This is a genomic window from Paracoccus sp. PAR01, from assembly GCF_014851995.1.
GTDB lineage: Bacteria > Pseudomonadota > Alphaproteobacteria > Rhodobacterales > Rhodobacteraceae > Paracoccus > Paracoccus litorisediminis.
Window position 1 is genome coordinate 57,094 of sequence record NZ_JACVAW010000008.1, and the last position, 112,554, is coordinate 169,647.

Genomic DNA, 112,554 nt, shown 5'->3' on the forward strand with positions numbered 1-112,554 from the left:
GTATGTCGGGGTCCTCCACCCGCGCGCGAATGCGTAATCTGTTGCGCGAAATCTGTCTGACAGCAAGCAGGATTTCGGACTTTTGTCGCAGCCACGGCTGTGCATGATACAAGGCATGGAAACTGCCCAACACATCATCATGGTCACCGGAGGCGCCCGTTCGGGAAAGTCTGCGCTGGCGGAATCAATGGCTTCGCGCTTTTCGGGGCCGCGCGTCTACATCGCCACGGCCGAGGCCTGGGATGACGAAATGACGCAGCGTATCCGGCTGCATCAAGACCGTCGGGGCGAGGGTTGGCAGACGATCGAGGAACCGGTAGACCTGCCCGGTGCCCTTCAACGCAGCGATGACGGGCAGACGGTGCGACTGGTCGATTGCCTGACCTTGTGGCTGTCGAATCTGTTGGCGGCGGGCGATCCCGCCCCGCATATTCGTGCCCTTGGCGATGTGTTGCGCAAACAGCGGGGCCCGGTAGTTCTGGTCACGAACGAGCTGGGGCTGGGCATCGTTCCCGACAATGCGCTTGCGCGCCGCTTCCGGGACGAGCATGGCTGGATGAACCAGGCGGTTGCGGGAATTGCCGACGAGGTCTGGATCTCGGTCAGCGGTCTTCCCCTGCAACTGAAACCGCAAAGAGGGACGCCTTGAAACCATTCGATGAATTGGCCGCTGCGGCCGCCCGCTCGCGTCAGGCCGAGCTGACCAAGCCCCCCGGATCGCTGGGGCGGCTGGAGGAACTGGCCGTGTTCATGGCGGGCTGGCAGGGCGCCGAACGCCCCAGGATCGAGCGCGCGCAGGCGCTGGTCTTTGCCGGAAACCACGGCGTGACCGCGCAGGGGGTGAACCCGTTCCCGGTCGAGGTTACCGCCCAGATGGTCGCGAATTTTCAGGCAGGTGGGGCTGCGATCAACCAGCTATGCCGTCTGGCCGGGGCCGAACTGACGGTGATCCCGCTGGATCTGGATCAGCCCACGCAGGATTTCACCCAAGGCATGGCGATGGAGGTTGCCGATCTGGTGACCGCGATCCAGATCGGCAAGAACGCCGTCGACACCGAGGCGGACGTGATCTTGCTGGGCGAAATGGGCATCGGCAACTCTACCGTCGCCGCAGCCCTTGCCGCCGCGACCTTCGGCGGCAGGGCCGAGGATTGGGTCGGGCCGGGCACCGGCGCAGATGATGATATCATGGCCAACAAGATCCGCGCGGTGAATGCCGGGCTGGATCGTCACAAGGGCGCGGCCACGGCGGCCTCGATCCTTGGCTCCTATGGCGGGCGTGAGCAGGCGGCGATCTGTGGCGCGGTGATCCGGGCGCGGGAACTGGGCATCCCGGTGATCCTTGACGGCTTCATCTGCTCGGCTGCGGCGGGCACTCTGCTGGTCAATGATCCGCAGGCGCTGGACCATTGCCTGATCGGCCATGAAAGCGCCGAGCCGGGCCATCGCCGCCTGATCGCCGTGATGAAGAAAAAGCCGGTGGTCATGCTGGACATGCGGCTGGGCGAGGGCTCGGGCGCGGCAGTGGCGCTGCTGATCTTGCGCGCGGCGCTGGAATGCCACAACGGCATGGCGACCTTTGCCGAGGCAGGCATTGGCTAGGCTTTGGCCTCAGGCGGTAACTGCGCTGGTCTGGCTGACGCGGTTGCCGCTGGGTCGGTTCCTGCCGCAACCACCCGTGCCCTTGTCGCAGGCGGCATGGGCATTTCCCGTGGCCGGGCTGGCGATCGGCACGGCTGCTGCGGCGGTCCTGTTGCTGGCCGATGCCCTTGGCCTGTCCGCCGCCATCGCCGCGATCCTGGCCATCGGCGTGCAGGTCTGGCTGACTGGCGGCCTGCATGAGGACGGGTTGGCCGATTACGCCGATGGCTGTGGTGGCGCGACCCGCGCCCGCAGCCTTGAAATCATGCGCGATTCCCGCATCGGCAGCTATGGCGTGCTGGCGCTGCTGCTGGTTCTGGGGCTGCGCGCGGCTTGCCTGACACAACTGACGGGACTAACGCCCATTCTTGCGGCAATTGCCCTGATCGGGGCGGCGATGCTGTCGCGCGCGGGCATGAGCGTGGCCTTGGCGATGATGCCGCCCGCCCGCGAGGACGGTCTGGGTCGCGCGGCGGGCAGGCCGTCGGGCAAGGCTGCGGTATCCGCCGTAGCTTTATCGTTCATACCATTATTTATATTTACTATTTCCGGAATCATTCCGTTTGCGGCCGCCGTTTCCCCCCCACTTGCCTGCCTTGGCGCTCAGGCGCTGCTGGCCCGTCAGGCCCATCGCAGGCTGGGCGGACAGACCGGCGACGTGCTGGGTGCGTTGCAACAGACGGGCGAGCTTGCCACGCTTCTGGCCCTGCTGGTTGCTGCATTGCCGCACGCTGCTTGACCGGCTTTTGGCGTTCCTTCATACGAAAATAGAAGACCGGTTAGACCGGCGGGCCGCACTTTGGAGGGGCGGCTGATTGAAAAGGGGAGGTTTTTGGCATGGGTGGCCTTTTGGGCCTGTCACGCGGCATTGACCGCGTCAACACCATCATCGGCAGGGCAGTGACCTGGCTGATCTTGGTTGCAGTTCTGGTAAGCGCGGGCAACGCCATCATCCGCAAGGTGTTGAACGTATCCTCGAACGCTTGGCTTGAACTGCAATGGTATCTTTACGGAGCGGCCTTTCTGGGCGCTGCGGCCTACACGCTGAAGGAAAACGAGCATATCCGCATCGACATCATCTACGGGATGTGGTCGCGGCGCCGTCAGCACTGGATCGACCTGATCGGCCACTGCCTGTTCCTGATGCCCTTCGTCACCCTGATGATCTATTACCTGACGCCCTGGGTCATGCGCAGCTATCACAGCGGCGAGGTCTCGACCAACTCGGGCGGGCTGATCCTGTGGCCGGCCAAGGCCATGCTGCTGGCCGGTTTCATCCTGCTGTTCTTTCAGGGCATTTCCGAAATCATTAAGAAGATCGCCGTGATGCGCGGCATCATTCCCGATCCGAACCCCTTCGTTTCGCACCACGCCGCCGCCGCTCTTGAGGGCGAGGCGATGGCCCGCGACATGGAAGCCGCGCTGGAAGACGAACCCGGCCGCGAGGAGAACCGCAAATGATGGAGTTCATTGCGCAGAACATGGCTCCGATCATGTTCGCCTCGCTGGTCCTGTTCCTGCTTTACGGCTATCCGGTCGCCTTCGCTCTGGCCGCGAACGGTCTGCTGTTCTTTGTCATCGGTGTTGAACTCGCGCCGCTTTCGGGCGGATCGATCAACCTCAGCTGGCCGCTGCTGAATGCGATGCCCGAGCGGCTATGGGGGGTGATGTCGAACGAGACATTACTTGCCATTCCATTCTTTACATTCATGGGCATCGTGCTGGAGAAATCCGGCATGGCCGAGGACCTGCTGGACACCGTGGGTCAGCTGTTCGGCCCGATCCGTGGCGGTTTGGCCTATGCGGTCATCATCGTCGGCGCGCTGCTGGCGGCCACGACCGGGGTCGTCGCGGCCTCGGTGATCGCCATGGGCCTGATCTCGCTGCCGATCATGCTGCGTTACGGCTATGACCGGCGCATTGCCTCGGGGACCATCGCGGCCTCGGGGACATTGGCGCAGATCATTCCGCCGTCGCTGGTGCTGATCGTTCTGGCCGACCAGCTGGGCCGTTCGGTCGGCGACATGTACAAGGGCGCGCTGATCCCCGGTCTGGTCCTGACCGGCCTCTACATGGCTTATATCTTTGTCATGTCGATCATGCGGCCGCATCTGCTGCCGGCGCTGCCGAAAGAGGCCCGCACGCTGGGTTCGGGCGTGACCTCGCTGTTCGTGGCGCTCGCCGCGACTGGGCTGATGGGCTATCTGACCTTCAAATGGATGTATCCGACCCACGGCAAGGATGCCGACATCCTTGCGCCTGCGCTGGCGATCATCGTGATCTATGTCGCGGCGCTGCTGGACAAGTCGCTGAAGGTCAACCTGATGTCGCGCTTGGCGCAGCAGGTCATCATCGTGCTGATCCCGCCGCTGGCGCTGATCTTCCTTGTTCTGGGCACGATCTTCCTTGGCATCGCGACGCCCACCGAAGGCGGCGCAATGGGCGCGGTCGGCGCGCTGCTTCTGGCAGGTCTGAAAGGTCGCCTCAACCTTGAGGTGATCCGCGGGGCGCTGCTGGCGACGACGCGGCTGTCGGCCTTTGTCATGTTCATCCTGATCGGCGCGCGGGTCTTCTCGCTGACTTTCTATGGCGTGAACGGGCATATCTGGGTCGAGCATCTGCTGACCTCGCTGCCGGGGGGCGAATATGGCTTCCTGATCGCGGTGTCGGTGCTGGTCTTCCTGCTGGCCTTCTTCCTCGACTTCTTTGAACTGGCCTTCATCATCGTTCCGCTGTTGGCTCCGGCTGCCGAGGCGATGGGGATCGACCTGATCTGGTTCGGCGTCCTTCTGGGCGTCAACATGCAGACCAGCTTCATGCACCCGCCCTTCGGCTTCTCGCTGTTCTTCCTGCGTTCGGTGGCCCCCAAGGCACCTTATCAGGACAAGGTCACGGGCAAGACGATGGATCCGGTGACCACCGGGCAGATCTATCGCGGGGCCATTCCCTTCGTGATCATCCAGCTGGTGATGGTTGGCATCGTGATGGCCTTCCCCGGACTGGTCATGCACTACAAGGGGCCGCCGATCGACACATCGAACGTCAAGATCGAGATCCCGGCCGGTGGCGGTCTGGGCGGTCTGGGCGGCGGCTTGGGCAATCCGTTCGGTGCACCGGGCGCAGCCCCCGGCACCGCGCCGGGTGGTCTGGGTGGAGTGCCGAATTTCGGCGCGCCCGCACCGGCACCCTCGACGGCCCCGGCACCTGCGACCCCGGCCCCTGCTTCGGGTGGGATCGATCCGCTATCGGGTCCGCCTCCGGGGCTCAGCGCCCCGGCGACCCCGCCGGCAAACTGAACGACAAAAGGCGGCCTTCGGGCCGCCTTTTCTTTTCCTGCACTGTGTTTGGGCGGCCTAGATGCTGCCCTTCTGTTTCTGGATCATCATGTAGGTGTCGTAGGTGTAATCCGAGATCTGCTGATACTGGAATGACTTGCCCCGAAACGCCGCAATCGAGTCGTAGATCTTCTTGAAGGTCGGGTTTTCGGCGCTGATCTCGGCATAGACCTGCTGGCTGGCGGCGAAACCGGCATCCATGATCGCCTCGGACATCGGACGCAGCTGCGCGCCCGCGCCGACCAGACGCAGCAGGGCGTCGGGGTTCTTCCAGTCGTAATTCGCCATCATGTCGCAGGTCACGGCCTGAGACGCGACCTTCAGCGCGGTGCGGTAGGATTCCGGCAGGTCGTTCCATGCCTTCAGGTTGAACATGGCATGCAGCGTCGCGCCGCCTTCCCACCAGCCGGGATAGTAGTAATAGGGCGCGACCTTGACGAAGCCCAGCTTGTCGTCGTCATAGGGGCCGACCCATTCCACCGCGTCGATCGTGCCCTTTTCCAGCGCCGCATAGATGTCGCCGCCGGGGATGTTCTGCGGCACGACGTCCAGACGCTCCATGATCTTGCCCGCGAAACCGCCGATCCGCATTTTCAGGCCCTTGAGGTCCTCGGCGGTGTTGATTTCCTTGCGATACCAGCCGCCCATCTGCGCGCCGGTATTGCCAAGGGGCAGGCCGTACAGGTTCTGGGTGGCATAGAATTCGTTCATCATGTCATTGCCACCGCCGTAATAGAACCATGCGTTCTGCTGGCGGGGGTTCAGACCAAAGGGGATGGCGGTGGGCAGCGCCCAGACCGGGTCCTTGCCCCAATAGTAATAGGACGAGGTATGCGCCGCCTCGACCGTGCCATCGGCCACGGCATCGGCAGCTTGCAGACCGCCCACGATCTCGCCGGGGGCAAAGACCTGAATCTCGAAATTACCATCGGTCATGCCGCGGACATATTCCGCCAGCGTCACCGCGCCTTGGTGGATTGTATCCAGCGATTTCGGATAGCTCGAAGTCATGCGCCACTGCACCTTGGGCGCGGCTTGCGCAATGGCAGGGGCGGCTAGGGTCGTGGCCGCAACCGAACCGACTGCGCCAGTGCGCAGGAACGAACGTCTGTCCATATATTTCCTCCTCCGGAATGGGGGCGAAGATAGCGGCGGGTTCATTCCGGGAAAAGATGTGAAAACGTCGCCGCAGGGTCTGGCCCGCGGCGACGTTTCGTCATTTTTACAGATGCTTACAGCAGGCTGTTGCGCTGCTGGATCATCATGAACGTGTCATAGGTGTATTCGGCGGTCTGGTTGTACAGATACCAGTTCGCGCGCGACTCCTTGAGCGAGTCCCAGATCTTCTTGAAGGCCGGGTTCGAGGCGTCCAACTCGGCATAGACCTCGTTGGCGGCCTTGAAGCAGGCGTCCAGAATTTCCTGGCTGAAGGGACGAAGCTGTGCGCCAGCGGCGACCAGTTCCTTCAGCGCGATCGGGTTCAGGTGGTCGTATTTCTGCAGCATGTTCGCGTCTGCTGCCTGCGCGGCAGTGTGCAAAAGCGATTTGTAATGGTCCGGCAGCGACTCGTACTGCGCCTTGTTGAAGAAGAAGTGGACCGTCGGGCCACCTTCCCACCAGCCGGGATAGTAGTAGTAAGGCGCGACCTTGTAGAAGCCCAGCTTCTGGTCGTCATAGGGGCCGACCCATTCCGAGGCGTCGATCGTGCCTTTTTCCAGCGCCGGATAAATGTCGCCGCCCGCGATCTGCTGGGGCACGGCGCCCAGACGCTCCATGACCTTGCCGGCAAAGCCGCCGACGCGGATCTTCAGGCCCTTCATGTCGCCTACGGTGTTGATTTCCTTGCGGAACCAGCCACCCATCTGGGCACCGGTATTGCCGCCCGGAAGGCCGTAGATGTTATAGGTCGCCAGGAATTCGTTATACAGGTCGATCCCGCCGCCATGATATTGCCAGGCGTTATGGGCGCGCGCCGACAGCGCGAAGGGCACAGCCGCGCCAAGCGCAAAGGTCGGGTCCTTTCCCCAGCTGTAATAGCCGACGGTGTGGCAGGCTTCGACCGTGCCATCGGTGACGGCATCCTGCGCCTGCAGGCCGGGAACGATCTCGCCGGCGGCGAAGACCTGGATCTGGAACTTGCCGCCGGTCGCTTCCGACAGGTATTTCGACAGCACTTCCGCGCCGCCATAGATCGTGTCCAGCGATTTCGGGAACGACGAGGCCAGACGCCACCTCACTTCCGGCATTTCCTGCGCGATTGCAGGAGCGGCGAGGGCGGCGCCGGCCGCGGCGGTCGCACCGCCGACAGCGGCACGGGTCATAAAGCTGCGCCGGTCAAATTTGCTGTTTTTATTCATGTTTTCCTCCGCGTTGGTCAACCTCTCCTGGCGGTTGACGCGGGCATGTTGCACGGGCTGACGCGTTGTGTCGAGATGTGCGGATCAGGAAAATGTGTCGCATGCAAAATTCCTGTCTGGCCTATCTTGTGGCCAAATCTGCGGGCTACCCAAGCAGTTTGGCTATGCCTATACTGGCTGAGGTTTGGGCAAATCAGAGGACAAGGGATGCGCTGTCCGTTCTGCGGAAATGTGGACACCCAGGTGAAGGATTCGCGTCCTGCCGAAGACAATGTCGCGATCCGTCGTCGCCGGTTCTGCCCGGCCTGCGGCGGGCGCTTCACCACCTATGAGCGCGTCCAGCTTCGCGATCTGGTGGTCGTGAAGTCAAGCGGGCGGCGCGAGGATTTCGACCGCACCAAGCTGGAGCGCTCGATCCGCATCGCCATGCAGAAGCGCCCCATCGACCCCGAGCGCATCGACCAGATGATCTCGGGCATCGTGCGGCGGCTGGAAAGCATGGGCGATACCGACGTCCCCTCGAAGGTCATCGGTGAGATCGTGATGGAGACTCTGGCCCGGATCGACACCGTTGCCTATGTGCGCTTTGCCAGCGTTTACAAAAACTTCCAGGCGGCGGACGATTTCGACAAGTTCGTCTCGGAACTGCGTCCGGGGCCGAACGACGAGTGATCGACCTGCGTCCCGCCGACCAACGCCACATGGCCCATGCGTTGGCATTGGCCACGCGGGGGCTGGGTAATACCTGGCCCAATCCCGCCGTTGGCTGCGTCATCATCCGCGATGGGCGCGTCCTTGGCCGGGGCTGGACCCAGCCCGGGGGCCGTCCGCATGCCGAGACGATGGCGCTGGCACAGGCGGGTAATGCCGCACGCGGCGCGACCGCCTATGTCACGCTGGAACCCTGCGCCCATCACGGCAAGACCCCGCCCTGCGCCGAGGCGCTGATCGCGGCCGGTGTGGCCCGCGTCGTCGTGGCCCTGACCGATCCCGACCCCCGCGTGTCCGGGCGCGGCATCGCCATGCTACAGACGGCAGGGATTGAGGTCACTCAGGGCGTGGCCGAAGCGCGTGCGCGGCAGCAGCAGCGCGGTTTCCTGACCCGCATCACGCAGGGCCGTCCGATGCTGACCCTGAAGCTGGGCAGCAGCTTTGACGGGCGTATTGCCACGGCCTCGGGTGAAAGCCAGTGGATCACCGGGCCCGAGGCGCGCCGCCATGTCCACGCCCTGCGCCTGACCCATGACGCGGTCATGGTCGGCGGTGGCACCGCCCGCGCCGACCGACCCGCGCTGAACGTGCGTGGTATGGGAACGGTCCGTCAGCCAGTGCGGATCGTCGTGTCGTGGCAGAAGATATCGGATATGCCGCCGGAGGGGCCGGAGCATGGGCCGCTCTGGCAGGTCTCGGGCGAACCCGCCGAGTTCATGGCCGAGCTTGGCGCGCGCGGGCTGACGCGGGTGTTCTGTGAGGGTGGCGGCGTTCTGGCTGCCGGCCTGATGCGGGCAGGGCTGGTCGACCAACTGATCGGCTACAGCGCCGGGCTGGTTCTGGGTGGCGATGCGCGACCCGGCATTGCCTCGATGGGGCTACAGCATCTGGCCGACGCGCCACGCTTCCGCTTGGTCGAATGTCGGCGGATCGGGCCGGATGTCATGCATCGCTGGCTGCGGGACTAGCGCCGCCAGATCCAAGCATAGCTGCTGAGCACGCCCTGCGCCTTGGCCAACACACGCAGCGCCGGGCTGCCACGCAGCTTCAGCGATGGGTCGGACAGGCGTGTCAGCGCGATCTCGGGCGGGCAGGGCAGGTTGCTGACCGGATCGTGGTAACGCGGATAGGCGATCAGCGCGGCATGGATCAGGCGGTTCAGATCGGCGCGAGTCTGGCGGCGCTGCGGGATCTGCCCCAAATCGCGGGTCAGGCCCCAGCCCGCGTAGAAGGGCGCGCCCAGCGTCGTCACCTTCAGGCCGCGCTGCAAAGCCTCGAATCCCAGGGTCGAGGTAATGGTCCAGACCTCATCCACCGCGGCCATCAGTTCGGCCGCGCTGCTGTGGCGGGCGATAACATCCGCCAGCCGCGCCACATCGGCATCGGGGATCAGACCGGGACGCAAGCCAGCCTCGACATCGGGATGCGGTTTGTAGATCACCACGGCTTCGGGGTTCTCGGCCCGGACCCGCTCCAGCAGGGCAAGGTTCGTCTGCTCAAGCCCCGCACCCAGCCGGATCGAGGCGTCATCCTCGACCTGTCCGGGCACAAGGATGCGGTGGCCGGGCGGCAGGGGCGGAAGCGCGCCGCCAAGGTTGTATTTCGTAACGCCTGCCGCGATCAGCGCCTGACCAAGCGCCCCAGCACGTTCCGCACCACCGGGCGGCAGGGGTTCGGCCATGATCCGCTCGAACCGGCTTTCGCGGGTGGGATCGTAATAGATCCCCAGATCATCAGCGACCAGAGATAGCGGTGGCACCAATTCGGCCCCCAAGCCGCGAGAGCGCAGGAATCCGTCCTCGACCCGGATTGCCTGTGGCAACCCCTCGGCCTTGCCTGCCCATGCCAGCGTCACCTTGGGTAAGGGGTGGTTCGTATAGCGCACGCCTTTGCCGCCCCCGAACACCTGCGACAGGAACGGGCGCTTCCACAGTCGCATGCCATAGGCCAGATGCCCGGCATGGTCCTGCCGCCACGCCCTTGCCTCGGCCTCGATCTGGCGCAGCGCCCCTTCGAAATCGGTCAGGCGGTCGGCGCAGGGATCATACCATGTCGGCGCAAGCAGGTGGCTGGCCGCGAAAAGCTGGGTGATTTCGGCGGGCATGCGGCGGGGAAAGCGGTGCTGATCCCGCGACAGGCCCCAGCCCGCATAGAACGGTTGGCCAAAGACGCGGGGGACGTGGCCCGCCAGCATCGCCTCATACCCCAGTTGCGATGACATGACATAGACCGCCTCGGCACCGCGCAGCAGTGCCCATGGCGAAACCGGTCCGTCGCAGATGCTTTCGCCCGCACGCAGATCGTCCGAGGTGAAATGTCCGGGTCTCAGCCCCGCCGCGGTTTCGGGATGGCTGCGAATGACCAGCGGCCTGCCGGGATTTTCGTCCCGCGCCGCATTGAGCATCGCCAGAAACTCGGCGCGCCCGGCCCCCAGCAACGAGGCGTCCCCGCGGGTCTGGTCGATCACCAGAACATAGCCCGGCGGCGGTAGGGCGGCATCCGGCAGATGCGCGTTGTATTTCGACAGATCCGCCGCAATCAGGCGTTCGATCGCCTGCGCGGCCTCAGTCTTGCAGGCCTGCGCCTTGGGCGAGGGGATCAGCGTTTCGATCAGCGACGGCTGGTCGGGTCGAAAATGCAGGCCCAGCGGGTCCATGATCAGCCCGACCGGGCCGCGCCCGGCCACCGGACCACGGGCGCGTCCGGGCAGGATTGAGCGCAAAAAGGCATCCTCGACCCGCAGCACCCCCGCGCCGCTGCGCCGTGCCATCGCCTCGCCGCGCCATGCGGTGGGGCTGGCACCCCAAAGCCCGATCACGTCTTCGGGTCCGGGCAGGCCCAGCACCGGTTTCCATCCCGACAGGGTCAGGATGCGGCGCAGCCGTGGTTGTCTAAAGAATCCGCCGTTGAAAACAAAAAGCCGCCGGAGATCTCCGGCGGCCTTGATCGTTTCGGGCATGAACTCAGAACCCGCTTTCGGTCGTGCGGATCTGGTTGACCGGGGCAAGGATCACGTTGAGCGTCTTGGTCCACTGAACCATCGGCGCTTCGGTAACATAGACGGTGTCGCCATCGCGGATCAGGAAGTCGCGGGCCATGAACATGCCGTCGGGCTTGGTCAGGTCCAGCACATAGGCGATGCGCTGCGATCCATAGACATCCGAGCGGCCCAGCACCGCGCGGGCGACCGATTGCGGCTCTTCGCGCAGGATGAAGACGCCCTTGGGATCGGCCAGCGAGGTCGAAAGCCCGCCGACCATGGCCACGGCCTCGATCGCGTTGATTTCTTCATTGCCCAGCGGAACCTTGGTCTGGCCGCCAAGCGCGCCTAGCGCGGTGAAGCTGCGCTGGTCTTCCTCGACCAGAATGATGTCGCCGGGGCGCAGGGCAATGTCATTGCGCGAGCTGGAATACAGGTCACGCAGCCAGACCTTGCCGGTGGCGCCGCCGCGCTTGACGGTGACAACCGCCACTTCCGGCTCGATCGAGACGCCGCCCGCCTTGGACAGCATTGCCGACAGGGTGCGGGTCGGGCGCTCGATCGGGAAGACGCCCTGACCGTTGACCTTGCCCATGACCGAAACGGTCGCGCCATCGCCGGCGACGCGGGTCACCATGACCTGCGGATCGGGGGTCTGGGTTTCCAGCTTCTGGGTGATGATGCGGCGCAGCTCATCGGGGCTGTTGCCTGCCGCGCGGATGCGACCGGCATAGGGCACGAAGATATAGCCGTTGCTGTCGACCTGCAGTTGCTGCAGCTGGGTCGAGCTGGAGCCCATCGAGGCCAGCAGCCCGTCATCGACGTTTTCCCAGATCGACAGACCCAGCACGTCGCCGGGGCGCACCTCATCCGCACCGACCTGTCCGGCGCGCTGGAAATCTGCGCCGAAGCCATAGGCGGGCGTAAAGTTCGCTGCCCGCGTCACCCGGTCGTCGACATTGACGATATTGGTCGAGCCACCCTTGGCGACATCGCCGCTATAAATCTGGCCACGGGTCGGGCCCGAGCGCGGCAGGCCGCAGGCAGAAACGAAAACAACCGCTCCGACCAGTGCGAATTGACCCATCCTGACGCCCCAGGAGCGGCGCGTTTGCATGGCTCCGCCGCCGCTGCTGTGCGAAAAATCAAATGTGGTCAAGCTGTTACTCCTGTCTCTCGTCCTTTTTGGGCTTTGCCCAAACATGTTTTGTGGCCAGATTAAATCAGGCTTTTGTGGTTTGCCAACAATTCGCAACCATTCATTGAGCATAATGCTCCATCTGTTGCCGATATTTCCCGCGCCCGGCCAGCAGGGCCTGATATGGGTCTTCGGCAGCAAGGATCATGTCGACGACAAAGCGCAGGGTATGGGCGCGCGAGCGCTCGGCATAAAACCCGCCGGGAACCTGGCTGCTTTCCAGCAGGAAATCTCGGAAACGCCGATAGGCCCAGGCATTTGGCGGTTCGGGATCGGCGAAAAACTCGGACAGGCTTTGGCGGGAAACCAATCCCGCCTTGTCATAGACCGCGCGGCCCATCGCCTTGACGGGCAGGCCGCGCCACAAGGCCTGCTGGGCCGAGGTCGAATTCACCGTCACCGCCGCCCGCGCCTGATTCAGCAGCCGCGCCAGTTTGCCGCCCCGGACATAATGCACGCGATCGGTGATCCCCAGTTCAGCGGCCTTGCGCGCGACGGCGGCGCGGATGCCGCCACGGCCATCCTCAAGCGGATGGGCCTTGAAGACGATATGGTGGTGGCGCGGCGCCGAGCGGGCAAATTCGGTCAGCGTCTCATCGGTGAAATCGGCCATGCTGCCATAGCGCGAATGGGCGACGAAATTCGAGTCGTGCTCAAGCTGCATGAGAACGAGGACATAGGGAAAGCCGCCGCGCTGGACGCTGGCCGTCTCGCGTCGCTGGGCGATGGTGTCAAAGGGCGTCAGAAGCAGCCGACGCAGGTTCAGCCGGAATTCCCGGAACACGCCGATCTGGCGATGCGTGCGATAGCCCGTGTAGCGGCGGTTCGCGATCAGCACGAAGAAATGGTAAAGCGCGCCGTAATACTTGTGCTGTCGCATATCGCCCCAATGGGCGGGCGGACGGCGAACCTCGCCCAGCTGACCGCGCAGGGCATTGCGCATGTCGCGCAGCGGAACGTCCATCAGTGCCGAATGCCCATTCGAGCCGCCGCGTTCATAGGTGATCCAGAAGGGGCGCAGATAGCCTTCCTCGAACACATGCAGGACGATGCCGTAACGCTTGCAGACTTCGTGCGCGGCGGCATGGACCGGACGGACATCGCCGTAAAGCACCAGATCGGTCACGCGCTTGTCGTGAATGATCCGTTCCAGATGCGCGGGCCATTCCTCGGGCGTGCCGGTATGGGCGATGAAGCGTTCGGGCACGGTCCAGAAATATTCGTCGCCCGCGTTGAAACCGACGCGCCAGACCTTGGACCCGGCCTTGCGCAGCTGCGCCGCAAGCTGATCGAAAAACGGGCCATGCGGCCCCTGAAGCATCAGGAATACGCGCTGATCGGCCGGCCGTGAGGCAAGCGCGGCCGGGGATAACGGCTCGGGCGTTCGGCTAAGCAAGGTCACATCGTCATTCCCACGGTACACTTAAGAATCGCAACAAGACGACCTGTAGTTGTGAAAAATTTAGAAATCGCAAATAACGCGTCGCGCAAAGATCAAGATAGTCCATGCATGACAATTGGGAAACTGTCACGCGCATTTCTCAACCTGGCCGGTAATCGGCGTAGCCTCGCTTGAAGATTGCGCAGCAAAGCTCTAGGTCTCGGCGCAGGATTGCGCATGAGGGAAAGATGTTCACCGGGATCATCACCGATATCGGAACCGTCAGCAACGTCGAGATGCGGGGCGATATGCGCGCCCGGATTTCCTGCCATTACGATATGGTCGGCGTGGATATGGGCGCCTCGATCGCCTGCGACGGTGTTTGCCTGACGGTTGTGGACAAGGGACCCGACTGGTTCGATGTCGATATTTCCGCGGAAACCATCTCCAAGACCAATATCGGTGCGAATGGCTGGGCGGGCGGCAAGCGCCTGAACCTTGAGCGCGCGCTGCGCGTCGGTGACGAACTGGGCGGGCACATCGTTTCGGGCCATGTCGATGGCGTCGCCATCGTCGAGGAGATGCATGATGAGGGTGACAGCACTCGCATCACCTTCCGTGCGCCTGATACGCTGGCGAAGTTCATCGCCCCCAAGGGTTCGGTTGCGCTGAACGGCACCTCGCTGACCGTGAACGAGGTCGAAGGCTCGACCTTTGGCATCAACGTCATTCCCCATACCCAGCAGGTCACCACTTGGGGCACGATCAAGACGGGCGATGCGGTCAATCTGGAAATCGACACGCTGGCGCGCTATGTCGCGCGGCTGGCCGAGGCGGGGTGATGGCCGGCATCGGGCATAATGGCGGCCCCGGAATGGGTAGCGGTTTTCGTGCCCATTGCTGGAGCGTCGCGCGCCGCGAGCTTCTGGGAGCCCGGCTTCCGGTCGAGGTCGTGCGCCTGCAAGTGCGCCGCGCGAAATCGCTGGGGCTGGACTTCAAGACCTATGCGGGTGTCCGGGCCACAACCGGACGCGATCTGGTGGCGTTTCTTTATTCCTCGAACGCGCTTGGCGTCTTTCGCCGGGGCGAGGCTGTGCCTGTGCTTGAAGCGGGCCGCATTGCCGCAGTCGCTGCGTCACCCCATCTGGGTTGTGCACCGGGCCTTGCGCCCGATGTGCTGGCGCGTCAGATCGGGGCGGTGTCGGGGCGCGAGTTGGCCGTCTTCGGGGCAAGCTGGTCCGCGATGCGCGACGAAATGAAATCCTGGCTTAGGGCGCAGGGCCTGCCGGGAGATGCCGTTCTGATGATCGGCGAAACTGCGCATGAGCGCGAGATGATGACGGCGGGCGGTCTTGCGGGTTTCGTAAGCGGTCAGGCCTTCTTTGCAGGAGTTGCCGATGCAGTATGACAATCCCGGACCTGTCGAGCGCGACTGGTCGGATGCGATCTCGACCACCGAGGAGATCATCGAGGAGGCCCGCAATGGCCGCATGTTCATCCTGGTCGATCACGAGGACCGCGAGAACGAGGGCGACCTGATCATCCCGGCCCAGATGGCCACCCCCGAGGCGATCAACTTCATGGCCATGCATGGTCGCGGCCTGATCTGTCTGGCCCTGACCGGCGAGCGCATCGACGCGCTTGGCCTGCCGCTGATGAGCCCCAAGAATTCCAGCCGTCATGAGACCGCTTTCACCATGTCGATCGAGGCGCGCGAAGGCGTCACCACCGGCATTTCGGCCCATGACCGTGCCCATACCGTCGCGGTGGCCATCGATCCCAGCAAGGGTGCGGCGGATATCGCCTCTCCGGGCCATGTCTTCCCGCTGCGCGCCCGCGATGGTGGCGTGCTGGTCCGCGCCGGTCATACCGAGGCCGCCGTGGACGTGCCGCGTCTGGCCGGGCTCAGCCCCTCGGGCGTGATCTGCGAGATCATGAACGAGGATGGCAGCATGGCGCGCCTTCCCGATCTGGTCGCCTTTGCACAACGCCACGGCCTGAAGATCGGCACGATCAGCGACCTGATCGCCTATCGCCGCCGCCACGACAACCTGATCGCGGAACGCTCGCAGCGTGCGGTTCATTCGCTGCATGGCGGTGACTGGATGATGCGGCTGTTTGCGGATGAAACCACCGGGGCCGAGCATGTCGTTCTGACCCAGGGCGATCTGACCTCGCCCGAGCCGGTTCTGGTCCGCATGCATGTGCTGGACCCGCTGCATGACGTGCTGGGCATCGGTCGCGTCGATGCGGGCGAGCTTTCCGCCGCCATGCGCGAGATCGGCCGCGAGGGCAGGGGTGTCATCGTCCTGTTCCGCGATCTGGAAAAGAAATTGCCGGTTCAGGGCGAGGTTTCGCCCCATACCCTGCGCCATTACGGGCTGGGGGCGCAGATCCTGTCGTCATTGGGGCTTTCCGAACTGGTTCTTTTGACGAATTCTGCTCCGGTGAAGGTTGTCGGGCTTGACGCCTACGGGCTTTCGATCCATTCCACCCGTCCGATTCCCAAAGAGTAGAACATGGCCGCCAGCATCGAACATTATCAGTTGCCGCTGCCCAGGATCGAGGGCGGCGTCCGGCTGCTGATCGTGGTCGCGCCCTATTACCGCCAGATTGCGGATGAGCTTGTCGCCGGCGCCAAGGCTGTCGCCGCGTCGGTCGGGGCTGCCGTCGATCTGGTCGAGGTTCCCGGCGCGCTGGAAATCCCGACTGCAATCGGGCTGGCGGCGTCGCGCGGTCTTTACGACGGATATGTCGCTCTTGGCTGCATCATCCGCGGCGAGACCACGCATTACGACACGGTCTGCAACGACAGCTCTCGCGGGCTGACGTTGCTGGGCCTGCAGGGCACCTGCATCGGCAATGGCATCCTGACGGTCGAGAATTACGACCAGGCTGCCGTCCGCGCCGAGCATCAGGGCCAGAACAAGGGTGGCGGCGCGGCTGCTGCGGCGCTGCACCTGATCGCGCTGAAGCGCGGCTGGGAAGCCCGCCCGGCCGGACAGGCCGCCGATCTGAACCGAGACGTGATCCGCATTGCGGGCGAACTTGAAGGACCACGCGGCGCATGAGCGGGCAAGGTGGAAACCGGCTGAGCCCGGAAGAGAAAGCAGCCCGTCAGGCCCGCACTGCGGCCGCCCGGCTTTACGCCGTTCAGGCGCTGTTCCAGATGGAAGCTGGCGGCCAATCCGCCGATCGCGTTCTGGCGGAATTCAGCCAATGGCGCATCGGCCGGACGGATGAGGACGCAGACATGGTCTCGGCCGAGGCCGATGAAGACCTTTTCCGCCGTGTCGTCGATGGGGTCGTGAACTGGCAGTCCAAGATCGACCAGATGACCGATCGCGGGTTGGTGGCGAAATGGCCGATCGCCCGCATCGACCCGGTGCTGCGCGCGCTGTTCCGTGCCGCCGGAGCCGAACTGGTTGCGTCGAGCGTGCCGCCTAAGGTCGTCATCACCGAATATGTCCGCATCGCGCAATCCTTCTTCCCCGAAGGCCGCGAGTCGAAATTCGTGAACGCCGTGCTTGACCACATGGCCCGCGAGGCCCGCCCCGAGGCTTTCTGAGCCTCTTGGGAATTTCCCGCAAAGCGACTATCCTTCCTGCCTGATCCGGCAGGAGGGATGCCATGCCAAGGCTGATCCGGCTTTACCTTTCCAGCATGATGCTCGGGGCCGTTCTAGGCGTCATCTTCGCTGTCCTGCTGGTGGCCTTTGACATCGCGGGGCTTCGCCATCTGCTGTTTGCAAGTCCGGCGGGCCTGATCGGTTTCTTCATGCTGATTTTCTTTCACGCCGCGCTGTTTGCAGGCGTGCAGTTCGGCATTTCCGTGATGCTGATGGCTGAAGGTGGGAGGAAACCGCCGTCGGGAAGATTGGTGTTTTCCAACATCTCGCGACCGAAGGTGCTGGTTGAATCAGCGGCAGGCAACAGTGATCGTAAGAAGCTGCTACCGAATAGCCACGGGCATTAAGCGGCCTTCGATCTTGCCCAGCGTTCTGGACTGTGGCCCTATTTCCTACGCGCCTGCTGCTGTAGGCGCAGTCCTTTATCGCACGATATATATGTGTTTTTATGAGGGCTTCGAAATTAGATAAATAATTAAATTTATCTAATTGATAAATAACATTAATTGTGTGCGGAGCTCACTCCTACAGCGGCGGCAGCGCGGCCTGTGCCTTGCGGGACAGGGCCGTGCGGACCAGACGGTAGCTATGGCGGATGCGGTGGGCCAGTTCGTCGGGGGCGGCGTCAAGCGGCAGGGCGACCCAGCTTGCGTGCATATAGGGGGCACGGTCGGCGACGCCGGTCTCGATCAGGAAGGACGCCATCTCGACACTTTCGGTCTTGACGGTGACGTGTGTTCCGACGGTTCCGGTCAGGGCAAAAATCTTGCCCGCGACCTTCCAGCAATCATGGCCTCCGCCCCAGGGATCGGACCATTCGGCCCCCGGCTGTGCGGCGCAGATTTCATTGACCAGTTCGCGGCTCATGGCCTTAGTCTTGCAGCCTCTCTTGGCAGAGGCAAGGCGATGGTTTAAGGCAACGGCATGAAGCTGCACGCCGCCACCATCCGTTGCATCATTACCGGCTGAAAATTCAGGCGGGCGTTCCTTCGTGACCAATGACGCCCGCGCCGGGACAGGTTCGGGATGCCCAATTCGAGGGAAGTCATGGTCGAGATCAGACTGACGAATACCAAGAGCCGCGGAAAAGAGATTTTCTGCCCCATCGATCCGGCGCGCGTGGGGCTGTATATCTGCGGACCCACCGTCTATGACCGGGCGCATCTGGGCAATGCCCGGCCTGTGGTCGTCTTTGACGTGCTGGTGCGGTTGCTGCGCCATGTCTATGGCGCGGATCATGTGACCTATGTGCGCAATTTCACCGATGTCGATGATAAGATCAACGCGACCGCGCTGTCCCGGAAAGAGGCCGGTGCCTCGGGTACGCTTGAGGACCTGATCCGCGAGCGGACCGAGGAAACCATCGGCTGGTATCACGCCGACATGGACGCGCTGGGTGCGGCAAGCCCGGATTTTGAGCCGCGCGCCACCGACTACATCGGCCAGATGATCGAGATGATCGAGGTTCTGATCGCGCGGGGCCATGCCTATGCCGCCGAGGGTCATGTGCTGTTCGACGTGCGCTCCTATCCCGAATATGGGCGGCTGTCGGGGCGTTCGGTCGATGACATGATCGCCGGCGCGCGGGTCGAGGTTGCACCCTTCAAGCGCGATCCGATGGATTTCGTGCTGTGGAAGCCTTCGGATGACGGCCTGCCGGGTTGGGACAGCCCTTGGGGTCGGGGGCGCCCGGGCTGGCATATCGAATGCTCGGCCATGTCCTATGAGCTGCTGGGCGAGAGCTTCGACATCCATGCGGGCGGGATCGATCTGCAATTCCCGCATCATGAGAATGAGATCGCGCAAAGCTGCTGCGCCCATCCGCATGGGCAGTTTGCCAATGTCTGGCTGCATAATGAGATGCTGCAGGTCGAGGGTAAGAAGATGTCCAAGTCCTTGGGCAATTTCTTTACCGTGCGCGACCTGCTGGATCAGGGGATTCCGGGCGAGGTGATCCGATACGTTTTGATGCAGACGCATTATCGTAGTCCGATGGACTGGACGGAGGAAAAAGCCGTCGCGGCGCGGAGTAAGCTCGAAGACTACGTTTGGATGGCCGAAAAATACGCTGATCTTGCCAAGGCAAGGATGATCGGACCTCATGAGGCAGTTGTCGCGGCGCTTGCTGACGATCTCAACACCCATGCTGCACTCATGGCGCTAGATCGGATGGCCAATCAAAGCGACCTCGTGACCGATCTGGTAGCAAACCTCGATTTTCTTGGATTGATCAAACTTGATCAGATGGGAGCCCGTATTGGGGAACTTCGAGAAAAGGTTGCGGGGCTCGCTTCATATGCGGAAAAACTTCAAGCCCTCCGCGATGTCGCAAAGCAGACTAAGGACTTTGCACCAGTCGACAGCTTTAAAGAGATGCTAACCAACGCTGGCGTCGCGGTTCAGATGGGCCGCGAAGGTGTCGAGCTCGCGCCGATGGCCCACTTCGACGCTAACGAACTCAAAGGGCTCTGATGGAACGCCTTTACCTTTACGACACCACACTGCGTGACGGGCAGCAGACGCAAGGCGTGCAGTTCTCGGCCGCCGAGAAGGTCGAGATCGCGCAGATGCTGGACCTGCTGGGCGTCGATCATATCGAGGGCGGCTGGCCGGGCGCGAATCCGACGGATAGCGATTTTTTTGACGCAGCGCCCAAAACCCGCGCCACTATGACCGCATTCGGCATGACCAAGCGGGCGGGACGCTCGGCTGAGAACGACGATGTGCTGGCGGCGGTGCTGAATGCGGGCACGGCCTCGGTCTGTCTGGTCGGCAAGACCCATCCCTTTCATGTCCGCGAGGCGCTGGGAATCGGTCTGGACGAGAACCTTGAGAACATCCGCGCCTCGGTCGCGCATCTGGTGGCGCAGGGGCGCGAGGCGCTGTTCGACGCCGAGCATTTCTTTGACGGCTACGCTGACGATTCCGATTACGCGTTGGAATGCCTGCGCGTGGCGATTGACGCAGGCGCGCGCTGGGTCGTGCTGTGCGACACCAATGGCGGCACGCTGCCGGGGCGCGTGGGCGAAATCACCCGCGCGGTGATCGCGGGCGGCATTCCCGGCGACCGGCTGGGCATTCATTGCCATGACGATACCGGCAATGCGGTTGCCTGCACCCTGGCTGCCGTCGACGCAGGCGCGCGCCAGATTCAGGGCACGCTGAACGGCCTGGGTGAGCGTTGCGGTAACGCCAGCCTGACCACGCTGATCCCGACGCTGCTGCTGAAGGAGCCCTATCGCTCGACGCTGCAAACCGGCGTTTCACCCGAGGGACTGGCCGGTCTGACCCGGATCTCGCGCCGGTTGGATGAGATCCTGAACCGCGTGCCGCTGCGCGCCGCGCCCTATGTCGGGGCCTCGGCATTCGCGCATAAGGCGGGGCTGCATGCCAGCGCGATCCTGAAAAATCCCGCGACCTATGAGCATGTTGAACCCGCGATCATCGGCAATGAGCGGATCATCCCGATGTCCAATCAGGCCGGGCAGTCGAATCTGCGTGCGCGTCTGGCCGGTGCGGGGATCGAGGTCGGCCGCGACGATCCGGCGCTGGCCCGCATTCTTGATCTGGTAAAGGTGCGCGAGGATCAGGGCTATGCCTATGACGGCGCGCAGGCCAGTTTCGAACTGCTGGCGCGGGCCGAGCTTGGGACGCTTGAACCCTATTTCTCGGTCGAGCGCTATCGCACCACCGTCGAGCGGCGCAAGAACGCGCTGGGGCAGCGGATCTCGGTGTCTGAAGCCGTGGTCGTGGTCCGCATCGGCGATCAGCGCATGTTGTCGGTCAGCGAAAGCATGGATGAAGAGGGGCAGGATCGCGGCCCGGTCAACGCGCTCTGGCGCGCCTTGGGCAAGGATCTGGGGCCGTACCAGACCCATATCGAGGACATGCATCTGGTCGACTTCCGCGTCCGCATCACCGGCGGTGGCACCGATGCCGTCACCCGGGTCATCATCGACAGCGCTGACGGGCAGGGGCATCGCTGGTCCACCGTCGGCGTCTCGCATAACATTGTCGATGCCAGTTTTGAGGCGCTGGTGGACGCGATCCGCTGGAAGCTGATCCGCGACCGGGTGGCTCCGGCATGAGTCTCGATGACTGCGCAGATGCGTTGCGAGAACATGATCCCGACCGGTTCGGCATCTGCCTGATGGTCCCCTCTGCGGCGCGGTCCCGGTTGCTGACGCTTTATGCGTTGAACCTCGAGCTAGCCCGCGCGCCATTGGCCTCGAACGAGCCGTTGATCGCTGAAATGCGCCTGCAATGGTGGATCGAACGGCTTGAGGATATCGGCGAGGGTAAGGCTCAGTCACATGAATTGCTGACGCCGTTGGCCGAGGCGTGGGGCCCGCGCGCGGCAGCCTTGGCCGCGCTGGCCGAAGCTCGCCGTCGCGATTCGGCGCGCGAACCGCATGACGGGCCGGACGCTGTCATGGCTTATGTGCGGGACACGGCGGTGCCGCTGGCCCAATTCGCCGCCGAGGCCCTCGATGGGCCGACGGCGGCGACGCTTGCCATTGCCGCGCAAGCCGAGGGGCTGGGTCTGGTCAACTGGCTGGCCGCCTTGCCCGCGCTTCAGGGATTGGGGCTGGGCCTTTGGGACCCGTCGCCCGAGGCATTGTCGCAGATCGCGACCCATGCGCGGCAAAAACTGACCGAGGCGCGGGCGCAGCGGGGTCACGTGTCGCGTGCCGTGGCACCGATCCTGTTTCCCGGCGCGGGCGTCAAACCCGTCCTTGATGCGGCCCCGAAAGGGATTGAGGCGCTGGCCGTCGTCCAGCCTTCGGAGTTTCGAAAACGACTGGCGCTTGGCGCCTTCGCGCTGACCCATCGCTGGTGGATATGAAAAGGGCGGCCAATTGGCCGCCCTTTCCGCATATTCGCGTGACGATCAGCCGCGCAGGATGCTGCGCCCGGCATATTCGGCCGAAGCGCCCAGCATTTCCTCGATGCGGATCAGCTGGTTGTATTTCGCGAGCCGGTCCGAACGGGCCAGCGAGCCGGTCTTGATCTGGCCGCAATTGGTGGCGACGGCGAGGTCGGCAATGGTGGCGTCTTCGGTCTCGCCCGAACGGTGCGACATCACCGAAGTATAGCCCGCGCGATCGGCCATGCGGACGGCGTCCAGCGTCTCGGTCAGGGTGCCGATCTGGTTGACCTTGACCAGCAGCGAGTTGCCGCAGCCCTGCTCGATGCCCTCGGCCAGGCGCTCGGGGTTGGTCACGAACAGGTCGTCGCCGACCAGTTGCACGCGGTCGCCCAGCGTTTCCGTCAGCAGTTTCCAGCCTTCCCAGTCATCCTCGGCGCAGCCATCCTCGATCGACAGGATCGGGTAGTCGTTGCACAGCGCTTCCAGATAGGCGACGTTTTCGGCCGAGGTCAGGGACAGACCTTCGCCCTTCATCTCGTATTTGCCGTTCTTGAAATACTCGGTCGAGGCGCAGTCCAGCGCCAGCATGATGTCTTCGCCGGGCTTGTAGCCGGCCTTCTCGATGGCCTTCAGGATGAAGTCCAGCGCATCGCGGGCCGAGGAAAGGTTCGGGGCAAAGCCGCCCTCGTCGCCGATCCCGGTCGACAGACCCGCCGCCGACAGTTCCTTTTTCAGCGTGTGGAAAATCTCGGAACCCATACGCACGGCTTCCCGGATGCTCGATGCCGAAATCGGCATGATCATGAATTCCTGGATGTCGATCGGGTTGTCGGCATGCTCGCCGCCATTGATGATGTTCATCATCGGCACCGGCAGGATGCGCGCGCCCGTGCCGCCGACATAGCGGTAAAGCGGCTGGGCGCTGGTCTCGGCTGCGGCCTTGGCCACTGCCAGCGACACGCCGAGGATGGCATTCGCGCCCAGACGCGACTTGTTCGGGGTGCCGTCCAGTTCGATCATCAGGCGGTCGATGCCGATCTGGTCGGTGACATCCTCGCCGATCAGGTTCTCGGCGATCTCGCCGTTCACGGCGGCGACGGCTTCCAGCACGCCCTTGCCCATGTAGCGCGACTTGTCGCCATCGCGCTTCTCGACGGCCTCATGCGCGCCGGTCGAGGCACCCGAGGGCACCGCAGCGCGGCCCATCGTGCCGTCTTCCAGCGTGACATCGACCTCGACGGTCGGGTTGCCGCGGCTGTCCAGGATCTCGCGCGCGAAAATGTCGATGATGGCGGTCATGTTCCGTCCCTCTCGTGACAATGGTTGCAGGCTGTTTAGCGGCCTTCGCAGATGCAGAAAAGCGTCATTCAGCGGGGTTATCGCTCACACGGCCGGAAATCCCCGGCTCGGGTGCGGCGGACCAGGGTTCCAGCACCAGATCGGCCCAGATCGGCAGGTGATCCGAGGCGAGCCGCGCCGTCTCATTGTCCCAGACCCCGGAATCAAGCACTTCGATCCCGCGCGACACTGCGATGCGGTCGTAACGCAGGCGTGGAAAGGGCGCGGGCCAGCTGGGACCGGGGGCCAGCACATGCATCGGTGCCAGCGCCTCCAACCCGCGATTGTCGTGCCATTCGTTGAAATCGCCGGTCAGGATCAGCCGGTCATGGCCGAAACGCCCGGCCTGCGCCACGATCCGGCGCAATTGCGCGCGGCGCGAGGACCGGATCAGCCCCAGATGCACGGCGATCACCGTGACGCCGGGCAGGCGCAACGCCAATGCCCCACGCGGCTCGAATCCGGGCAAGGGCAGGCGGCGGATGGTCGCCTGCTCAGCCAGCTCCGGGCGCATCAGGATGGTCTGGCCATGCCAGCCCAGCGAGCTTTCCCCGGTCGAGACGAAATCGGCCGGAACCAGCCCGGTCGCTTCCTTGATCTGGGCGCGGGGCAGGGCCTCGGGGCGGCGGCCAAGGCGGAAGTCGACCTCTTGCAGGGCGATCACATCGGCCTTGATACCGGCAATGACCTCAAGGTTTCGCTCGGGAGCGTGCGGGCCGGTCATGCCGCGGCATTTATGCAGGTTGTAGCTGGCCAGTCTCAGCCGATCCGTGCGTTGGGGCATGGAACCTTTCTTCTCAGGTGCCGCAGAAGGTGCGCTGGACGACCTCGTCGGGCTGGGGAGGAAGGGCGAGTTTGTCCCATTCCGGGCGATCCGTAAACGGGTCTCGCAAGGCGGCGTCGAGCAGATGGAACGGGCTGTAATCGCCGGAGTCGCGGGCCTGTGCGATGGCTTCCTCGATCCGGTGGTTGCGCGGGATGCGGCGGGGATTGGCCCGTGCCATGACCTGCGCGGCGTCCGGCAGATCTTTCACGCGTGCCTGCCAGTCTACGGACCATTGGTCGAAGGAATCACGGTTCAGGAACTCGTCGCGGGCCTTGCCGTTGGATAGGCCGGCAAAAACGCGGGTGAAGTCGGCCTGTCCCTCGGCCATCAGGCCCAGCAGGCGTTCGATCAGCGCGCGGTCGGTGTCGCGCGGGGATGTGATGCCCAGCTTGGCCGCGAAACGGCGCAGCCATTCGCGCTGGTACAGCGCCGGGAAAGAATGGACGATCCGCGTCGCCTCGGCCACGGCCTCATCGCTGTCGCCCATCAGCGGCACAAGGCAACTGGCCAACTGCGCAAGGTTCCAGACGGCGATATTGGGCTGTTCGTTCCAGGCATAGCGGCCATAAGCGTCAATCGAGGAAAACACCTTGTCCGGCCGATAGCCGTCCATGAAGGCGCAGGGGCCGTAATCGATGGTCTCGCCCGAGACCGACATGTTGTCGGTGTTCATCACGCCATGGATAAAGCCCAGACCCATCCAGCAGGAAATCGTATAGGCCTGCGCTTCGACCACGCGCTGCAGCAGGTCCGCCGCACCCGAGGCGTCGGGGTAATGCCGCGCGATGACATGTTCGGCCAGCAGACGCAGCCGGTCACGGTCGCCGCGTGCGGCGTAGAATTCAAACGTGCCGACCCGGATATGGCTGGACGCCACGCGGGTCAGGACCGCGCCGGGCAGCAGGGTTTCGCGGATGACCTGCTCGCCCGTGGTGACGGCGGCCAAGGCCCGCGTGGTCGGCACGCCAAAGGCGGCCATGAACTCACTGACCAGATATTCGCGCAGAACCGGACCCAGCCAAGCCCGTCCGTCGCCCCGGCGCGAGAAGGGCGTCGGCCCCGAGCCTTTCAGCTGGATGTCGAAACGCGCACCGTCGGGGGCCACGACTTCGCCCAGCAGCACCGCGCGACCATCGCCCAGTTGCGGGGAAAAGCCGCCGAACTGGTGACCGGCATAGGCCTGTGCGATCGGTTCCGCCCCTTCGGGCAGCGCATTCCCGGCCAGCATTTGCAGGCCTTCGGGGCTTTGCAGCCATGCGGGATCAAGGCCCAGACGCGCGGCCAGTGGCAGGTTCAGGGCGACAATCTTGGGGTCGCGCACCGGGGTCGGCGCAGTGCGGGTGAAGAACCCTTGGGGCAGGCGGGCGTAGCTGTTGTCGAAGTGGATCATTGTGACCCTCCTTTCGACCTTATCTAGCCTTCATTGGCGAAATGTTAAGGGCGGCACGGCCACCTTGCGCGTCAATGTGACACAGTTGAGGAAAAGACATTGACCACGACCACGCCCGCCACGATCAGCCCAAGGCCGATGACTGCGGGCAGGTCCAGCCGCTGCCCGAACACCACCAGCCCGATGGTCGAGACCAGCACGATGCCAAGCGCGCTCCAGATCGCATAGGCGATGCCCAAGGGCATGGTGCGCAGCGTCAACGACAGGAAATAGAACGATCCGGCATAGCACAGCCCCATCATCAGCGTCGGCAAAACCTGCGTGAACTGCTGGCTGCGTTGCAGGAACGTGGTGCCGACCACCTCAAGCGCGATCGCGATAACCAGAGTGGCATAGGTGGTCAGGGGCATTTTCAGGCATCTTTCGCAAGGGCGCGGGGATGATAACCTGTCCCTTCGCCGGGGAAAAGCCACGCCGCCCTTGAACCGGACGGGCCAAGGGCGTATCCCACGCTCTGCCCCGTATTTTGCCAAGGATTGCGTTGTGAAGTTCCTCGATCTCGCCAAAGTTTATATCCGCTCGGGTGGCGGAGGCGCGGGATGCGTATCCTTCCGCCGTGAGAAGTTCATCGAATATGGCGGCCCTGACGGCGGCGACGGTGGTCGCGGCGGTAGTGTCTGGGCCGAGGCGGTCGTGGGGTTGAACACCCTGATCGACTTCCGCTTCCAGCAGCATTTCTTTGCCAAGTCCGGCCAGCATGGCATGGGTTCGCAATGTACCGGCGCCTCGGGCGACGATGTCGTGCTGACCGTGCCCGTGGGAACCGAAATCCTCGATGAGGATCAGGAAACGGTGATTGCCGACCTGACCGAACCGGGCCAGCGCGTGCTGCTGGCCAAGGGCGGCAATGGCGGCTTCGGCAACCTGCATTTCAAAAGCGCGACCAACCGCTCGCCGCGCAATGCCAATCCGGGCTTGCCGGGAATCGAGCGCACGCTGTGGCTGCGCCTGAAGCTGATCGCCGATGCGGGCCTGCTGGGCCTGCCCAATGCCGGCAAGTCGACCTTCCTGTCGGCCGTGTCGAATGCGCGGCCCAAGATCGCCGATTATCCCTTTACCACGCTGCACCCGAATCTGGGCGTGGTCGGTATCGACGCGCATGAATTCGTCATGGCCGATATCCCCGGCCTGATCGAAGGCGCATCCGAGGGTCGTGGTCTGGGCGACCAGTTCCTTGGCCATGTCGAACGCTCGCGCGTGCTGCTGCATCTGGTGGACGGAACCGCCGAGGATGTCGCGACCGATGCCCGCACCATCCTGAACGAACTCGCGGCCTATTCGCCCGCACTGGCAGAAAAGCCTCGCGTCACCGCGCTGAACAAGATCGACGCCATCGACCCCGAGGAACTGGCCGAGAAGCGCGCCGCGCTGGAAGCCGAAATCGGCGGCCCGGTTTTCCTGATGTCCGGTGTTTCGCGGGCGGGCGTGCCCGAAGTGCTGCGCGCGCTGTGGACGCAGATCGCGCCGTCGCGCCTTCCCCAGACCGAAGAGGATAACGCACCTTGGCAGCCGTAATCCCCGAATTGGGGCGAGCGCAGCGGCTGGTCGTCAAGATCGGCTCGGCGCTGCTGGTCGATGCGCAGGGTCTGCGTGCGGACTGGCTGCGCGCGCTGTGTGACGACGTGGCTGCCGCGCGGGCGCGGGGCACGGATGTGGTGTTGGTGTCCTCGGGCGCCATCGCACTGGGCCGCAAGGTTCTGGATCTGCCCGCAGGACCCCTGCGGGTGGAACAGTCGCAGGCCGCTGCTGCCGTTGGCCAGATCCGTCTGGCCCGCGCCTATGAGGAAGCACTGGTCCCGAATGGCGTCAAGACCGCGCAGCTGCTGGTGACGCTGGACGACACGACCGATCGCCGTCGCTACCTGAACAGCCGGGCGACGATGCAGACGCTGCTGGGTATGGGCGTCGTCCCCATCGTCAATGAAAACGACACCGTCGCGACGGACGAGATCCGCTTTGGCGACAATGACCGTTTGGCCGCACAGATCGCCGTGACCTGCGGGGCGGATCAGCTGCTGCTGCTTTCGGACGTGGACGGGCTTTATACCGCCAATCCGAAGACCGACCCGACTGCCCGCCACCTGCCGGTGGTCGAACAGATCACCCCCGAAATCGAGGCCATGGGCGGCGATCCCATCTCGGGGCTGAGCAAGGGCGGGATGAAAACCAAGTTGATGGCCGCACGCACCGCCGTCGCCGGTGGCTGCGCCATGGCCATTGCCGAGGGCTCGGTCCTGCACCCGCTGCAGGCGGTCGCCAATGGTGCGCGGGTGACATGGTTCCTGCCGGATACCGACCCCCATGCCGCGCGCAAGCGCTGGATCGCGGCGATGAAGCCCAAGGGCGAGGTCCGCGTCGATGCCGGTGCCGCGGATGCGCTGCGCCACGGCAAATCGCTGCTGCCTGCGGGCGTCACTGAAGTCGCCGGTCGTTTTGGCCGCGGCGACCCGGTCGTGGTGCTGGATATGCAGGGCGGCACGCTGGCCTCAGGCCTGATCCGTTATTCCTCGATCGAAGCCCGCGCCATCGCGGGGCATCGCAGCGACGAGATCGAGTCGATCCTTGGCTATCCGGGCCGCGCCGCCCTGATCCATCGCGACGATATGGTGGTCTGAGCCGCGTATCATGCCAACCGCCGCGACGGCCGCACTGTCGCATGGGTATTTGTGAAACGAAGAAAGCCTCCAGCCTCGCTTCTGGATTTCTTCGTTTCTTAAATACCCAAACATGGCATCGGCCACACGCGGTGCGCTGACGATTTCACTCGATCGGGTGCGGTTTGGTCATGGCATGGCGGACCTGCGACAGCCTGCGGATCTGCGACAGTTGGGTGGCCTGTGCCGAAGGCGGCGGAAGGTTCAGGACGGCGTCGCGCAGGATGGCGATGCCCTCCTCGCTGCGGGCGGGCAGGGATGCCGGTTGGATAGGTTGGCCTATTGTGACGGCAAAGGGTTGCGCGCCCTTGTTCAGCACCTCGTTGAACAGCGTCACGTCCCGCACCGTCGGGTGGATCGCGTCCAGCAGGTAGAACAGCGTCGAGTTGCGCGCCCGAATACGCAGGGGGATGACCGGCACGTCGAATTTCTTGGCGATCATCGCCGCACTGGCCATCCACGGGCGCTCATGCAGGGTAACACCTCGACGTTTGGCCAGCCTACCCGAGGGGAAGATCAGACCGATGCGGCCGCGCGCCAGCGCCTCGCGGGTGTAATCCATCGTGGCACGGGTCTTGGCGTGGCTGCGCTTTTCAGTGCGCCATTCCACCGGGGCGATCAGGCTGCTGCATTGCGGCAGGACCCGCATGATGTCGTGATTGGCATAGATGAACAGATCGTCCCGCACCGCCGAGATCACCGTATGCAGCACGATCCCGTCGGCGATCCCGGTCGGATGGTTCGAAACGATCAGTGCCGCCCCGGTGGCGGGCAGGTTTTCCAGCCCCTCAACCGTCAGATCGCGCACGATCAGCTGGGCCATGCGGCGCATGATCTCATCGGCGGGCAGGTCGCGGAACTCGGCGCCCAGTTCGACGGTCTGGGGATAGCGCAGCAGCCACATCAGTACCCGCCGCGCGAGGTTATGGTGCCAACGGCCTGAAAAAAGCCAAGGTGCCCGCTCGTCTATCAGCGGATCAAGGCGTCTTTTCATGTCCTCGCGGGCATCCATAGCGGCAGTATTGCCGTGCCCGCGAGGCGGCTGCAAGACCGCTTGACGCAACCTTAGCCAGCGCCGGCAAGGATACGCGTAACCATCTCGGATGTGTTGCGCGAAAGTCCCGGCATGGCGGCAATGCGTTGCAACGCGACGCGCGCCTTGGCCTGACGGCCCGCATCATAACGCGAGATCGTCTCGAAGGCCGAGCACATGCGTGCCGTGGTCTGCGGGTTGACCGGGTCGAGCTTCATCAGCCAGTCGGCAAGGAAGTCGTAGCCCGAGCCATCCGCCGCATGGAAGCCAGCATGGTTCGAGGTCAACCCCGCGATCAGCGCCCGGAAGCGGTTGGGGTTCTTCCAGTCGAAATCCGACCGCGCGGCCAGTTCACGGGCACGGACGACGGCCTGACCCGCTGCGGCGCGCAGGGGCTGGACCATGAACCACTTGTCCATGACAAGGCGGTTCTGGCGGAACTCGGCCTCAAACCGTGCCAGAGCATCCTTGTCTCGGCCTGCAGCGATCAGTTGCTCCAGTGCGCCCTGACGTTCGGTCATGTTAGTGGCACTGGCAAACAGCGCCTCGGCCCGGTCACCGCCGTCAAGACGGCTGAGATAGGCAAGGCAGGCCAGACGCAGGCTGCGATGGGCCGCGCCTTCCGCATCGGGCACATAGGGGCCCTTGGACTCCATCGCGTCATACAGCCGGGCCAGCGCCGTCTGATGGGCGGTGGCAAGCTCAAGCATCAGCGCGGTGCGGGCCCGGTGGATCGCGTCCGGGTCAGGGGTCACGCCCGCTGCTGCCATGGTGGTGGCGATTTCCTCCTCACCCGGCAGGACAAGGCAAAGCGCGGCAAAGGCCGGATCGGATTCCGCATCGTCCAGAAGCCCGGCGATGGCGCGGATGAACTCGGCCCCGCCTTCCTGCCCCTGCGCGCGGGCGATCAGCCCATCCAGCGCAAGGTCATGACCCGCCTGCCAGCGGGCGCAGGCGTCGGTGTCATGGGCCAGCAGCAAGGCCTGCTCATCCGCCGTCATCTCGCGTGCGACGGTGACGGGGGCCGAGAAGCCGCGCAGCAGCGACACGACCGGACGCGCGCCCAAGCCGTCAAAGGTGAAGCTTTGCGCGGTTTCGGTCATCTCCAGCACGGTGGTCGGCAGGACCTCGTCACCATTGGGGCCGATCAGGCCAAGGGCGATGGGAATGACACGGGCGGGCTTGTCGGGCTGGCCGGGGGTAGGGGCGGTGTGCTGGCGGAAGTTCAGGACCAGCTTGCCATCGGACCATTCCTCGGTCAGCGACAGACGAGGGGTGCCCGCATCCGTATACCAGCGCTTGAACTGCGTCAGATCGCGGCCCGTCGCGTCCTGGAAGACAGCGATCCAATCCTCGATCGTGCAGGCCTGCCCGTCATGGCGGTCGAAATACAGGTCCAGCGCCTTGCGGTAACCTTCATCGCCAACCAGCCGCTTGAGCATGCCGATGACCTCGGCGCCCTTTTCATAAACGGTGGCGGTGTAGAAGTTGTTGATTTCTTGATAGTGGTCGGGGCGCGGGGGATGGGCCAGCGGACCCGCGTCCTCGCGGAATTGCCGCGCGCGCAGGGTCTGCACGTCATGGATACGCTTGACCGAGGCCGAGCGCATGTCGCTGGTAAAATGCTGGTCGCGGAAGACCGTCAGCCCTTCCTTGAGGCACAGCTGGAACCAGTCGCGGCAGGTGATGCGGTTGCCGGTCCAGTTGTGGAAATATTCGTGGCCGATGACGCCCTCGATTCGCTCGTAATCGCCATCGGTCGCGGTTTCTGCGGTGGCAAGGACCAGCTTCGAGTTGAAGATGTTCAGGCCCTTGTTCTCCATCGCGCCCATGTTGAAGTCATCGACGGCGACGATGTTGAACACATCGAGGTCATATTCGCGGCCGTAGGCTTCCTCATCCCATTTCATCGAACGGATAAGGCTCTCCATCGCATAGCCCGCGCGCGGCTCGTCGCCCGGACGCACCCAGACGTTCAGCGCGACGTCACGTCCCGACATGGTGGTGAAGCGGTCCGAGATGGCGCGCAGATCGCCTGCGACCAGCGCGAACAGATAGGCGGGCTTGGGCCATGGATCGTGCCAGACGGATTGACCCGGCTGGCTGCTGACCGGGTTGCCATTCGACAGCAGCACCGGCTGATCGGAATGCACGGTCACGCGGAAGGGGGCCATGACATCGGGGCGGTCGGGATACCAGGTGATGTGGCGGAAGCCCTCGGCCTCGCATTGGGTGCAGAACATGCCGCCGGAAAGGTAGAGACCCTCAAGGGCGGTATTCGCCTCGGGGTCGATCTGAACCTCGGCCTCAAGGGTGAAGCTGTCGGGAAGCTGTGCGGCGGGGATGATCAGCTTTCCATCCGTCTGCGGGATCAGCGAGGGCGAAACAGCTTGGCCATCGATGCTTAGCGAAAGGGTCTTCAGACCCGCGCCGTCAAGGACCAGATCCTCGGGCGCAAGGCGGCGGAAGTCGATCTGCGAGCGCACGATCGTGGCCCTTGGGTCCAGCCGGAACTCCAGCCGGGTCTCGAGGATCTCATAGGGATAGGGACGCCAATCAGAGAGATATTGCGTGTCGGTCATGACATGGACCTTCAAAAAACTTGGCAAGTCGCGGGAACTCGCGCGGAAACCCGATTGTTAATCGCAGGATATCCGGGTCGCAACCCACCGGGCCGATTGCCATGCGGCGCAATCCCGGGCGAGACCCCTTCGAAACTTGTCCCGAGGAGAGCCAAGATGGCCAATTACGATCCGAATGATCCGAACAGGAATGATCCGGTCGATCCCGCCTACCGGGATCCGGCCAACCAGACCTATGTGGAGCCTGTGGAACGTCGCGCCTCGCCCCTGCCGTTGATCATCGGCATCCTGCTTGCATTGGCGATCGCCTATTTCGTCGTGCAATATTTCATGAACGGAAATGAGGTCACGACCGGGACCGAGCCTGCCGCCGTGACCACCACCGCCCCGGCAGAGACCTCGACCGCTCCGGCGACGACGACGGAACCCGAGGCGGCGGCAGATGCCGCCAATACGGCTGCAGATGCGGCGACCAATGCCGCCGATGCGGCAGGTGAGGCGGCCACTGACGCAGCCACCGCAGCCAAAAGCGCGGCCGACGCCGCAGGGGCTGCCGTGAACGATGCGGCAACCGACGCGGCCAATGCCGCCACGGATGCGGCCAATGCGGCGGGTGAAGCGGCCTCGGATGCCGTGAACGCTGCCGAGGATGCGGCCAAGGATGCTGCGACCGCAGCCGGAGAGGCGATGAAGGATGCCGGTCAGGCTGTCGAGGATGCCGTGACCGTTGAACCGGCAACGCCTCCGGCGACGACGACCACGCCTCCGGCCAACTGATCCGGTTTAAGGCAAAAGGACCGCCGTGCGGGTATTCCGCCGGCGGTTTCTCTATTTCTTGGGGAATATCCTTCAATACGCGCTTAATACTGGGCGCGGTTGCACGGTTGCGGGGTTTGGCATGCCACCGTATACCGAAATCACTCATGCTGTTGGAATTAGGAAGGAATCGCGATGGCGCGTGTCGAAAAGGCTGGTTTGCGGGTGGACGAGACCCTGGCCGCATTCATCAATGAGCGCGCATTGCCGGGAAGCGGTGTCGAGCCGCGCCGTTTCTGGGAAGGCCTTTCGGCCCTGCTGCATGATTTCGGTCCCCGCAACCGGGCGCTGCTGGACCGTCGGGACGAACTGCAATCCTCGATCGACGCATGGCACCTTTCGCGCAAGGGTCAGCCCGTCGATGCAGGTGCCTACCGCGATTTCCTGACCGAGATCGGCTATCTGGTTCCCGAAGGCGATGACTTCCAGATCGAGACCTCTGCGACCGATCCCGAATTCGCCAGTGTCGCCGGTCCGCAGCTGGTCGTGCCGATCACCAACGCCCGCTACGCGCTGAACGCCGCCAATGCCCGCTGGGGTAGCCTTTACGATGCGCTTTACGGCACCGATGCGCTGGGCGACATGCCGCAAGGCAAGGGCTATGATGCCGGGCGTGGCGCGCGCGTGATCGCATGGGGTCGCGATTTCCTTGACCGTTCCGTGCCGCTGGCCGCTGGCTCGTGGAGCGATGTTGCCGCGCTGAGCGTCACCGATGGTGTCCTGTCCCCGGCGCTGGGCGATGCTGCGGGTTTTGCGGGCTATCTGGGTGATACCGCGACGCCTTCGGATATCTTCCTGAAGCATCACGGGCTGCTGATCCGCATCGTCATCGACTCCTCGACCCCGGTCGGCGGGCAGGACAAGGCCGGGATTTCGGACATCGTGCTGGAATCGGCGCTGTCCGCGATCATGGATTGCGAGGATTCGGTCGCCTGTGTCGATGGCGAGGACAAGGCGCTGGCCTATTCCAACTGGCTGGGCCTGATGGACGGCACCCTGTCGGAGCAGGTCGAGAAGGGCGGCAAGACCTTTACCCGCCGACTGAACCCCGACGTCAGCTTCACCGCGCCCGATGGTTCGACCGTCACCCATAAGGGCCGCGCGCTGATGCTGGTGCGCAATGTCGGCCACCTGATGACCACCCCCGCCGTCCTTGACCGTGAGGGCAACGAGGTCTTCGAGGGTCTGCTGGACGCCATGGTCACCGCGCTTTGCGGTATGCGCGATCTGAAGCGCGATGGTGCGGGCAACTCGGTCACCGGTTCGATCTATGTCGTGAAGCCCAAGATGCACGGCCCCGAAGAAGTCGCCTTCGCCAGTGAGATCTTCGACCGTGTCGAACAGGTGCTGGGCCTGCCGCGCCACACCGTCAAGCTGGGCATCATGGACGAAGAGCGCCGCACCAGCGCCAACCTCAAGGAATGCATCCGCGCCGCGAAACACCGGGTGGCCTTCATCAATACCGGCTTCCTGGACCGCACCGGCGATGAGTTCCACACCTCGATCGAGGCCGGCGCGATGCTGGCCAAGGGCGAGATGAAATCCCAGCCATGGATCGCCGCCTATGAGGATCGCAACGTCGATATCGGTCTGGCCTGTGGTCTGGCCGGCAAGGCCCAGATCGGCAAGGGCATGTGGGCGATGCCCGACCTGATGGCCGACATGCTGACGCAAAAAATCGCCCATCCGATGGCCGGCGCGAATACCGCTTGGGTGCCCAGCCCCACCGCTGCCACTCTGCATGCAACCCACTACCATCAGGTCGATGTCCATGCCCGTCAGGCCGAGATCGCCGAGCTGAAGCGCCCGGCGCGGCTGGATGAGTTGCTGACCATCCCGCTGGCCGGGGGCCGCAACTACAGCGACGCCGAAGTCACGCGCGAGTTGGAAAACAACTGTCAGGGTATCCTTGGCTATGTCGTGCGTTGGGTCGATCAGGGCGTCGGCTGCTCGAAGGTGCCGGATATCAACGATGTCGGCCTGATGGAGGACCGGGCAACGCTGCGCATCTCGGCGCAGTCGCTGGCCAACTGGTTGCATCACGGCATCGTCTCGGAAGCGCAGGTGATGGACGCGATGCGCAAGATGGCCGCCGTGGTGGACCGTCAGAACGCCGGTGACGCCGCCTACCGCGCCATGGCGCCGGGCTATGACGGCGTGGCCTTCCAGGCGGCCTGCGATCTGGTCTTCCTCGGCCGCGTGCAGCCCTCGGGCTATACCGAGCCGGTGCTGCATGCCCGTCGTCTGCAGGCCAAGGCCGAGCGCGCGATCTGACGCAGCGAAACATCTGCCTTTGGGCGCCGGAAGCTACGCGAATTTGCGGCAGCTCCGGCGCCTTTTTCGTCGTTTTGCCAGAAAATTCGCAGAAAACGCCAAATTGACCTTACGTCAATATTCGGGATGAGTTCGCCCGTCACGCCCTTGTGAAAGATAATTTCGCGATGCTATCAACTCGCCTGTAACACGCTAACAGGGGAGGTGCCCTCGTGAAGATTGGCGCTTTGAAGGAGAGTTACGAGGGAGAGGCGCGGGTTGCGATCACTCCGGCCTCGGCGGCCCATCTGCGAAAACTGGGTCACGAGGTCTATGTGGAAAGCGGCGCGGGTGTGCGCGCAGGCTTTACCGACGCAGCCTATGCATCGGCGGGTATCACCGTCGAGCCGACCTCCTCGGCACTGGTGAATGACGTTGACGTTGTGGTCAAGGTTCGTCCGCCAAGCGAGGCCGAGATCAAGCAGATGCGCCACGGCCAGACGCTGATCTCGCATTTCTATCCGTCGCAGAATGCCGAACTGCTGGAAACCGCGCGCGAACAGGGCATCACCGCCATCGCCATGGATATGGTCCCGCGGATCTCGCGCGCGCAGAAAATGGACGCGCTGTCCTCGATGGCGAATATCGCGGGCTATCGCGCAGTGATCGAGGCTGCCAATAATTTCGGCCGCTTCTTCACCGGGCAGGTGACGGCGGCGGGCAAGGTGCCCCCGGCCAAGGTGCTGGTGGTGGGCGCGGGTGTCGCCGGTCTGGCGGCCATCGGGGCCGCGACCAGCCTTGGCGCGCAGGTCTATGCCTTTGACGTGCGGCCCGAAGTGGCCGAGCAGATCGAATCCATGGGCGCGTCCTTTGTCTACCTTGATTTCAAGGAGCAGCTTCAGGACGGTGCGGCGACCGGTGGCTATGCCGCCCCCTCCAGCCCGGAATTCCGCGAAAAGCAGCTGGAAAAGTTCCGCGAGCTTGCGCCCGACATGGACATCGTCATCACCACGGCGCTGATCCCCGGCCGCGATGCGCCGAAGCTGTGGACCAAGGACATGGTCGAGGCGATGAAGCCCGGCTCGGTCATCGTCGATCTGGCCGCCGAGCGTGGCGGCAACTGCGACCTGACCGTCCCCGATGAGCGTTTCGTCACCGAGAACGGCGTCGTCATCATCGGCTATACCGATTTCCCCTCTCGCATGGCCGCGCAGTCGTCTGAGCTTTACGGCAACAACATCCGCCACATGCTGGCCGACCTGACGCCCGGCAAGGACGGCCAACTGGTCCAGAACATGGAGGACGACGTCATCCGTGGCGCAACCGTCGCCCATGACGGCGACGTGACCTGGCCCCCGCCGCCGCCCAAGGTGGCCGCGATCGCCGCGCAGAAGCCCAAGGAGAAAGCCAAGGAGCTGACCCCTGCGGAGCGCCGCGAACAGGAAATCGCCGCCTTCAAGGCACAGACCAAGTCGCAGGTGACGCTTCTGGGCGCGGGTGCGGTGCTGATGCTGCTGATCGGCAGCTTTGCTCCGACCAGCTTCCTGTCGCATTTCATCGTCTTCGTGCTGGCCTGCTTCGTCGGCTTCCAGGTGATCTGGAATGTCAGCCACTCGCTGCACACGCCGCTGATGGCGATCACCAACGCGATTTCCTCGATCATCATCGTCGGCGCGCTGCTGCAGATCGGCTCGGGGTCGTGGCTGATCGTGATCCTTGGCGCGGCGTCGGTGCTGATGGCGGGCGTCAACATCTTTGGTGGTTTCCTGGTCACGCGCCGGATGCTTGCCATGTTCCAGAAGTCGTGAGGAGAGGGTGATGGAGTTCGGAATCACCACCGCCGCCTATGTGGTGGCCGCCGTCCTGTTCATCCTGTCCTTGGGCGGGCTTTCGGGACAGGAAAGCGCCAAGCGCGCGGTCTGGTATGGCATCTCGGCCATGGCCCTTGCGGTCGTGGCCACCCTGTTCGGTCCCGGCGCAGGCAACTGGTTCCTGTCGCTGGTCATGCTGGCCATTGGCGGCGGCATCGGCTGGATCGTCGCCAAGCGCGTCCAGATGACGGAAATGCCGCAACTGGTCGCCGCGATGCACAGCCTTGTCGGGCTTGCCGCCGTGCTGATCGGCTTCAACGCGCAATTCGAACTGGGCCGCGTGCTGCGCGCCAAGGCCGCTGACGCGAGCGCCGAGTTCCACGGCTTTGCCGCGGTGCTGGCACACAAGTCCCCGGCCGAGATCGCCATGCTCAAGGTCGAGGTCGCACTGGGGATCTTTATCGGTGCGGTGACTTTCACCGGCTCGATCGTGGCTTTCGGAAAGCTCGCCGGCAAGATCGACGGCAAGCCCAAGAAACTGCCGGGCGGGCATATGCTGAATGCGGGTGCCGCCGCGCTGTCGCTGCTGGCCGTGATCCTTTACTGCACCACCGGCGCGCCGGTGCTGTGGCTGCTGGTCATCACGCTGGCCGCCTTCTTCATCGGCTATCACCTGATCATGGGCATCGGCGGCGCCGACATGCCGGTCGTCGTGTCCATGCTGAACAGCTATTCCGGTTGGGCGGCGGCGGCCATCGGCTTCACGCTGGGCAATGATCTGCTGATCGTGGTCGGCGCGCTGGTCGGCTCGTCCGGTGCGATCCTGTCCTACATCATGTGCAAGGCGATGAACCGCAACTTCGTCAGCGTCATCCTTGGCGGCTTCGGTGGTGAGACCGGCCCGGCGATGGAGATCGAGGGCGAACAGATCGCCATCGACGCCGAGGGCGTGGCTGCGGCCCTGAACGAGGCCGATGAGATCGTCTTCGTTCCGGGCTATGGCATGGCCGTGGCACAGGCGCAGCAATCGGTGTCGGAGCTGACCCGCAAGCTGCGGGCGCGTGGCAAGAATGTCCGCTTTGCCATTCACCCGGTCGCGGGTCGCCTGCCGGGCCACATGAACGTGCTGCTGGCCGAGGCCAAGGTCCCTTACGACATCGTTCTGGAAATGGACGAGATCAACGAGGACTTCCCCAATACCGACGTGGCCATCGTCATCGGCTCGAACGACATCGTGAACCCGGCGGCGCAAGAGGACCCGAACAGCCCCATTGCCGGCATGCCGGTGCTGGAGGTCTGGAAGGCGAAGCAGGTCTTTGTGTCGAAGCGCGGGCAGGGCACCGGCTATTCCGGCATCGAAAATCCGCTGTTCTACAAGGAGAACACCCGGATGTTCTATGGCGACGCCAAGAAATCCATCGACCAGCTGCTGCCGATGATCGACTGAGGCGCAGCGACGAAACGATCAAGGCGGGCCCAGGGGCCCGCCTTTTTTCTTTGCCGCTTGGTCATGGTGGTTCAAAGAGCCCGGAGCATGGATTTGACGACTTCGGCGGGCAGCGCGGGATGCAGCGCAAGTTTGCGCGTGCGCTTTCCACGGCGCGGGATCAGCAGGGCGCAGCGTATCGCCACGGCCTGCGAACGTTCGGCACAACCCATCACAATGGCGCCGGCACGCCATTTTGACTTCGGACCGAAACGCAGGACAGATTCAATGGCCGCAGGCACATAGCCTTCGGTCTCGTCGGAATCAATCAGCGCAGCATGAATGACTGGGGGTAAATACATGGCCTTCAGCACGTGAAAAGTACCGTCAACCATTAACCTGTATGGAAGGAAGCGCCTATCTGACTATTTGAACAGGTGCTTCATTCCCCGCAAACAGGGTTTTTGCGGCCCATTTCTGGGCCGCACCGCAAGATCAGGGCAGGATGCGGATCGGGGTCCCATTGCGGACCATGGCATAGACGTCCTCGACCTCGTCGTCGCGAACAGCGATGCAGCCAGCAGTCCAATCGCGCTGGCGTTGGGACAGGACGCGGCCTTCAGGCCCTTGACCGTGGATGAAGATGTCGCCGCCCGGACGCATGCCGAACGAGGCGGCATTTGCGCTGTCCACCACGTTCGGATAGGACACCCCGACCGAGAGGTGATACTTGCTGTCAGGATTGCGGCGGTCGATGTAATACAGCCCCTCGGGCGTCTTGCCGTCGCCCTCGACCTGCTTGTGGCCGATCGGCTCATTGCCCAGCCCGATATTATAGGCCTTGAGCGCGCGGTTGCCGCTCAGCAGGTACATCTTGCGCTCGCCCTTGAGAACCAGCACCTCGGTCACAGGAGGACCGGAGTAGCGCTTGAACTTGCTTGGACCGCAGGCGGACAGCCCTGCGATCAGCCCGACGACGATCAATCCGGTCAACCAGCGTCTCATCACTGTCCCCTCGGTGGTGTTTTGCGCTATTTTGCCTGCAACCGGCGCGGGCAACAATCAGGTGACGATCACGAAATGCTGAGGCAACCCCACTGACGCGGCGAAATTCGGCCTCCGGCTTTTCTCTATGCGCCGCGAAACGGGCCTGCTAATCATTCGCGCATGAACGACCAAGCCGAACACCCGCTGCGCTATGCCCTTGTCAATGAACTCCATGCCCGGCCCTCGCCGCGGCTTGAGGCCCCTTGCACCGCCGTCTTCGTGGCCTTCAAGGAACCGCGCGATGCTGCCAACCGTGAACGGTCGCGCGATGTCGCGCATCTGGCCGATCTGTGCAGCCGCCACGGCTCGCCCAGCCCGGACCCGCAGGCGGGGCACTATGCCGCGCAACTGGGTCGTCACAAGCTGCGCTGGGAAAGCCACACCGAGTTCGTGACCTACACGGCCTTTGCCCGTGGCCTGCCGCCGCGGCCCTTCGATCCTTCGGTGGGTGAGATATTTCCGTTGGACTGGCAGCGCAACGCGCCGGGTAAACGCGTGGCGGCGGTCATCGTCCATGTCGACGTCCTGCCCGAGGACCCGAATGAGATCAAACCGCGCCTGAAAGAATGGTTCGCGGCCGAAAGTCTTGCCTCGGTCTGGGTGCTGGACGAATCCGCTGCCGTGGCCGGCGACTTCCGCATCGATCCGGCGGGCTGGATGCGTTTTGCCGTATTTGTCCGTCCCGGCACCGCTTCGGGTCGGGTCGGGCGGATCATCCAGCGCCTGCTGGATCTGGAAACCTACCGCGCCATGTCGATGCTGGGTCTGGGCCGCGCCCGCATCCTGAGCGAGCAAATGAACGGGCTGGAAGTGCAGCTGAGCGACATCCTGCAAGGCATGGCCGACGATACCCGCCCGTCCGAGGCGGTCCTGCATGACCTGTTGTCGGTTTCGACCCGACTGGAAAGCGCTGCGACCCAGCACAGTTTCCGCTTTGGCGCGACCGCCGCCTATGAGGCCATCGTGATGGAGCGCGTCGCCGCCCTGCGCGAGACCCGCTTCATGGGCGGGCAGATGCTGACCGAGTTCATGCAGCGCCGCTATGCCCCGGCGATGCGGACGGTGAAATCCACCGAGAAACGGCTGGCCACCCTACTGGACCGGGCCGAGCGCGCCGGTGAACTGCTGCGCACCCGCGTCGATGTCTGGCGCGGTGCCCAGAACCAGGAAATCATGCAGCGCATGGACCGCCGCGCCGATTTGCAGCTGCGCTTGCAGCACACGGTCGAGGGGCTGTCGGTCGTCGCGATCAGCTATTACGCGGTCGGGTTGCTGGGCTATGCGCTGTATCCCTTGGCCCATGCCGTGCATCTGGATAAATCCGTGCTGATCGCTGCGCTGACGCCGCTGGTGGTGCTGGCGGTGTGGTTCGGGATGCACCGGATCAGGGCGCGGCTGCATGATGACCACTGAACGGGCCGTGGCTTTACCCTTGTCGCCTTCCGGGCGATAAGGCGCGGCTAAAACCCCAGGAGCCTTTCCTTGAAACTTGCCCTTTCCCTGCTGGCCATTCTGGCCCTTTCCGCCTGCAACGTTCCTCTGGTGCCGCTGATCTGATGACCAAGAACCTGACCATGTACGGGCTGGCCCATTGCTCGACCTGCCAGAAAGCCCAGTCCGAGCTTGAAGCAGCGGGTTGGACCGTCGACTTTCGCGACGTAAAGACCGCGCCCTTGTCCACCGAGGACTGGCAGCAGATGATCCCCGCCTTTGGCGAAAAGATCGTCAACCGCGCCAGCCTGACATGGCGTGGCATGTCCGAGGACGAACGCGCCGCCACGCCGCTGGAGATGCTGCTGGCCAAACCTTCGCTGATGAAGCGTCCGGCAATCGTGCAGGGCGATCTGCGTCTGCTGGGCTGGACTGCGAATGTGAAACGCGCGCTGGGGGTGGCGGCCTAAAGGGCCGTGCCTTCAGGCGATGTAGCGGTCGCGGCGGTGGTTCATCGCGATCACAAGGTTCAGCACCACCGCACCCAAGAACGACCAGCCGACCGTCTGCCAGTCGCGCAGCAGCAGCGCGCAGCCGAACAGGCAGGCGTCAAAGATCATCTGCGTCCATCCGGCGCGGAAACCGGTTCGGTCCTGAATATACAGCCCCACAATCCCGATCCCGCCCAGTGAGGACCCGTGCCGGAACAGCGCCAGGAGCGCCGATCCGGTCAAGCATCCCAGCAGCACCGCCGCCACGCCGGGATGGACATGGCCGAATTGCATCTGGGCGGGCAAGAACTGCGCCATGACCGAAAGCAGCGCCACGGCGACAAAGCTTTTCAGGGTGAAGGTCAGGCCGAAGCGCTTGTAGCCCAGCCAGTAGAAGGGCAGGTTCACCGCAAAGAAGACCGGGCCAAAGCCCCAGCCTGTCGCATAGGAAATCAGGATCGCCAGACCAGCCGTCTGGCCGGTGACGAAGCCCATATGGGTCATCAGGATGACGCCGACCGCTGCCACGAAGCTGCCATAGGCCAGCCCCTGCGCATCGTCGATCAGGCTGTGTCGGAGGGTATTCTCGGTCATGGCGCTGCTCTGACCCGAGTGGCGGGAATGCGCAAGATCCCTTGGCGGAATTTCCTGTACTCGCGGACAAAACGCACTTTTCTGACCAAAGAGACAGCCCCTTTGCCGAAGAATGCTCCGCTGGGCGGATTGCGCTTCGTGGTATTTAACCTGCAGTCCATCCACTGGGGTCTCAGCCATGAAATGCGGAATTTCCGTTCTAGCCCTTGCCCTAATGCCCACCGCCCTACTTGCCGCACCCAGCGTTGAGCGCGGCGAATATCTGGTCCAGGGTCCAGCCGGTTGCGGCAACTGCCATACGCCGATCGGACCCGAGGGTTTCGATATGGCCCGCGACCTTAGCGGCCGTCTGGTCGACAAGAACCCGTCCTTCACCGCCATCGCGCCGAATATCACCCCCGCCTCGCGTATCGCGGATTGGAGCGATGCCGATCTGGCCCGCGCGATCCGCGAGGGGCTGCGTCCTGATGGCAGCCTGATTGGTCCGCCCATGCCCTTTACCATGTATAGGGGCCTCGGCGATGAGGATCTGGCCTCGATCGTGATGTACCTGCGCAGCATTCCCGCGGTCGAGGGTGATCCGGGCAAGTCGGAATATGCGATCCCGCTGCCGCCTGCCTACGGTCCTCCGGTCGCCAGCGTGACCCCACCCGCGCGCGGCGTCAGTGCGGAATATGGTGCCTATCTGGCCGGGCCGATCAGCCACTGCATGGAATGCCACACACCGATGGGACCGCAGGGGCCGATGGTCGACAAGCGGTTGGGGGCAGGGGGTTTCGAGTTTCACGGGCCCTGGGGCGTCGCCGTCGCCGCCAATCTGACGAATGGTCCGGATGGGCTGGTCGACTATTCCGATGGCGAGCTGAAGACGATGATCACGCAGGCGAAACGGCCCGACGGCACCGCAATGCTGCTGCCGATGCCCTATCCCTATCTGGCGAAGATGACGCCCGAGGATCTGGACGCGATCGTGCTGTATCTGCGCAAACTTCCCGCGCTGCCCGATCAGGAGTAAAAAGAAGGGGGGCTGTCTGCCCCCCATCCCCTGCGGGGACACCCCCCGAGGATATTTAGGCAAGAAAGAAGCCCGGTCAGTTCAGCGCCTTGTCAGAGATGGCGTGGGTCCATGCCCCTTCCGGCGCTTTCGAGATCACCGGGTCCGAGCCGCCCGAGAGCAGCGTCTCGACCGTGCGCTTGAAATCGGATTCATCCAGCGTGCCGGTCGATCCGGCGGTCAGCTTGGCGATTTCTCCGGCCATGCGGGTCTGGTGCTCGATGGTCTGGGCGCCAGTTTCGTCGTTTTCCAGAACGATCTCGGCGGCCTCGGCCGGATGTTCCTCGGCGTATTTCCAGCCTTTCATGCTGGCGCGCACAAAGCGGGTCAGCTTGTCGGCCATAGCGGGGTCGTTCAGCTTTTCTTCAAGTACGTAGAGCCCGTCTTCCAGCGTGGCGACGCCCTGATCGTCATATTTGAAGGTGACGAGTTCTTCGGGTTTGATGCCTGCGTCGATGACCTGCCAATATTCGTTATAGGTCATGGTGCTGATGCAGGCGGCCTGTTTCTGCAGCAGAGGATCGACGTTGAAGCCCTGTTTCAGCACGGTCACGCCATCGGGGCTGCCATCGGTTTTCAGGCCCAGATGGTTCATCCAACTGAGGAAGGGATATTCGTTCCCCGAGAACCAGACGCCCAAAGTCTTGCCCTTGAAATCGGTCTTGGGGTCGGCGACGCCGCTTTCCTTGAGGCAGGTCAGCATCATCCCGGATTTCTTGAAGGGCTGGGCGATATTGACGATGGGCAGGCCCTTTTCGCGGGCGGCCAAGGCGGCGGGCATCCATTCGACGGTGACATCCGCGCCGCCCCCGGCCAGCACCTGCACCGGGGCGATGTCGGGGCCGCCGGGCTTGATGGTGACGTTCAGGCCCTCTTCCTCGTAGAAGCCCTTGTCCTTGGCAACGTAATAACCGCCGAACTGGGCTTGCGTGACCCATTTCAGTTGCAGCGTCAGGTCATCCGCCGCCGAGGCCGCGCCCGCCATCAGCGAAAGCAGACCCGCCGAAATCAGGAATTTCTTCATCACTCTCTCCACTGTTGAGGGCTCTTGGCCCCGGCTTATTGGCGCTGCGAGGGGTGCCAGAAGGTTACCCGCCTCTCGATCAGCGCAACAATTCCATAAAAGGCGGTTCCGGCCAGTGCCGCGACCAGAATTTCGGCCCAGACCAGCGGCATGTTGAGCTGGCCCACGGCGGTCGAGATACGAAAGCCCATGCCACGGGTGGGGCTGCCGAAGAACTCGGCGACGATGGCCCCGATCAGCGCCAGCGTCGTGGTGATCTTGAGCCCGTTAAACAGGAACGGCATCGCGGCGGGCAGGCGCAGCTTCAGCAAGGCCTGTGTATAGCTGGCCCCCCAGGTCGCGATCTGGTCGCGGGCCAAGGCATCGGTGGCCTTGAGTCCCGCAACCATGTTCACAAGGATCGGGAAGAAGACCATGACAACGACGACGGCGGCTTTGGACTGCCAGTCGAAGCCGAACCACATGACAAGGATTGGCGCGATGCCGACGATGGGCAGGGCCGCGACAAAGTTCCCGATGGGCAGCAGGCCCCGTTGCAGGAAGGGCGAGCGGTCGATGGCGATGGCGGTGGCGACCGCAGCGGCGGTGCCAATCAGCCAACCGGACAGCGCGCCCTTCAGGATGGTCTGCACGAAATCGCCCCAGAGCAGAGGCAGGTTGGCCCCGAACGCCGTCCAGATCTGGCTGGGGGCGGGCAGGATCACGGCGGGAATGGCAAAGCTGCGGCAGGCCATCTCCCACAGGATCAGAATGGTTGCGCCGAAGATCAGCGGCACCAGCGCCGATGGGATCGGGCCGCGATACCGCGCAAGCCATGTGTTCAGGCCAAACGCGCCCAGCCAGACCGCGATCAGGGGCAGGGCGGCGGTCATCGCGCCAGCCCCATGCGTTTCAGGGTGACACGCTCGATTCCGCTGATCACCATGACCAAGGCCGCGGCCAGTGCTGCGGCGGCGAAAAGCGCGGCCCAGATCTGGATCGTCTGGCCGTAATAGCTGCCCGAAAGCAGCCTTGCGCCCAAGCCCGCCGTTGCCCCCGCAGGCAATTCGCCGACGATGGTGCCGACCAGCGCCGCCGCCACCGCGACCTTGAGGCTGGCGAACAGGTAGGGCATGGCCGAGGGTAGCCGCAGCCGCCAGAAGGCCTGCGCGCGCGAGGCGTTCCAGCTGTGCATCAGGTCCATCTGCATCCGGTCGGGCGTCCGCAGCCCCTTGACCATGCCGACCAGCACCGGAAAGAAGGAAAGCCACGCCGCGATCATCGCCTTGGGAACCAGTCCGGTCACGCCAGCACTGGCAAAGACCACGATGACCATGGGCGCAATCGCCAGAATAGGCACGGTCTGGCTCGCAATGGCCCAAGGCATGACCGACAGATCCATGACCCGGCTATGCACGATCCCCACTGCCAGCAGGATGCCCGCAAGACTGCCAATGGCAAAGCCCGCGAGCGTCGCCGACAGCGTGACGCCCGCGTGCCAGACAAGGCTGCGCTTCGAGGTGATCTTCTGCCCCGCAACCCCGTCCCAGACACCCTTTGCGACCTGATGCGGGGCGGGCAGAACCGGGCGTTCCTGTGTCATGGTCGCGCGGATCAGCGCCGGCATGGTCAGGCTTGTTCCGGCCCGCGCCGCCTGATCGCGCGCCCAAGGCGCATTCAGGGCGACGGCTGCGACATACCAGCCAAGGATGATGCCGCAAAGCACGGTCAGAACGGGCAGGGCATGTTTCATTGCCACGCCTCAATCATAGCTGTGCCCCTCGCGCAGTCCCTCGCGGACCTCTTGCGCGATGCGGATGAATTCGGGCGTATCGCGGATCTCCAGCGGGCGCTCGCGTGGCAGGGTACTGTCGATGATGCGGGTAATGCGACCGGGGCGCGGGGACATGACAACGATCTTGGTGGACAGATACACCGCCTCGGGGATCGAGTGGGTGACAAAGCCGATGGTCTTGCCGGTCTTGGCCCAAAGCTCCAGAAGGGCGGCGTTCAGGCGGTCGCGCACGATTTCGTCCAGCGCGCCGAAGGGTTCGTCCATCAGCAGGATATCGGCGTCGAAGGCCAGCGCCCGCGCGATGCTGGCGCGTTGCTGCATTCCCCCGGAAAGCTGCCACGGGAATTTGCCGCCAAAGCCCAAAAGCTCGACCATATCCAGAACGCGGGCAATCCGTTCAGCGCGATCTGTCTTTGAAAACCCCATGATTTCAAGCGGTAGAGAGATATTCCCCGAAATCGTCCGCCATGGATAAAGCCCCGGTGCCTGAAAGACATAGCCATAGGCCCGCGCGCGCCGTGCCTCATCGGCGCTAAGGCCGTTGACGCCGATCCGGCCCGCGGTCGGGGTTTCCAGCGCGGCGATGGTGCGCAGGAAGGTGGTCTTGCCGCAGCCGGATGGACCGATGAAGCTGACGAATTCGCCTTTGCCGATGGTCAGGTCCACGTCCTTCAGGGCATGGACCGGGCCGTCGGCGGTCTGGAAAGTCAGGCTGACGCCCTGCGCCTCGATGACCGACAACTCAGACCCCGCTGGCCGGGATGCCGGAACGTTCGACCGGGCGGGGCGCGGTCAGCTCCTTCCAAGCTGATAGCGCGCGGTTGACGGCGGGCCGTGCCTCGCGGGCGACGAATTCGCCATGGCCTTCGTGGCTGTCGACCTTGCCTTCGGTCACGGCTAAGACTCCACGGGTCAGGGTGAAACGCGGCAGGCCCTTGACCTTGATCCCCTCGAAGACATTGTAATCGATGGCAGATTGCTGCGTCCCGGCGCTGATGGTCTTTTCCGCCTCGGGGTCCCATACGACCAGATCGGCATCCGAGCCGATCAGAACCGCGCCCTTCTTCGGATACATGTTCAGGATCTTGGCAATATTGGTCGAGGTGACGGCCACAAACTCGTTCGGGGTCAACCGCCCGGTCCCTACGCCCTTCGTCCACAACACCGGCATTCGATCCTCAAGGCCGCCCGTCCCGTTCGGGATCTTGGTGAAATCACCGAGCCCATAGCGCTTCTGCTGGGTGGTAAAGGCGCAATGATCGGTGGCAACGCAGGACAGACTGCCCGATTGCAACCCGGCCCACAGGCTGTCCTGATGCAGCTTGTTGCGGAACGGAGGTGACATCACCCGCCGCGCCGCATGGTCCCAATCCGCGTTGAAATACTCGCTTTCGTCCAGCACCAGATGCTGGATCAGCGGCTCGCCCCAGACCCGCTTGCCCTGCGCCCGCGCCCGGCGGATCGCCTCATGTGCATCCTCGCAGGACGTATGAACCACATAAAGCGGCACACCCGCCATGTCGGCGATCATGATGGCGCGATTGGTGGCCTCACCCTCGACCTGCGGCGGGCGGGAATAGGCGTGACCCTCGGGGCCCACATTCCCCTCGGCCAGCAGGCGCGCCGACAACTCGGCCACGACATCGCCATTCTCGGCATGGACCAGCGCGACGCCGCCCAGATCGCCGACCCGGCGGAATGACGAAAACATCTCGTCATCGTTCACCATCAAGGCGCCTTTATAGGCCATGAAATGCTTGAAGCTGGTGATGCCACGCTTCACCACCTCGTCCATCTCGTCAAAGACCTGCTCGCCCCACCATGTCACGGCCATGTGGTAGCTGTAATCGCAATGCGCTCGGCCGGATTTGTTGTCCCACATCTTCAGCGCATCCAGCAGCCCCTGATCGGGCGAGGGCAGGACGAAATCCACCACCATGGTCGTGCCGCCGGCCAGCGCCGCCCGCGTGCCGGACTCGAAATCATCGGCGGAATAGGTGCCCATGAAGGGCATTTCCAGATGGGTATGCGGGTCGATCCCGCCCGGCATGACATAGCAGCCAACGGCATCCAGCACCTTTTCGCCCACCAGTCCTTCGCCAATCGCGACGATCCGGCCGCCATCGATCAGCACATCGGCCTTGTAGCTCAGATCAGCGGTGACGATGGTGCCGCCCTTGATGACCGTGCTCATCCCTCAACCCTTCTTTCTTGCAAAAATATCCCGGGGGTGCGGGGGCAGCGCCCCCGCGATGTCACGCGACGATCTCGGCCGTTTCCAGCACCGCATGCAGCAGCACGTCAGCCCCGCCTGAGGCCCATTCCGGGCTGATCTCCTCGGCCTCGTTATGGGACAGCCCGTCGACACAGGGGCACATGATCATCACCGTCGGCGCGACCTTGTTGACCCAGCAGGCGTCATGGCCCGCGCCCGAGACGATATCCATCCGGCTGTAACCCAGCCGGTCAGCGGCAGAACGTACCCGTTCGACCAGGGCCGCATCGAAGGCCGGAGGGTCGAACTGCCCCACCACCTCTGCGGAAAATTCGCATCCCAGATCCGAGCAGATCGCGGGTGCGCGGGTGTTGAACTCCTCAACCATGGCCAGCAGCACGGGCAGCAGGTGGCTGCGGAAATCGACTGTGAAAACAACTTTTTCGGCGATGATGTTGCGGCTGTTCGGATAGACGTCGATATGGCCGATCGCACCCACGGCAGCGGGCTGATGCTTCATCGCGATCTCATGGACCAGCTCGGTCAGTTGCGCCAAGCCGCGCCCGGCATTCCGGCGCATCCGCATCGGCGTCGAGCCGGTATGCTGGCCCTTGCCGGTCACCGTGCATTCGATCCAGCGCAGCCCTTGGCCATGGGTCACGACGCCGATCTGCACCCCGTCCGCCTCAAGGATCGGGCCCTGTTCAATATGGTATTCGAACATGGCGTGGATCTTGCGATCGCCGGGCTTTTCCTCGCCCTTCCAGCCGATCCGCTCAAGCTCATCGCCAAAGGTCTTGCCCTTGGCATCATGGCGCGCATAGGCGAAATCCTGTTCGATCACCCCAGCGAACACGCCCGAGGCCAGCATGGCCGGGGCAAAGCGCGTGCCTTCCTCATTCGTCCAGTTGGTGACCACGATGGGCCGGCGCGTCCGCACGCCCAGATCACGGATCGAGCGGATGACCTCAAGGCCCGCCAGCACGCCCAGAACGCCGTCATATTTCCCGCCCGTGGGCTGGGTATCCAGATGGCTGCCGATATAGACCGGGTCCAGATCGGGATCAGTCCCCTCATGGCGGAAGAACATGTTGCCCATCTGATCGACGGTCATCGCCATGCCTGCTTCCTCGCACCAATGCTGGAACAGGCGGCGGCCTTCGGCGTCCTCGTCGGTCAGGGCCTGACGGTTATTGCCGCCCGCGATGCCGGGGCCGATCTTGGCCATCTCCATCAGGCTGTCCCACAGCCGGTCGCCATCGACCTTCATGTTGGCCGCGGGCATGACAGCCGTATCCGTTCCGCCGGGGGCAGTGGTCATCGCATCTTCCTTCCTGTCTGGCCGCCGTCTTCTGCGGACGGTCGGCGGGATCGGTCTTGGGACGTGACATGCCTGAAAGGCACTCTGACCCTTTCGTCGCAAATTATTGACCATTTGGTCAGGATCAGGCTAGCACGGGTCCATAGGCAGTCAAGCGCGGCGATGTCAGTCCTTAGTCCGATGCCGCGCCTTTCACGGAAAACCCATGCAGGAACAGCCGCGTCGGCAAAGCCGCATCCAGAGAAAGAACCGCGAAACGATCCTGACCGCCGCGTTGCGTGAATTTTCGGCACGGGGATTCGCCGGGACCACCATCGACCAGATCGCCGAGGCGGCGGGCCTGTCGAAACCCAATGTGCTGTATTATTTCCAGTCCAAGGACGCGATCCATACCGAGCTTCTGCGCGGGCTGATGGATCTGTGGCTGGGGCCGTTGCGCGATATGCGGGCAGAGGGCGATCCGGCGGACCAGATCCTTGCCTATGCCCGGCGCAAACTGGAAATGTCGCGCGACTACCCGCAGGAAAGCCGACTTTTCGCCAATGAGGTGCTGCAGGGCGCGCCACGGCTGCAACCGATCCTTGGCGGCGAACTGCGCGAACTGGTCGAGGAAAAATCCGCCCTCATCGCGCTCTGGATCGCCGAGGGCCGCATCGCCCCGGTCGATCCACATCATCTGCTGTTCTCGATCTGGGCGCTGACCCAGCATTACGCCGATTTCGAGGTGCAGGTCAGGGCCGTGCTTGGCCCCGACCACGATCCCTATGCCGAGGCAGAGGTCTTTCTTGACCAGCTCTACCGGCGGATGCTGCGGGTTCAGCCGCGGGAATAGACGTCCTCGTAGCGCACGATGTCGTCCTCACCCAAGTAAACACCGGTCTGGACTTCGATCAGCACCATCGGCACCTTGCCGGGGTTTTCCATGCGATGCACAGCACCCAGCGGGACATAGATCGACTGGTTTTCGGTCACCAGTGTCACCACCTCATTGACCGTCACCCGCGCTGTGCCGCTGACCACGATCCAGTGTTCGGACCGGTGGAAATGCGATTGCAGCGACAGCGCCGCGCCGGGATTGACGACGATGCGCTTGACCTGGAAGCGGTCGGCCAGGGCCAGCGTCTCGAACCAGCCCCACGGACGGTGATCGCGCAGAAAGGTCTCGGCCTGACGCGCGCCCTTGGATTTCAGCGCGCTGACGGCCTTGCGGACCTCTTGCGCGCGGTCCATTCCGGCCACCAGCACGGCATCGTTGGTGGTGACGACCATCACGTCCTTCAGCCCGATGCCGACGACCTCGATCCCTTCATCCTGCGAGCGCAGCAGCACATTGTCGCAATCGATCGCGGTCGAGCGGGTGTCGGTGACATTGCCGCGTTCGGTGGTGGCATCTTGCGCCTCGCGCCAGACCGCGTCCCAACCGCCAAGGTCGGACCAGTGGCCGGAAAAACGCACGACGGACAGGTTGTCGGCCTTTTCCAGCACCGCATAGTCGATGGACAGGTCGGGCAGGCTGTCCCATGGCGCGGCGGCTAGCCGCAGGAATCCCAGATCGGTTTTCGCCGTTCCCAGCGCCTCTTCGACCGGGGAAAGGAATTCCGGGGCATGGGTGCGGAAAGCCTCGATCATGGTGCGGGCCGAGAACAGGAAGATGCCCGCGTTCCACAGGAAATTGCCCTGCGCGATCATCGCTTCCGCGGTGGCGACATCGGGTTTTTCGACGAAGCGTTTCAGCGTCACCGGACCTTCGCCCGCGCCCGCCGCCTCCATGTAGCCATAACCCGTCTCGGGGCGGGTCGGGGTGATGCCAAAGGTCACGATCTGGCCCATCTGCGCGGCAGACACGCCCAGCTCGACCGCGCGGCCAAAGGCCTCGGCGTCGGGCACGACGTGATCCGAGGGTGCGACCAGCAGCAGCCCTTCCGGGTCGGTCCGCGCCACGGTCAGGGCGGCGGCAAGGATCGCGGGGGCGGTGTTCCGGCCCGAGGGCTCGATCAGGATGGCCGAGGGGGCAATCCCGATCTGGTCGAGTTGCTCGGCCACGATGAAGCGGAAATCGGCATTGGTCATGACCAGCGGGGCGCCAAAGCGCGCACCCGACAGCCTGCGGGCCGAGGCCTGGAACAGCGATTCCTCTCCGACCAGCGGCGCGAATTGCTTGGGAAAGCTTTTGCGAGAGACCGGCCAAAGCCGGGTGCCCGATCCGCCAGCCAGAAGAACAGGGGTCATCACCATGCCATCACTCCATGGGGGTCGTTTCGTTATTGTCCGCCAAGCTCTTTATCCGCCGCGAATTTCCGGGCGGCAAGTCGCAACCTTAGTAACCGCGCATGCGGTCGACACGGTAAAGCAATGCCTCGTCCCGCATGGCGCGGCGCAGGTTTTCCGCGGCGACCAGCGCAGCTGTCGCCGGGCGGGTCTCGGCGGCGATATGGGGCGTCACCGTCACGCGGGGATGCGACCAGAACGGGTGGTCCGGCGGCAACGGCTCGGTCCGGAAGACATCCAGCACGGCATGGCCGGGGTGGTTGCGATCCAGCGCGGTCAGCAATGCCGCATCGTCGATCAGCGTGCCGCGACCGGCATTGATGATCGTCGCGCCTTCGGGCAGCAGGGCAAGGCGGTCGGCATCCAGCAGGTTGCGGGTTTCAGGCGTGTCGGGCAGCAGGCAGATCAGGATCTCGGCCCGCGCCAGTGCCAGTTCCAGCTGATCTCCGGCAAGGACCGGGATGCCCTCGACCGGGCGACCCGATTGCGACCAGCCGGCGACATCAAAGCCAAGCCCGGCCAGCGTCGCGGCCACGGCGCGACCCAGTTCGCCCATGCCCAGCACGGTGACTTCGCGATCCGAGGCCAATGGCGGCGTCATCCCTTGCCGCCAGACCCCGTCCTGCGGGTAATTGTCCATGCCCAGATGGGCGCGCATGGCCCAGCCGGTGCAATATTCGACCATGCCCTGCGCCAGCCCCGGATCGACCATGCGGCACAAGGGCTGGGTCAGTGTCGGGTTGGTCACGATCCGCTCGACCCCGGCCCACAGGCTTTGCACCACGCGGGCATTCACGAAGGGGCTGAAGTCCAGCTCGGTTCCGTCCTCGGGGTAGCCGGGCGCATAGATCAGCGCATCGAAACTGTCGGGCGCGCCGTCGCGGGTCAGCTCGATCTCGGGGCAGGCGGCGCGCAGTGCGGGGGCCCAGTCATCCCACAGACGTGCGGGGGCGGCGAACAGCACCCGCATCAGCGCGGCCTGTGGACATGGGCGGATTGCAGGATGCCAAAGCCCATCAGCAAGATCATCAGCGAAGTCCCCCCATAACTGACCAGCGGAAGGGGCGAGCCCTTGGCTGGAAGCATCCCCATCACCGTGGCCATATTGATCGAGAAGTACAGAAAGAATGTCCCGGCGATGCCGATGGTCATCAGACTGGCGAAACGGTCCCGGTTGGTCAGTGCCGAATGCAGGCAGAAGCCAAGGATCAGCACGTACAGCATCAGCAGCGTCCCCGCGCCGACAAAGCCGAATTCCTCGGCCAGCGAGGTGAAGATGAAGTCGGTGTGCTTCTCGGGCAGGAAGTTCAGCCGTGACTGCGTGCCCTGCATGAAGCCGCGTCCTGACCAGCCGCCCGATCCCAGCGCGATCTGCGCCTGCATGATGTTGTAGCCCGCGCCCAGCGGGTCCGAGCCGGGATCAAGGAAGGTGTCGATGCGCTTGAACTGGTATTCGTGCAGCAACTGCCAATCTGTGCCGCGGCTTTCCATCACCGCGGTGATCAGGCCGACGACGATGGCAATGACCGCGCCGAAATACCAAAGGCTGACGCCTGCCGCGAACATCACGATGCCGCCGCCCGCAATCAGCATGATCGAGGTGCCAAGGTCGGGCTGCATCAGCACCAAAGCCGTCGGCGTCAGGATCAGCAGGACCGGGATCAGCACCCAAAGCGGGCGCGAGACCTTTTCGATCGGCAGCCAGTCGTAATAGGCGGCCAGCGTCATCACGAAGGCGATCTTGGTCAGTTCCGATGGCTGGATGCGGATCGGGCCAAGGACCAGCCAGCGCTGTGCGCCCATGCCGACATGTCCCATGACCTCGACGCCGACCAGCAGCAGCACGCAGATCACATAGGCCACGACCGCGATCGAGCGCCAGAACCAGATCGGCACGAAAGCCAGCCCGAACATGATCGCCATGCCGGCGACGAAACGCTCCATCTGCGGCATGGCCCAGCGGTCAATATCCCCGCCCGAAACCGAGTAGAGCATCAGGAATCCGATGCAACTGACTGCGGTGACAAGGAAAACCAGCGGCCAGTTCAGATACAGGACCTTGCGCCAGCCGGTCGGGACGCGCTCGACCGAATAATCCAGATAGCTCATGTCAGGCCTTCGCTCGGGCGGTCTTGCTGGCCGGTTCGGGCATGAGGTTCATCTTGGACCACATTTCCTCGACCTTGGCGCGCTCTCCGTCCGGATAGGCGGACAGGGGCGGCAAGCCGTCGGCCAGCGCGAAAAGCAGGATGTCGCGGGCGATGGGCGCCGCGACGGCCGAGCCGCCTCCGCCATGCTCGACCACGACCGAAACCGCATAGCGCGGCATCTCATAGGGAGCGAAGCAGACGAACAGGGCGTGGTCACGCCGGTTCCACGGCAGCTGGTCGTTCGAGATGACGCCCCGCGCCCGTTCGGCAGCGGTGATGTTGCGGACCTGACTGGTGCCGGTCTTGCCCGCCATCTGCCATTCGGGGGCCACGATCCGGGCGCGACGCGCCGTGCCGTGGCTGCCGTTCATCACCGCGTCCATGCCGCCGCGTGCTGTGCGCAGGTGCAGCGGGTTGATTCCCAGATCGGCGAACTCGGGTACCGGCTGGACGACGCCGTCGATGGCGCGGACCAGACGGGGAATGACTTCCTTGCCGGTGGCGACGCGCGCCGCCATCACCGCAAGCTGCAGGGGCGAGGCCAGCACATAGCCCTGACCGATCGAGGCGTTGATCGAATCGCCAACCTGCCATTCCTGCTTGTAGCGGGCCATCTTCCATGCGCGGTCGGGGGCGATGCCCTCGGTGATCGCGGACATCGGCAGGTCGTGGCGCACCCCGATGCCCATGCGGCGGGCCATGGCGGCGATGCGGTCGATGCCGACCTTCTGGGCCAGTTCGTAGTAATAGACGTCGCAGGACTGTTCGAGGCTGCGCACCGCGTCGACCGTGCCGTGGCCACCCTTGCTCCAGCAATGGAAGCGGCGGCCCGCGACCTGAATGTAGCCGGGACAGAAGAAGCGCGATCCGGGATTGATCACCCCGGCCTCCAGCCCGGCCAGCAGCGTCACCATCTTGAAGGTCGAGCCGGGCGGGTAGGCGCCCTGCACGGTCTTGTCCGCCAGCGGGCGGTGGTCGTGCTGCATCAGCTCCTTGTAGTCGGTCGAGCTGATGCCGCGCACGAATTTGTTCGGATCGAAGCCCGGCGAGGAGGAGATCGCCACAATATCACCATTGGTCACGTCGATGACCACGGCGGCGGCGCTTTCATTGCCCAGCCGCTGCGCGGCATAGTTCTGCAGCCGTGCGTCCATGGTGGTCTGGACCGTCGCGCCCTGCTGGCCCTCTTGGCGGGACAGTTCGCGCATTTCGCGGCCAGCGCTGTTCACCTCGACCCGGCGAGAGCCCGCCTTGCCGCGCAAGGGCTCCTCAAGCTTGGCCTCCATGCCGATCTTGCCCAGCTGGAATTCCGGCAGGCGCAGGACGGGATCGGGGTTCTCGATCTTGGACAGATCGAAATCCGAGACCGGGCCGACATAGCCCAGCACATGCGAGAAATCGCCCGCGCGGGGATAGCTGCGCGACAGGCCGGATTCCGGGGTGACGCCGGGCAAAGCAGGCGCATTCAGCGCGATCGAGGAGAATTCCTGCCACGTGAGCCTATCGGCGACCATGACCGGGGTGACGGCGCTGCGGCGGCGGATCTCGGTGATCAGCTCGGCGGCTTGGCGGTCGTTCATCGGGATGATGCGGCGCAAACGCGCCACCACGGTCGAGATGTCGCCCGCATCTTCGCGGGTCAACGTCACGCGGTAATTCTGTTCATTCCCGGCGATCACCGTGCCATTGCGGTCAAGGATCAGCCCGCGTGCCGGGGGCAGCAGGCGGATCTTGATCGAGTTGCCATCCGACAGCATCCGGTATTCTTCGGCATGTTCCAGCTGCATCGAGCGCAGCTTGAGGCCCAGCGTGCTGATGACGGCGGCCTGAATGACCCCCAGCATCAGCACCCGACGCGAGATCAGGCGGCTGCTTTCGGCGATTTCCCTTTGCGACTTGCGCATGGCGGTCAGCGTTGCCTCGTTTCGGAATCGACCTGGCTGCGGCGCAGGCCCAAAGGCCAGCGCATCAGCCCCACGACGATCGGATAGGCGGCCGTCGTGGCGATGAATTGCAGGATCGCCTGTCCCAGCGGCGGCCGGGGCAGGAAGAACAGCGCAAGGGTGAAGCGGCAGGCCAGCAGCATCAGCGCCAGCAGCACGGCCACCCGCAGCCATTCAATCATGAATGGCAACTCACGCCAATGCTGCTCGCGGCGGCGGGCAGCCTCGGTTCCCATGACGACGATCGCGGCCCACAGGCCCAAGGGGCGCAGCAGCAGGATGTCTTCCAGCAGGAACAACGCCGCGATGATCAGCACCGGGGCCTGTTCGGGTCGCCGCAGCACCCAGCCTATGCTCAGGCAGATCGCCAGATCCGGCCCCGGCCAGATTACCCGGCCGGGATTGAGCGGCATCAACCGCAGGAACAGGATGGCAAGGAACAGCAGAATGAACAGGATCTGCCCCGCCAGCCGGTGGCGTCGGGCCTGCTCAATCATTGTCCTGCCCGTCGGGATTGGGCTCGGCTTCGGGCAGGTCCGGGGCCGGTTGGATGGCCCCTTCGGCTGCCGGGTCAGGCTTCAGTGCCGCCGGGTCCACATCCATGGCCGGGGGCATCGGCGGGCCGATGAACTCGGCCGGGGGCGGCGGAATCAGCAGCCCGGTATCGGCCAGCCGCTCGGACGGGTGGCTGCGCAGCACGCGCAGGAATTCCAGCCGCCCGTAATCGGCGGACAGCCGCACGCGCAGCCTGCCATCGCTGGCCTGCGCCACCTGACCGACCGGCAGGCCGGGCGGGAAGACGCCGCCATCGCCCGAGCTGATCACCCGGTCGCCCGGACGCAGGTTCTCGGGGCTTTCGATGAAATCCAGCGCCGGGAACGAGGTATTGTCGCCGCTCAGCAGCGCATGCTGCCCGGAAGGCAGGATGTTCACCGGAATCCGGCTGGAGGGATCGGTCAGCAGCATGACGCGGCTGGTGGTTTCACCCACGCCGGAAATCCGACCGACAAGGCCCAACCCGTCCATCGTCGCCCAGCCGTCCAGAATGCCGTCGCGCGCGCCCACGTTCAGCAGGACCGATTGCCGGAAGGCGGTGCCGCTATCGGTCAGCACCACCCCCGAAACCGAGGTCAGCGCAGGATCGATGCGGACATTGTTCTGCGCCAGCAGCTTGGCATTTTCTTGCTCAAGCTGGACCGAGGCCTCTTTCCATGCCGACATCTTCTGCAACTCGCGCCGCAGTTCCTGGTTCTGTTCGTATAGCCGTGCATAGGATTCGAACCCGGCGACCATGCGGCTTAGCCGCGTCACCGGGGCCATCGCCCATTCGAAGCCCGGCACGAAGCGGTCGATCACCATGGACCGGATCCGCTCGGCGCGGGGGCTGTCGATCTGCCAGAACAGGAAGATCGACAGCAGCAGCAGGATCAGCAGCGAAACCAGGACGCGCCGGACCGGAGCCACATAATCGGGGCCCTTGCGTGCCACAGCCTGTCCCGATCAGCTGTCGTAGTCGATGACGTGGCGCAGCTGCTTTTCGAACTCCAGCGCCTTGCCGGTGCCAAGTGCGACGCAGCTCATCGGCTGATCGGCCAGCGTGATCGAAAGGCCGGTCTGCTCGCGCAGCGCCAGATCCAGATCGCCCAGCATCGCGCCGCCACCGGTCAGCATGACACCGCGGTCGACGATATCGGCTGCCAGATCCGGAGGGGTGGCTTCCAGCGCGACCATGACGGCCTCGCAGATCTGCTGCACCGGCTCGGCCAGCGCCTCGGCGACCATGGCTTGGGTGATCTCCATTTCCTTGGGGATCCCGTTCAGCAGGTCGCGGCCACGAACCATGATCGTCGCGCCACGGCCGTCATCGGGCATGCGGGCGGTGCCGATCTGGGTCTTGACCCGCTCGGCGGTGGATTCGCCGACCAGCAGGTTGTGGTTGCGGCGCAGGTAGTTGATCAGTGCGTCATCCATGCGGTCGCCGCCGATACGGACCGAGCGTGCGTAAACCACGTCGCCCAGCGACAGGACTGCCACTTCCGTGGTGCCACCGCCGATATCGACGACCATGCTGCCGGTCGGTTCGGTGATGGGCATGCCCGCGCCGATGGCGGCTGCGATCGGTTCGGCGATCAGACCGGCCTTGCGCGCGCCAGCCGACAGAACCGACTGACGGATCGCGCGTTTCTCGACCGGGGTCGCGCCATGCGGCACGCAGACGATGATCTTGGGCTTCGAGAAGGTCGTGCGCCGGAACACTTTCTTGATGAAGTGCTTGATCATCTCCTCGGCGCTGTCGAAATCGGCGATGACGCCTTCGCGCATCGGACGAATGGCCTCGATGCTGCCGGGCGTGCGGCCCAGCATCAGTTTCGCATCCTCGCCGACGGCCAGAACCTGCTTCTTGCCGTCCTTGACGTGATAGGCGACGACCGAGGGCTCATTCAGGATGATCCCCTTGCCCTTGACATAGACCAGCGTGTTCGCTGTGCCGAGGTCGATCGCGATGTCGGTGGAAAACAACCCGCCAAAGGCCATCTGATTATCCCTTCTGCCGTCCCTGCCATGACGGCGTGTTTGCCGTCGTTTTTCGACGGCCATTGTCCGATTGCCCCGATGAGTCCCCTCATCGAAGTTGCCGGACATATATGCCCTGACATTGCCGTGGGAAACCGAAATATTCGGTTCATGGCAAAGCCGCGCCATTGGCTGCCGACCTTGTGCGGCTTGACCAGCGGCGGGTCCGGGCATGACCTGTCTGACAAAATCCTCACCATCAGGAAACGCGATATTTTGCAAGAGGATATCGCTTCCGGCGGTGAGGTCCGTGAGCATCTGAGCCTGATTGTACTCCGATATCGCCGTCCCTGTGCACACGACGAGGTTACTCGCCCTATGCGCGAGTTGGCGCTTTCTCGGCCAATGCGACTCGGATCTTGCGGGTGTCGGTTCTGCCGGACCAAAGGCGACGACGACTGCCGGTCGTTCGCGTACAGCCGCAACGGGCAGGATCGAAGGCGACGATAAGCGCTCGTGCGGCTTCGAAGACCGCGATTCGGTCGCAAGGGCCGCCTGCTGTCTCCCTTCGCCTTCTAAACAAAAAGGGACGGCCTGAAGCCGTCCCCCTGACAGTCGTCCCGAAACCTGGGGTCAGTGCGAATACATGCTGACCTGCTTGGAATCCGTACCCTCGCCAACCATCTCGCGGCGGACTTTCAGCCGGTTCAGAGCCCCGACATAGGCCTTGACGCTGGCCAGGATCGTGTCGGTATCGGCAGCCTGACCGGTGGCGATGCGGCCCTCTTCCTCCATGCGGACGCTGACCGTCGCTTGCGCGTCGGTACCTTCGGTCACGGCATGGACCTGATACAGCTGCAGCACGGCATTATGCGGCCAGATCGCCTTGACGGCGTTGAAGCAGGCATCGACCGGGCCGTCGCCCTCGGCATGGACGGTTTTTTCCTCGCCGCCGACGATCATGGTCAGGTCGGCCGATTGCCCGTCGCTGCCGCAAACCACGCGCAGGTGCTTGACCTGCAGGTAGTCGCTGTCGGTATTCGCGGTGCTGTCCTGCATCAGCGCGACCAGATCGTCGTCGTAGATTTCCTTCTTGCGGTCGGCCAGCGCCTTGAAGCGGACGAACACATCCTTCAGCTGGTTGTCGCCCAGTTCATAGCCCAGATCCCGCAGCTTCGAGCGCAGCGCGGCGCGGCCCGAATGCTTGCCCATGACGATGTTGGCCTCGTTCAGGCCGATATCGGCGGGGCGCATGATCTCGAAGGTCTCGACGTTCTTCAGCACACCGTCCTGATGGATGCCGGATTCGTGCAGGAAGGCGTTCTTGCCGACGATGGCCTTGTTGAACTGCACCGGAAAGCCCGAGACCTGGCTGACGCGGCGCGAGATGCCCATGATCTTGGTCGTGTCGATATGGGTGTCATAGGGCATGATGTCATGACGCACCTTCAGCGCCATGACGACCTCTTCCAGCGCCGTGTTGCCAGCGCGTTCACCCAGCCCGTTGATGGTGCATTCGATCTGGCGCGCGCCTGCCTCGACGGCGGCCAGAGCGTTCGCCGTCGCCATGCCCAGATCGTTGTGGCAATGCGTGGCAAAGATGATGTCATCCGCCCCAGGCACACGCTCCAGCAGCATTTGGATCAGTGCTGCAGATTCGCGCGGCGCGGTATAGCCCACGGTGTCAGGGATGTTGATCGTGGTGGCGCCCGCCTTGATCGCGATCTCGACCACGCGGCACAGATAGTCATGCTCGGTCCGGGTGGCGTCCATGGGCGACCATTGCACATTGTCGCACAGGTTGCGGGCATGGGTCACGGTCTGGTGAATGCGCTCGGCCATCTGGTCCATGTTCAGATTGGGAATGGCGCGGTGCAGCGGCGAGGTGCCGATAAAGGTGTGGATGCGCGGCTGGCGGGCATGCTTCACGGCCTCCCAGCAGCGGTCAATATCGGGCAGTTGCGCACGCGCCAGCCCACAGATCACCGAGTTCTTCGACAGTTTCGCGATCTCGCTCACGGCGGCAAAATCGCCTTCCGAGGCGATGGGGAAGCCCGCCTCGATGATGTCCACGCCCATCTCGTCCAGCATCTGGGCGATTTCCAGCTTTTCGGCATGGGTCATGGTTGCGCCGGGCGACTGCTCGCCGTCACGCAGGGTGGTGTCAAAGATCCATACGCGGTTCTTGTCGGTCATTTTCGGGAATCCTTCTTTACGCTACTCAGGTCCGGGCGCGGCCAAACTGAGCGGTAGCCCGGAGACCCGCTCAGCGCAGCGTAAGAAGAAGGAGACCGCGGAGGCTCACGGCGAAACGCGCGCCGATTTGCGCGTTCTGGGTCGTGGCGATGTGTCGCATCCGAGTCATGGCGCGGAATATAGAACCCCTGCCGCCGGCTTGAAAAGGCGGAAATTGACGTAACGGCGCAATTTCCACTGGCGACATGAAAAAGGCGGCGCAATCCTCTCGCGCCGCCCGATTTCTTCGTTTCTCAAATACCCCAGCGACAGTGCAGCTGGGGGCCACGCTTCAAAGCGCGCGCCAGCCGATGTCGCGGCGATAGAAGCCGCCGGGCCAGTCGATGGCATCGGCAAGGCGATAGGCGCGCTCATGCGCCTCGGCAAGGCTCGCGCCGCGCCCGGTCGCCGCCAGAACCCGTCCACCGGTGGCGATGATCTGCCCGTCCTTCACAGCCGTGCCAGCGTGAAACACCATATGGGACGAATCCTCGGCAAGCTGGTCCAGCCCGCGAATCTCGGTGCCCTTCTCATAGGTCCCCGGATAGCCATTGGCGGCCAGAACCACGGTCAGGGCATGGTCGTCGGCCCAGGTCACGGCGGTTTCAGCCAACCGCCCTTCGGCGCAGGCCAGAATCAGGTCCAGCGCCTGCGCGCCAAGGCGCATCATCAGCACCTGACATTCCGGATCGCCGAAGCGGACGTTGTATTCGACCAGTCGGGCATGCCCGTTCTCGATCATCAACCCGGCGTAAAGGATGCCCTGAAACGGCGTGCCGCGCCGCGCCATCTCGGCGACGGTCGGGCGGACGATCTGCGCCATCACCTCGTCCTGAATGGCTTGGCTCAGAACCGGGGCAGGGGAATAGGCGCCCATGCCGCCGGTGTTCGGACCGGTATCGCCGTCGCCGACGCGCTTGTGGTCCTGCGCCGTGCCGATCGGCAGGCAGTCCGTGCCATCGCACAGGATGAAGAAGCTGGCTTCCTCGCCCGCCATGAATTCCTCGATCACGACCTCCGCCCCGGCAGCACCAAAGGCCCCGCCAAAAGCGTCGTCAATGGCGGCAATGGCCTCGGCTTCGGACATGGCAACGGTCACGCCCTTGCCAGCGGCCAGCCCGTCCGCCTTGATCACGATCGGCGCGCCCTTTTCGCGAATATAGGTGCGGGCCGGTTCGGCTGTGTCGAAACGCGCCCATGCGGCGGTCGGCGCGCCGCAGGCATCGCAGACCTCCTTGGTGAAGCTTTTCGATGCCTCAAGCATTGCTGCCGCCTTGGACGGACCAAAGACCAGAATTCCCGCCGCGCGCAGATCGTCGGCGACGCCTGCCGCCAGCGGTGCCTCGGGGCCGACCACGACCAGATCGATGGCGTTTTCTTCGCAGAAGCCGATCACGGCGCTTCCCGACAGGATGTCCAGTTCGGCCAGCCGGGCAAGGCTCTCCATCCCGACATTGCCGGGGGCCACGAACAGGCGGTCGCATTTCGGATTTTGCCGGATCGCCCAGGCCAGCGCATGTTCGCGCCCGCCGCTGCCGAGGATCAGGATGTTCATGTGAAGGCCCCTTCTGCGGATGTTACGCGCCTGATAGGAACTGCCTTGCGCCGGATCAATGCGAAACTTCCCTTGAACCCTGCACAAAGCCAAGCCAGAACCGGAATATGGAACTGTTCGAAGACCCCCAGCCCGGCAGCAACGCGCCCGAATTCACCGTCTCGGAAATCTCGGGGGCGGTCAAACGCGTGCTTGAAGGCGAATTCGGCCGCGTCCGCGTGCGCGGAGAGATCGGCCGCGTCTCGCGCCCAAGCTCGGGCCATATCTATTTCGACCTCAAGGACGACCGCTCGGTCATCGCCGCCGTGACGTGGAAGGGGCAGGCCGCGCGTCTGTCCACCCGCCCCGAGGAAGGCATCGAGGTCATCGCCACCGGTCGCCTGACCACCTTTCCCGGCCAGTCGAAATACCAGCTGATCGTCGATGAGATCGAACCGGCGGGCGCCGGCGCGCTGATGATGATGCTGGAGAAACGCCGCAAGCAACTGGCGTCCGAGGGGCTTTTCGACGAGAGTCGCAAGCGCCCGCTGCCCTATCTGCCGCGGGTGATCGGGGTCGTGACCTCGCCTTCCGGTGCGGTCATACGCGACATCCTGCACCGCCTGCGCGACCGCTTCCCGACCCACGTGCTGATCTGGCCGGTGGCCGTACAGGGCGAGGGTTGCGCCCCGCAGGTCACCGCCGCCATTCAGGGTTTCAACGCGCTGGCCAAGGACGGCCCGATTCCGCGTCCCGACCTGATCATCGTCGCGCGCGGTGGTGGCAGCCTTGAGGACCTTTGGGGCTTCAACGAGGAATCGGTGGTCCGCGCCGTCGCCGCCAGCGACATCCCGCTGATCTCGGCTGTCGGGCATGAAACCGACACCACGCTTATCGACTTCGCCTCGGATCGCCGCGCGCCGACGCCCACGGCTGCGGCGGAAATGGCCGTGCCGGTGCGCTCCGATCTGGCCGCCCGGCTGGCCGAGGCCGCCGCCCGCATGATCCGGGCCGTCCAGCAGCGCGACTTGCGCCAGCGCCAGCGGCTGACCGATCTGGCCCGCGCGCTTGGCCGCCCGCAGGCACTGACCGACCCGGCGCGCCAGCGTTTTGACCTGATCGCGGACCGGCTTGCCCCGGCGCTTCGCACCTTTGTCCGCAGCCGTCGCGAGCGGCTGAACGCGCAACCCTTGTCGCTTTCGGTCCTGCGGGCAAGTCTAAGCCATCGCCGTGACCGCCTGTCGGATCAGGGCCAGCGCCTGCAATCAGGGACCGGACGTAACAGCATCCGCCGCCGCGAGCGTCTGACCGACATTGCCGCCCGTCTTGAACGCGCAAAGGCAAGGTCGCTCAATGACGGTGCCCGCCAGATTGCGCGTCAAAAGCAGGAACTGGCTGGTCTGAGCCGCCGCCTGCAAGCGGTGGCGACCCGCCTGGTGCCGCCACATCGCGACCGGCTGGACCGGTTGGACCGTCTGCGCCAGACGCTGGGTTATACCGAGACCCTGCGCCGCGGCTATGCGGTGGTGCATGGCCCGAACGGGCTTCTGACCTCGGCCGTGCAGGCCGCCGAAACTCCGCGCTTCGAGATCGAATTCTCGGATGGCCGCGTCCCGGTTCGGCCCGAGGGGGCGTCGGGAAAACCGACCCGCACGACGAAATCCGCGACGGACCAGAAGTCCCTTTTCTGAAGCTTCTTGCTTGCTGAAAATATCCCGGGGGTGAGGCGCTTAGGAAAAGGTCCGGGGGACCTTTTTTCGTAACGAACGGTGCGAAGCCTCCGGTCTACCGCGCCGTCTCACGCGGCCGCAACGCCAGCCACAGCAGCGCAGCCCCGGCAAGGACCAGAAACGGCAGCATCGCCAGATTGACCGCCGACCAGCCGTCGCGGGCCTCACCGCCTATGCAGTTCATCAGCCCGCCCGAGGACAGCGATGCGAGGAACACCCCGCCAAACACGGCGGCGTCGTTCAACCCCTGCACCCGCTCGCGTTCTTCCGGTCGATAGGCGCGGGTCAGCATGGTGGTCGACCCGATAAAGCCGAAATTCCAGCCAAGCCCCAGCAGAACCATCGCGATCTGGAAATGCGCGAGCGTTACCCCGGCCAGCGCGGTCGCCCCAGCTCCGGCAAGGATCGCCAATCCCAGCATGACGATGGGGGCCGCGCCAAACCGCGCGATCAGATGGCCGGTAAAGAAGGACGGCGCGAACATCGCCAGCACGTGGAACGACACCACCACCGCCGCGTCTGATGTGTGAAACCCGCAACCCACCATGGCCAGCGGGGCCGAGGTCATCACAAGGTTCATCAGCGAATAGGACACCATCGCGCAAACGGTGGCGACGACGATCTGGGGCACGCGCAGCAGTTCCGAAAGCGGCCTGCCGCTGCTGGTTCCGGCAGCGACAGGGGCGGGACGCGGGATGTCCAGAAAGGCAAAAATCACCGGACCCAGCAGGTTCAGCAGGGCGATCGCGCCATAGGTGGCAAGGAAGGGGATGGCGGTGGCCTCGGCGGTCATGCGGACCAGAAACGGCCCGGTAAAGGCCGCCACCAGCCCCCCGGCCAGCACCCATGAGATGGCGCGCGGCTGGATCTCGGGCGGGGCGCAATCGGTCGCGGCAAAGCGGAAGAAGCCCTGCGCCGCCATATAGACCCCGCTCAGCAACGCGCTGAACGAGAACAGCCAGAAATTCCCCCAGACCAGTGCCAGCGCGGCCAGTGCCGCCCCCAGCGCCGCCAATCCGCAGGACAGCAGGAAACCCGCGCGCCGACCATGGCTGCGCATGAAGCCGGCCAGTGGCCTTGCCGCCAGGGCCGAACCCAGCACCATCATCGACAGGGGCAGGGTGGCGATGCAGGGATTGGGGCTGAGCATCTGCCCGGCCAGCCCGCCGACGATAAAGATCATCGACAGCTGCGCGCCCAGCACTGATTGCGCAAGGATCAGGACAGAGACATTGCGCCAGGTGCGGCGTGCGGCGCTGGCCGGGTTCATGGGATCAGCGCAGGCCGAATGCCTCGCGGGCGCGGGTCTCGATGGCTTGCCAGTTGCCTTCGGCCACATCCGCATCGGGCGAGATCCAGCTGCCACCGACGCAGATGACATTGGGCAGCGACAGGTATTCCGGCGCGCTGGCCAGAGTAATGCCACCCGTCGGGCAGAAGCTGACCTGCGGCAGCGGCGCGCCGATGGCTTTCAGCGACTTGGTGCCGCCCGCCGCCTCGGCCGGGAAGAATTTCAGCATCGAATAGCCCAGTTCCATCGCGCGCATCGCCTCGGAGGCGGTGACGGCGCCGGGCAGCAGCGGCAGGTCGATATCGGCGCAGGCACGGGCCAGCGTCTCGGTCAGGCCGGGCGAGACGGCGAAGCTGGCACCGGCATCCTTGGCGCGTTTCGCGTCATCGGGGGTCAGCACGGTGCCCGCGCCGACATGGCCGCCGGTGACCTTGGCCATCTCGCGGATCACGTCCAGCGCGGCGGGGGTGCGCAGGGTCACCTCCAGCACCGGCAAGCCCCCCGCGACAAGTGCGGTGGCCAGTCCCTCGGCCTTGACTGCGTCCTTGACGACCAGAACGGGAATCACCGGGGCAAGCTGGCAAAGCGCGCGGTTTTTCTGGGACTGGATCTCGGGGGTCATGGGCGTTCCTCGGGGTTGGCGTGAATTCCGCGGCAGACTGCGCTTTTCATGGCCGAGGATCAAGACATGGACGTTAGCGATAGCGGCGCTGGGGAAGGGGGCCTTCTGCCCCCTCTTGCGACTGCGCCGCAATTCACCCCCGAGGATATTTCCGCAAGAAAGAAGGATCAGCCGCCGAACAGCCGTCCGCCGCCGCCAGAGGTCGGGCGGGCGGTGCGGGCCGCGCCGAAGCCGCCGCGCTGGCTGACCTGCGAGGCAGTCATTGGCGGCTTGCCCAGCGTGGTTGGCGCACGCTGGAAGGTCTGGGGTGTGACCTTGCCCCGGCCGGTATTGCTGGCAAAGCTTTGGTCGCCCTTGGGCGTGCTGTATTGGCCATTCGCGGTCTTGACCATCGGTTGCGAATAGGCACCTGCACCGCGCGACATCATCGAGCCCATCATGTAGCCCATCAGCAGCGGCATGAACGAGAAGCCGCCGCCCGATTGCTGGGCCGCCGCCGGATCGTCGCCACAATTGCCCGCGCCGTGCTCCTGCTCGCACAGCTCCTTTGACGCATAGCGCGGAGCGGTTTCGACCAGTTCCTTCTGCGCGGCGGCGAAGTTCTTGCGGCAGTCATCCTCGGTGAACCACAGGCCGTTTTCCTTGCTGGCGGCGATGCAGCTGTCCAGATCGGGGAAGGCCTGCGCGTCGACGCGGTCATCCTCGCAGGCGGCAAGGGCAAGGGTCGCGGTGCCCAGAAGAACCAGCGCGACATGGCGCGAACGTTTGCGATGGGTCATGGGTCAGCCCTCGATGAAATGCGGCTTGAAGCGCGACAGGTTGTGGGTGATGCGGGCACGGTCCTCGCGCAGGCCGATGCCTGCGCATTGCTCGCCGATGATCCATGCGCCGATCACCGGGTGGAAGCCGTCGAATTCCGGCAGGGTTGCGAGTGCCTGCACGATCATCGGGTGATGCGAATAGCTGTCATCGGTCACCTGCGCGGTGACATGGCCGGATTCGTGGATGGTGACGCCCGCACCTTCGCGCGAGAAGATCGGCTTCGTCACATGCCCGGCGGCCAGTTGCGGCGCAGCGGCGGTGAAGGCGGCGGAAACCTGCGGGACGGGGCTGCCGCCATTCAGGGCCTCCTGCACATCGTCAAGGAAGAAAGCCGGAAGCAGGTTGGGATGGCCGGCGAACATCTGCCACAGCAGCGGCAGCAGCCCCTTGTTCGACAGGATCGCCTTCCATGGCGGCTCGACGAAGCGCGTGCCCGAGGGTTGCAGGTGCGCCGCGAAGTCGTCGCGCAGCATGTCCTCCCACGGGTAAAGCTTGAACAGAGATCCGATGACGCGGGATTGGTCGTCGGCGAACTGGCCCTGATCGGTCAGGCCGATCTGCGCCAGATCGGTGAAATGCGCGCCCAGACCCGCCTCTCGCGCGGCCCATGCCAGCGTCTCGACAGTGGCGTAATCCTCGGGGTTCTGGGCGTCGGCAGCGAAATGCACGTCCTCGCCCTTGGCGAAAATCTGGGCAAAGCGGTCAACCAGCGCCTCATGAATACCGTTGAACTGATCGGCATCATGACCCAGCACGCCCAGTTCCTGCTGCTGTTCGAACCACAGCCACTGGAACGAGGCCGATTCGTAAAGCGAGGTCGGCGTGTCGGCATTGTATTCCAGCAGCTTGGCCGGACCATTGCCCGCATAGGCCAGATCGAAACGGCCATAAAGCTCGGGTTCACGCCGTGCCCAGCTGTCGGCGATGAAGTCGCGATGCTCGGGCGGGATGGCCAGACGGTCCATCCATTCCTCGCTTTGCAGGGCGACATCCACGGCCTCGCGGCACATGGCGTGCAGCTCGGTCGCGGGGGCCTCCAGCTCGGCCTCGATTTCGCGGAGGCTGAATTGATAGGCAGATGTCTCATCCCAATAGGGTTCGCCCCCCATGTCGGCAAAGGTAAAACCGAGGCGTTCGGCCTCAATGCGCCAGCCGGGGCGCTCGGGCAGGGTCAGTTTGCGCATGTTTTCTCCTTGAACCTCGGACATGGAGGAGGGCCGGGCCATGTGCAACCCCATGGTGCAGCGACGGGTCGCCGCGTCGAGACTTCAGCGCGGGGGCTTGCCGGATCAACTGCTTCGCGCCAAGCTGCTTCCATTCAAGTCCCGCAACGACGGGGCGACAACAGGGAAGACATCATGAAACAATTCTCGCTTCGCGCGATCCTGCTGGCGACTGCCGTGTCGCTGGCCCCTGCGGCCTTTGCCGAAACCCCGGCCGATACGCTGGTGGTCGCGGCGCAGATCGACGACATCATCAGCCTTGACCCGGCGCAAAGCTTTGAGTTCTCGGGCAACGACGTCGATAACAACCTGTATGACCGGCTGGTCGATTTCGACCCGATGGACCTGAATGCCGGGTTCAAGCCCAGCCTTGCGCAAAGCTGGGAAGTGACGGATGGCGGCAAGACCATCACCCTGACCATGCGCGACGGCGTCAAGTTCCAGTCCGGCAATCCGGTTCGGGCCGAGGATGCCGCATGGTCGCTGCAGCGCGCGGTCAAGCTGAACAAGTCGCCGGCCTTCATTCTGGCCCAGTTCGGCTTTACCCCCGAAAACGTCGACCAGCAGGTGACGTTTGACGGCAACAAGCTGATCCTGAAACTGGACCAGCCTTATGCGCAATCCTTTGTGCTGAACTGCCTTGCCTCGAACGTGGCCTCGGTCGTCGACAAGGAAACCGTGCTGGGCCATGTCGACGGCGAGGATTTCGGCAATACGTGGCTGTCGACGAATGCGGCGGGTTCCGGTCCCTATGCGCTGCAGACCTGGCGCCCGAACGAGGCCGTGCAGCTGACCGCCTTTGACGGCTATTGGCAGGGCGCGCCGGTGATGAAGCGCGTGATCGTCAAGCATGTGCAGGAAAGCAGCGCTCAGCGTCTGCTGCTGGAACAGGGCGATGTCGACGTGGCGCGCAACCTGACGCCGACCGACGTGGACGGCATCGCCACGAACGACAAGGTGGTGGTCGGGACCGAGCCGCGCGGCCGCATCCTGTATATGGGCCTCAGCCAGAAGGACCCGCTGCTGTCGCAGGCACCCGTGGTCGAGGCGATGAAATATCTGGTCGATTATGCCGGGATCGAGGGCAGCTTCCTGAAGGGCCAGTTCAAGACCCATCAGAACTTCCTGCCCGAGGGTTATCTGGGTGCCTCGGATGAGAACCCTTGGACCTATGACATCGAGAAGGCGAAAAAGATCCTGACCGATGCCGGGATCACCTCGGGCACGGTCAAGACCGCCGTCCGCGACATCCAGGAATATGTGAACGTCGCGCAGACCCTGCAGGCGTCGATGGCGCAGGTCGGGCTGACGCTGGAAATCCAGCAGATGACCGGTGCGCAGGTGCTGGACGCTTACCGCGCGCGTTCGGTTCCGATCTTCATCGGGGAATGGGGCCCGGATTACGCTGATCCGAACACCAACGCGTCGACCTTTGCCTATAACCCCGACAACTCGGATGAGGCGAAGCTGTCCTTCCTCGCATGGCGCAACTCGTGGGCGGTGCCTGATGAGATGAACAAGGCTACCATCGCCGCCACCATCGAGGGTGATACCGAGAAGCGCGTCCAGATGTATCTGGATATCCAGAAGGAATACCGCGAGATCGCGCCGATCATCCCGCTGTTCCAGCGCATCGAGCAGGCGGGCATCCAGAAGAACGTCACAAACTGGAATGCCGGCGGCGCGGTCAGTTCGGTCTTCTACCGTCAGATCACGAAAGAGTAACCGTGGCCGATACGGGTATGGTGAAGACGCCGGGGCAGGGTGGCCTGCCCCCGGCGAATGGCGGTGCGCCCGGTTTTGGGCGCATCCGTCTGCGCCGCAGGGCCAAAAACGTGGGCGGTGTCGCGCTGTCGCTGGTTTTGACCCTGCTGGGCCTGCTGCTGGTCACTTTCATCATCGGGCGGGTCATGCCGATCGACCCGGTGCTGAAAGTGGTGGGAGAGCGCGCGACGCAGGCGCAATATGACGCGGCCTATCAGGCCATGGGCCTCGACAAGCCGCTGTGGCAGCAGTTCCTGCGCTATATGGCCGAAGTGTTAAGGGGCGATTTCGGCCGCTCGATCTCGACCGGGCATCCGGTCATCGACGATCTGAAGCGGGTCTTTCCCGCGACCTTCGAACTGGCGGCTCTGGGCACGCTGATCGGCGTCTTTGTCGGTGTGCCTTTGGGCGTCATCGCCGCCGCGCGGCGCGGCGGCTGGATCGACCAGATCGCCCGCGTCGTGGCTCTGGTCGGCTATTCGATGCCGATCTTCTGGCTGGGGCTGATGGGTTTGCTGCTGTTTTACGGCATCCTCGGCTGGGTCGGAGGGCCGGGGCGGCAGGGCATCATCTATGACGGCATGGTTCCGACCGTGACGGGTATGATCCTGATCGACAGCCTGCTGGCGGGCGATTGGGGCGCGTTCCGCGACGCCTTCAGCCATATCATCCTGCCCGCAAGCCTGCTGGGCTATTTCAGCCTTGCCTATATCAGCCGGATGACCCGCAGCTTCATGCTGGAGCAGCTTTCCGCCGAATATGTCACCACCGCACGGGTCAAGGGTCTTAGCGAGCGACGGGTGATCTGGGGCCATGCCTTCCGCAATATCCTCGTGCCGCTGATCACGGTGATTGCGCTGAGCTTTGGCGGTCTTCTGGAGGGCTCGGTGCTGACCGAGATCGTGTTCAGCTGGCCCGGCATTGGCCAATACATCACCAAGGCGCTGCTGGCCGGGGACATGAACGCGGTCCTTGGCGGGACGGTGCTGGTCGGGACCTGCTTCGTGCTGCTGAATTTGATCTCCGACATCCTTTACCGCGTGCTGGACCCGAGGGCGAAATGACCGAGTTGACCACACGCGCATGGCTTCTGTCCGACGCCCCCCAGACCCGCAGGCAGGCGAAACTGGGGGCGCTTTATCAGGGCTGGCTGACCTTCCGCGCCAACAAGCTTGCAATGTTCGGGCTGGTGATCCTGATCCTGCTGGTGCTGATGGCGATTTTCGCACCATGGCTGTCGCCGCAAAGCCCCTTTGCCCAGAACCTGGCCGACCGGCTGAAGCCGCCAAGTGCCGCGCATTGGCTGGGCACGGATGCGCTGGGGCGGGATATCCTGTCGCGGCTGATCCATGGCTCGCGCATCACGCTGTTCATCGTGGGCACCGTGGCGCTGATTGCGCCGGTGATCGGGCTGTTCATTGGCACGGTTGCGGGCTTTGCCGGTGGCTGGGTCGATCAGGTACTGATGCGCATCACCGACATCTTTCTGGCCTTTCCCAAGCTGATCCTCGCGCTGGCCTTTGTCGCGGCGCTGGGGCCGGGGATCGGCAATGCGGTGCTGGCGCTGGCGATCACTTCATGGCCACCCTATGCGAGGCTGGCGCGGGCGGAAACGCTGACGATCCGCCATGCCGATTACATCGCCGCCGCAAGGCTGCAAGGCGCGGGGCCGCTGCGCCTGCTGATCGGCCATGTCTGGCCGCTTTGCGTGTCATCGCTGATCGTGCGGGTGGCGCTGGACATGGCGGGGATCATCCTTTCCGCCGCAGGGCTAGGTTTCCTTGGCCTTGGCGCGCAGCCGCCGATGCCGGAATGGGGGGCGATGATCTCGGACGGGCGGACCTATATCCTTGATTTCTGGTGGGTCGCCGCCGTGCCCGGCATGGCGATCTTTATCGTGAGCCTTGCCTTCAACCTGCTGGGCGATGGCCTTCGCGACGTGCTGGACCCGAAAGGGGCAAAGGAATGAGCGATCCGCTACTGTCGATCCGCGACCTGCGGGTCAGCTTCCCCACCCGCTCGGGTCTGTTTCAGGCCGTGCGGGGCGTCAGCTTCGACCTTGGCCGCGAAAGGCTGGGGGTGGTGGGCGAATCCGGCTCGGGGAAATCCATGACCGGGCGCGCCATCCTTGGCCTTGTCCGCCCGCCGGGCAAGGTCACGGCGGAACGGATGGATCTGGGCGGCCAGTCCATCCTGAACCTGCCCGAGAGCAAGATGCGCGCCCTGCGCGGCGCGCGTATCAGCATGGTCATGCAGGACCCCAAGTTCAGTCTGAACCCGGTGATGACGGTCGGTCAGCAGATCATGGAAAGCTACCGCCTGCATTCCGGGCAAGGGGGCCGCGCCGCGCGTGACAAGGCGCTGGACATGCTGCGCGCCGTGCAGATCCGCGACCCCGAGCGGGTCTTTGACGCCTATCCGCATGAGGTCTCAGGCGGCATGGGTCAACGCATCATGATCGCGATGATGCTGGCCCCCGACCCGGAAATCCTGATCGCGGACGAACCCACTTCGGCACTGGATGTTTCGGTCCGGAACGAGGTCCTGCGGATCATGGACAAGCTGGTGACAGAACGCGGTATGGGGCTGATCTTCATCAGCCACGATCTGAACCTTGTCGCGCAATTCTGCGATCGGGTGCTGATCATGTATGCGGGCCAGGTGGTCGAGGAACTGGCGGCGAAGGACCTGCACAATGCGCGCCACCCTTATACCCAAGGCTTGCTGAACAGCCTGCCGCGCCTTGACCATCAGGTCGACCGCCTTGCCGTCCTGCAACGTCAAGACAGTTGGCGTGACCAGACCCCACCCCTGCGAAGCGGTGCGTGACATGGCGTTTCTCCGTTTCTCAAATACCCAATCGCAAGGCCGGCCACATGCTCAAGGTTGAAGATCTGGATGTCTGGTTCGGCGATCTGCCCGAACGCGTTCACGCGGTCCGGCAGGCCAGCTTCTCGGTGGCAGCGGGCGAAAGCTTTGGTCTGGTGGGCGAAAGCGGCTCGGGTAAATCAACCATCCTGCGGGCTATCACGGGGTTAGCCGGGGGATGGTCGGGCCGGATCGAGGTCGCGGGAGAGGCCGTTTCGGGGCGTCACCGCTCTCGGGCCTTCCACAAGACGGTGCAGATGGTGTTTCAGGACCCCTATGCCAGCCTGCATCCGCGCCATTCGGTTGACCGGGTGCTGTCGGAAACCCTGCATCTGCAGGGCATGGACCAGATCGACGCGCGGATCACCCGGCTGCTGGATTCCGTGGGCCTTGGGCGCGGCTTCCGCTTTCGCTATCCGCACCAGCTTTCCGGCGGCCAACGCCAGCGCGTGGCCATTGCCCGCGCATTGGCGGCAGAGCCTCGGTTGCTGTTGCTGGACGAACCCACCTCGGCTCTGGATGTCAGCGTGCAGGCCGAGATCCTGAACCTGCTCTCGGACCTGCGCAAGGATCGCGGCCTGACCTTTGTCATGGTCAGCCACGACCTCGCCGTGGTCGCGCATATGTGCGACCGGCTGGCGGTGATGCGGGGCGGTGAGGTGGTCGAGCAGATGGCGGCACCGGTCCTGCGCTCGGGGCAGGCACACAGCGCCTATGCCCGCGATCTGCTGGCGGCCAGCAGCAGCTATCGCCGGGAGTCGGCCTAGATCGCGACCCCGAACAGCCTGCCGACCAGCGCGGTCAGTCCCAGGGCGATGATGCCGCCCAGGACCACGCGGATCACGGCCCGGCCAAGCGGCGCGCCGCCGGCCCATGCGCCAAAGGCCCCCAGCACGGCCAGCGCCGCGACCACCGTCAGCAGGACGCAAGCGACGACAAGGTTTGCGGGCGCGAGGATCGCGGCCAGCATGGGCAGGCCGGCCCCGATGCTGAAGGTCAGGGCCGAGGCGGCCGCCGCGAGGATCGGGTTTGCGGCCGAGGCCTCGCTCAACCCCAGTTCATCGCGCATATGCGCGCCAAGCGCGTCATGCTCTGTCACTTCGCGCGCGGCCTGCAGGGCGGTGGCCGGAGTCATCCCGCGCGATTCATAGATCTCGGCCAGCTCGCGCAACTCGTCCTCGGGGGTGTGGTGCAAAGCTGCACGTTCTCGGGCAATGTCGGCGCGCTCCGTATCGGATTGCGAACTGACGGAGACATATTCCCCCAGCGCCATCGACAATGCGCCGCCGACCAGTCCCGCGCCGCCAGCCAGTAGAATGGCTTCCTGCCCGGGATTGGCTGCGGCAACGCCCACGATCAGCGCGCCAACGGACAGGATGCCGTCATTTGCGCCCAGCACCGCTGCCCGCAGCCAGCCCATCCGGCTGACGTAATGGGGATCATCGGGATGGGCGCTGGGAATGTCGCTGATCGTTCGGCTCATGGGTTTGCCTGTCGCGAAAGGTCTGGTCGCGGCACTCTAGCTTGCCGCTTTCCGCCTTGACCAGACCGCTTCAGGCCGCGCTTGCCCGCCTCTGGGCAAGGTTGCGCCATGTAAAGGCCAGCACGAACAGCCCGGTCAGCACCAGAACTACGGTCGGCGCGGGCGCGCTGTCCAGCCAGAAGCTGCCCCAGACCCCGACCGTCGTGGCGAATGCCGCGACGATCACTGCCGTCACCAGCATCGCGGCCAGCCTGCGCGTCACCAGAAAGGCAACCGCCCCCGGCGCGATCAGCATGGCCACGGCCAGAATGATCCCGACCGAGCTGAGCATCGCCACCACCGTCGCCGAGATCATCGCCAGCAAGCCGTAATGCAGCCAGCCCACCGCCAGCCCGGCCACTCGCGCCTGCACCGGGTCAAAGGCCGCCAGCGCGAAATCCTTCCATTTCAGCACCAGCACCAGCCCCACCACGCCCGAAATCATCGCCGCAAGGCGCATATCCTCGGGGCCGATGCCCAGCATGTTGCCAAACAGGATATGGTCCAAATGCAGGTCCGAAGGGATCGCGGTGTAAAGCACCACACCCAGCCCGAACATGCCCGACATGACCACGCCCAGCACAGTGTCGCGCTTGACCCGACTGTTATCCTGCAACCATCCCGCCATCAACGCCGAGCCCAGTCCCGCGACAAAGGCCCCAAGGATCAGCGGCAGTTGCAGGATATAGGCCAGCACCACGCCCGGCAGGATTGCATGGCTGACCGCATCGCCCATCAGGGACCAGCCGCGCAGCACCAGAAAACACGACAGCAGCCCCGCCGGGACCGAGATCATCAATCCGATCAGTGCGGCATCGCGCATGAAGGGAAAGGTGAAGGGCAGCAACCAGTCCATCATGCTTGCCCCCCTTGCACCCGGCGTCCGCGGCGGCGTGCGGCCAGCAGCCCGTGCTTTGGCGCGAACAGAAAAGCCAGCAGGAAGATCGCGGTCTGCAGGCATACGATCACGCCCCCCGTCGCCCCGTCGAGGAAGAAGGAAATATAGGCCCCCAGCGCCGAGGTCAGGCTGCCGATCGCCACCGACAGCAGGATCAGCCGCGGAAAGCGGTCGGTCAGCAGATAGGCCGTCGCCCCCGGCGTCACCACCAGCGCCACGACCAGAAAGGCGCCGACCGTCTGCATGGCCGCGACCGTGCAGCCCGCGAGCAGGGTGAAGAACACGATGCGCAGCAGTTCAGGGCGCAAGCCGATGGTGCGGGCATGGTTTTCATCAAAGAAAACAACCATCAAATCGCGCCATTTCAAGCTGAGTATCAATAACGAAATCCCTCCGATCAGCGCCAGTTGCAGTGTGTCGGCGGGGCTGATGGCAAGGATGTTGCCCATGGTGATCGTCTGGACGGACACGGCCATTGGGTTCAGCGACACCATGAACAGCCCCAGCCCGAAAAAGCCGGTAAAAATCAGGCCGATGATGGCGTCCTCTTTCAGCCCGCTGCGCTGGTTCAGGAACAGCATGGCCAGCGCCGCAAGCCCGCCTGAAAGGAACGCCCCCAGTGCAAAGGGCAGTCCCAGCATATAGGCCCCGGCGACGCCCGGCACGATGGCGTGGCTGAGCGCGTCGCCGATCAGCGACCAGCCCTTCAGCATCAGATAGGCTGAAAGAAAGGCGCAGACCGCGCCGACCAGCGCCGAGACCCAGATCGCGTCGGTCATGTAGCTGTATTGAAAGGGGATCAGCAGGGTCTCGATCATTTGCCGCTGGCCTCGGTGCTGCGTTGCTGGCCGTCATAAAAGACCAGCGGGCGTTCCTCATCGGACAGCAGGGTGACGCCGCGGGGATCGTCATCCTCATGCAATTGCTGGGCCCTGATGGTGAAATGGCGCAGCACCCCGCCAAAAGCCAGCCGCAGATTGTCCTGCGTGAACACCTGCGCGGTCGGACCCGAGGCCAGCACCGTCCCCTTGACCAGCACCACCCGGTCGCAGAACTCGGGCACCGAACCCAGATCGTGGGTCGAGACCAGCATCACATGGCCTTCGTCGCGCATCTGGCGCATCAGGCCGATGATCGCTTCCTCGGTTTTCACGTCGACGCCGGTGAAGGGTTCATCCAGCAGCACGACCCGGCTGCCCTGCGCAAGGGCGCGGGCAAGGAAAACGCGTTTCTTCTGGCCGCCGGAAAGCTCGCCGATCTGGCGGTGGCGGAATTCCTGCATACCAACGCGGTCCAGCGCCTGATCCACCGCCTGCCGGTCGGCAGCGCGAGGGCGGCGCAGAAAGCCCATATGGCCGTAGCGGCCCATCATCACCACATCCTCGACAAGGACGGGGAAACTCCAATCGACTTCCTCGGATTGCGGGACATAGGCGATAAGGTTGCGGCGCAATGCCTCGGGGACGGTCATGCCGAGCACCCGGACATCACCGGATGATGCTGGAACAAATCCCATCAGCGCTTTGAAAAGTGTCGATTTTCCGGCACCATTCACGCCGACAAGCGCGGTGATTGAGCCGGTCGGGACGGTAAAGCTGGCATCGGTCAACGCGGTGAAGCCGTTGCGATAGGTGACGGTCAGGCCATGGGCCTCGATCCCGGTATCAAGCATCGCTCAGCCCCTTGAGAATGGTTTCCGACGTGACGCGCAGCAGGTCCAGATAGGTCGGGACCGGGCCATCGGGTTCGGACAGGCTGTCGACGAACAGCACTCCGCCATATTGCGCCCCGGTTTCCGCCGCGATCTGCCGGGCCGGGCGGTCCGACACGGTGCTTTCCGAAAACACCACCGGAATCCGATGTTCTCGGATGGCATCGACCACACGGCGCACCTGCTGGGGCGTGCCTTGGGCATCGGCATTGATCGGCCATAGATACATTTCCTGCAGGTGGAAATCCCGCGCCAGATAGGAAAACGCGCCTTCCGAGGTCACCAACCAGCGCCGGGCCTCGGGCAGGGCGCGGGCCTGATCTCGCAGCGGCGAGACGGTCTGGGTGATCTGCTGGCGATAGGCATCGGCATTGGCGCGGTATTCGGCCTCTCCGGCCGGGTCCAGCCGGGTCAGCGCGGCGGCGATGTTGTCGACATAGATCATCGCCGAATCAAGTGCCATCCAGGCATGGGGATTGGGCTTGCCCCGATAGCTGCCGCCCGAAATCGGCATCGGCTCAATCCCCTCGCTGAGCGTGGCCGAGGGCAGATCGCCCAGATTGCGCAGGAACTGTTCGAACCACAGCTCTAGATTCATGCCATTGCGCAGGATCAGGTCTGCATCGCGCGCGCCGACCAGATCGCTGGGGGTTGGTTCGTAATTGTGGATCTCGGCGCCCGGCTTGGTGATCGATACGATCTCGGCCCGGTCCCCGGCGACGTTGCGCGCCATGTCGGCCAGAATCGTGAAAGTGGTCGCGACCTTGGGGCGGCGGGTTTGGGCCAGTGCCGGTGCGGCCAGCCCTGACATCGTCACACTGGCCAATGCGGTGCCCAGAAAAGTCCTGCGGAACATTCTACCCCCATTTTTGTTCTTTATCTGCGAACGATTCTCAACTGTCAAGCCAGTTGTAATTCATTCTCAACTGGGTGAGAAAGGCGCATGGACGCAGAAACCCGAGCCCTTGGCTTTGAACATGCGCTGCGGCGCGCCGGTATTCGCATCACCCGCCAGCGGGCGGCGTTGTTGCGGGTGCTGGCCTCGGCCGAGGATCATCCCGACGCGACCCAGCTTTTCCAACGCGCGACCGAGGCCGGGGCGGGCGTGTCGCTGGCCACCGTCTATCGCACGCTGTCCGCGCTGGAGGCGCAGGGGGTGGTGCTGAAGGTCGAATTTGCCGGTGAACCCGCGCGGTTCGAGCCAGCGGATGGCAAGCATCACGACCATATGATCGATGTCGAAACCGGCGAGGTCACCGAATTCGTCAGTGATCGAATCGAGCGTTTGCAGGCCGAGATCGCCGCCGAATTGGGCTATGAAATCGTCCGCCACCGGCTGGAACTTTACGTGCGCCGCAAGACATGAGCCTGCGCGTTTTCGACAAGATCATTTCCGACCGCGGCTCACGCTATGCCGTCTCGGGCGGGCCTGCGCGTAACCGCGCCGAGGCCGAGGCGCTGCTGGCCGAATTGAAGCGCAACAAAAGATTCGCCAAGGCCACGCACAACACCTGGGCCGCGATTCTGTCGGGCGAGGGCGTCAAGGATGACGACGGCGAAAGCGGCGCGGGCCAGATCATCCTGCAAATGCTGGAACGGGCCGAATTGACCGATCATGTCGTGGTGGTGACAAGGTGGTATGGCGGCAAGCATCTGGGCGGTGACCGTTTCCGCCACGTTGTCGATGCCGTCCGCCATTATCTGGCTCAGAGCTAGCCTTCGAAGGCGTGGGCCTGCAGCAGTTCCAGCGGCACGATGTCCAATGTGCGCGCATGGGTGGATTCCAGCACCACCTGCGGCGCGGCGAATTCCTGCGCCGCCTGCAGGAAGCGCGCGGCGCACAGGCACCAGCGATCGCCCGGCTTCAGCCCGGGAAAACGGAACTCGGGCCGCGCGGTGCTAAGATCGTTGCCCAGATATTTCGACACCGCCAGAAACTCGGCGGTGACGATCACGCAGACGGTGTGGCGGCCCGTATCCTCGGGGCCGGTATTGCAGCAGCCGTCGCGATAGAACCCCGTCAGCGGATCGGCCGAGCAGGGGTCAAGCTTGCCGCCAAGGACGTTGATCTGACTGTCCATCGTCGCCTCCTTCGGGGTCAGCGGAAACGCTCGCTCAGCGCGCGCAACCGGTCGGTGAGGGTCTGAGGTTCAACGACTGCCGGGGCTTCGGGTTTCACGGCCACCGGTTTGGTCGTGGCTGGCTGTGTCACGGCGGCGGGCTGTGGTCGCGTGCCGCTGTTCCGGGGCGGGGCGACCCGCGCCGCCACTGCATTCATGAAACGTGCGTCATCGCCCGCAGCCAGTGCCGCCGCCCCATCCGAAATCCCGCGCAACAGATCGTCCAATCCGGCCTCCTCGGCCTTGGCGAAATCCGACAGCACGTAGCCTGCCACGCGGTCCTTGTGGCCCGGATGACCGATACCGATGCGCAGCCTGCGATAATTGTCACCAATATGCTGATGGATCGAGCGCAACCCGTTATGCCCGGCATGGCCGCCGCCCAGCTTCAGCCGCGCTTTGCCGGGGGGCAGGTCCAATTCGTCATGCAGGACGATCACATCCTCGGGGCCAAGCTTCAGATAGCGCATCGCCTCGCCGACCGATTGGCCGGACAGGTTCATGAAGGTCGTGGGCTTGAGCAGCGTCACCCGCATGTCGCCCAGCCGCCCCTCGGCGGTCTCGCCTTGAAAACGCGCCCGCCAAGGCCCAAATCCGTGGTCCGAAGCGATGCGGTCCAGCGCCATGAAGCCGACATTGTGGCGGTTCGCGTCATATTTCGGGCCCGGATTGCCCAGGCCGACGATCAGTTTCATCAGTTTCTCCGTCGATTGCGGGCAGAATACCGGGATGGGCAGGCGGGGGCAATTTCTAACGCTCTCTTGTCCTCGGTCGCGGGCGTTACTAAGACTCTCTCAATGTTTCGCGGTTAAGACAGGCCGGATGGGGGAAACCCAAGGGCGAATCGCGGAAACGGCAGGCCAGGCAGGGACAAAAGCAAGGAACGACATGCAAGATCCGGCAGAATTCTACATGAACACGCTCGTCCCCATGGTTGTCGAACAGACCAGCCGGGGCGAACGGGCCTATGACATCTTCTCGCGTCTGCTGAAGGAACGGATCATTTTCATGTCCGGGCCGGTGCATGACGGCATGGCCACGTTGATTTCGGCGCAGCTGCTGTTCCTTGAGGCGGAAAATCCGAACAAGGACATCAGCATGTATATCAACAGCCCCGGCGGTGTCGTCACCGCGGGCCTGTCGATCTATGACACGATGCAATACATCAAGCCGCGCGTCTCGACGCTGGTGGTGGGGCAGGCGGCCTCGATGGGCTCGCTGCTGCTGTGCGCGGGTCAGCCGGGCCAGCGTTTCTCGCTGCCCAACAGCCGTGTGATGGTCCACCAGCCCTCGGGCGGGTTCCAGGGTCAGGCGACCGACATCCTGATCCACGCGCGCGAGACCGAAAAGCTCAAGCGCCGGCTGAACGAGATCTATGTCCAGCATACCGGCCGCACGCTGGAAGAAGTCGAACAGGCGCTGGAGCGTGACCGCTTCATGTCGCCCGAAGAGGCCAAGGAATGGGGCCTCATCGACGAGATCCTGACCGCGCGCGGCAAGGCCGATCCGACGGCCTGATCGCGGTCCCCGCATGACGGGGCCGCACTTTTTGGGGATTGTGACGCGTCATAGCGGCTCGTAACATATCGCTGACGCAACACGCGGCCCGAGGCCCGTGAGACAAACAGGCGGACGTCCGGCGATAGGGCTGGTCGTCCGGGCATAACGAGGATCGAACTGATGGCCAATCCGACCGGCGGCGACAGCAAAAACACGCTCTACTGCAGCTTCTGCGGCAAGAGCCAGCATGAGGTGCGCAAGCTGATCGCCGGGCCGACCGTCTTCATCTGCGATGAATGCGTCGAACTTTGCATGGACATCATCCGGGAAGAGACCAAAACCTCGGCCCTGAAATCCGGCGATGGCGTGCCCAGCCCGCGCGAGATCTGCAATGTCCTCGACGATTACGTGATCGGGCAGGAACATGCCAAGCGCGTGCTCTCGGTCGCGGTGCACAACCACTACAAGCGTCTGAACCACAGCTCGAAGACCGATATCGAGCTGGCGAAGTCGAACATCCTGCTGATCGGTCCGACCGGTTGCGGCAAGACGCTGCTGGCCCAGACGCTGGCGCGCATCCTTGATGTGCCCTTCACCATGGCCGACGCGACCACGCTGACCGAAGCCGGCTATGTCGGCGAGGATGTCGAGAACATCATTCTGAAGCTGCTTCAGGCGTCGGAATACAACGTCGAGCGCGCGCAGCGCGGCATCGTCTATATCGACGAGGTCGACAAGATTACCCGCAAGTCCGACAACCCCTCGATCACCCGCGACGTTTCGGGCGAGGGCGTGCAGCAGGCCCTGCTGAAGATCATGGAAGGCACTGTCGCCAGCGTTCCGCCGCAAGGTGGCCGCAAGCATCCGCAGCAGGAATTCCTGCAAGTCGACACGACCAACATCCTGTTCATCTGTGGCGGCGCCTTTGCCGGTCTCGACCGGATCATCGCGCAGCGCAACAAGGGCACGGCGATGGGCTTTGGTGCCGCGGTCAAGGAAAATGACGACAAGGGCGTGGGCGAGCTGTTCAAGCAGCTCGAACCCGAGGATCTGCTGAAATTCGGCCTGATCCCGGAGTTCGTCGGTCGTCTGCCGGTCATCGCCACGCTGGGCGATCTGGACGAGGACGCGCTGATCACCATCCTGACCCAGCCCAAGAACGCGCTGGTCAAGCAGTATCAGCGCCTGTTCGACCTTGAGGACGTGAAGCTGACCTTCACCGAGGATGCGCTGACCGCCATCGCCAAACGCGCCATCAAGCGCAAGACCGGCGCACGTGGCCTGCGTTCGATCATGGAGGACATCCTGCTCGACACGATGTTCGACCTGCCGGGCCTGGACAGCGTCGAAGAGGTCGTTGTCAATGACGAGGCCGTGGATAATCCCAATGCCAAGCCGTTGCTGATCCACACCGATACGAAGAAGGAAACCGCGACCGCTGGCTGACGCCCGCTGTAGCGCATGAATGAAAGGCCGGGGTCGTGATAGACCTCGGCCTTTTTTCATTTTCGCGGGTGGCAGGAATGCACATAAACTTGTCGCGGTCCTGTCGTGTCCGGCAAGGGATTTGTCCGCAATCACTGGACCTCGGGCGCGGTTTGCGCCATATCTCGGCCAACTCCGAATGACGAGGTTCGCTTCCATGTCCTTTTTGCTGCGCGTTCTGACCTGGTGGAACAGCCAGACCATCAACACCCAAGTCTGGACCAAACTTTATGGCGAGAAGGTGGGTGAGGACGATCAAGGCAACGTCTATTACCAGTCGGGCGGCGGCAAGCGGCGCTGGGTCATCTATAATGGCGAGGCCGAGGCAAGCCGCGTTTCTCCGGAATGGCATGGCTGGCTGCACCACACCTTCAAGCAGCCGCCGACCACCGAGCCGCTGGCCCACAAGACCTGGGAAAAGCCGCACCAGCCGAACCAGACCGGCTCGGCCGAGGCGTATCACCCCGCCGGATCGCTTTATCGTGCCGAGCCCGCAGCGCGTCGCGATTACGACGCCTGGCAGCCCGAGTAAGCGATGCAGAGCAACGCCGAGCGGGCCGAGCTTTGGGTCGGGGCGGCGATCCTGCTGATCGCCGGCGGCTTCCTGTTCTGGTCCACCGCGGGCAACGCGCATCGCGGGATCGGCGGCGAAAACTATGAATTGCGCGCGGCATTTCCGAATGTCGACGGGATCGAGGTCGGCACCGATGTCCGTGTCGCGGGCGTCAAGGTCGGGCGCGTCAGCGCAGTCGAGCTGAACCCCGCGACCTATCTGGCCGAGGCCCGGTTGCGCATTCCCGGCGACATCAAGCTTCCGACCGATAGTGCTGCGCTGATTCAGACCGATGGCCTGCTGGGCGGTTCGTATATCGAACTGCAGCCCGGCGGTGCGGCGGATAATCTGGCTCCGGGGGACGAGATCGAGGACGTGCAGGGCGCAGTCAGCCTGCTGTCGCTGATGATGAAATTCGTCGATGCCCAGTCATCGGAGGACGGCAAATGATCGGACGGCTGCTTGCCCCTGCGCTGTGTCTTGCGATGCTGACCGCTCTGCCGGCTCTGGCTCAGGATGAGGAAGAGCCGCAGGACGCCCCGGTCATCGACTTTGAAATGGACCCGGCCTTCAGCGACGACCCGAATGACGTGGTTGTGGCCGAGCCCTCTGCGGCGGAACGTCAGGCGGCCGTTGCTGCCGCCCGCGGCCCCGAGACGTCGCGCGCCAAGGGTGCCAATCTGCGCGGGTTGGACAAGGTGACCGGCCAGCTTCTGGATTTCACCATGGCTGCCGGGGAAAAGGCCGAATTCGGTCGCTTGCAAGTGACGCTTGCCGAGTGCCGCTATCCTGCCAAGGACCCGGAATCTGACGCCTATGCCGAACTGACGGTCTTTGACACGCGCGCCAATCATACGGTCTTTGCGGGCTGGATGATCGCCTCGTCCCCCGCGCTTTCGGCAATGGATGACCCGCGCTATGACGTGTGGGTCATGTCCTGCAACAGGGGCTGAATGCCCGGCAGGGCATGGCCGGTGAAATCGGCGGGCCTGCGGATCGCCATGGCCAGCTTGCGCCGGTACTCCTGCCGCGAAATGACCTGACCGCCCATCGAGGCCAGATGCGACGTGCCATATTGCGTATCCCACAGCGTGAAGCCGCTGCGGCGCAGGTGATGTGACATCCAGATCAGCGCCGCCTTGGAGGCGTTGGTGCGACGCGAGAACATGCTTTCTCCGAAAAATGCCGCCCCCAGCGAAATGCCGTAGGTGCCACCGACCAGCGTATCGCCTTCGTATATCTCCAGCGAATGCGCGTGTCCCATACGGTGCAGCTGCATGTACAGAGCGATCAAGGGCGCGTTGATCCAGGTCTCGGGCCGGTCGGCGCAGCCTGCGATCACACCGAGAAAGTCGCGATTGACGCTGGCATGCCAGCCGCTGTGCCGCAGGCAACGCCGCATCGAGCGCGAGACATGGACGCCCCCTACCGGCAGGATGCCGCGCTCGGGCGGATCGAACCAGTACAGATGGGCGTCGGTCGCGGATTCGGCCATCGGAAAGACGCCCTGCGCATAAGCCAGAAGCAGTCTTTCCGCGGTCAGTTCGGTCATGTCCGCTTAGCTGTCCTGATTGGCCATCTGGGCAAGCCATTTTTCCAGCCAGTGGATCGAATAATCGCCCCTCTGGATGTCCGGGTTCTGCAGCAGGGCCCGGAACAGCGGCACGGTGGTGTCGACCCCGTCCACGATCAGTTCGCCAAGAGCGCGGTCCAGACGGGCCAGCGCCTCGTGCCGGTCGCGGCCATGCACGATCAGCTTGCCGATCAGGCTGTCGTAATAGGGCGGGATCTTGTAGCCGTCATAGATCGCCGAATCCATGCGAACGCCCAGGCCACCCGGCGCGTGATACTGGGTGATCTTGCCCGGAGAGGGCGTGAAATTCGGCAGCTTTTCAGCGTTGATCCGCACTTCAATGGAGTGGCCGCGGATCTTCAGATCCTCTTGGCGGAACTCCATTTCCTCGCCAGCGGCGACAAGGATCTGCTGGCGGACAAGATCCACGTCGAAGATCGCTTCGGTCACCGGATGCTCGACCTGCAGGCGGGTGTTCATCTCGATGAAGTAGAACTCGCCATCCTCGAACAGGAATTCGATGGTGCCGGCGCCGCGATAGCCCAGCTGCGACATCGCGTCGGCGCAGATCTTGCCAATGCGGGCGCGCTGTTCGGGGGTGATCGCGGGGCCGGGGGCCTCTTCCAGCACTTTCTGGTGGCGGCGCTGCAGCGAGCAGTCGCGCTCGCCCAGATGGACCGCGCGGCCACGGCCATCGCCAAAGACCTGGATCTCGATATGGCGCGGGCGCTGCAGGTATTTCTCGATATAGACTTCGTCATTGCCGAAGGCCGCCTTGGATTCCGAGCGCGCGGTGCGGAAAGCGGTTTCCAGCGCGGCCTCGTCCAGCGCGACCTTCATGCCACGACCGCCGCCGCCGGCGGTGGCCTTGATGATGACCGGATAGCCGATTTCAGCCGCGACGCGCAGTGCCGAGGCCACGTCGGGCACGCCGCCGTCAGAACCCGGAACCACCGGAATACCCAGTGATTTCGCGGTATCCTTGGCGGTGATCTTGTCGCCCATGATCCGGATATGCTCGGCCGAGGGGCCGATGAAGGCGATGTCATGGTCTTCGACCATCTGCACAAAGCCGGCATTTTCCGAAAGGAAGCCATAGCCCGGATGGATCGCCTGTGCGCCAGTGATCTCGCAAGCGGCGATGATCGCGGACATGGACAGGTAGCTTTCCGATGAGGAAGGCGGGCCGATGCAGACCGATTCATCGGCCATGCGGACATGCATCGCGTCCGAATCGGCGGTCGAATGGACCGCGACCGAGGCGATGCCCATCTCGCGGCAGGCGCGGATCACGCGCAGGGCGATCTCGCCCCGGTTGGCGATCAGGATCTTGTCGAACATCAGGGCCTCACTCGACGACCATCAGGGGCGCGCCGAACTCGACCGGGCTGCCATCGTCGACAAGGATGCGCTTGACCGTGCCCGAGCGGGGCGAGGGGATGTGGTTCATGGTCTTCATGGCCTCGACGATCAGCAGGGTCTCGCCTTCCTTGACCTGCTTGCCGATGGCGACGAAGGGCGCAGCACCCGGCTCGGCGGCCAGATAGGCGGTGCCGACCATGGGCGAGGTGACGATGCCGGGCAGGCTGGCCGGGTCTTCGCTTGCGGCCGGTGCGGCGGCGGGCGCGGCGGCCACGGCAGCAGGGGCAGCGGCAGCAAAGGCGGGGGCCGCGACTGCCTGGATGACCTGCTTGCCCTGTTTCGACAGGCTCACGGTCAGGCGGTCGTTTTCGCTGTATTCGCGCTTGACCGACAGTTCGGTCAGTTCGTTGCGGTTGAGCAGCTCGGCCAGCGCCTGGATGAATGCCACGTCGTCTTGGCTGGTGCGTTCGTCCTGACCTGCGGGTTTCTTGTCGTCGCTCATGCCGTCCTCTGGATATTTTCGTTTGGGATCGCACCTTCGGGCGCGATGGTTGCGCAGCTTATAGCCTGTGCCATGACCCGAGGGAAAGGGTTTCGCCTGTTCCCATCATCGGGAGCCACGTTCTTTCCACCGCCGATGGACCCAGAACCATTGATCCATATGGGCGCGGACCTGCGTCTCAAGATGGTCGTTCAGGGCTTGCATCATGGTTTCGGGGTCGGAATGGGGGATCGGATCGCCGACCTCGACGCGGAAGCTCAGCCCGTCGGGCTGGCGGATGCCTGCGATGGGCAGGATCAGCGCGTCATAGCGGATGGCCAGTTCCGCAGGCGTCAGCACGGTTTTCGTGGGCAGACCGAAATAGCGCAGAACTGCGCCATGGCCGTCGAACTGGTCATAACCCAGCGACAACCAGCCGCCGCCCTTGAGGAAGCGCAGCATCGCCGCAAGGCCCGAGCGCCCACGCGGGAACATCGGCTCGGCGATGGCCTGCATGGCGGGGATGTAGTGGCGGTTGAACGCCTCGTTGTTCATCGGGCGGTAAAGCGCGCCCACGGGCCAGCCGCGCCCGGTCAGGGCCGCGCGCATGGCGTCGTAATTGCCGAAATGCGCGACCGCCAGAATAACAGGGCGTCCTGCCGCCGCCGCCTGTTCCAACGCGGGCAGGCCGGGGCCGCAAAGCGGGTCGGCAGCGTGGATGCGGTCGGTGAATTCAGCTCCCGAATAGATCTCGGCCAGCGAGCGGCCAGCATTGTCGGGAACGGCGCGGGTGAGATGGCGAACCTCGGCGGGCGTCAGGTCGGGACGCGCCTTGGCCAGATTTTCACGGATGCGCTTGCGCCAACCCGCGACCGGGCCAAGGATATGGGCAAAGAACCAGCCCATCGCGGGAATCCGGCGCTTATAGGGAAGGGCGCGGGCCAATCCCATCACGGCCAGAAAGGCTCCGTTCGCGATCCGGTCGGTCAATGCGACCTGTTCTTCGTCCTTGTCACTCATTCCGTCGTCTTATCCTGCCCGCCGCATGGCGCGTGCCTCCCGCATCCACACATATAGGCCGGCTGCGACGATGATCAACGCACCGATGATGGTCCAGCGGTCAGGCAGGGTGCCCCAGAACAGCCAGCCCCAGAATCCGGCCCAGATCAGGCCGGTATAACCGAAGGGGGCGATGGCGGCAGCCTCGGCCATGGCAAAGGCGCGGATCAGCAGCGCCTGCGCCACCGTGCCGAAAATCCCCAGCAGTACAAAGGCCCAGATGTCCTCGCTGGCGATGGGCTGCCAAAAGAACGGCACGGCAAGCGAAGACAGGATCGTCCCGACGGTCGCCGACCACAGGATCGAGGTCGCGGTCGAATCCTCGCGCACAAGGCGGGTCAGGATCGCGCCGGCGGCATAGGTGAAGGCACCGATCAGCGGCAGGATGGCGGCAGGCTGGAATACGCCCGCGCCGGGCCTGATGATGATCAGCGCGCCGCAAAGCGCGACGGCAATGCCGATCAGACGACGGATGCCGATGCTTTCGCCAAGGAAAATCGCGGCGGCCAGCGTGATCAGGACGGGGTTGATGTCCATGATCGCCGTCGCCTCGGCCAGGCCGATGAATTGCAGCGAGGTGAAGAACAGCCCGACCGAGCCCAGCTGGGTCAGCCCGCGGAACAGCTGCACCACCGGGCGCTTGCTGACCATGGTGCTGCGCAGGCGCGGCGCATAGATCAGCCCGACGATCAGCAGGTTGCTGACGAAGCGCACCCAGACGATCTGGGCGGGATGGTAGCGCTCGGTCAGGTGCTTGGCCGAGGCGTCCATCAGCGTGAAGGTAAAAATTGCAAGCAGCAACAGCACGATGCCCTGCAATTGGGTCGAGCGTGCAGGGCTGCCTGCGGGCGCAAGGATCTGCGGCAGGCCCTGCGGGGCAATGTCTGGCTGGCTCATCTGGGAACTCCCTCGGCGGGACTTATGCCTGTATGGCAGAGGAAGGTCCATGACCCAGAATGCAGACGGCCGCGCAAAGGCGCGGCCGTCAAGATCATGTGATCGCCGTATCAGGCCAGCAGTTTGCGGGCCAGCGCGACGGTGTCCTCGGCGGTGATGCCGAATTCCTTGTACAGCGTCGGCGCCGGGGCCGAGGCACCAAAGCCGGTCATGCCGATGAAGCCCGAGGTTTCCTCGCGGCCACGCTCGCCCAGCAGCACCCATTCCCACGGCTGGCGCACGGCGGCCTCGATCGCGACGCGGACGGTGCCTGCGGGCAGGACCGAGGCGCGGTAATCGGCATCCTGCGCACGGAACAGTTCCATCGACGGAACCGAGACGACGCGGGTCGGAACGCCTTGCGCTTCCAGCGTCTCACGCGCGGCGACGGCGATTTCGACCTCGGAACCGGTGGCCATCAGCACGACCTTCGCGTCGCTCGAGGCTTCGCGCAGGACATAGGCACCCTTGGCGGTCAGGTTCTCGCCAGCGGTTTCACGCAGCGTCGGCAGGTTCTGACGCGACAGCGCGAGGACCGAAGGCGAGGTGTCCTCGCTCAGCGCGATTTCCCAGGCTTCGGCGGTCTCGACCAGATCGCAGGGGCGGAAGGTCAGCGTGTTCGGCGTCGCGCGGCAGATTGCCAGATGCTCGACCGGCTGGTGGGTCGGGCCGTCTTCGCCCAGACCGATCGAGTCATGCGTCATGACATAGACGACCGGCAGACCCATCAGCGCCGACAGACGCATTGCGCCGCGGGCATAGTCGGTGAAGCACATGAACGTGCCACCATAGGGGCGGAAGCCGCCATGCAGCCAGATGCCGTTCATCGCAGCCGCCATGCCGTGTTCGCGGATGCCGTAATGGATGTAGCGGCCGGTGCGGTTCTCGGGCGAGAAAATGCCCAGATCCTTGGTCTTGGTGTTGTTCGAGCCGGTCAGGTCGGCCGAGCCGCCCAGCGTCTCGGGCAAAGCCGGGTTCACCACCTCAAGCACCATCTCACTGGCGCGGCGGGTCGCGATCTTGGGCTTGCTGGTGATCGCCTGATCTTTCAGCGCGGCGATGGTCGGGGCCAGCTTGTCGCTGCCCTCACCCGAGATGCGGCGGGCGAATTCGTCGCGGTTTTCAGCGGCGTCAACGCGCGTGGCCCATTCCATCCGGGCGGTCTTGCCGCGCGAGCCGATGGCGCGCCAGTCGGCAAGGATGTCCTCGGGAATGACGAAGGGGCCGTGTTCCCAGCCATAGGCGGCGCGGGTCGCGGCGATTTCCTCGGCACCCAGGGGCGAGCCATGCGCGCCCGAGCTGTCCTGTTTCTTCGGCGCACCGTAACCGATGATGGTCTTGCACGAGACCAGAACCGGGCGGTCGTCCGCGCCGCTGGCCGCGTCGGTCAGCGCGCGGTCGATGTCGGCTGCATCGTGGCCGTCGCAGGCCAGAACACGCCAGCCCGAGGCCTCGAAGCGCTTCAGCTGGTCGGTATTGTCCGACAGCGAGACGCGACCGTCGATGGTGATGTCATTGTTGTCCCACAGGACGATCAGGTTCTTCAGCTTCTGGTGGCCGGCCAGCGCGATCGCTTCCTGGCTGATGCCCTCCATCAGGCAGCCGTCGCCGGCAATGACCCAGGTCTTGTGGCTGCACAGGTCTGCGCCATATTGCGCGCGCATCGCTTCTTCGGCGATGGCGAAGCCGACGGCGGTGGCGATGCCCTGACCCAGCGGGCCGGTCGTCGTCTCGACGCCCTCGACATGGCCGTATTCCGGGTGGCCCGCGGTGATTGCGCCCCACTGGCGGAAGTTGCGGATCTGGTCCAGCGACATCTGCTCATACCCGGTCAGGTGCAGCAGCGAATAGATCAGCATCGAGCCGTGGCCCGCCGACAGCACGAAGCGGTCGCGGTCGAACCAGTTCGGGGCCGATGCGTCGAATTTCAGGTGATTGCGGAACAGGACGGTGGCGACATCCGCCATGCCCATCGGCATGCCGGGATGGCCGGAATTCGCAGCCTCGACGGCGTCCATCGACAGGGCGCGGATGGCGGCGGCAAGGCGCCAGTGATCGGGATTTGCCTTGCGGCGGTCAGCGATGTCCATTGTGGAGTTCCGTGCTGGTGGATGCGGGCCACGTCCTGATATTCAGGCAAGGCCAAGGTTGCAACCCGCGTCGGCCAATATGACGTAAGGCCCGGCAGATCGTGGGATTGCCGGTCGGTTCGGGCCAGATCATTGCCCGCAATTGGTCGCGCAACCAGATATCCGCCGCAACTTAATGGTTTCGAACGAATATTTCAGATGGACCGGGGCCATTTCAGGCTGCCATTCCATCCCGTTGCCCGGCAAAGCTGGCCTTTTTGGCCGGGAACCGCAAGCGGGTCCGGCGAAAAATCTGTCGCCATCCAAGATGTTTCTGACAAAGCGTCACGACCGGGATCGGGGGCTGGGCACAGTGCCCTTGAAACCGGCTGGGCTGCACATGGTCGGCGCATGCACCAGAAAATCGTTGCCTTGGCAGGGTTTCGGCCCGTTACTTGATGCCATCGGGACAATCCGGTTTTGCACGGGGGACAACATGGCAAAGGCCGCGCCGAATACGGTGGATCCGGTAGACGAGATCCTGCCGCCGCTGCGTCTGACGACGCTTGGATTGCAACATGTGCTGGTGATGTATGCGGGGGCGGTGGCCGTGCCGCTGATCGTGGGGCGCGCGCTGAAGCTCTCGCCCGAGGATGTGGCCTTTCTGATCTCGGCGGACCTGTTCTGCTGCGGGATCGCGACGATCATCCAGTCGCTGGGCGCGACGCGCTGGTTCGGCATCCAGCTGCCGGTGATGATGGGGGTGACATTCGCCTCGGTCGGGCCGATGGTCGCGATGGCCGGGGCCTATCCGGGGCCGGATGGCGCGCGGATGATCTTTGGCGCGATCATCGGGGCAGGCATCATCGCCATGCTGATCGCGCCATTTGTCGGGCGGATGCTGAAATTCTTTCCACCGCTGGTGACCGGCACGATCATTCTGGTGATCGGCGTGACCCTGATGCGGATCGGGATCAACTGGATCTTTGGCAACCCGGTCGGACCGACCGCGCCCAAGGTGGTCGATCCGGTGGTGTCGGGCTGGCTGAACCAGTTGAAGGACATGGCGGGAACGGGCACGGTCCCGGCGCTGCCAGAGGGCTTTGCCCCGGCAGCCAGCATGCAGAACCCGCTTTATGCGCGGCCGCTGAATATCGGCATCTCGGCGGTGGTGCTGGTCGCCATCCTGATGATCGCGCGTTTTGGCAAGGGTTTCGTCGCCAATATCGCCGTTCTGCTGGGCATGCTGATCGGCGCGACGCTGACCATTGCTCTGGGCCAGATGAACTTTGGCAAGGTGGCCGAGGCGTCATGGTTCGGCCTTGTCACGCCCTTCCATTTCGGGATGCCGATCTTTGACCCGGTGCTGATCCTGACGATGGTTCTAGTAATGATCGTGGTGATGATCGAGTCGACCGGCATGTTCCTTGCGCTGGGAGAGATGACTGGGCGCGAGGTCACGCAGGACCGGCTGACCGCCGGTCTGCGCACCGATGGTCTGGGCACGCTGATCGGCGGTATCTTCAACACCTTCCCCTATACGTCCTTCAGCCAGAACGTCGGCCTAGTCGGCGTGACCGGCATCAAAAGTCGCTATATCTGCGTCGCGGGCGGCGTCATCCTGATCCTGTTCGGGCTGATCCCCAAGATGGGCGCGGCGGTGGAATCGCTGCCGACCTCGGTTCTGGGGGGCGCGGGACTGGTGATGTTCGGCATGGTCGCAGCGACTGGCATCCGTATCCTGTCGAACGTGGATTTCGCCAATAATCGCAACAACCTGTTCGTGGTCGCGGTGTCGCTGGGCTTCGGGATGATCCCGCTGATCGCGCCCGACTTCAAGCAATGGATGCCGCATGCAATCCACCCGCTGATCGAATCCGGCATCCTGCTGGCGACGATCTCGGCCGTGGTGCTGAACGCATTCTTCAACGGCACCCAAGGCGCATCCGTCGAGGATGCCAAGCGCGCCGCCAGCATGGCCGATCACTGATCGGCAGGCTCCAGCGGCTCGACCAAGGGGCGGATACGCAAACGGGTCAGGCGGTTTTCGCGCCGGCTGACCACCTCGAAACGGTAGCCGTCAAAGGAAAACACCTGGCCCGCCGTCGGGATCGACTGCGCCATATGGATGACGAGGCCCGCGACGGTATTGGCCTCATCATCGGGCAGGTTCCAGTCCAGCGCGCGGTTCAGGTCGCGGATGGTCATCGCGCCATCGACCAGATAATCGCCCGCCGCGTTCGGCTTGAGATCAGGCAGCATGTCGGTGTCATGCTCATCCGTGATCTCACCCACGATTTCCTCAAGAATGTCTTCCAGCGTGATCAGGCCGCGCAGGCTGCCATATTCGTCGACCACCAGCGCGAAATGGGTGCGGCGGGCCAAAAACTCGCGCATCTGCTCGTCCAGAGGCGTGGTTTCCGGCACGAAATAGGGCGGCATGGCGATGCCCAGAATATCGAAACCCTCCAGCGCCTCGCCGCCGGTCTCGCGCATGGCGCGGCTGACGCCACGCAGCAGGTCCTTGGCGTGGATGACGCCGATGACATTCTCGCGCTCGCCGCGAAAAACGGGCAGGCGGGTATGCGGGCTTTTCAGCACGCGGTCGATAATGTCCGGCGCGGGCAGGTCGGCGTCGATCATCTCGATCCGAGAGCGGTGCAGCATGATTTCCTCGACCGAGCGGTCGCCCAGATCCAGCGCGCCCAGCAGCCGGTCGCGGGCCTCTTTCTGCATGGTGCCGCTGGAATGCCCGATGGCCAGCGCGCCAGCGATTTCCTCTTGCACGGAAAACACCAGATCGCTGGAATTCGCGCGAAAGCCGAAGATCGCAAGGATGCCGCTGACGATCATGCGCACGACCGTGACGATCGGGGCCAGGATCACCGTGGCCAACCGGATCGGGCGGGCAACGCGGCTGGCCAGATCCTCGGGGGCGAGAATCGCATAGGTCTTGGGCAGCACTTCCGAGAAGATCAGCACCAGAACCGTCATCAGCAATGTCGCCAGCGCCACCCCGCCCGAGCCGAAGATCCGGGTGAACAATGCGGTCGCAAGGCTGGCGGCAAGGATATTGACGACGTTGTTGCCCAGCAGGATCGAGCCGATCAGCCTTTCGCTGTCCTCGGTCACGGCCAAGGCGGCCTGCGCGCCGGCATCGCCACGATCCGCCCGCGCCCGCAACTTGGCGCGGCTTGAGGCGGTCAGTGCGGTTTCCGAGCCTGAGAAAAATGCCGAGAGTGCCAGCAGCAGGACAATGGTGCCGACGGTGATCCAGAAGGCCATGTCGATGGCCGATGTCCCGCCGCCCGTTGCCGGTCCGGGGGCGGCGGCAAGGGCGGGCGTGATCATTCGCTATCCTCGGGCCGGCGTCGCGGCGTCGCCAGCGGATGATGTTTCAGCACCAGATCGCGCATGCGGGCGTCCAGAACATGCGTATAGATCTCGGTCGTGCCCAGATCGGCATGGCCCAGCAGCATCTGGATGGCGCGCAGATCGGCGCCGCCCTCAAGCAGATGGGTGGCAAAGGCGTGGCGCATCACATGCGGCGACACGCGGGACGGATCAATCCCGGCGACGATGGCCAGTTGATCTAGCAGGCCGTTCACCGCCTGCCGGGTCATGTGGCCTTCGCGCGAGGGGGCTGGGAACAGCCAGCGCCCGCCGCGCCCGGCGACCAGCTTGCCCAAGGGCGTGTCCTCGGGCGCGTCATCGCGGATCGTCAGCCAAGCCGACAGCGCGCGGCGCGCGGGTTCGTTCAGCGGCACCATCCGCTCAACCCCACCCTTGCCGCGGATCAGCAGGACGGCGGGATTGCCACGGCAGGCGGTGACGGGCAGGGCGACCAGCTCGCTCACGCGCATGCCGGTGGCGTAGATCAGCTCCATCAGGGCCAGATTGCGGGCGCGTTCGACCCCGTTGCGGCCAATGCGGGGCAGGGCGTCCAGCAGGGCCTGCACCTCGGCCCGGTCAAGCGTCTTGGGCAGGCGCTGCGCGCGGCCCGGCCCGGCGATGCGGCCTGCCGGATCATCCTCTCGCCAGCCTTCCTCCAGTGAAAATCGGGTCAGTTGCCGGATGGCCGAAAGTCGTCTCGCACGGGTCGACCGCGACAGGCCCTGCGCGTCGCAATGGCTCAGGTAATCCTCGATCCCCTCGCGGCTGACGTTCAGCAGGTTCAGGTTTCGCGTGCCCAGCCATTCGCTGAAATCCTTCAGGTCGCGACCATAAGCCAGCAGCGTGTTGCGGGCGGACCCCGCCTCGGCCGCCTGCGCATCCAGAAAGGCCGAGATCCTGCGCCAATCGCTGACTTTGTTCGCGTCAGACATGGCCGGTCAGGGGTTTGTGGCCAGTGCGCCGGGCAACGAGCCAATGACCGGCGCAAGGATCAGTTCGATTGCAGCCTGACGGGCGATTTCACCCTGTCCCAATTCGCGCAGCACACGCAGGCCCTGCGTCGCACGTGTCAGGTCGCCATCCAGCCCCGCATCGGTATCGGTGATCGCCAGCAGCATCGCCTCGCCCTGACGTTTTTCCGCGATCAGTTGTGCGGCGGCGGGCGGGATGGGGGTGGCGCTGAAACCGGCCAGCAGCCGTTCAGCCCGGTCCGAGCCGGTCCCGACAGGTGGGCGGGCATCGGCCAGACCGCTGGCGAAATCCAGCAGCCACAGGTCAAAAGCCGTCGCGTCCTCGGGCGGAGGTTGCACGACCTGCCATTGTCCGGCCTCGATCGCCAGCCACAGACCGATCTGGCCTGCACGTCCAGTCAAGGGCAGGCTGGCCGCCCGCGCCCCCGCCATATCGGCCAGCGCCGTGCCAAGCCCCGCCGCGACCATCCGGTCAAAGGCCTTGGGCAGGATTTCTTGCACGCCGACCACATCGCGGCTGGTCAGCACCGCATCCAGCCGCTGGATCGCATCGGCCCGGTCCCAGACCCCGCCTGATGCGGCGGGCCGTTGTTCCAGATAAATCGCCCGCAATTGCGAGGCCGGGATCGCCCCGGCACGCGCCAGACGTTCGGCGGCATCTAACCGTGCCTTCCAGCCGCCATTCTCGTCCAGATCGGCCAGCGAAAAGGCCAAAGGCAGGCTGGCCGAGGGCAGGGGCTGACCCACAGCCTCGTGCAGGCGCAGGTCAAGCGGCGTCACCACATCGGGTGGCGTCAGCAGGTCGGCTTTGTCGGAGTAGCCGTCGTCCAGATATTGCGCCAGCAGCGCGGCCATGCGCTGATCGATCAGGCCGGACGTATCCGCGCCATGAAAGACCAGTGCCGCCGCGGCCCAGTCTCCACCCAGCGCAAGGCAGAAGATGCGGGCCGGAAAGCTGGGCGCGACGCCCGGCGTGCGGTCCATGATCTCGCAGGCCTGAGCCTCATCGCCGGATAGCAGCGCAATGTCGAACATCCGCCGGAAGCGCTCGGGATCGGCGGGACCGGCGGCGCGGATCAGCTCTTTGGCGGCACCGGTGGCGCCCATGTCCAAAAGCTTGTCGACGCGGGCCAGAAAAAGCTCACCCTCGCCACCCGGTTGGGTGGCGGGCGGGTCAAGCTGAGCCGCCAGAATCCGGCGCTGCAGGCGGCGAAGCGCGGGCAGGCGCGCATCTGTCGAGCGCACCAGCCGCGCGATGCTTTCGCCGTCGCCCGCGCCCCACAGGTCGTTGGGCAGACCCGCCGTCCGGGCCGAGACCGAGCCTTTGCCATCCGCATTGCCTTCGCCCAGCCGGGTCACCCCGACCGGCTCGACCGCGCCGCTTTTGGCGATGTCCTTCTTGCGGGACTTCGCCTCGGGCGGGCGGGCGTCACCGGGACGCCAGGCCGAGATATTGTCCGGCTGCTTGATGCTGCCCGACAGCCAGTCGCTGGCCGAAAGCGGCGGCCGTGCGATGGCCGCACCCGGCATCAGCATCAGACCGGCCAGAAGGGCGGTCAGCGCCGGGACGGCGCGAAGGCGCTGATCAGTCCAGATCATCTTGCTCCGTTGCGGCAGGCGCTTCCGCAGGTGCGGGCTCGGCAGGCGCGGGTTCGGGTGCCGTTTGTCCGACCACCGGGGCCGGGGCCGGTTCGCTGCCCAGATCCAGCTGGACCGGAAGGCGCGTTTCGCGCGGGGCGGCGCTCATGTCGCCGAAATAGGCATAGCCGGTCAGTCCGCCAAGCAGCAGAATCACCAACACCACCACAACCCACAATAGCCTCATTGCCCGTCCTTTCCGCCTTTTCGCGTCTTTCGTGGCCGGTCTGTCGCCGGCGCGGTGGAATATATATGGCATTTCCCGAAAGATCACGCCATTGAGTGCGTCCATATCTTTTGCCCGGTCCATGCGGAATGTGGTCGCGGGAAAAAAGTTCGGGCAGTCGAGGGGTTGATGCGACGGAACATCGTGCTGATCGGGATGATGGGGGCGGGTAAGACCGCCATCGGAGCCGAGCTTTCGCGCCGGCTGAGCCGGCCGTTCTGGGATACCGATGCCGAGATCGAACGTGCCGCCGCCATGACCATCCCCGAGATTTTCTCACGCGATGGCGAGGCGTTCTTCCGCGCCCGCGAATCGGAAGTCCTGTCTCGCGTGCTTGCCGGGGGGGACAGCATCGTCTCGACCGGGGGCGGCGCGTGGATGCGGCAGGCCAATCGTGACCGCGTGACCCAGAACGGGCTGTCGGTCTGGCTGGATTGCGATCTGGATACGCTGTGGCATCGCGTTCGCAGCCGTCCGACGCGGCCCTTGCTGCAAACCGCCGAGCCGCGCCAGACCCTTGAGCGGCTGTTGGCCGAGCGCCGGCCCGTCTATGCGCTGGCCGATATCCGCATCCAGACCAATATGGGCGATACCGTCGAGGAGACCGCCGATCAGGTGATCGCCGCGATCGAGGCCCGCAATCCCGCGATACTGGAGGCGAAATGACCATCGAAACCGTTCATGTGGACCTGGGCGAGCGTGCCTATGATGTGCGGATCGGCCGTGGCCTGATCGCCCGCGCGGGCGAGGAAATCACCGCCTTTGCCGGTCGCCGCCGTGTCGCCATCCTGACCGATGAAAACGTCGCAGCCCTGCATCTGGACAGTCTGCGTGCATCGCTGGCGGCCTCGGGGCTTGCCGATGCTCCGGCGCTGGTTTTGCCCGCCGGAGAGGCCACGAAATGCTGGACCCAATTGGGCCACGCCGTGGAATGGCTGATCGAACAGCGGATCGAACGCAAGGATCTGGTCATCGCGCTGGGTGGGGGCGTGATCGGCGATCTGGCCGGTTTTGCCGCCGCGATCCTGCGCCGGGGCGTGCGCTTCGTGCAGATCCCGACCTCGCTTCTGGCGCAGGTCGACAGTTCCGTCGGCGGCAAGACCGGGATCAACAGCCCGCAGGGCAAGAACCTGATCGGGTCCTTCCACCAGCCCGCGCTGGTGCTGGCCGATATCGACGTTCTGGGAACGCTGACCCCTCGCGATTTCCGCGCCGGCTACGGCGAGGTGGCGAAATACGGGCTGCTGGGTGACGAAGATTTCTTCGACTGGCTGGAAACCGCAGGTCCGGGACTTTCTGCGGACCCGGTGGCGCTGCAACGTGCCGTGCGCCATTCCGTCCAGATGAAGGCAGGCATCGTCCAGCGCGATGAGACCGAGCAGGGCGAACGTGCGCTGCTGAACCTTGGCCACACCTTTGGCCATGCGCTGGAATCGGCGACCGGTTATTCCGACCGGCTGCTGCACGGCGAGGGCGTGGCGATCGGCTGTACTCTGGCCTTTGACCTTTCCGCGCGGATGGGTCTGTGCAGCCAAGAGGCGCCCTCTCGCGTCGCTGCGCATTTCGCGGCAATGGGCCTGCCCTCTCGCATCAGCGACATTCCGGGCGATCTGCCCGATGATGAGGCGCTGATCGCCCTGATGGGGCAGGACAAAAAGGTGCAGGACGGCAAGCTGCGCTTCATTCTGGCGCGTGGCATCGGACAGGCCTTTGTCACCGACGAGGTGAACCCCGACCTGCTGCGCGCGACCTTGGCGCAATCGCGCCGCTAGGTCATTCGTGCGAAGAAGGCGAGAGCAGGCCGCGATCCAGCTTGCCCTCGCCATATTGCGACAGGTCACGCAGGGCTTCCGACTGGATTTCCTCGGGCACGACGCGGGGCGGCACGATCTCGTCATGGCCCAGTTTCGCGTCACGGTCGCGGCGCAGGGCGGCGCGGCCCAGCATCAGCAGGCTGATCGGCGTGGTGATCAGCATGAAGACGCCGATGATCAACTCATGCACGACCGGGCGTTCCTCAAGCAGCGAAAACATCGCCATCGAGCCAAGCACGATCAGCAGCGTGCCATAGCTGTAGGACATCGTCGGCGCGTGCAGCCGCTGGTAGAAGCTTTTCAGCCGCACCAGCCCGATGCTGCCCAGCAGCGCCAAAGAGCTGCCGCAGACCACGAAGATCGCGATCAGAATCGCAGCGACGGGCGGAAGGTCACCAAGATGGCTCATTCGACGACCTCGCCGCGCATCAGGAACTTTGCCGCACAGACCGTGGTGATGAAGCCAAGGACGGCGATGACCAGTGCGCCCTCGAAGAAGAAGACATTGCCGTTGCCCATGCCGATCAGCAGGAACAGCAGCATCGCGTTGAGATACATGGTGTCGATGGCCAGCACGCGGTCCTGCGCGCGCGGGCCGCGAATGATGCGCCAGCAGGTCAGTCCGATCGCCACGACCATGGCGATCTGGGCATAGCTCAGGGCATATTCCAGGATCAGATTCGCGCTCATTCGAAGATCTCCAGAAGCAGGCGTTCGTAGCGGTCCCGGACAAGGCTTTGCCAGTCATCCTCGCTGCGCAGGTCAAAGACATGCAGCAGCACGCGCCCGGTCTGCTGTTCATATTCCAGCCATGCCGTGCCCGGCGTCGCGGTCATGATGATCGCCAGAAGCGCAAGCCCGTTCGGATCGCGCAGGGTCAGTTCGATCTCGACGAAGCCGGAATGGAAGCGCGGGTGGTTCGGACCCAGCAGCAGGACGCGGGCGACGGTGACGTTGGATTTCAGGATGTCCCAGGCGACGATGCCCATCAGCTGGGGGATGGCGGACCAGCGCCGGATGCGTGGCCGGGGCGGATGCAGCCGCTCGACCGTCCAGCCCGCGATCAGCGCGATCCCGGTGCCAAGGATCAGGTGGCCCAGCGAAAAGCGGGTCAGGATCATCCACATGGCGACCAGCGCCACCGACAGCAGGGGATGGGGGATCAGCCGTGTCATTTCTGACCCTCCGGCGGTTCATAGGGCGCGTGGTTCTGCGGCGGTGTGGCATCGACGCGCTTGGCATCCTCCAGCACCGTCTCGCGGTAGATGGCGGGGTTCAGCAGGGTTTGCGCGGTCACTCGGGTGTAGCTCAGCACCGCATCGGCGCGGATGGTCATCAGCAGGATCATCGCCAGCAGCATCAGGACCGGCACGACCTCCAGCGCGAGGATGCGGGGCGCGGGCACGGCCTCGGCCCAGAAGCGGCGCATGCCGAAGCGCAGCAGCGCAATCAACGCGCCAAGCCCCGACAGGATCAGCATGGCCGCATAGATCCACAGCATCACCGGCAATTGGCCCGACAGACCGATATTGCCCTCAACCGCGCCGCGCAGGATGGCGAACTTGCCGATGAAGCCCGGCATCGGCGGCAGACCCGCCAGCATGGCCGCGATCAGCGAGAAACAGATCGCCATGGTCAGCCAGGACACCGTGCGAGTGCTGGCGGGGCTGGGCGTGTCCTCGACCGTATCAAGGCCCATCGGCGTCCATTCCCAACGCTCGGCCAGCCGCTCACCCGCGGGTTCGGTGGTCTGTGATTGGTCGTCGGTGCCGGTATCGTCGCGGGAAACCGGCTCGGCGATCAGAAAGAAGGCGGAAACCGCTGCGGTCGAGCCGATCAGGTAGTAAAGCGCGCCGCTGAGCACCTCGGCCCCACCGCCCGCCTGCGCGAAGCCGACGGCGGTCAGCACCGTGCCTGAGGAAATGATCGCGATATAGCCGCCCTTGCGGGTCAGGTCCGGCGTTCCAAGAATGCCGATCATGCCGAATGCCATGGTCAGCACGCCGCCGATCATCAGGATCGGCGCACCGAACCCGGCCGAGGCCCCGGCCTGCGGACCAAGGATCAGCAGCGACAGGCGCAGGATCACATAGACCCCCACCTTGGTCATGATCGCCATGATCGCGGCGGCGGGCGGCGAGGCTGAGGCATAGGTCGGCGGCAGCCAGAAGCAGAGCGGCCAGATCGCGGCCTTGGTCAGGAAAGCGATACCCAGGAAAGCCGCCGCGGCATGGAAGAGCAACCTTTGCGCATCGTCCAGACCCGCAAGCTGGGCCGCGATATGGGCCATGTTCAGCGTGCCGGTGGTGCCATAGACCAGCGCCACCCCGATCAGGAAGAACAGCGACGCCGCAAGGTTCACGGCGATGTAATGCAACCCGGCCTTGATCCGTTCCGGCCCCGAGCCGTGCAGCATCAACCCGTATGAGGCTGCCAGCATCACCTCGAAGAAGACGAACAGGTTGAACAGATCGCCGGTCAGGAAGGACCCGTTCACCCCGGCCAGCAGGAACTGGAACATGGAATGGAAATGCTGCCCTTTACCGTGCCAGCCAGCGGCGGCATAGATCAGCGCGGGCGCAGCCAGCAGCGAAGTCAGCATCACCATCATCGCCGCAAGCCGGTCCAGCACCAGCACGATGCCGACCGGAACCGGCCAGTTGCCCAGCAGATACATGCGCACCGCCGTTTCGCCCTGATCGGTCAGCGACTTGGCGTCCTGCATCAGCTCGACCGAACTCAGGAACATCAGGCCGATGGCGACAAGGCCCATGATCAGCTTGGTCTGCCGGTTGCGGTCATTATAGAACAGCATGATCGCGCCCGCGATCAGCGGTATCAGGATCGGTGCGATGATCATGTGCTCGGGCACGGCGGCAGGCGTCATTGCTCACGCTCCTTGCCGTCGACATGGTCGGTGCCGGTGGTCCCGCGCGAGGCGATCATCACCACCAGAAACAGTGCCGTTGTGGCAAAACTGATGACGATGGCGGTCAGCACCAGCGCCTGCGGCAGCGGATCGGCATAGGCGGCCGGATCGACAAAGCCGCCCTTGGGCATGATCGGGGCCGCACCCACATACAGCCGCCCCATCGAGAAGATGAACAGGTTGACGCCGTAAGCCAGCAGGCACAGGCCGATGATGACCTGAAACGAGCGGGGACGCATCAACAGCCAGACGCCGGAACCGGTCAGCACGCCGATGGCAAGGGCGAGTATCATTTCCATCAGCTTTGCTCCTCGGATTCGGTGGGACGGCTGCGGGGTGCGACGCGCAGCGACTGGTGGGCGATCGCAATCAGCATCAGCACGATGGCACCCACGACCAACGAGAAGACCCCCACATCGAACAGCATCGCCGTCGAGGCCGGGACCTTTCCGATCCATGGCAGTTCCAGATATTGGTAATGCGTGGTCAGGAAGGGCGCGCCAAAGATCCATGACCCGAGGCCAACCGATGCCGCGACGATCAGCCCCGTCGCCATCCAGCGCACCGGCAGGATGGTCAGCCGCGCCTCGACCCAGCGGACATTCGAGGCGACGTATTGCAACAGCAGCCCCAGCGCAAAGGTGACACCCGCGGCAAAACCGCCGCCCGGCAGGTCATGGCCGCGGAAGAACAGATAAGCCGCCAGCGCGATGATCGGCGCGAACAGCCACTGCATCAGCACGGCCGGGATGAACAGATAGGCCTCCAATGCCTGTTCCTCGGCCTCGACCTGCGGGCGCGGACGCTCGACGCTTTCCAGCGCGGGGCGGAAGCGGCGCAGCAGGGCGTAGACGGTCAGCCCCACGATGGCGAGGACGGCGATTTCCCCGAAGGTGTCAAAGGCGCGGAAGTCGACAAGGATGACATTGACCACATTGGTGCCGCCACCCTCGACATAGGAGTGGCGCAGGAACCAGTCCCCGACCGAGCTGCCCGGACGCGTCAGCAGGATCGCCAGCGCGATCGCGGTCATGCCAAGGCCGCAGGTCACGGCGATCATCAGGTCGCGGAAACGGCGGAAGCGCGAGGTGAAATTATTGTCGCCCGCGATCTCCTCATCGCGCTTGGGCAGCCAGCGCAGGCCCAGCAGCAACAATGCCGTGGTCGCGATCTCGACCAGCAACTGGGTCACGGCAAGGTCGGGTGCCGACAGCCAGACAAAGGTGGTGCAGGTGACCAGCCCGACGCCTCCGGTCAGGATCAGCGCGGCAAAGCGGTGATATTTGGCCTGCCATGCCGCGGCCAGCGCGCAAGCGCCGCCGATCAGCCAGAGCAGGGCAAAGACCAGCTCACGCGAGCTGATTTCGGGCAGGGTGATGTTCCAGTCCAGCGGTCCCAGCGCGAAATAGGCGGCGGCCATGCCCATCAGCACCATGACCCGCAATTGCCCCTGCAACCCGGTGGCGCTGATCCGGCGCAGCATCCGGCGCGGCAGCGTGACGGTCGCGAATTGCAGACCGGTCTCGAAGAAGCGGGCGAATTCCAGCGCGCGGGTGATCCGAAGCCCTTCCTCGCCCCGGTCGATCCAGCGCCGAGGCAGGAGGTAGATGATGACGCCCAGACCGGTGGCGATCAGGCTCATGATCAAAGCCGGGTTCACGCCGTGCCACAGTTTCAGGCTGAAATGCGGCAGGTCCGGGCCAAGAATGGCCATGCCCGCGCTGGTCAGCCAGCTGCCCAGCGTCGCCTGCGGCGCGATGCCGACGGCAAGGCAGGCGGCGACCAGTACAAAGACCGGCAGGCGCATCAGGGCCGGGGGCTCGTGCGGTTCATGCGGCAGGTCGGTGGCCTTGGGGCCAAAGAACACTGTGACGATGAAGCGCAGCGAATAGGCGGCGCTGAACGACGCGGCCAGAACCGCGATATAGGGTGCCCAGTTGTCCAGCGGGCTGCCATTGTTCCAGACATAGGTCGCCTCGAAGAACATTTCCTTCGAGAGGAACCCGTTCAGCAGTGGCACCCCCGCCATCGCCGCCGAGGCGATGATGGCCAGCGTCGCGGTGACCGGCATGGCATGGGCCAGACCGGACAGACGGCGCATGTCGCGGGTGCCGGTTTCGTGGTCGATGATGCCTGCCGCCATGAACAGCGAGGCCTTGAAGACCGCGTGGTTCACGATGTGGAAAACCGCGGCGATGATGGCCAGAGGCGTCCCGATTCCGGCCAGCGCGGTGATCAGCCCCAGATGGCTGATCGTCGAATAGGCCAGCAACCCTTTCAGGTCATGCTTGAACAGCGCGACAAAAGCGCCAAGCAGCATGGTGATCATCCCCGCTCCGGTGACGATCTGGAACCATGCATCGGTTCCCCCCAGCGCGGGCTGGAAGCGCAGCAGCAGGAATACCCCTGCCTTCACCATCGTCGCGGAATGCAGGTAGGACGATACTGGCGTCGGCGCGGCCATCGCGTTCGGCAGCCAGAAATGGAACGGGAACTGCGCGGATTTGGTGAACGCGCCCAGCAGGAACAGGATCAGCACGACCGGATAAAGCCGGTGGCCGGTGATCTGCGGCCCGGCGGCCAGAACGTCCTCCAGCTGGTAGCTGCCGACGATCTGCCCGATCAGGATCATCGCCACCATCAGGCACAGCCCGCCGGTCGCCGTGACGATCAGCGCCATGCGCGCGCCGTCGCGGGCGTCTTGACGATGGTACCAATAGCCGATCAGCAGGAAGGACACGATGCTGGTCAGTTCCCAGAACACCACCAGCATGATGATATTGCCCGAGAGCAGCAGCCCTGACATCGCGCCCGCAAAGGCCAGCAGGCAGGAATAAAGCCGTGGCACCGGATCGTCGGCGGCCATGTAATAGCGCGCATAGACCAGAACCAGCATCCCGATACCCGCGACCAGCACCATGAACAGCCATGAAAAACCGTCCATGCGGAAGCTCAGGTCCAGCCCGACGCTGCTGGCCCATTCAAGCTTGCTGGTGATGGTGCCGCCTTCGTCCACTGCCGGGTAAAGCACCGCCAGCACGCCCAGCACGACGGCCATGGTCAGCCCGGCCAGCCATGTTTCCGCGTTTCGAGAGCCTACAGGAAGTGTCGCCGCCAAGGCGGCTGAAACGAATGGTGTCAGAACAAGCAAAAGCAATAGGTTCTGTTCGACCATCGGATCCTTCTCGGCTCTGGGATTTGTGCGCTCATCATAGAGAAGCAACCGGGGGAAGCACAACCGACCATGCAGGCAAAAAATGCATGATCGACCCCGGGGTCACTTATTTTTTATCGGATTCGCAAAGGGATTCGCGCCGAACTTAAAAGTTGCAAATATTTCGGCCTAGCGGCGTAGCCGTGTCACGTCCTGCATCTGTCCGTCCGTCACCATGATCTCGGACGGCAGCGGATGCGAGATGAAGTAGACCGGGCTGGCCGTGGGTCCGTAGGCCCCCGCCGCATGCAGCGCGACCAGATCGCCTTCCTCCAGCCGGGGCAGCATCACCCCGCTGCCCAGCTTGTCGATCGAGGTGCAAAGCGGGCCGGTGATGTCGTGCTTTTCCTCGGGTGGGGCGGTGCCATCCTCGACCCGGTGCAGGACATAGTTGCGCCGGATCACCATGCCAAAATTCCCCGAGGCCGCCAGATTGGCGTTCATGCCGCCATCGCAGATCGCGATGCGGGTGCCGCGCGATTGCTTGACCGAGACGACTCGGGTCAGGAAATAGCCCGCAGGCCCGACCAGATAACGGCCAAGCTCCAGCACCAGCCGCGTCCCGGCAAAGCGCGGAAGCGCGCGGAAGGCGTCCAGATCGGGTGCGATGGACTGCGCGATCGCGTCCAGATCAAGCTCGACCTCGCCGGGATGGTGCGGGATGCCCAGGCCCGAGCCGAAGATCAGCTTTTCCGGGGTCAGATCCAGCGCTTCGGACAGGCGGGTGAAAACCTCAAGGAAGATGCGCCAGTTTTCGCAGATGGCGTCGGGCTTCAGGCTTTGTGTGCCGGAATAGATATGCAGCCCGATGATGCGCAGATTGGGCAGGGCGGCGATCTGGGGCAGGATCTGCTCGGCATCCTCGATGTCGATGCCAAACGGGCTGGGTCGTCCGGCCATGTGGTCGCCAAAGCCCTTGGGCACATGGTCCGGCGCAATGCGGATCAGGACCGGCTGGACCATCCCCAACTCGGCGGCGATGGCATTGGCCAGCCGCGCCTCGCGCAGGCTTTCGATGACCAGCTCACCCAAGCCCGCTGCAATGACGGGACGCAGTTCGGGTTCGCGCTTGGCCGGGCCGGTAAAGCTGATCCGGTCCGGTTGCCATCCGGCTGTCTGTGCCAGCTCGAACTCGCCACCCGAGGAAATGTCCAGATAATCGACCTTGCCTTGCATCCAGCCCAGCAGCGCCGGGTTCGGGTTGCTTTTGACGGCGAAGCTGACCGAGAACCAGCGGCCAAGCGCGGTCCGCAGCGCGCCCAACCGCGCTGCGATCACATCGGTGACATAGACATATGAGGGAGTGCCGAAGCGCGCCGCCGCCTGCGCTAAAATCCGGTCCCTGCCGCAGCTATCCCCGTCACGCAAGCGAGGCCACAAAGGCTGCGATGCGGTTCGCCGTGTCGAAATTCTCAAGCGTGACATCGCCCGGCTGGATGATCGTGCCTGTCGTCTCTTCGATATAGGTGATCAACCCCACCATCGATACCGAGTCCAGAATGCCGCTTGAGAATAGCTCGGTATCGTTGTCGATGACCTCTCCGATATTCTGTTCGTCGCGAAGGTAAGTGATCAGCTGGCTCTGGGTCAGGCTCATATGGTCGGGTCTCATTCTTCAGATTTCGACGGTGGCGGCTTTGGCGGAGGCGATAACGGTCGGACGGTCCAGCTTGCCGCTGGCAGTGCGGGGCATGGCGCCGGGCCATGAATGGATGCGCTGAGGCCGCATATAGTTCGGCATGGCGCGCGTGCAATGCTGCAGCAACGCTTCCTCGGCACCATTGGGCAGATAGCTGACCACGGCATGCACCGCCTGACCCAGCGAGGGATGTTCGATCCCGAAGGCCACGACATCGCCCACCAGCCCGCTGCTGGACAAGGCATCCTCGACCTCGGTCGGGGACAGTCGGAAGCCCATGGTCTTGATCATCTCATCCATGCGACTGACGAACCACATATCGCCGTCCTCGTCCAGTCGCACCAGATCGCCGGAATAGACGACGGGCTCATCCCCGATCAGATGGCGAAGTTCGGGACAGGGACGGATCTTTTGCGCGGTGAATTCGGGGCGTTCCCAATAGCCCATGCTGACAAGGGGACCTGCATGGACCAATTCGCCCTGTTCACCCGGCCCGGCGATGCCCACCCCATGCCTGATCGCAAAGACCCGCGCATTGGGGATCTGCTGGCCGATCGAACCCATCTTCTGCGTGAAGCGCGATGGCGGCAGATAGGTCGAGCGAAAAGCCTCGGTCAGGCCATACATCAGGTAGATGTCGACGTCCGGGAATACCGTGGGCAGCAGCTCAAGGATATTCGGCGGGATTTTCCCACCGGTATTGGTAATCCGGCGCAATGAGGGCAGCTCGACCGGGTTGTCATCAAGGAAGCGGACGATCTCATTCCACAGGGGCGGCACGCCGGCGATGCCGGTCACGCTTTCATCGCGCGCCATGCGGATGATCTCGGCGGGCAGGGTGACGGGCTGATGCACAACCGTGCCGCCCTTCAGCAGCATGGTGGTCAGCTGGTTCAGCCCGGCATCAAAGCTGTAGGGCAGCACCGAAAGCAACCGGTCCCGCGGGGTCAGGCCCAGATATTCCGCGACAGAAACCGCACCCGCGCGGATATTGCGATGGCTGAGCATCACCCCCTTGGGCTGCCCGGTCGAGCCCGAGGTATAGATGATCATCGCAAGCTGGCCCGGATCCAGATCATACGCCGCCACGCCACTGTCATCGGGCAGGGCGGCCCATGTATCTGCACCTTGCGGGGCCTCGGCCCCTTGGACCAGGAATGACATTTCGTCGGGCAATTCATCCGCGCTGTTCAATGAGGCGCGGGTCAGGATCGCGGCCCGTGCCCGGCAGTCGCGGGCGACATAGGCCAGTTGATGGCCGGTCCAGCGGTTGTTGACGTTGACCACCACCGCGCCGATCTTCCAGGCGCCGAACATGGCCGCAACCTCGTCGATGCCCTTGCGCAGATGGACGATCACCCGGTCGCCGGGCTGAATGCCGCTATGGGTTAGCCAGTCCGCCACGCGACCCGCCTCAGCCACCAACGCGGCATAAGAGACACGGCGATCCCGGTCGATGGCGGCTATCTTGTCGGCGCTGCCGGGCAGGTTGTCGGCCAACAGACGCCACATGCTGACGTCGAACAGGGCCGAGTCGTCTGGATCAGCCATTGCCGCCCGCCTGTTTCATCCGCGCCAGATTGGGAAGGCTGGGATAGATCTTGGCCGGCGATCCGACCACGACCGAATCCGAGGGCACATCGGTCGAGACTGCCGTATTCGGCCCGATCCGAACCCGATCCCCGATCTTGATCGGCCCAAGCACCGTCGAGTTCACCCCGATAAACACATCGTCCCCGATGACCGGAGCCTGTCCGCGCATATTCGTGCCGATGGTGACGTTATGCATCACCCCGCAGCGGTCCCCGATCACCACGTCGGGATGGATCGAAAGCGACCCTTCCGCATGGATGATATGGAAATCCTTGCCCAGTTGGACATTCGGCGGAATCCAGACCTTGGTTATGTTCAGGATGAAGACCCTGAAAAAACCATAGACCTTGTTGGCCAGCCAGCGCGCCACCGGATTGCGCCGATGAATGGCCCAACGGCCCCAGCGGTGAATTGCCAAGGAAACAAAGGCCGGCTCGGTCAGGGACCGGCCGTGACGAATATAGTCCCCTCGAATTTCTTCAAACAATGTCATCATGATCACTCAAGAGTGAGCCGAAAAAGGGCAGGCGACTCCATGATTGCCGGGGCTTGATGCAATCTCAACCTGTCCATTCAGACCATTCTACATTTTCAACGAATATAGTTGCCATTGTGCAGGGTTATTTTCGGCATTTCCGCTGCTATTGGACCAATGGTGAAATGGCTGTGGTCAGCCAGCTTGCAATCAGATCGTGATCCCCGGCCGAGGGATGCCAGAAACAGGCGCTGCGATCCAGCTTGGGCAAGGTGATCAGCACAGCCTGCTGACCGTCGGCCTTCAGCGCGGTCTCGGCCTGCTGATAGGGCACCAGAAGCGGCTTGCCATATTCGCCAAAGGCCAGCAGCACCTGAATTGCGCCCGGATTTTCGCGTACACGATCCCGCAGGAAGGCAATCAACGCCGCCGCGAAATCCCGGCTGAGCGCCTCGTGATCCGCCCAAGGCTCGGACTCGGTAAAGCTGGACCCGAAATCGTTCGAGCCCAGCGCCGTCACCACGATATCAGCCGGTCGGTCGGCCAGCCTGCCCGCCGCCGGGTCACTGGGCAGGGCCAGAGGATAGCGCGTCGTCATGGTCGATTGCGGCGTCACGCCCTCGTAATTGCGCACCAGTCCGATTCCCGACCGCGCGATCATGCGAAAATCCGCATCCAGCGCCTCAGCAACCTTTGGTCCGAAGCTGCGACTGGTATCGGTGGCGGAAAACACCTCATCCTCGGTGCAGTCGCGGCGCAGGGCGGTATTGGCGAAACCGACCGTATCCGAATCGCCGATGAACTCGATCAGGCGGGGACGTGCGCGGGGCGCAGGCAGCGCCTCGCTGTCGCCATCGATCAGTATCCCGCCAAAGCTTGTAGGCATCGAGGATTCGCTGATCTTCTCGACCCGGATATGGTGCGCGCCCGCTGTCAGCCCGCGAATGCGCAGATCGTTCACGCCCGGTCGCGACAATTCGATCATGCCCGAGCGCCCATTGTCGATCAGCACCCGCCAGCGGTTGACGTTATCCTCGAAGCGAACGGAAACCGCTGTCCCTATGAACTGCGCCTCGGCGTGAAAACCCGGCCATTCCTGCAAAAGCGCGCCCTTGGCCCCGTTCGAAGCCCGCCCGGTGACCAGCAAGGGCAGGGGCTTCAATCCTTCCTGCAGGGGAACCAGATCGGCGTAGAACATCACCCGGTCCTCTCCGCGCACCGAGACGAGTTGGGGCACGGGCACATGTGGGCGCGCAGGTTCCGGCCATGCCCAAAGCAGCAGTGCCGCGACTGCCGGAACGACAATGGACAGAACTGCAAGCTCTCTGACAAGCACGATGGGGACCGTTCTCCGCCCTCCTGAAACCTGCGAATGATCCGCCCGGCAGGCCTTTGCGTCCAGATCTCCAATTCGACAGGTTAATGAGACAAAAAACCCGCTGCCGGTTGCGCGGCAGCGGGTTTCTTCGTTTCTTAAATACCCAAATCCGGCGCCTGCAAGATGGCAGGCGCGGGGATCAGAACGCCGCGTCGAAGACCGGCTGGTAGATTTCCTTCAGGCGCAGAATGGCTTCCTGAGGCGACATCTCTACCGACTCGCCCGTGCGGCGCGAGGTCAGTTCGACCTTGTTGTTGGCGATGCCGCGCGGACCGACGGTGATCCGCCAGGGCAGCCCGATCAGGTCCATGGTCGCGAATTTCGCGCCCGCGCGCTCGTCGCGGTCGTCGTAAAGCGCGTCCAGCCCCTGCGTCTTCAGCTCGGCATAAAGGGCCTCGCAGGCGCTGTTGGTGGCCACATCGCCCTGTTTCAGGTTGACGATGCCGACATGGAAGGGGGTCACGCCCTCGGGCCAGATGATGCCCTTGTCGTCATGGCTGGCCTCGATGATCGCACCCAGCAGACGCGAGACGCCGATGCCGTGGCTGCCCATCTCGACCGGGACGCGGTTGCCTTCCGGGCCGACGACGGTCGCGCCCATGGCTTCCGAATATTTGGTGCCAAAATAGAAGATCTGGCCGACTTCGATGCCGCGTGCGGTGCGGCGGCGTTCCTCGGGGACCTCGGCAAAGATCGCCTCGTCATGGGTCTCGTCGGTGCGGGCGTAGCGGCTGGTGAATTCCTCCAGCACGGCCTGACAGGCCTCGACGCTGTCATAGTCGATCTCGCGGCCGCCGAACTTCAGATCGGTGATCTCGCTGTCATAGAAGACCTCGGATTCGCCGGTCTCGGCCAGAACAAGGAATTCATGGGTGTAATCGCCACCGATCGGGCCGCCATCGGCGCGCATCGGAATGGCTTGCAGGCCCATACGCTCATAGGTGCGCAGGTAGCTGACCAGATGGCGGTTATAGGCATGCAGGGCCGCGTCGCGATCCAGATCGAAGTTGTAGCCGTCCTTCATCAGGAACTCGCGGCCACGCATCACGCCGAAACGCGGGCGCATCTCGTCGCGGAACTTCCACTGGATGTGGTACAGCGTCAGCGGCAGGTCCTTGTACGAGGACACATGGCTGCGGAACACGTCCGTGACCATTTCCTCGTTGGTGGGACCGTAAAGCAGGTCGCGCTTGTGGCGGTCCTTGATGCGCAGCATCTCGTCGCCGTAATCGTCATAGCGGCCGCTTTCGCGCCACAGGTCGGCCGATTGCAGCGTCGGCATCAGCATCGGGATGTGACCGGCGCGCTGCTGTTCCTCATGCACGATCGCTTGGATGCGGTTCAGCACCTTGAAGCCCAGCGGTAGCCACGAATAGATGCCCGCCGCCTGCTGCTTGATCATGCCGGCGCGCAACATCAGCCGGTGGCTGACGATCTGGGCCTCCTTGGGATCTTCCTTCAGAACGGGCATGAAATAGCGCGACAGACGCATGGTTATATCCTCATGTTGGCGAGCGTGGAGTTACCGCAGCACGCCTGACGGGGCAACCTTCCTTGCAAGCTGCGTCAGGACGTTCCAAATAGTCGGTGACGCGGGGTTACGGAGTGATCGCCCATGAGGCTGCCGGCTCAGAAGCAGGTATGGTACTGGAGCGTGGCGCTTTTCGCGCTGCTGATGATCCTGTGGACCCTTGGAAATGCCATCCTGCCTTTCATCCTTGGCGCAGGCGTGGCCTATCTGCTGGACCCGGTTGCGGATCGGTTGGAACGCATGGGCCTGTCGCGGACGCTGTCCGTGGTGGTCATTACGTTGATCGTCGCCCTGACCGTGGTCGTGGCGTTTCTGGTCGTCGTGCCGGTGCTGGTGCGCCAGACCAACGCGCTGATCAACACCGCCCCGGAAATGGCCGAGCAGTTGCAGCGTTTCCTGATGAACCGCTTCCCGCAGGTCTTTACCGAGGGCAGTACGTTGAACACCGCTCTGACCGACGCGGCCAAGAACATCAGCGCCAAGGGTGGTCAGCTGGTCAGCACGGTGCTGGGCTCGGTCATGGGCGTGGTCAGCATGCTGGCGCTGATCGTCATCGTGCCGGTCGTGGCCTTCTACTTGCTGCTGGACTGGGACCACATGGTCGCCCGTCTGGACGAACTTCTGCCGCGTGAACATGCCCCGACCATCCGCCGCCTTGCGCATGAGATCGACACAGCCTTGTCGGGATTCGTGCGCGGGCAGGGCGTGGTGATCCTGATTCTTGGCACGTTCTATTCCGTCGGGCTGGGGCTGGTCGGCCTGCCATTCGGCATCGCGATCGGGGTAATGGCGGCCTCGCTGTCGTTCATTCCCTATGTCGGCGTGGTGATCGGCGGCGCAACGGCCATCGGGGTCGCACTGTTCAGCTTCTGGGGCGAGCCGGTCTGGATCGCCGCCGTCGTGGTGATCTTTGCCGTCGGCCAGATGCTTGAGGGCAACTATCTGCAACCCAAGATCGTCGGCGGCAGCGTCGGTCTGCATCCGGTCTGGCTGATGCTGGCCTTGACGGTCTTCGGCTCTCTTTTCGGTTTCGTCGGGCTGCTGGTCGCGGTGCCGATGGCGGCGGGTCTGGGCGTGCTGGTGCGCTATGCCGTCAACCGCTACAAGCAAAGCGCGATTTATACCGGGCGCGAGGTTCCGGCCCCGCCACCGCCGCCGACCCTGATCGAGATCGTGCCGCGCGGCACGGTCGAACATGAACGGCGCCGGGCGGAACTGTCCCATGACCGCCGCGTCGCCGAACTGCGCCGCCAAGAGGAACTGGCCGGACTGCTTGAGGAGCATCAGGACCGTGCGCGCAAGACCAAGTCCACCACTCGCCCCGAGGGCCCGCCTTCGCCCGCCGAACTTCACCGTGAGGCGCGCGAGCACGATCACGACAAGACCGGGAAAGGGTAGAAGGTCATTGGATCGCCAGTTGGCTCTGGACCTGACCATTCCCCCCGCGCTGTCGCGGGATGATTTCCTGACGACGGCGGCCAATCGCGATGCCCTGGCCATGCTGGACGGCCCGAATCTGTGGCCGCAGGGCCGGTTGCTGCTGATCGGCGGCGCAGGGGCGGGCAAATCGCATCTGGCGCGGTTCTGGGCTGATGAAAATGGCGCGAGGGTGATCCGCGCCGCCACCATCTCTCCCGCCGGGGTGGATGCGCTTCTGGGCTGGGGCGGCGCGTTGGTCGTTGAAAATGCCCATGAGATCGCCGGGATCTCGGAAGCCGAGGACGCGCTGTTTCATCTGTGGAACCTTGCGGGCGCACGCCGGGCGCTGCTGCTGATCACCGCGCGGATGCCGCCTCGCGACTGGGGCATCCGGCTGCCCGATCTGCTGTCGCGGCTGGAATCGGCGGCGCAGGCGGTACTGGGTCCGCCCGATGACGCGCTGCTGCCCGCGGTGCTGGTCAAGCTGTTCGCGGATCGCCAGATTCAGGTCGCGCCCGATGTCGTCGACTGGCTGGCCGTGCGGATGGAGCGCGATCTTGGCCTTGCCCGCCACCTTGTCGCCGCGATCGACCGCAAGTCGCTGGCCGACCGCCGCCCTGTCACCCGCCGCCTTGCGGCCGAGCTTCTGGACAAGCTTTCGCCCCCTGACCATACCCCTGCAATGCCTTCCGCAAGTTGAGACCCATGACCCAGGCCGATTTTCTGCGTAACCCGTTCCCCACCCCCCGCGAGCTTGTCGATGGCACGCCCGAGGGCCCGGCCCGGTTCTTCAACCGCGAGATCAGCTGGCTCAGCTTCAACTGGCGGGTTCTGGACGAGGCGCGAAATCCGCGTGTTCC

Annotated in this window: 108 protein-coding genes (1 of these 108 only partly in view); 45 read left to right on the forward strand and 63 right to left on the reverse strand. The window is 64.2% G+C overall.

All coding sequences use genetic code 11. The features are described 5' to 3' along the window. Positions 1 to 115: 115 nt before the first annotated feature. The 5 genes from cobU to IB235_RS13745 all read left to right on the forward strand — a co-directional run bounded on the left by cobU (position 116) and on the right by IB235_RS13745 (position 4,937). Positions 116 to 649: a bifunctional adenosylcobinamide kinase/adenosylcobinamide-phosphate guanylyltransferase gene (gene cobU / locus IB235_RS13725; RefSeq protein WP_225612316.1), complete on the forward strand. Its 534-nt coding sequence runs from the start codon at positions 116 to 118 to the stop codon at positions 647 to 649. Then, entirely contained in the window at positions 646 to 1,602 is a 957-nt protein-coding gene (gene cobT, locus IB235_RS13730) for a nicotinate-nucleotide--dimethylbenzimidazole phosphoribosyltransferase (RefSeq protein ID WP_192337207.1), read from the forward strand. The genes cobU and cobT overlap by 4 nt, the downstream gene beginning before the upstream one ends. Next, on the forward strand, positions 1,595 to 2,380 hold the full coding sequence (gene cobS, locus IB235_RS13735) for an adenosylcobinamide-GDP ribazoletransferase (RefSeq protein ID WP_192337208.1): 786 nt from the start codon (positions 1,595 to 1,597) through the stop codon (positions 2,378 to 2,380). Before cobT ends, cobS begins: the two co-directional genes overlap by 8 nt. Before the next feature lie 98 nt (positions 2,381 to 2,478). Beyond that, entirely contained in the window at positions 2,479 to 3,102 is a 624-nt protein-coding gene (locus tag IB235_RS13740) for a TRAP transporter small permease subunit (RefSeq protein ID WP_155039897.1), read from the forward strand. Then, positions 3,099 to 4,937 (forward strand): TRAP transporter large permease subunit, encoded by a 1,839-nt coding sequence (locus IB235_RS13745; RefSeq protein WP_192337209.1) that lies wholly within the window; start codon positions 3,099 to 3,101, stop codon positions 4,935 to 4,937. Before IB235_RS13740 ends, IB235_RS13745 begins: the two co-directional genes overlap by 4 nt. A gap of 57 nt (positions 4,938 to 4,994) precedes the next feature. On the opposite strand, the gene IB235_RS13750 is transcribed toward IB235_RS13745, so the two are convergent. Together IB235_RS13750 and IB235_RS13755 are read right to left on the reverse strand one after the other, a co-directional pair. Continuing rightward, positions 4,995 to 6,092: a TRAP transporter substrate-binding protein gene (locus IB235_RS13750; protein WP_192337210.1), complete on the reverse strand. Its 1,098-nt coding sequence runs from the start codon at positions 6,090 to 6,092 to the stop codon at positions 4,995 to 4,997. A gap of 116 nt (positions 6,093 to 6,208) precedes the next feature. Continuing rightward, a complete protein-coding gene (locus IB235_RS13755; RefSeq protein ID WP_155039894.1) occupies positions 6,209 to 7,333 on the reverse strand; it encodes a TRAP transporter substrate-binding protein in 1,125 nt (374 codons plus the stop codon). Positions 7,334 to 7,540: 207 nt separating this feature from the next. Between IB235_RS13755 and nrdR the strand changes: the two genes are divergently transcribed. Both nrdR and ribD read left to right on the forward strand, forming a co-directional pair. Next, the gene (nrdR, locus tag IB235_RS13760; protein ID WP_155039893.1) at positions 7,541 to 8,005 is read left to right on the forward strand and encodes a transcriptional regulator NrdR; all 465 of its coding nucleotides are present in this window, start codon (positions 7,541 to 7,543) and stop codon (positions 8,003 to 8,005) included. A gap of 29 nt (positions 8,006 to 8,034) precedes the next feature. After that, positions 8,035 to 9,012, forward strand: a complete 978-nt coding sequence (ribD, locus tag IB235_RS13765; RefSeq protein ID WP_192337286.1) for a bifunctional diaminohydroxyphosphoribosylaminopyrimidine deaminase/5-amino-6-(5-phosphoribosylamino)uracil reductase RibD — start codon at positions 8,035 to 8,037, stop codon at positions 9,010 to 9,012. On the opposite strand, the gene IB235_RS13770 is transcribed toward ribD, so the two are convergent. From IB235_RS13770 to IB235_RS13780, 3 genes are all read right to left on the reverse strand, one after another. Then, positions 9,009 to 11,003 (reverse strand): capsular polysaccharide biosynthesis protein, encoded by a 1,995-nt coding sequence (locus IB235_RS13770; protein ID WP_192337211.1) that lies wholly within the window; start codon positions 11,001 to 11,003, stop codon positions 9,009 to 9,011. The genes ribD and IB235_RS13770 overlap by 4 nt on opposite strands. Positions 11,004 to 11,007: 4 nt before the next feature. Then, entirely contained in the window at positions 11,008 to 12,111 is a 1,104-nt protein-coding gene (locus IB235_RS13775) for a polysaccharide biosynthesis/export family protein (RefSeq protein WP_155039891.1), read from the reverse strand. 172 nt (positions 12,112 to 12,283) lie between these two features. Further along, the gene (locus IB235_RS13780) at positions 12,284 to 13,543 is read right to left on the reverse strand and encodes a capsule biosynthesis protein (RefSeq protein ID WP_192337287.1); all 1,260 of its coding nucleotides are present in this window, start codon (positions 13,541 to 13,543) and stop codon (positions 12,284 to 12,286) included. 308 nt (positions 13,544 to 13,851) lie between these two features. Between IB235_RS13780 and IB235_RS13785 the strand changes: the two genes are divergently transcribed. From IB235_RS13785 to IB235_RS13810, 6 genes are all read left to right on the forward strand, one after another. Continuing rightward, complete coding sequence (locus tag IB235_RS13785) at positions 13,852 to 14,445, forward strand: riboflavin synthase (protein ID WP_192337212.1); 594 nt, start codon at positions 13,852 to 13,854, stop codon at positions 14,443 to 14,445. Continuing rightward, on the forward strand, positions 14,445 to 15,011 hold the full coding sequence (locus IB235_RS13790) for a hypothetical protein (protein ID WP_192337213.1): 567 nt from the start codon (positions 14,445 to 14,447) through the stop codon (positions 15,009 to 15,011). Before IB235_RS13785 ends, IB235_RS13790 begins: the two co-directional genes overlap by 1 nt. Continuing rightward, complete coding sequence (gene ribB, locus IB235_RS13795) at positions 15,001 to 16,119, forward strand: 3,4-dihydroxy-2-butanone-4-phosphate synthase (RefSeq protein ID WP_155039887.1); 1,119 nt, start codon at positions 15,001 to 15,003, stop codon at positions 16,117 to 16,119. The genes IB235_RS13790 and ribB overlap by 11 nt, the downstream gene beginning before the upstream one ends. Positions 16,120 to 16,122: 3 nt before the next feature. Next, entirely contained in the window at positions 16,123 to 16,674 is a 552-nt protein-coding gene (locus IB235_RS13800) for a 6,7-dimethyl-8-ribityllumazine synthase (RefSeq protein WP_155039886.1), read from the forward strand. After that, on the forward strand, positions 16,671 to 17,171 hold the full coding sequence (nusB, locus tag IB235_RS13805; RefSeq protein WP_155039885.1) for a transcription antitermination factor NusB: 501 nt from the start codon (positions 16,671 to 16,673) through the stop codon (positions 17,169 to 17,171). The genes IB235_RS13800 and nusB overlap by 4 nt, the downstream gene beginning before the upstream one ends. A gap of 62 nt (positions 17,172 to 17,233) precedes the next feature. After that, positions 17,234 to 17,578 carry a hypothetical protein gene (locus IB235_RS13810; protein WP_192337214.1) on the forward strand — a complete coding sequence of 115 codons (345 nt, stop codon included), beginning with the start codon at positions 17,234 to 17,236 and terminating at the stop codon, positions 17,576 to 17,578. A gap of 178 nt (positions 17,579 to 17,756) precedes the next feature. On the opposite strand, the gene IB235_RS13815 is transcribed toward IB235_RS13810, so the two are convergent. After that, positions 17,757 to 18,098, reverse strand: coding sequence for an MmcQ/YjbR family DNA-binding protein (locus tag IB235_RS13815; protein ID WP_192337215.1), 342 nt, complete (start codon positions 18,096 to 18,098; stop codon positions 17,757 to 17,759). Between the two features lie 180 nt (positions 18,099 to 18,278). On the opposite strand from IB235_RS13815, the gene cysS reads away from it, so the two are divergent. From cysS to IB235_RS13830, 3 genes are read left to right on the forward strand one after another with little or no spacing between them, the layout of a single operon-like run. Further along, positions 18,279 to 19,703 carry a cysteine--tRNA ligase gene (cysS, locus tag IB235_RS13820; protein WP_192337216.1) on the forward strand — a complete coding sequence of 475 codons (1,425 nt, stop codon included), beginning with the start codon at positions 18,279 to 18,281 and terminating at the stop codon, positions 19,701 to 19,703. Then, positions 19,703 to 21,319, forward strand: coding sequence for a citramalate synthase (cimA, locus tag IB235_RS13825; RefSeq protein WP_192337217.1), 1,617 nt, complete (start codon positions 19,703 to 19,705; stop codon positions 21,317 to 21,319). Before cysS ends, cimA begins: the two co-directional genes overlap by 1 nt. Continuing rightward, positions 21,316 to 22,077: a squalene/phytoene synthase family protein gene (locus IB235_RS13830; protein WP_192337218.1), complete on the forward strand. Its 762-nt coding sequence runs from the start codon at positions 21,316 to 21,318 to the stop codon at positions 22,075 to 22,077. Before cimA ends, IB235_RS13830 begins: the two co-directional genes overlap by 4 nt. Positions 22,078 to 22,122: 45 nt before the next feature. Here the strand turns inward: IB235_RS13830 and eno are convergent, their stop codons facing one another. From eno to IB235_RS13850, 4 genes are all read right to left on the reverse strand, one after another. Further along, on the reverse strand, positions 22,123 to 23,400 hold the full coding sequence (gene eno / locus IB235_RS13835; RefSeq protein ID WP_192337219.1) for a phosphopyruvate hydratase: 1,278 nt from the start codon (positions 23,398 to 23,400) through the stop codon (positions 22,123 to 22,125). 64 nt (positions 23,401 to 23,464) lie between these two features. After that, positions 23,465 to 24,223: an endonuclease/exonuclease/phosphatase family protein gene (locus IB235_RS13840; RefSeq protein WP_155039878.1), complete on the reverse strand. Its 759-nt coding sequence runs from the start codon at positions 24,221 to 24,223 to the stop codon at positions 23,465 to 23,467. A 13-nt stretch (positions 24,224 to 24,236) separates the two neighbouring features. Continuing rightward, entirely contained in the window at positions 24,237 to 25,655 is a 1,419-nt protein-coding gene (locus IB235_RS13845; protein WP_192337220.1) for a YdiU family protein, read from the reverse strand. A gap of 71 nt (positions 25,656 to 25,726) precedes the next feature. Beyond that, on the reverse strand, positions 25,727 to 26,065 hold the full coding sequence (locus IB235_RS13850) for a multidrug efflux SMR transporter (RefSeq protein WP_155039876.1): 339 nt from the start codon (positions 26,063 to 26,065) through the stop codon (positions 25,727 to 25,729). Between the two features lie 133 nt (positions 26,066 to 26,198). Between IB235_RS13850 and obgE the strand changes: the two genes are divergently transcribed. Both obgE and proB read left to right on the forward strand, forming a co-directional pair. Next, on the forward strand, positions 26,199 to 27,230 hold the full coding sequence (gene obgE / locus IB235_RS13855; protein ID WP_192337221.1) for a GTPase ObgE: 1,032 nt from the start codon (positions 26,199 to 26,201) through the stop codon (positions 27,228 to 27,230). Beyond that, positions 27,218 to 28,330, forward strand: a complete 1,113-nt coding sequence (gene proB, locus IB235_RS13860; RefSeq protein ID WP_192337222.1) for a glutamate 5-kinase — start codon at positions 27,218 to 27,220, stop codon at positions 28,328 to 28,330. The genes obgE and proB overlap by 13 nt, the downstream gene beginning before the upstream one ends. Positions 28,331 to 28,475: 145 nt before the next feature. Here proB and IB235_RS13865 read toward each other — a convergent pair whose 3' ends face one another. Beyond that, positions 28,476 to 29,363, reverse strand: coding sequence for a 1-acyl-sn-glycerol-3-phosphate acyltransferase (locus tag IB235_RS13865; protein ID WP_225612318.1), 888 nt, complete (start codon positions 29,361 to 29,363; stop codon positions 28,476 to 28,478). 71 nt (positions 29,364 to 29,434) lie between these two features. Beyond that, positions 29,435 to 31,984 (reverse strand): aminopeptidase N, encoded by a 2,550-nt coding sequence (gene pepN, locus IB235_RS13870; RefSeq protein ID WP_192337224.1) that lies wholly within the window; start codon positions 31,982 to 31,984, stop codon positions 29,435 to 29,437. 156 nt (positions 31,985 to 32,140) lie between these two features. Here pepN and IB235_RS13875 point away from each other — a divergent pair, with 156 nt between their 5' ends. The 4 genes from IB235_RS13875 (at position 32,141) to IB235_RS13890 (ending at position 38,311) form a co-directional block, all read left to right on the forward strand. Next, positions 32,141 to 32,761, forward strand: coding sequence for a hypothetical protein (locus tag IB235_RS13875; protein WP_155039871.1), 621 nt, complete (start codon positions 32,141 to 32,143; stop codon positions 32,759 to 32,761). A gap of 174 nt (positions 32,762 to 32,935) precedes the next feature. Then, positions 32,936 to 35,074 carry a malate synthase G gene (locus tag IB235_RS13880; protein WP_192337225.1) on the forward strand — a complete coding sequence of 713 codons (2,139 nt, stop codon included), beginning with the start codon at positions 32,936 to 32,938 and terminating at the stop codon, positions 35,072 to 35,074. 212 nt (positions 35,075 to 35,286) lie between these two features. Next, positions 35,287 to 36,861, forward strand: coding sequence for a Re/Si-specific NAD(P)(+) transhydrogenase subunit alpha (locus tag IB235_RS13885; RefSeq protein ID WP_192337226.1), 1,575 nt, complete (start codon positions 35,287 to 35,289; stop codon positions 36,859 to 36,861). A gap of 10 nt (positions 36,862 to 36,871) precedes the next feature. After that, positions 36,872 to 38,311: an NAD(P)(+) transhydrogenase (Re/Si-specific) subunit beta gene (locus IB235_RS13890; RefSeq protein ID WP_155039868.1), complete on the forward strand. Its 1,440-nt coding sequence runs from the start codon at positions 36,872 to 36,874 to the stop codon at positions 38,309 to 38,311. 71 nt (positions 38,312 to 38,382) lie between these two features. Here IB235_RS13890 and IB235_RS13895 read toward each other — a convergent pair whose 3' ends face one another. Further along, positions 38,383 to 38,685, reverse strand: a complete 303-nt coding sequence (locus IB235_RS13895; protein ID WP_225612319.1) for a hypothetical protein — start codon at positions 38,683 to 38,685, stop codon at positions 38,383 to 38,385. A gap of 100 nt (positions 38,686 to 38,785) precedes the next feature. Continuing rightward, entirely contained in the window at positions 38,786 to 39,295 is a 510-nt protein-coding gene (locus IB235_RS13900) for a murein L,D-transpeptidase family protein (protein ID WP_155039867.1), read from the reverse strand. A 162-nt stretch (positions 39,296 to 39,457) separates the two neighbouring features. On the opposite strand from IB235_RS13900, the gene IB235_RS13905 reads away from it, so the two are divergent. Further along, a complete protein-coding gene (locus tag IB235_RS13905) occupies positions 39,458 to 40,750 on the forward strand; it encodes a DUF3422 family protein (RefSeq protein ID WP_155039866.1) in 1,293 nt (430 codons plus the stop codon). A 143-nt stretch (positions 40,751 to 40,893) separates the two neighbouring features. Continuing rightward, positions 40,894 to 41,238 (forward strand): arsenate reductase family protein, encoded by a 345-nt coding sequence (locus IB235_RS13910; RefSeq protein WP_225612320.1) that lies wholly within the window; start codon positions 40,894 to 40,896, stop codon positions 41,236 to 41,238. A gap of 12 nt (positions 41,239 to 41,250) precedes the next feature. On the opposite strand, the gene IB235_RS13915 is transcribed toward IB235_RS13910, so the two are convergent. Next, positions 41,251 to 41,853 carry a YitT family protein gene (locus IB235_RS13915; protein ID WP_155039999.1) on the reverse strand — a complete coding sequence of 201 codons (603 nt, stop codon included), beginning with the start codon at positions 41,851 to 41,853 and terminating at the stop codon, positions 41,251 to 41,253. 325 nt (positions 41,854 to 42,178) lie between these two features. On the opposite strand from IB235_RS13915, the gene IB235_RS13920 reads away from it, so the two are divergent. After that, entirely contained in the window at positions 42,179 to 42,868 is a 690-nt protein-coding gene (locus IB235_RS13920) for a c-type cytochrome (RefSeq protein WP_192337227.1), read from the forward strand. A gap of 76 nt (positions 42,869 to 42,944) precedes the next feature. Here the strand turns inward: IB235_RS13920 and IB235_RS13925 are convergent, their stop codons facing one another. The 6 genes from IB235_RS13925 to IB235_RS13950 form a co-directional block, all read right to left on the reverse strand. Beyond that, on the reverse strand, positions 42,945 to 43,931 hold the full coding sequence (locus IB235_RS13925) for an ABC transporter substrate-binding protein (protein ID WP_192337228.1): 987 nt from the start codon (positions 43,929 to 43,931) through the stop codon (positions 42,945 to 42,947). 35 nt (positions 43,932 to 43,966) lie between these two features. Continuing rightward, positions 43,967 to 44,803 carry an ABC transporter permease gene (locus tag IB235_RS13930; RefSeq protein ID WP_192337229.1) on the reverse strand — a complete coding sequence of 279 codons (837 nt, stop codon included), beginning with the start codon at positions 44,801 to 44,803 and terminating at the stop codon, positions 43,967 to 43,969. After that, a complete protein-coding gene (locus IB235_RS13935; protein ID WP_192337230.1) occupies positions 44,800 to 45,663 on the reverse strand; it encodes an ABC transporter permease in 864 nt (287 codons plus the stop codon). The genes IB235_RS13930 and IB235_RS13935 overlap by 4 nt, the downstream gene beginning before the upstream one ends. 9 nt (positions 45,664 to 45,672) lie before the next feature. Beyond that, positions 45,673 to 46,446, reverse strand: a complete 774-nt coding sequence (locus IB235_RS13940) for an ABC transporter ATP-binding protein (RefSeq protein WP_192337231.1) — start codon at positions 46,444 to 46,446, stop codon at positions 45,673 to 45,675. Position 46,447: 1 nt separating this feature from the next. Beyond that, entirely contained in the window at positions 46,448 to 47,899 is a 1,452-nt protein-coding gene (gene hydA, locus IB235_RS13945; protein ID WP_192337232.1) for a dihydropyrimidinase, read from the reverse strand. Positions 47,900 to 47,960: 61 nt separating this feature from the next. Then, positions 47,961 to 49,205, reverse strand: a complete 1,245-nt coding sequence (locus IB235_RS13950; protein WP_192337289.1) for a Zn-dependent hydrolase — start codon at positions 49,203 to 49,205, stop codon at positions 47,961 to 47,963. A 241-nt stretch (positions 49,206 to 49,446) separates the two neighbouring features. Here IB235_RS13950 and IB235_RS13955 point away from each other — a divergent pair, with 241 nt between their 5' ends. Continuing rightward, complete coding sequence (locus tag IB235_RS13955) at positions 49,447 to 50,073, forward strand: TetR family transcriptional regulator C-terminal domain-containing protein (protein WP_155039859.1); 627 nt, start codon at positions 49,447 to 49,449, stop codon at positions 50,071 to 50,073. On the opposite strand, the gene IB235_RS13960 is transcribed toward IB235_RS13955, so the two are convergent. The 9 genes from IB235_RS13960 to purD form a co-directional block, all read right to left on the reverse strand. Then, positions 50,058 to 51,476 carry a mannose-1-phosphate guanylyltransferase/mannose-6-phosphate isomerase gene (locus IB235_RS13960; protein ID WP_192337233.1) on the reverse strand — a complete coding sequence of 473 codons (1,419 nt, stop codon included), beginning with the start codon at positions 51,474 to 51,476 and terminating at the stop codon, positions 50,058 to 50,060. The two genes, IB235_RS13955 and IB235_RS13960, sit on opposite strands and share 16 nt — an antisense overlap. Before the next feature lie 82 nt (positions 51,477 to 51,558). Then, positions 51,559 to 52,479: a glyoxylate/hydroxypyruvate reductase A gene (locus tag IB235_RS13965; RefSeq protein ID WP_192337234.1), complete on the reverse strand. Its 921-nt coding sequence runs from the start codon at positions 52,477 to 52,479 to the stop codon at positions 51,559 to 51,561. Then, positions 52,479 to 53,618, reverse strand: coding sequence for a rod shape-determining protein RodA (rodA, locus tag IB235_RS13970; protein ID WP_155039856.1), 1,140 nt, complete (start codon positions 53,616 to 53,618; stop codon positions 52,479 to 52,481). Before rodA ends, IB235_RS13965 begins: the two co-directional genes overlap by 1 nt. Before the next feature lies 1 nt (position 53,619). Further along, positions 53,620 to 55,563: a penicillin-binding protein 2 gene (gene mrdA, locus IB235_RS13975; RefSeq protein WP_155039855.1), complete on the reverse strand. Its 1,944-nt coding sequence runs from the start codon at positions 55,561 to 55,563 to the stop codon at positions 53,620 to 53,622. 5 nt (positions 55,564 to 55,568) lie between these two features. Further along, positions 55,569 to 56,099, reverse strand: coding sequence for a rod shape-determining protein MreD (locus tag IB235_RS13980; protein ID WP_192337235.1), 531 nt, complete (start codon positions 56,097 to 56,099; stop codon positions 55,569 to 55,571). Then, complete coding sequence (gene mreC / locus IB235_RS13985) at positions 56,092 to 57,090, reverse strand: rod shape-determining protein MreC (protein ID WP_192337236.1); 999 nt, start codon at positions 57,088 to 57,090, stop codon at positions 56,092 to 56,094. Before mreC ends, IB235_RS13980 begins: the two co-directional genes overlap by 8 nt. Positions 57,091 to 57,102: 12 nt before the next feature. After that, the gene (locus IB235_RS13990; RefSeq protein ID WP_155039853.1) at positions 57,103 to 58,137 is read right to left on the reverse strand and encodes a rod shape-determining protein; all 1,035 of its coding nucleotides are present in this window, start codon (positions 58,135 to 58,137) and stop codon (positions 57,103 to 57,105) included. Positions 58,138 to 58,749: 612 nt separating this feature from the next. Beyond that, positions 58,750 to 60,312 (reverse strand): 2-isopropylmalate synthase, encoded by a 1,563-nt coding sequence (locus tag IB235_RS13995; RefSeq protein WP_192337237.1) that lies wholly within the window; start codon positions 60,310 to 60,312, stop codon positions 58,750 to 58,752. A 331-nt stretch (positions 60,313 to 60,643) separates the two neighbouring features. After that, positions 60,644 to 61,906, reverse strand: coding sequence for a phosphoribosylamine--glycine ligase (purD, locus tag IB235_RS14000; RefSeq protein ID WP_192337238.1), 1,263 nt, complete (start codon positions 61,904 to 61,906; stop codon positions 60,644 to 60,646). A gap of 107 nt (positions 61,907 to 62,013) precedes the next feature. Here purD and xseA point away from each other — a divergent pair, with 107 nt between their 5' ends. Then, on the forward strand, positions 62,014 to 63,576 hold the full coding sequence (gene xseA / locus IB235_RS14005; RefSeq protein ID WP_192337239.1) for an exodeoxyribonuclease VII large subunit: 1,563 nt from the start codon (positions 62,014 to 62,016) through the stop codon (positions 63,574 to 63,576). Between the two features lie 94 nt (positions 63,577 to 63,670). Here the strand turns inward: xseA and IB235_RS14010 are convergent, their stop codons facing one another. From IB235_RS14010 to IB235_RS14025, 4 genes are all read right to left on the reverse strand, one after another. Next, on the reverse strand, positions 63,671 to 64,885 hold the full coding sequence (locus IB235_RS14010; protein ID WP_192337240.1) for an MFS transporter: 1,215 nt from the start codon (positions 64,883 to 64,885) through the stop codon (positions 63,671 to 63,673). A gap of 4 nt (positions 64,886 to 64,889) precedes the next feature. After that, complete coding sequence (gene eda, locus IB235_RS14015; protein WP_192337241.1) at positions 64,890 to 65,528, reverse strand: bifunctional 4-hydroxy-2-oxoglutarate aldolase/2-dehydro-3-deoxy-phosphogluconate aldolase; 639 nt, start codon at positions 65,526 to 65,528, stop codon at positions 64,890 to 64,892. 167 nt (positions 65,529 to 65,695) lie between these two features. After that, positions 65,696 to 66,307, reverse strand: coding sequence for a DUF1190 domain-containing protein (locus IB235_RS14020; protein ID WP_192337242.1), 612 nt, complete (start codon positions 66,305 to 66,307; stop codon positions 65,696 to 65,698). 3 nt (positions 66,308 to 66,310) lie between these two features. Beyond that, on the reverse strand, positions 66,311 to 67,534 hold the full coding sequence (locus IB235_RS14025; protein WP_192337243.1) for a glutathionylspermidine synthase family protein: 1,224 nt from the start codon (positions 67,532 to 67,534) through the stop codon (positions 66,311 to 66,313). Positions 67,535 to 67,708: 174 nt separating this feature from the next. Between IB235_RS14025 and IB235_RS14030 the strand changes: the two genes are divergently transcribed. From IB235_RS14030 to IB235_RS14050, 5 genes are all read left to right on the forward strand, one after another. After that, positions 67,709 to 69,298, forward strand: coding sequence for an ABC transporter substrate-binding protein (locus IB235_RS14030; protein ID WP_192337244.1), 1,590 nt, complete (start codon positions 67,709 to 67,711; stop codon positions 69,296 to 69,298). 110 nt (positions 69,299 to 69,408) lie between these two features. Next, complete coding sequence (locus IB235_RS14035; protein WP_370576896.1) at positions 69,409 to 70,401, forward strand: ABC transporter permease; 993 nt, start codon at positions 69,409 to 69,411, stop codon at positions 70,399 to 70,401. Next, on the forward strand, positions 70,398 to 71,306 hold the full coding sequence (gene nikC, locus IB235_RS14040; protein ID WP_192337245.1) for a nickel transporter permease: 909 nt from the start codon (positions 70,398 to 70,400) through the stop codon (positions 71,304 to 71,306). The genes IB235_RS14035 and nikC overlap by 4 nt, the downstream gene beginning before the upstream one ends. Continuing rightward, on the forward strand, positions 71,303 to 72,166 hold the full coding sequence (locus tag IB235_RS14045; protein ID WP_155039843.1) for an ABC transporter ATP-binding protein: 864 nt from the start codon (positions 71,303 to 71,305) through the stop codon (positions 72,164 to 72,166). Before nikC ends, IB235_RS14045 begins: the two co-directional genes overlap by 4 nt. A gap of 47 nt (positions 72,167 to 72,213) precedes the next feature. Further along, entirely contained in the window at positions 72,214 to 72,972 is a 759-nt protein-coding gene (locus IB235_RS14050; protein WP_192337246.1) for an ABC transporter ATP-binding protein, read from the forward strand. Here the strand turns inward: IB235_RS14050 and IB235_RS14055 are convergent. The 5 genes from IB235_RS14055 to IB235_RS14075 form a co-directional block, all read right to left on the reverse strand. After that, complete coding sequence (locus IB235_RS14055) at positions 72,969 to 73,688, reverse strand: VIT family protein (protein WP_192337247.1); 720 nt, start codon at positions 73,686 to 73,688, stop codon at positions 72,969 to 72,971. The genes IB235_RS14050 and IB235_RS14055 overlap by 4 nt on opposite strands. A 70-nt stretch (positions 73,689 to 73,758) precedes the next feature. Further along, positions 73,759 to 74,583, reverse strand: a complete 825-nt coding sequence (locus IB235_RS14060; RefSeq protein ID WP_370576897.1) for a metal ABC transporter permease — start codon at positions 74,581 to 74,583, stop codon at positions 73,759 to 73,761. Then, a complete protein-coding gene (locus IB235_RS14065; protein WP_155039839.1) occupies positions 74,583 to 75,443 on the reverse strand; it encodes a metal ABC transporter permease in 861 nt (286 codons plus the stop codon). Before IB235_RS14065 ends, IB235_RS14060 begins: the two co-directional genes overlap by 1 nt. Then, complete coding sequence (locus IB235_RS14070) at positions 75,440 to 76,297, reverse strand: manganese/iron ABC transporter ATP-binding protein (protein WP_192337248.1); 858 nt, start codon at positions 76,295 to 76,297, stop codon at positions 75,440 to 75,442. Before IB235_RS14070 ends, IB235_RS14065 begins: the two co-directional genes overlap by 4 nt. After that, positions 76,290 to 77,192, reverse strand: a complete 903-nt coding sequence (locus IB235_RS14075; RefSeq protein WP_155039837.1) for a metal ABC transporter substrate-binding protein — start codon at positions 77,190 to 77,192, stop codon at positions 76,290 to 76,292. Before IB235_RS14075 ends, IB235_RS14070 begins: the two co-directional genes overlap by 8 nt. A gap of 87 nt (positions 77,193 to 77,279) precedes the next feature. Here IB235_RS14075 and IB235_RS14080 point away from each other — a divergent pair, with 87 nt between their 5' ends. Next, a complete protein-coding gene (locus tag IB235_RS14080; RefSeq protein ID WP_155039836.1) occupies positions 77,280 to 77,702 on the forward strand; it encodes a Fur family transcriptional regulator in 423 nt (140 codons plus the stop codon). Beyond that, complete coding sequence (locus IB235_RS14085) at positions 77,699 to 78,052, forward strand: YigZ family protein (protein WP_192337249.1); 354 nt, start codon at positions 77,699 to 77,701, stop codon at positions 78,050 to 78,052. The genes IB235_RS14080 and IB235_RS14085 overlap by 4 nt, the downstream gene beginning before the upstream one ends. Here IB235_RS14085 and IB235_RS14090 read toward each other — a convergent pair. Together IB235_RS14090 and pth are read right to left on the reverse strand one after the other, a co-directional pair. Then, entirely contained in the window at positions 78,049 to 78,417 is a 369-nt protein-coding gene (locus tag IB235_RS14090; protein ID WP_155039834.1) for a DUF2237 family protein, read from the reverse strand. The genes IB235_RS14085 and IB235_RS14090 overlap by 4 nt on opposite strands. 17 nt (positions 78,418 to 78,434) lie before the next feature. After that, positions 78,435 to 79,151: an aminoacyl-tRNA hydrolase gene (pth, locus tag IB235_RS14095; protein ID WP_192337250.1), complete on the reverse strand. Its 717-nt coding sequence runs from the start codon at positions 79,149 to 79,151 to the stop codon at positions 78,435 to 78,437. A gap of 193 nt (positions 79,152 to 79,344) precedes the next feature. On the opposite strand from pth, the gene IB235_RS14100 reads away from it, so the two are divergent. From IB235_RS14100 to IB235_RS14120, 5 genes are all read left to right on the forward strand, one after another. Continuing rightward, positions 79,345 to 79,974 (forward strand): ATP-dependent Clp protease proteolytic subunit, encoded by a 630-nt coding sequence (locus IB235_RS14100; RefSeq protein WP_155039832.1) that lies wholly within the window; start codon positions 79,345 to 79,347, stop codon positions 79,972 to 79,974. Positions 79,975 to 80,136: 162 nt separating this feature from the next. After that, on the forward strand, positions 80,137 to 81,402 hold the full coding sequence (gene clpX / locus IB235_RS14105; RefSeq protein ID WP_155039831.1) for an ATP-dependent Clp protease ATP-binding subunit ClpX: 1,266 nt from the start codon (positions 80,137 to 80,139) through the stop codon (positions 81,400 to 81,402). A 196-nt stretch (positions 81,403 to 81,598) separates the two neighbouring features. Continuing rightward, a complete protein-coding gene (locus IB235_RS14110; protein ID WP_192337251.1) occupies positions 81,599 to 81,973 on the forward strand; it encodes an NADH:ubiquinone oxidoreductase subunit NDUFA12 in 375 nt (124 codons plus the stop codon). Between the two features lie 3 nt (positions 81,974 to 81,976). After that, on the forward strand, positions 81,977 to 82,444 hold the full coding sequence (gene mlaD, locus IB235_RS14115; RefSeq protein WP_155039829.1) for an outer membrane lipid asymmetry maintenance protein MlaD: 468 nt from the start codon (positions 81,977 to 81,979) through the stop codon (positions 82,442 to 82,444). Beyond that, positions 82,441 to 82,947 carry a DUF2155 domain-containing protein gene (locus IB235_RS14120; protein WP_192337252.1) on the forward strand — a complete coding sequence of 169 codons (507 nt, stop codon included), beginning with the start codon at positions 82,441 to 82,443 and terminating at the stop codon, positions 82,945 to 82,947. Before mlaD ends, IB235_RS14120 begins: the two co-directional genes overlap by 4 nt. On the opposite strand, the gene aat is transcribed toward IB235_RS14120, so the two are convergent. From aat to tkt, 6 genes are all read right to left on the reverse strand, one after another. Beyond that, complete coding sequence (gene aat / locus IB235_RS14125; protein WP_192337253.1) at positions 82,911 to 83,546, reverse strand: leucyl/phenylalanyl-tRNA--protein transferase; 636 nt, start codon at positions 83,544 to 83,546, stop codon at positions 82,911 to 82,913. The genes IB235_RS14120 and aat overlap by 37 nt on opposite strands. Before the next feature lie 6 nt (positions 83,547 to 83,552). Beyond that, positions 83,553 to 84,908 (reverse strand): acetyl-CoA carboxylase biotin carboxylase subunit, encoded by a 1,356-nt coding sequence (gene accC, locus IB235_RS14130; protein WP_155039826.1) that lies wholly within the window; start codon positions 84,906 to 84,908, stop codon positions 83,553 to 83,555. A gap of 7 nt (positions 84,909 to 84,915) precedes the next feature. After that, positions 84,916 to 85,431, reverse strand: a complete 516-nt coding sequence (accB, locus tag IB235_RS14135; protein ID WP_155039825.1) for an acetyl-CoA carboxylase biotin carboxyl carrier protein — start codon at positions 85,429 to 85,431, stop codon at positions 84,916 to 84,918. A 105-nt stretch (positions 85,432 to 85,536) separates the two neighbouring features. After that, the gene (locus IB235_RS14140; RefSeq protein ID WP_192337254.1) at positions 85,537 to 86,430 is read right to left on the reverse strand and encodes a lysophospholipid acyltransferase family protein; all 894 of its coding nucleotides are present in this window, start codon (positions 86,428 to 86,430) and stop codon (positions 85,537 to 85,539) included. Between the two features lie 9 nt (positions 86,431 to 86,439). Beyond that, positions 86,440 to 87,366, reverse strand: a complete 927-nt coding sequence (locus tag IB235_RS14145; protein WP_192337255.1) for a DMT family transporter — start codon at positions 87,364 to 87,366, stop codon at positions 86,440 to 86,442. Between the two features lie 110 nt (positions 87,367 to 87,476). Beyond that, entirely contained in the window at positions 87,477 to 89,495 is a 2,019-nt protein-coding gene (gene tkt / locus IB235_RS14150) for a transketolase (protein WP_192337256.1), read from the reverse strand. A 475-nt stretch (positions 89,496 to 89,970) separates the two neighbouring features. Here tkt and IB235_RS14155 point away from each other — a divergent pair, with 475 nt between their 5' ends. Continuing rightward, positions 89,971 to 91,464 carry a nucleobase:cation symporter-2 family protein gene (locus IB235_RS14155; RefSeq protein WP_155039821.1) on the forward strand — a complete coding sequence of 498 codons (1,494 nt, stop codon included), beginning with the start codon at positions 89,971 to 89,973 and terminating at the stop codon, positions 91,462 to 91,464. Here the strand turns inward: IB235_RS14155 and IB235_RS14160 are convergent. From IB235_RS14160 to IB235_RS14175, 4 genes are read right to left on the reverse strand one after another with little or no spacing between them, the layout of a single operon-like run. Then, positions 91,458 to 92,825 carry an HlyC/CorC family transporter gene (locus IB235_RS14160; protein ID WP_155039820.1) on the reverse strand — a complete coding sequence of 456 codons (1,368 nt, stop codon included), beginning with the start codon at positions 92,823 to 92,825 and terminating at the stop codon, positions 91,458 to 91,460. The genes IB235_RS14155 and IB235_RS14160 overlap by 7 nt on opposite strands. Continuing rightward, a complete protein-coding gene (locus tag IB235_RS14165) occupies positions 92,822 to 93,799 on the reverse strand; it encodes a site-specific tyrosine recombinase XerD (protein WP_155039819.1) in 978 nt (325 codons plus the stop codon). Before IB235_RS14165 ends, IB235_RS14160 begins: the two co-directional genes overlap by 4 nt. A gap of 6 nt (positions 93,800 to 93,805) precedes the next feature. After that, entirely contained in the window at positions 93,806 to 95,437 is a 1,632-nt protein-coding gene (locus tag IB235_RS14170) for a hypothetical protein (protein WP_192337257.1), read from the reverse strand. Next, on the reverse strand, positions 95,424 to 95,663 hold the full coding sequence (locus IB235_RS14175) for a hypothetical protein (RefSeq protein WP_192337258.1): 240 nt from the start codon (positions 95,661 to 95,663) through the stop codon (positions 95,424 to 95,426). Before IB235_RS14175 ends, IB235_RS14170 begins: the two co-directional genes overlap by 14 nt. Positions 95,664 to 95,768: 105 nt before the next feature. Between IB235_RS14175 and IB235_RS14180 the strand changes: the two genes are divergently transcribed. Beyond that, positions 95,769 to 96,368: a shikimate kinase gene (locus IB235_RS14180; RefSeq protein ID WP_343043024.1), complete on the forward strand. Its 600-nt coding sequence runs from the start codon at positions 95,769 to 95,771 to the stop codon at positions 96,366 to 96,368. Further along, the gene (aroB, locus tag IB235_RS14185; RefSeq protein ID WP_192337259.1) at positions 96,365 to 97,474 is read left to right on the forward strand and encodes a 3-dehydroquinate synthase; all 1,110 of its coding nucleotides are present in this window, start codon (positions 96,365 to 96,367) and stop codon (positions 97,472 to 97,474) included. The genes IB235_RS14180 and aroB overlap by 4 nt, the downstream gene beginning before the upstream one ends. 1 nt (position 97,475) lies before the next feature. On the opposite strand, the gene mnhG is transcribed toward aroB, so the two are convergent. From mnhG to proS, 12 genes are all read right to left on the reverse strand, one after another. Next, positions 97,476 to 97,925, reverse strand: a complete 450-nt coding sequence (gene mnhG, locus IB235_RS14190) for a monovalent cation/H(+) antiporter subunit G (RefSeq protein WP_155039814.1) — start codon at positions 97,923 to 97,925, stop codon at positions 97,476 to 97,478. Continuing rightward, the gene (locus tag IB235_RS14195; RefSeq protein ID WP_155039813.1) at positions 97,922 to 98,206 is read right to left on the reverse strand and encodes a K+/H+ antiporter subunit F; all 285 of its coding nucleotides are present in this window, start codon (positions 98,204 to 98,206) and stop codon (positions 97,922 to 97,924) included. The genes mnhG and IB235_RS14195 overlap by 4 nt, the downstream gene beginning before the upstream one ends. Then, positions 98,203 to 98,691: a Na+/H+ antiporter subunit E gene (locus IB235_RS14200; RefSeq protein WP_155039812.1), complete on the reverse strand. Its 489-nt coding sequence runs from the start codon at positions 98,689 to 98,691 to the stop codon at positions 98,203 to 98,205. Before IB235_RS14200 ends, IB235_RS14195 begins: the two co-directional genes overlap by 4 nt. Further along, positions 98,688 to 100,403 carry a monovalent cation/H+ antiporter subunit D gene (locus IB235_RS14205; protein WP_155039811.1) on the reverse strand — a complete coding sequence of 572 codons (1,716 nt, stop codon included), beginning with the start codon at positions 100,401 to 100,403 and terminating at the stop codon, positions 98,688 to 98,690. The genes IB235_RS14200 and IB235_RS14205 overlap by 4 nt, the downstream gene beginning before the upstream one ends. Further along, positions 100,400 to 100,744 (reverse strand): Na+/H+ antiporter subunit C, encoded by a 345-nt coding sequence (locus IB235_RS14210; RefSeq protein WP_155039810.1) that lies wholly within the window; start codon positions 100,742 to 100,744, stop codon positions 100,400 to 100,402. The genes IB235_RS14205 and IB235_RS14210 overlap by 4 nt, the downstream gene beginning before the upstream one ends. Next, positions 100,744 to 103,620, reverse strand: a complete 2,877-nt coding sequence (locus IB235_RS14215; protein WP_192337260.1) for a monovalent cation/H+ antiporter subunit A — start codon at positions 103,618 to 103,620, stop codon at positions 100,744 to 100,746. The genes IB235_RS14210 and IB235_RS14215 overlap by 1 nt, the downstream gene beginning before the upstream one ends. 168 nt (positions 103,621 to 103,788) lie before the next feature. Beyond that, positions 103,789 to 105,027, reverse strand: a complete 1,239-nt coding sequence (locus IB235_RS14220) for a type III PLP-dependent enzyme (protein WP_225612323.1) — start codon at positions 105,025 to 105,027, stop codon at positions 103,789 to 103,791. Further along, positions 105,020 to 105,256 carry an acyl carrier protein gene (locus IB235_RS14225; protein WP_192337262.1) on the reverse strand — a complete coding sequence of 79 codons (237 nt, stop codon included), beginning with the start codon at positions 105,254 to 105,256 and terminating at the stop codon, positions 105,020 to 105,022. The genes IB235_RS14220 and IB235_RS14225 overlap by 8 nt, the downstream gene beginning before the upstream one ends. Positions 105,257 to 105,274: 18 nt before the next feature. Then, positions 105,275 to 106,849 carry an AMP-binding protein gene (locus tag IB235_RS14230; RefSeq protein ID WP_192337263.1) on the reverse strand — a complete coding sequence of 525 codons (1,575 nt, stop codon included), beginning with the start codon at positions 106,847 to 106,849 and terminating at the stop codon, positions 105,275 to 105,277. Continuing rightward, positions 106,842 to 107,384 carry a serine O-acetyltransferase gene (locus tag IB235_RS14235; RefSeq protein WP_155039805.1) on the reverse strand — a complete coding sequence of 181 codons (543 nt, stop codon included), beginning with the start codon at positions 107,382 to 107,384 and terminating at the stop codon, positions 106,842 to 106,844. Before IB235_RS14235 ends, IB235_RS14230 begins: the two co-directional genes overlap by 8 nt. A 148-nt stretch (positions 107,385 to 107,532) precedes the next feature. Continuing rightward, positions 107,533 to 108,702, reverse strand: coding sequence for a lipase (locus IB235_RS14240; protein WP_370576893.1), 1,170 nt, complete (start codon positions 108,700 to 108,702; stop codon positions 107,533 to 107,535). 181 nt (positions 108,703 to 108,883) lie between these two features. Further along, positions 108,884 to 110,236, reverse strand: coding sequence for a proline--tRNA ligase (gene proS, locus IB235_RS14245; protein WP_192337264.1), 1,353 nt, complete (start codon positions 110,234 to 110,236; stop codon positions 108,884 to 108,886). 123 nt (positions 110,237 to 110,359) lie between these two features. Between proS and IB235_RS14250 the strand changes: the two genes are divergently transcribed. The 3 genes in view from IB235_RS14250 to IB235_RS14260 are tightly spaced (at most 7 nt apart) and all read left to right on the forward strand, a layout consistent with a single transcriptional unit that may run on beyond the window. Then, a complete protein-coding gene (locus IB235_RS14250) occupies positions 110,360 to 111,673 on the forward strand; it encodes an AI-2E family transporter (protein ID WP_192337265.1) in 1,314 nt (437 codons plus the stop codon). A 7-nt stretch (positions 111,674 to 111,680) separates the two neighbouring features. Beyond that, the gene (locus IB235_RS14255; RefSeq protein ID WP_192337266.1) at positions 111,681 to 112,394 is read left to right on the forward strand and encodes a DnaA/Hda family protein; all 714 of its coding nucleotides are present in this window, start codon (positions 111,681 to 111,683) and stop codon (positions 112,392 to 112,394) included. A 5-nt stretch (positions 112,395 to 112,399) separates the two neighbouring features. Further along, on the forward strand, positions 112,400 to 112,554 hold the start of the coding sequence (locus tag IB235_RS14260; RefSeq protein ID WP_192337267.1) for an RNA degradosome polyphosphate kinase. 2,011 nt of this gene lie beyond the right edge of the window; the window shows 155 of its 2,166 coding nt (coding positions 1-155); its start codon is at positions 112,400 to 112,402; the stop codon falls past the right edge of the window.

Excerpts from the sequence above, each read along its gene's own strand:
- IB235_RS14050 (WP_192337246.1), top strand. The coding sequence starts at position 72,214 with ATGCTCAAGGTTGAAGATCTGGATGTCTGGTTCGGCGATCTGCCCGAA.
- IB235_RS14090 (WP_155039834.1), bottom strand. The coding sequence starts at position 78,417 with ATGGACAGTCAGATCAACGTCCTTGGCGGCAAGCTTGACCCCTGCTCG.
- IB235_RS13965 (WP_192337234.1), bottom strand. The coding sequence starts at position 52,479 with ATGCGGGTGCTGTTCGCCGCCCCCGCACGTCTGTGGGATGACTGGGCC.
- IB235_RS13865 (WP_225612318.1), bottom strand. The coding sequence starts at position 29,363 with ATGAAAAGACGCCTTGATCCGCTGATAGACGAGCGGGCACCTTGGCTT.
- IB235_RS14075 (WP_155039837.1), bottom strand. The coding sequence starts at position 77,192 with ATGTTCCGCAGGACTTTTCTGGGCACCGCATTGGCCAGTGTGACGATG.
- ribD (WP_192337286.1), top strand. The coding sequence starts at position 8,035 with ATGGCCCATGCGTTGGCATTGGCCACGCGGGGGCTGGGTAATACCTGG.
- eda (WP_192337241.1), bottom strand. The coding sequence starts at position 65,528 with ATGACCCCCGAGATCCAGTCCCAGAAAAACCGCGCGCTTTGCCAGCTT.
- IB235_RS13950 (WP_192337289.1), bottom strand. The coding sequence starts at position 49,205 with ATGCCCGCGGCCAACATGAAGGTCGATGGCGACCGGCTGTGGGACAGC.
- IB235_RS13990 (WP_155039853.1), bottom strand. The coding sequence starts at position 58,137 with ATGGCCTTTGGCGGGTTGTTTTCCACCGACATCGCGATCGACCTCGGC.
- IB235_RS13980 (WP_192337235.1), bottom strand. The coding sequence starts at position 56,099 with ATGATTGAGCAGGCCCGACGCCACCGGCTGGCGGGGCAGATCCTGTTC.
- cimA (WP_192337217.1), top strand. The coding sequence starts at position 19,703 with ATGGAACGCCTTTACCTTTACGACACCACACTGCGTGACGGGCAGCAG.
- IB235_RS13955 (WP_155039859.1), top strand. The coding sequence starts at position 49,447 with ATGCAGGAACAGCCGCGTCGGCAAAGCCGCATCCAGAGAAAGAACCGC.
- IB235_RS14175 (WP_192337258.1), bottom strand. The coding sequence starts at position 95,663 with ATGAGGCTATTGTGGGTTGTGGTGGTGTTGGTGATTCTGCTGCTTGGC.
- IB235_RS13910 (WP_225612320.1), top strand. The coding sequence starts at position 40,894 with ATGACCAAGAACCTGACCATGTACGGGCTGGCCCATTGCTCGACCTGC.
- IB235_RS13930 (WP_192337229.1), bottom strand. The coding sequence starts at position 44,803 with ATGACCGCCGCCCTGCCCCTGATCGCGGTCTGGCTGGGCGCGTTTGGC.
- IB235_RS14080 (WP_155039836.1), top strand. The coding sequence starts at position 77,280 with ATGGACGCAGAAACCCGAGCCCTTGGCTTTGAACATGCGCTGCGGCGC.
- IB235_RS13875 (WP_155039871.1), top strand. The coding sequence starts at position 32,141 with ATGGCCAATTACGATCCGAATGATCCGAACAGGAATGATCCGGTCGAT.
- IB235_RS14120 (WP_192337252.1), top strand. The coding sequence starts at position 82,441 with ATGATCGGACGGCTGCTTGCCCCTGCGCTGTGTCTTGCGATGCTGACC.
- IB235_RS13740 (WP_155039897.1), top strand. The coding sequence starts at position 2,479 with ATGGGTGGCCTTTTGGGCCTGTCACGCGGCATTGACCGCGTCAACACC.
- IB235_RS13850 (WP_155039876.1), bottom strand. The coding sequence starts at position 26,065 with ATGCCCCTGACCACCTATGCCACTCTGGTTATCGCGATCGCGCTTGAG.
- pth (WP_192337250.1), bottom strand. The coding sequence starts at position 79,151 with ATGAAACTGATCGTCGGCCTGGGCAATCCGGGCCCGAAATATGACGCG.
- IB235_RS13840 (WP_155039878.1), bottom strand. The coding sequence starts at position 24,223 with ATGCCCCAACGCACGGATCGGCTGAGACTGGCCAGCTACAACCTGCAT.
- IB235_RS13770 (WP_192337211.1), bottom strand. The coding sequence starts at position 11,003 with ATGCCCGAAACGATCAAGGCCGCCGGAGATCTCCGGCGGCTTTTTGTT.
- aroB (WP_192337259.1), top strand. The coding sequence starts at position 96,365 with ATGACCATCGAAACCGTTCATGTGGACCTGGGCGAGCGTGCCTATGAT.
- nrdR (WP_155039893.1), top strand. The coding sequence starts at position 7,541 with ATGCGCTGTCCGTTCTGCGGAAATGTGGACACCCAGGTGAAGGATTCG.
- IB235_RS14205 (WP_155039811.1), bottom strand. The coding sequence starts at position 100,403 with ATGACGCCTGCCGCCGTGCCCGAGCACATGATCATCGCACCGATCCTG.
- IB235_RS14250 (WP_192337265.1), top strand. The coding sequence starts at position 110,360 with ATGAGGCTGCCGGCTCAGAAGCAGGTATGGTACTGGAGCGTGGCGCTT.
- IB235_RS13745 (WP_192337209.1), top strand. The coding sequence starts at position 3,099 with ATGATGGAGTTCATTGCGCAGAACATGGCTCCGATCATGTTCGCCTCG.
- IB235_RS13890 (WP_155039868.1), top strand. The coding sequence starts at position 36,872 with ATGGAGTTCGGAATCACCACCGCCGCCTATGTGGTGGCCGCCGTCCTG.
- IB235_RS14225 (WP_192337262.1), bottom strand. The coding sequence starts at position 105,256 with ATGAGCCTGACCCAGAGCCAGCTGATCACTTACCTTCGCGACGAACAG.
- IB235_RS13775 (WP_155039891.1), bottom strand. The coding sequence starts at position 12,111 with ATGGGTCAATTCGCACTGGTCGGAGCGGTTGTTTTCGTTTCTGCCTGC.
- nikC (WP_192337245.1), top strand. The coding sequence starts at position 70,398 with ATGACCGAGTTGACCACACGCGCATGGCTTCTGTCCGACGCCCCCCAG.
- IB235_RS13815 (WP_192337215.1), bottom strand. The coding sequence starts at position 18,098 with ATGAGCCGCGAACTGGTCAATGAAATCTGCGCCGCACAGCCGGGGGCC.
- IB235_RS13905 (WP_155039866.1), top strand. The coding sequence starts at position 39,458 with ATGAACGACCAAGCCGAACACCCGCTGCGCTATGCCCTTGTCAATGAA.
- mrdA (WP_155039855.1), bottom strand. The coding sequence starts at position 55,563 with ATGCGCAAGTCGCAAAGGGAAATCGCCGAAAGCAGCCGCCTGATCTCG.
- IB235_RS13935 (WP_192337230.1), bottom strand. The coding sequence starts at position 45,663 with ATGAAACATGCCCTGCCCGTTCTGACCGTGCTTTGCGGCATCATCCTT.
- IB235_RS14200 (WP_155039812.1), bottom strand. The coding sequence starts at position 98,691 with ATGACACGGCTGATCCCCCATCCCCTGCTGTCGGTGGCGCTGGTCGCC.
- IB235_RS13830 (WP_192337218.1), top strand. The coding sequence starts at position 21,316 with ATGAGTCTCGATGACTGCGCAGATGCGTTGCGAGAACATGATCCCGAC.
- IB235_RS14165 (WP_155039819.1), bottom strand. The coding sequence starts at position 93,799 with ATGTCTGACGCGAACAAAGTCAGCGATTGGCGCAGGATCTCGGCCTTT.
- IB235_RS14230 (WP_192337263.1), bottom strand. The coding sequence starts at position 106,849 with ATGGCTGATCCAGACGACTCGGCCCTGTTCGACGTCAGCATGTGGCGT.
- pepN (WP_192337224.1), bottom strand. The coding sequence starts at position 31,984 with ATGACCGACACGCAATATCTCTCTGATTGGCGTCCCTATCCCTATGAG.
- IB235_RS14145 (WP_192337255.1), bottom strand. The coding sequence starts at position 87,366 with ATGAGCCAGCCAGACATTGCCCCGCAGGGCCTGCCGCAGATCCTTGCG.
- IB235_RS14010 (WP_192337240.1), bottom strand. The coding sequence starts at position 64,885 with ATGAACCCGGCCAGCGCCGCACGCCGCACCTGGCGCAATGTCTCTGTC.
- IB235_RS14065 (WP_155039839.1), bottom strand. The coding sequence starts at position 75,443 with ATGATCGAGACCCTGCTGATCCCCTTTCAATACAGCTACATGACCGAC.
- IB235_RS13920 (WP_192337227.1), top strand. The coding sequence starts at position 42,179 with ATGGCCCGCGACCTTAGCGGCCGTCTGGTCGACAAGAACCCGTCCTTC.
- IB235_RS13995 (WP_192337237.1), bottom strand. The coding sequence starts at position 60,312 with ATGACCGACAAGAACCGCGTATGGATCTTTGACACCACCCTGCGTGAC.
- purD (WP_192337238.1), bottom strand. The coding sequence starts at position 61,906 with ATGAACATCCTGATCCTCGGCAGCGGCGGGCGCGAACATGCGCTGGCC.
- IB235_RS13790 (WP_192337213.1), top strand. The coding sequence starts at position 14,445 with ATGGCCGGCATCGGGCATAATGGCGGCCCCGGAATGGGTAGCGGTTTT.
- IB235_RS14030 (WP_192337244.1), top strand. The coding sequence starts at position 67,709 with ATGAAACAATTCTCGCTTCGCGCGATCCTGCTGGCGACTGCCGTGTCG.
- ribB (WP_155039887.1), top strand. The coding sequence starts at position 15,001 with ATGCAGTATGACAATCCCGGACCTGTCGAGCGCGACTGGTCGGATGCG.
- IB235_RS13900 (WP_155039867.1), bottom strand. The coding sequence starts at position 39,295 with ATGAGACGCTGGTTGACCGGATTGATCGTCGTCGGGCTGATCGCAGGG.
- cobU (WP_225612316.1), top strand. The coding sequence starts at position 116 with ATGGAAACTGCCCAACACATCATCATGGTCACCGGAGGCGCCCGTTCG.
- IB235_RS14160 (WP_155039820.1), bottom strand. The coding sequence starts at position 92,825 with ATGATCACGCCCGCCCTTGCCGCCGCCCCCGGACCGGCAACGGGCGGC.
- IB235_RS14215 (WP_192337260.1), bottom strand. The coding sequence starts at position 103,620 with ATGGTCGAACAGAACCTATTGCTTTTGCTTGTTCTGACACCATTCGTT.
- IB235_RS14045 (WP_155039843.1), top strand. The coding sequence starts at position 71,303 with ATGAGCGATCCGCTACTGTCGATCCGCGACCTGCGGGTCAGCTTCCCC.
- rodA (WP_155039856.1), bottom strand. The coding sequence starts at position 53,618 with ATGAGCTATCTGGATTATTCGGTCGAGCGCGTCCCGACCGGCTGGCGC.
- proS (WP_192337264.1), bottom strand. The coding sequence starts at position 110,236 with ATGCGTCTGTCGCGCTATTTCATGCCCGTTCTGAAGGAAGATCCCAAG.
- IB235_RS13925 (WP_192337228.1), bottom strand. The coding sequence starts at position 43,931 with ATGAAGAAATTCCTGATTTCGGCGGGTCTGCTTTCGCTGATGGCGGGC.
- IB235_RS13785 (WP_192337212.1), top strand. The coding sequence starts at position 13,852 with ATGTTCACCGGGATCATCACCGATATCGGAACCGTCAGCAACGTCGAG.
- IB235_RS14055 (WP_192337247.1), bottom strand. The coding sequence starts at position 73,688 with ATGAGCCGAACGATCAGCGACATTCCCAGCGCCCATCCCGATGATCCC.
- IB235_RS14085 (WP_192337249.1), top strand. The coding sequence starts at position 77,699 with ATGAGCCTGCGCGTTTTCGACAAGATCATTTCCGACCGCGGCTCACGC.
- accC (WP_155039826.1), bottom strand. The coding sequence starts at position 84,908 with ATGTTCGACAAGATCCTGATCGCCAACCGGGGCGAGATCGCCCTGCGC.
- eno (WP_192337219.1), bottom strand. The coding sequence starts at position 23,400 with ATGACCGCCATCATCGACATTTTCGCGCGCGAGATCCTGGACAGCCGC.
- accB (WP_155039825.1), bottom strand. The coding sequence starts at position 85,431 with ATGAGCGACGACAAGAAACCCGCAGGTCAGGACGAACGCACCAGCCAA.
- IB235_RS13960 (WP_192337233.1), bottom strand. The coding sequence starts at position 51,476 with ATGGTGATGACCCCTGTTCTTCTGGCTGGCGGATCGGGCACCCGGCTT.
- IB235_RS13880 (WP_192337225.1), top strand. The coding sequence starts at position 32,936 with ATGGCGCGTGTCGAAAAGGCTGGTTTGCGGGTGGACGAGACCCTGGCC.
- IB235_RS13845 (WP_192337220.1), bottom strand. The coding sequence starts at position 25,655 with ATGATCCACTTCGACAACAGCTACGCCCGCCTGCCCCAAGGGTTCTTC.
- IB235_RS13780 (WP_192337287.1), bottom strand. The coding sequence starts at position 13,543 with ATGCTTCAGGGGCCGCATGGCCCGTTTTTCGATCAGCTTGCGGCGCAG.
- IB235_RS14195 (WP_155039813.1), bottom strand. The coding sequence starts at position 98,206 with ATGAGCGCGAATCTGATCCTGGAATATGCCCTGAGCTATGCCCAGATC.
- IB235_RS14155 (WP_155039821.1), top strand. The coding sequence starts at position 89,971 with ATGGCAAAGGCCGCGCCGAATACGGTGGATCCGGTAGACGAGATCCTG.
- IB235_RS14100 (WP_155039832.1), top strand. The coding sequence starts at position 79,345 with ATGCAAGATCCGGCAGAATTCTACATGAACACGCTCGTCCCCATGGTT.
- IB235_RS14110 (WP_192337251.1), top strand. The coding sequence starts at position 81,599 with ATGTCCTTTTTGCTGCGCGTTCTGACCTGGTGGAACAGCCAGACCATC.
- IB235_RS13810 (WP_192337214.1), top strand. The coding sequence starts at position 17,234 with ATGCCAAGGCTGATCCGGCTTTACCTTTCCAGCATGATGCTCGGGGCC.
- cysS (WP_192337216.1), top strand. The coding sequence starts at position 18,279 with ATGGTCGAGATCAGACTGACGAATACCAAGAGCCGCGGAAAAGAGATT.
- IB235_RS14170 (WP_192337257.1), bottom strand. The coding sequence starts at position 95,437 with ATGATCTGGACTGATCAGCGCCTTCGCGCCGTCCCGGCGCTGACCGCC.
- IB235_RS14140 (WP_192337254.1), bottom strand. The coding sequence starts at position 86,430 with ATGAGTGACAAGGACGAAGAACAGGTCGCATTGACCGACCGGATCGCG.
- IB235_RS14210 (WP_155039810.1), bottom strand. The coding sequence starts at position 100,744 with ATGGAAATGATACTCGCCCTTGCCATCGGCGTGCTGACCGGTTCCGGC.
- IB235_RS14070 (WP_192337248.1), bottom strand. The coding sequence starts at position 76,297 with ATGCTTGATACCGGGATCGAGGCCCATGGCCTGACCGTCACCTATCGC.
- aat (WP_192337253.1), bottom strand. The coding sequence starts at position 83,546 with ATGACCGAACTGACCGCGGAAAGACTGCTTCTGGCTTATGCGCAGGGC.
- tkt (WP_192337256.1), bottom strand. The coding sequence starts at position 89,495 with ATGGACATCGCTGACCGCCGCAAGGCAAATCCCGATCACTGGCGCCTT.
- IB235_RS13800 (WP_155039886.1), top strand. The coding sequence starts at position 16,123 with ATGGCCGCCAGCATCGAACATTATCAGTTGCCGCTGCCCAGGATCGAG.
- clpX (WP_155039831.1), top strand. The coding sequence starts at position 80,137 with ATGGCCAATCCGACCGGCGGCGACAGCAAAAACACGCTCTACTGCAGC.
- IB235_RS13915 (WP_155039999.1), bottom strand. The coding sequence starts at position 41,853 with ATGACCGAGAATACCCTCCGACACAGCCTGATCGACGATGCGCAGGGG.
- nusB (WP_155039885.1), top strand. The coding sequence starts at position 16,671 with ATGAGCGGGCAAGGTGGAAACCGGCTGAGCCCGGAAGAGAAAGCAGCC.
- IB235_RS13750 (WP_192337210.1), bottom strand. The coding sequence starts at position 6,092 with ATGGACAGACGTTCGTTCCTGCGCACTGGCGCAGTCGGTTCGGTTGCG.
- IB235_RS14025 (WP_192337243.1), bottom strand. The coding sequence starts at position 67,534 with ATGCGCAAACTGACCCTGCCCGAGCGCCCCGGCTGGCGCATTGAGGCC.
- mlaD (WP_155039829.1), top strand. The coding sequence starts at position 81,977 with ATGCAGAGCAACGCCGAGCGGGCCGAGCTTTGGGTCGGGGCGGCGATC.
- IB235_RS13755 (WP_155039894.1), bottom strand. The coding sequence starts at position 7,333 with ATGAATAAAAACAGCAAATTTGACCGGCGCAGCTTTATGACCCGTGCC.
- IB235_RS14235 (WP_155039805.1), bottom strand. The coding sequence starts at position 107,384 with ATGACATTGTTTGAAGAAATTCGAGGGGACTATATTCGTCACGGCCGG.
- IB235_RS14020 (WP_192337242.1), bottom strand. The coding sequence starts at position 66,307 with ATGACCCATCGCAAACGTTCGCGCCATGTCGCGCTGGTTCTTCTGGGC.
- IB235_RS13895 (WP_225612319.1), bottom strand. The coding sequence starts at position 38,685 with ATGGTTGACGGTACTTTTCACGTGCTGAAGGCCATGTATTTACCCCCA.
- mnhG (WP_155039814.1), bottom strand. The coding sequence starts at position 97,925 with ATGAGCCATCTTGGTGACCTTCCGCCCGTCGCTGCGATTCTGATCGCG.
- xseA (WP_192337239.1), top strand. The coding sequence starts at position 62,014 with ATGGAACTGTTCGAAGACCCCCAGCCCGGCAGCAACGCGCCCGAATTC.
- IB235_RS14060 (WP_370576897.1), bottom strand. The coding sequence starts at position 74,583 with ATGGACTGGTTGCTGCCCTTCACCTTTCCCTTCATGCGCGATGCCGCA.
- hydA (WP_192337232.1), bottom strand. The coding sequence starts at position 47,899 with ATGAGCACGGTCATCAAGGGCGGCACCATCGTCACCGCTGATCTGAGC.